Source organism: Streptomyces oceani, assembly GCF_001751245.1.
Lineage (GTDB): Bacteria > Actinomycetota > Actinomycetes > Streptomycetales > Streptomycetaceae > Streptomyces > Streptomyces oceani.
In genome coordinates this window covers 1-113,618 of sequence record NZ_LJGU01000133.1, presented here as the reverse complement: position 1 = coordinate 113,618, position 113,618 = coordinate 1, and the positions used below count along the sequence as shown (strand labels likewise).

The window sequence follows — 113,618 nt, the reverse complement described above, 5'->3', positions numbered from 1 at the left end:
GGCGAGGACGAGGACCTGTGCAACGCAAAGGTGCTCGCCGCCTTCCGGAACGACCTCACCCCCATCCTGTGCGTCGGGGAGCCGCTGGAGGTACGCAAAGCCGGCAGCCAGATCGAGCACACCCTCGCCCAGCTGGACGGTGGCCTGCGCGGAGTCACCGCCGAGCAGGCCGCGACCCTGGTGGTCGCGTACGAACCGGTGTGGGCCATCGGCACCGGCGAGGTCGCCACCCCGGAGGACGCCCAGGAGGTCTGTCACGCCATCCGGCGTCGCCTCGGCGAGCTGTACGATGCGAGTGTGGCGGAGGCCGTCCGCATCCAGTACGGCGGCTCCGTGAAGTCCGGGAACGTCGCCGCGATCATGGACAAGCCCGATGTGGATGGGGCGCTGGTGGGTGGCGCGGCCCTGGACGTGGACGAGTTCGTGAAGATCGTCCGCTTTCGCGATCAGTGACGAGTGACGGCGGGTGAGGACTCGTCGTACGCTGTCGGGGATCGGGCCGTCGTCCCTCCCCGTCCGATCCGTGAACGCCCGCAAACAAACCGTCCGAGAGAGTTGGTCCAGCCGTGGTCATGGGGTTCTCTATCGCCCTGCTCGTCGTCAGCGCACTGTTGATGCTGCTGGTGCTGATGCACAAGGGCAAGGGTGGCGGTCTCTCCGACATGTTCGGTGGCGGGATGCAGAGCTCCGTCGGCGGCTCGTCGGTCGCCGAGCGCAACCTGGACCGCATCACCGTGGTGGTCGCGCTCGTCTGGACAGCCGTGATCGTGGTGCTCGGCCTGCTGATGAAGTTCAACTGACCGTCCGCACGCTTCGTGCCGGTGGGCGGAAGCAGTAACTCCGCACCCTGGACGTGCGTTACGTCCTACGTAGACTGGTGCCGCATCGGCCAGGCTTGCCGATGCGGCACCAGGTCGTTTCGTGCGGCCGGGGCGGCAGGACACGGCGTTCCGCCCGGATCTCCGGGCGCGCGGCACGCGAGCGCGCACGACGTCTCCCGTCCGCGGCCGCTCGGCAGCACCGCGAGGCAGGGAGTGACGACCGTGACAGGTGGCAACGCGATCCGGGGCAGCCGGATCGGAGCGGGGCCCATGGGCGAATCCGCACGAGGCGAGTCCGCGCCCCGTCTGCGTATCTCGTTCTGGTGTGCGAACGGCCACGAGACCCAGCCGAGCTTCGCCGGCGACGCCCAGATCCCGGAGACCTGGGACTGTCCACGCTGTGGCTTCCCGGCCGGCACCGACCAGGACAACCCGCCCGATCCGCCACGCTCCGAGCCGTACAAGTCACACCTGGCCTACGTACGGGAACGGCGCAGCCCCGAGGACGGCGAGGCGATCCTGGCCGAGGCACTGGCTCGGCTGCGCGGCGAGGTGTAGGGGCGCAGCGGGGAGTTCCAGGATTCCGCCTCGTCCGTGAGCGGTTCACCGGGTGGTGGGTGTTCGGCACTAGGTTGGGTGTCGGCGGGGGCACGTACGGACGAGGACGGACTTCGAGCATGACGCACACGAACGCGGCAGGGCGTACCCGACTGGACCAACTGCCCCAGTGGCGCGCACTGGCGCAGCACCGGGACAAGCTGGGGGACACCGGGCTGCGGGAACTCTTCGACGGCGACCCCGAGCGTGCCGTGCGACACGGCGTCGAGGTCGGCGACCTGTATCTGGACTACTCCAAGCACCTGGTGACCGAGGAGACACTGCGGTTGCTGCGGGACCTGGCGGAGGCGGTGGACGTGGCCGGGTTGCGGGACGCGATGTTCCGCGGTGAGAAGATCAACGTCACCGAGGGCCGGGCGGTGCTGCACACCGCGCTGCGCGCGCCACGGGACGTGGTGATCGAGGTGGACGGTGAGGACGTGGTGCCGGGGGTGCACTCCGTGCTGGACCGGATGAGCGCCTTCGCGGATGCCGTACGCGCCGGCCAGTGGGCCGGGCACACCGGGCTGCCCATCCGCACGGTCGTCAACATCGGCATCGGCGGCTCCGACCTCGGGCCGGCGATGGCGTACGAGGCGCTGCGGCCGTACGCTCAGCGCGACCTGGACGTCCGTTTCGTCTCCAACGTGGACGGTGCCGACCTGCACGAGGCGCTGCGGGATCTGGACCCGGAGCGGACGCTGTTCATCGTCGCCTCCAAGACCTTCACCACCCAGGAGACCCTGACCAACGCCAGGGTCGCGAAGGCGTGGCTGCTGGACTGCCTGGGTGCGGAGGAATCGGCGGTCGCGAAGCACTTCGTCGCGGTGTCGACGAACACCGCCGAGGTGTCGGCGTTCGGCATCGACCCGGAGCACATGTTCGAGTTCTGGGACTGGGTGGGCGGTCGGTACTCCTACGACTCTGCGATCGGTCTCTCGCTGATGATCGCCATCGGGCCGGTGCGCTTCCGGGAGATGCTGGACGGCTTCCGACTGGTCGACGAGCACTTCCGTACCGCACCGGTGGAACACAACGCACCGATGCTGATGGGGTTGTTGGGGGTCTGGTACCGGGGCTTCTACGACGCCCAGACCCACGCCGTACTGCCGTATTCGCACTACCTGGCCAAGTTCCCGGCCTATCTGCAACAACTCGACATGGAGTCCAACGGCAAGTCGGTGGACCGCGACGGAGAACCGGTCAGGTGGCAGACCGGCCCCGTCGTCTGGGGCACACCCGGCACGAACGGCCAGCACGCGTACTACCAACTGCTGCACCAGGGAACCTCGCTGGTGCCCGCTGACCTGATCGGTTTCGCCCGCCCGATCGGGGAGCTGGGAGTACTGGCCGAGCAGCACGACCTGTTGATGGCCAATCTGTTCGCGCAGGGGCAGGCGTTGGCCTTCGGCAAGACCGCCGACGAGGTGCGCGCCGAGGGGGTGCCGGCGGAGCTGGTGCGGCACCGTTGTTTCGAGGGTGACCGACCCAGCAGCACGCTGCTCGCCAGCGAGCTGTCGCCGTCCGTGCTGGGGCAGTTGGTCGCGCTGTACGAGCACAAGGTGTTCGTACAGGGCGCGGTGTGGAACATCGACAGCTTCGATCAGTGGGGCGTTGAGCTGGGCAAGGTACTGGCCAAGCGCGTCGAGCCGACGTTGGCGGCGGGCGCGTCGACCGACGGGCTCGACGCCTCGACCGCCACCCTGGTGGATCGTTACCGGCGCCTTCGCGGACGTGGCTGACCGCGGCTGACGGCGGGAGGGGCCGGGACCGCTCCAGCTGACTCCGGTCCGGGAACGGACCTCGTGCCGCCCGAGGAGGACCGGCGCGTGCTGGAGCGACCGGTCGACACGGCGCTCGAACCGTCGTCGGAAACGGTCCGCTGATCCGGCCGGCTGGGGCCCTCCACCGGATCCTCACATCCCTACGTGGCGCTGTGCCCTGGGCGTTCGGCTCACGCGGCGGCCCGGGCGGCGGAGCGCGCCGAATCGCCGCGGGGCGCCGTGCAACGGCGTGCCGGTGACGGCTGTCCTAGGTCGCGAAAGAACTGCGCACATCGGGGTGCGAGTGAACCGTTCCCATCACGGGTCGGGACGATCACGCACCCGGCTAGGAGAACTCGTGTCGCACAAGCGCACCCACCGCAAGAGGCACGCCCCCCGCACCATCGTCGCCGCCGCCGCGACGGTCGCCGCGGTCGTCGCGGCGCCAGTGGCCTGGGGCAGCATCAACGAGTCCGGTGGCAGCACCGGCGCGGACAAGCCGCGTACCCCCACCGAGGTGACGGCCGACTTCGACAACGACGGCCACGAGGACCTCGCGACCGGGGCACCCGGGGCCGCCGTGGACGGCGAGTTCAACGCCGGCTACATCGCGGTGAGCTACGGCTCGGAGGGTGCGGCACCGGACCGTACGCAGGTGCTGAGCCAGGCCGACGAGGCGGTGCCCGGCGAAGCGACGGAGGAGGCGGCCTTCGGCCTCCACTCGGTGGCCCGTGACCTGGACGGCGACGGCTACACCGACCTCGTCAGCACCTCGGACGGACTGGAGACCGAATCGGACGGCGTCGGCGTGCTCGTCCTCTGGGGCTCGTCGGAGGGTCTGCAGCGGGGCACCGTCCTCCAAGGCGCCTCCGTGCCGGGCGGCATGGGCGAGGCGTATCCGCTGGTCGGCGGCGACTTCAACGGGGATCGGAAGGCGGATCTGGTGCTCGGCGCCGGCCAGCGGGAAGGCTACTTCAAGGGCCCGTTCACCCGGGAGGGCAAGCCGGCCGCGGTGGGTCCGGTCCCGGGCACGCGGGACACGTCGGAGGGCCTCGTCGCCGGGGACGTCAACGGCGACGGTGCCGACGACCTGGTGAACCTGCGCGAGGGCGAGACCCGGAAGGAGTCCCGGGCGGAGTACATCGCCGGCGGGAAGGAGGGCTTCGGGAAGCCGGACCGTTCACTGCTGCCACCCGCCGACAACGGGACCGTCGGCGACGTCGACGACGACGGTTACGGCGACCTGGTCCTGCGTACCCTGAAGCGGGACGAGGACGACCCCGAGAGGCTGGTCGCCGGGCCACTGGCCGTACTGTCCGGCTCGGCGGAGGGGCCCGACCCGGAGCGCACGACGAAGATCGACCAGGACACCGAGGGCGTACCGGGGAAGGACAGGCAGGGCAGCATGTTCGGGGCCGCTCTGGACGCCGGGGACGTCAACGGCGACGGCTACGCGGACGTGGCCGTGGGCGTCCCAGCCCAGGACGTGGACGGCAAGAAGGACGCCGGCGCCGTGATCCTGCTCCGGGGCGGATCCGAGGGGCTGACCGGGAAGCAGGCGCGGATGGTGGACGAGTCCACCGGCGGCGAGCCCTCGGACGTGGAGAAGAACAACCAGCTCAGCGGTGGCGCCATGCGCACCGACGCGGACCTGCCGCTGCGGCTGCTGGACGTGACCGGTGACGGAGACCAGGACCTGGCCGTCGGCACGCCCGAGGACGACGACGGCGCGGGCATCGCCCGGACGCTCGCCGGGGACGAGGCGTACGCCCTCACGCCGGGGAAGCTGCCGGACGGGACGGAGGTGCCCGAGAAAGACAGCGGTCTCGGATACGCCTTCGCCCAGTGACCCGGGGCCCGTCGCCAGGTGACACCCGGCGACGGGCCCCGGGTCCGGACCGGACCGCGCGTTTCGTGCCCCGCCGGGTGGCCACCCGGAGCGTGCGGCGCCGGTGCGGCGGCGGGAGCGACCGACAGGGGCTCGCGATGATGGAACGGACAACCTCCCAGGCCGAGGGCGAGCGCGTCGACGACAGCACGGGGACCGATGAGGAGTACGGCCACCCGGACGTGCCGCAGACGACACCCTCCCAGGCCGAGGGCGAGCGGGTGGAGGACAGCCGCGAGGGCGGCGACTGACCGGAGCCGGCTGGTCGTACGAGCCGACGGCTGGCCGCGCTCAGGAGGAGACGGGCGGGGCGAGGTCCGGAGGCAGCTGCCCCGCAGCCGCGCTGTCCAGCAGCCAGAGCGTCCGGGCGCGGCCGTACGCACCGGCGGCCGGTGCCTGGATCTCGCCCGCGCCGGACAGCGCCGTGGCCACCGCCGGTGCCTTGTCGGCACCCGCCGCCAGCAACCACACCTCCCGCGCCGAGCGGATCGCGGGCAGCGTCAGCGAGATCCGGGTCGGTGGCGGCTTGGGTGCACCGTGCACGCCCACCACGGTGCGCTCGCTCTCCCGTACGCCCGGGTGCTCCGGGAACAGCGAGGCGACGTGCGTGTCTGGTCCGACGCCCAGCAGCAGGACGTCGAAGGCCGGTACGGGCCCGTGGTCCGCCGGGCCGGCGGCCGCCGCCAGCCGCTCGGCGTACGCCGCCGCCGCCTCGTCCACGTCCGCGCCGTCGGCGGCGGGCATGGGGTGTACGCGGGCGGCGTCCAGCGGCACGTCCCTCAGGAGCGCCTCGGTCGCCTGTGTGACGTTGCGTTCCGGATCGCCCTCCGGCAGGAAGCGTTCGTCGCCCCACCACACGTCCAACCGGGACCAGTCGACGGAGTCCCGAGCCGGGGAGCCGGCGAGCGCGGTCAGCAGGCCGTTGCCGCCCCGGCCACCGGTCAGCACGACGGCGGCGGAACCGCGCTCCGCCTGCGCCGTCACCAGCGTGGTGGCCAGTCGGGCCGCCGCGGCCTCCGCCACGGCCCGCGCGTCGGGATGCACCACGAGTTGTCCGGGCGCGGTCACCGCGGGGCCTCCGAACCCTCGTCGGAGCTGGCGGACTCACCGGACTCACCGGACTGATCGGTCTCCCCGGAGTCATCGGAGCCGCCGGACGAACCGCCGGCCTCGACATCCTCCCCCCGGCCCCGGCCGCCCTGCCGCGGCTCGGCCAGCCGATGCACCCCGAGCCGTACCGCCTGCTCGTACGCCTCGTCCGGGTCGAGCCGGCGCAGCTCCTCGGCGATCAGCTCGGCCGTCGTACGCCGGTGCAGCGCGACGTGCCGGTCCGGCTGCCCCGGCACCGCCAGCTCCGCCAGCGAACCGTGCGCCCGGTCCAGGCAGATCTCCCCGTCGACGGTCGCCAGTCGTACGGCCGTGATGCCCGGCCCGACGGACGTGACGCGCCGCACGGGGACCCGCAGTCGCTCCGTCAGCCACATGGCCAGCAGTTCCGTGGACGGGTTGTACTCCTCGCCCTCCACCTCGGCGCCGCTGATCGTCGTGTGCTTCTGGTCCAGGGCGGAGGCCAGCACGCTGCGCCAAGGGGTGATCCGTGTCCAGGAGAGGTCCGTGTCACCCGGCGCGTAGGTCTCGGAGCGCAGCGCGAGCGTACGCACCGGGTCCTCGGTCGCCGCCGCGTCGGTGATCCTGCGCTGCGCGAGCTTGCCCAGCAGGTCCCCGGCCGGATTCTCCGGGGCGTCCTCCGGCCACCACACCACCACCGGGGCGTCCGGCAGCAGCAGCGGCAGCACCACGCTGTAGGCGTGCGAGGCCAGTTCGCCGTGCAGTCGGAGGAGCACCGTCTCGCCCGCGCCCGCACCGCCCCCGCCGAGGCGCACCTCGGCGTCCAGCCGGGCCAGCGCCCGGTCCCGCGGCGAGCGGCCGGGCCGGCGTACCACCACGAGGATGCGGGACGGGTGCTCCTTCGACGCCTCGCCCGCGGCCTTCAACGCGTCGTAGTGATTGCCCTCGTCGGTGACGACCACCAGGGTCAGCACCATGCCGACGGCGGGTGAACCGCTGGCCCGCCGGGCGTTCACGAGTGCCGTGTTGATCTGGCTGGACGTGGTGTCCGTGAGGTCGATGTTCATGGCCGACGCCAGCTCCGTCCGTCTCGCGCGAGCATCTCGTCCGCGGCCCGTGGGCCCCAGGTCCCCGCCGGGTACTGCTCGGGCCGGCCGTACCGGGCCCAGTGCTCCTCGACCGGGTCCAGGATCTCCCAGGAACGCTCCACCTCCTGGTGGCGCGGGAAGAGGTTCGCGTCGCCGAGCAGCACGTCCAGGATCAGCCGTTCGTACGCCTCCGGACTGGACTCGGTGAAGGACTCGCCGTAGGCGAAGTCCATGGTCACGTCGCGGATCTCCATCTGGGTGCCGGGCACCTTCGAGCCGAACCGGATGGTCACCCCCTCGTCCGGTTGCACCCGGATCACCAGGGCGTTCTGTCCCAACTCCTGGGTGTCGGTGGTGCCGAAGGGGGAGTGCGGGGCGCGCTGGAAGACGACCGCGATCTCGGTGACCCGGCGGCCCAGCCGCTTGCCGGTGCGCAGGTAGAAGGGCACGCCCGCCCAACGGCGGTTGTCGATCTCCAGCTTCACCGCGGCGAAGGTGTCGGTGGTGGACTCCGAGTCGATGCCCTCCTCGTCCAGATAGCCCGGCACCTTACGGCCGCCCTGCCAGCCCGCGGCGTACTGCCCGCGCACCGTGTGCGTGGCCAGGTCGGCCGGCAGCCGCACGGCGTTCAACACCTTGAGCTTCTCGGTGACCAGTGCCTTGGCGTGGAAGGAGGCCGGCTCCTCCATCGCGGTCAGCGCGAGGAGTTGTAGCAGGTGGTTCTGGATGACGTCCCGCGCCGAACCGATGCCGTCGTAGTAGCCGGCCCGTCCGCCGATGCCGATGTCCTCCGCCATGGTGATCTGCACGTGGTCGACGTACGACCGGTTCCACAGCGGCTCGAACATGGTGTTCGCGAAGCGCAGCGCGAGGATGTTCTGAACGGTCTCCTTGCCCAGGTAGTGGTCGATGCGGAAGACCTCGCTGGGCCGGAATACCTCGTGCACCACCTGGTTCAGCTCCCGGGCGCTCGCGAGGTCGTGCCCGAACGGCTTCTCGATGACCGCGCGGCGCCACTGTCCCGTCTCGCCGGACGACAGCCCGTGCCGCTTGAGCTGTGCGACCACGGTGGGGAAGAACTTCGGCGGCACCGAGAGGTAGAAGGCGAAGTTGCCGCCCGTGCCACGTGACTTGTCCAGCTCCTCGACCGTCGACCGGAGTCGCTGGAACGCCGCGTCGTCGTCGAAGACCCCCGGCACGAAGCGCATCCCCTCGGCCAGTTGCTGCCAGACCTCCTCCCGGAAGGGCGTACGCGCGTGCTCCCGCACCGCGTCGTGCACCACCTGGGCGAAGTCCTCGTGCTCCCAGTCGCGGCGGGCGAAGCCCACGAGCGAGAAGCCGGGCGGCAGCAGGCCGCGGTTCGCCAGGTCGTACACCGCCGGCATCAGCTTCTTACGGGACAGATCGCCCGTGACCCCGAAGATGACCAGGCCCGACGGTCCCGCGATACGCGGGAGCCGCCGGTCCTGGGGGTCACGCAGCGGGTTGACGGGGTCGGCCGCGCTGCTCACTGTCGACTACGCCTCCTTCGGCGCGAGGCGCCTCAACTCCGCCTCGGTGGAGCTCAGCAGTTCGTTCCAGGAGGTGGCGAACTTCTCCACGCCCTCGTCCTCCAGCACCTGCACCACATCGTCGTAGCTGATGCCCACCGCCGCCAGCGCGTCCAGGTCCGCGCGGGCCTGCTTGTACGTGCCGCGTACGGTGTCGCCGGTGATTTCCCCGTGGTCGTCGGTGGCCTCGAGGGTCGCCTCCGGCATGGTGTTGACGGTGTTCGGCGCGACCAACTCGGTGACGTACAGGGTGTCCGGGTAGGCCGGGTCCTTCACCCCGGTGGAGGCCCACAGCGGACGCTGCACGTGGGCGCCCCGGCGGGCGAGCGCCTGCCAGCGGTCCGCGGCGACCACCTTCTCGTACGCCTGGTAGGCCAGCCGGGCGTTGGCGAGGGCCGCCTTGCCCTTCAGGTCCTTGGCCTGGTGGGTGTTCCGCTCGTCCAGCCGCTTGTCGATCTCCGTGTCCACCCGGGAGACGAAGAAGGAGGCGACCGAACGGATCGCCGCCAGGTCCAGCCCCTTGGCGTCCGCCTTCTCCAGGCCGGACTGGTAGGCGTCCATCACCTCGCGATACCGGTCCAGCGAGAAGATCAGCGTGACGTTGACGCTGATGCCCCGGGCGATCGTCTCGGTGATCGCGGGCAGGCCGGCCTTGGTGGCGGGGATCTTGACGAAGGCGTTCGGCCGGTCCACCAACCAGGCCAACTGCTTCGCCTCGGCGACGGTCGCCTTGGTGTCGTGCGCCAGCCGCGGGTCCACCTCGATGGATACCCGGCCGTCCTGCCCGTCGGTGGCGTCGTAGAGCGGACGCAGGATGTCGCAGGCGTCCCGTACGTCGGCGGTGGTGATCATGCGGACGGCTTCCTCGACCGTCACCCCGCGGGCGGCGAGGTCGGCGAGCTGCTCCTCGTATCCGTCGCCGCCCGAGATCGCCTTCTGGAAGATGGTCGGGTTTGTCGTGACGCCGACGACGTGCTGCTCGTCGAGCTGTTCGCCCAGCTCGCCCGAGGTGATCCGCTTGCGCGACAGGTCATCCAGCCAGATCGCGACGCCCTCGTCGGTCAGGCGCTTGAGTGCGTCTGTCATGGGAAATGCATCTCCTACTGGTCGAGTACGGACGTCAGCGTGCGGCGGCCTGGAGGGATTCCCGGGCGGCCTGGGCGACCGCCTCGGCGGTGAGGCCGTATTCGCGGTAGAGGGTCTCGTAGTCGGCGGACGCTCCGAAGTGCTCCAGCGAGACGATCCGGCCGGCGTCCCCGACGTACTTGTGCCAGGACATGCCCACGCCGGCCTCCACGGCCACCCGGGCCCGTACGCGCGGCAACAGCACGGTGTCGCGGTACCCCTGGTCCTGCTCCTCGAACCACTCCACGCACGGCATCGAGACGACCCGTGCGGCCACTCCCTCGGCCCGCAGCAACTCCTGCGCGCCGACGGCCAACTGCAGCTCCGAGCCGGTGCCGATCAGCACCACCTCCGGCTTGCCGTCCGCGGCCTCGGAATGGATGTACCCGCCCCGCGCGGTGTTCTCGTTGGGCTGGTAGGTGGGGACGTTCTGCCGGGTCAGGGCGAGGCCGTGCGGGGCGGGCCGGGTGGCGTGCCGCTTGAGGATCTCCGCCCAGGCCAGCGCCGTCTCGTTGGCGTCCGCCGGGCGTACGAGGTTCAGGCCCGGGATCGCCCGCAGGGACGCCAGGTGCTCGATCGGCTGGTGGGTCGGTCCGTCCTCGCCCAGGCCGATGGAGTCGTGCGTCCACACGTGCGTGACCGGCGCCTTCATCAGCGCGCCCAGCCGCACGGCGTTCCGCATGTAGTCCGAGAAGGTCAGGAACGTGCCGCCGTAGATCCGGGTGTTCCCGTGCAGCGCGATGCCGTTCATCGCGGCGGCCATCGCGTGCTCCCGGATGCCGAAGTGCACCGTGCGGCCGTACGGGTCGGCGCCCGGCGAGCCGTTGCCCACGGGCAGGAAGGAGGTGTCCGCGAAGGTGGTGTTGTTCGAGCCCGCGAGGTCGGCGGAACCGCCCCACAGCTCGGGGATCACCGGCCCCAGGGCCTTGAGGACGGCGCCGGACGCCTTGCGGGTGGCCATGCTGGCGGACTCGCCGGCCTCGAAGCTGGGGAGCTTCTCCTCCCAGCCGAGGGGCAGTTCGTCCTTGCGGATGCGGTCGTGCTCGGCCGCCCGCGCCGGGTTCGCGGCGCGCCAGTCGGCGAACCGCCGGTCCCACTCGGCGTGCGCCTCCCGGCCGCGGTCCACGGCGCCGCGCGCGTGCGCCAGGACCTCGTCGGTCACCTCGAAGTCCTTCTCCGGGTTGAAGCCGAGGACCCGCTTGGTCTCCGCGACCTCCTCCGCGCCCAGCGCGGAGCCGTGCGCGGCGCCGGTGTTCTGGGCGTTCGGCGCCGGCCAGGCGATGATCGAGCGGACCGCGACGAAGGACGGGCGGTCGGTCTCGGCCTGCGCGGCCCGCAGCGCGGCGTACAACGCGGCCGGGTCCAGGTCACCGCTGGGCAACGGGTCGACGCGCTGTACGTGCCAGCCGTAGGCCTCGTAACGCGCGGCGGTGTCCTCGGAGATGGCGACCGAGGTGTCACCCTCGATGGAGATGTGGTTGTCGTCCCACAGCAGCACCAGGTTGCCGAGCTTCTGGTGGCCGGCCAGGGACGACGCCTCCGCGGAGATCCCCTCCTGCAGGCAGCCGTCGCCCGCGAAGCACCAGATGGTGTGGTCGAAGGGGGAGCTGCCGGCGGCGGCGTCCGGGTCGAACAGGCCGCGCTCGTACCGCGCTGACATGGCCATGCCCACGGCGTTCGCCACGCCCTGGCCGAGCGGTCCGGTCGTCGTCTCCACGCCCACGGTGTGGCCGTGCTCCGGATGGCCGGGCGTACGGCTGTCCCACGTACGGAAGGCCTTCAGGTCGTCGAGCTCGAGGCCGTACCCCGCGAGGTACAGCTGGATGTAGAGGGTCAGGCTGGAGTGGCCGACGGACAGCACGAAGCGGTCCCGTCCGCTCCAGTCCGGGTCGGTCGGGTCATGCCGCATCAGCTTCTGGAAGACCGTGTAGGCGGCGGGTGCCAGGCTCATCGCCGTGCCGGGGTGGCCGTTGCCGACCTTCTGCACGGAATCCATGGCCAGGACTCGGACGGTATCCACGGCACGCTGGTCCAGATCGGTCCAGTCCAGGCCGGTGGTCGGCTTGTTGCTCACCCTGCGTCAGGGCTCCTCTCCACAGGACGTGTCGAACGCCCGGTGTGACGGTTCACCGGACAGCCCCGAGCGTACCGCTGTCCCGTGACCGTGCTGGTCCGTGCTCACCCTCTGGGCACTCGCCGTCGTACGCCGGTCGGGTGGGCCGTACGCGTCCCTCTCGCGCGGGCGACCGGAGACGATCTGGCCCTCCGGCTCCGGCTCTCCCGCTCGGGATGTGCGGGCCGTCAACACGACCGACCCCCGAGGTGGGTCGCGTATGGCCAACGTCTAGAGTGGCGTGCTAAGTGCGAGCCTTCCCAGGGCCCTCCGGCCTGGGAACTCGCTTGTCCATGAGGCGATCAGGGGTGTTCGTGACGGCCGTCGAATCCCGTCCCGCGGGGGTGCTGGAGCCCGGCACCCGTCACCGGCCGGTCGGTGCCCTGGTGAAGGCGTTCATCGCGCTCACGAAGCCGCGCATCATCGAACTGCTGCTGATCACCACGATTCCGGTGATGTTCCTGGCCGCGCAGGGTGTCCCGGACCTGCCGCTGGTGGTGTTCACCTGTGTCGGCGGCTATCTGTCCGCCGGCGGGGCGAACGCGCTCAACATGTACCTGGACCGGGACATCGACGCGCTGATGTCCCGTACCTCGCAGCGCCCGCTGGTGACCGGGATGGTCACGCCCCGCGAGGGCCTCGTCTTCGGGCTGAGCCTCGCGGTCGGCTCCACGCTGTGGTTCGGGCTGCTGGTCAACTGGCTGTCCGCGGCGCTGTCGTTGGGCGCGCTGCTGTTCTACGTCGTCGTCTACACCATGCTGCTCAAGCGGCGCACCGCGCAGAACATCGTCTGGGGCGGGGTGGCCGGCTGCATGCCGGTGCTGATCGGCTGGTCCTCCGTGACGAACGAGGTCAGCTGGGCCGCCGTCATCCTCTTCATGGTGATCTTCTTCTGGACGCCGCCGCACTACTGGCCGCTGTCCATGAAGGTCAAGGAGGACTACGCGCGGGTCGGTGTCCCCATGCTCCCGGTGGTCGCCGCGAACACCGTCGTCGCTCGGCAGATCGTGGCCTACAGCTGGGTGATGGTCGCGGTCTCGCTGGCGCTCTGGCCGTTGGGGTACGTCGGCTGGTTCTATCCGCTGGTGGCGGTCCTGGCCGGTGCCTGGTGGCTCAAGGAGGCGCACGGCCTGCAGCGGCGCGCCAAGGAGGGTGTCACCGGCGCCAAGCTGAAGGAGATGCGGCTCTTCCACTGGTCGATCACGTACGTCTCGCTGTTGTTCGTCGCGGTCGCGATCGACCCCTTCCTGCGCTGACTCCCACGCACCTGGCGCGGCGCCGCGTCGCGGGCCCGGGTGCTTGTCGCCCCCTGACCGGCACTCACGTGGCTCCCGCCCGTGCTTCCGTCCCCGTTGTCCCCGTGCTCGCGCGGCGCCGGCTTGTCGTACGCACGAGGGCGGCCCGGAACCGTACGGAGTCCGGGCCGCCCTCGCGAACCCGCCGAGCGGGTGTCGGGACCCGGCGGGGCTGACCTGATCGGCTCTGGCCGCCCGCTTCCCGGCCGGCTCAGTTCCCGGTCTCAGTTCCCGGCAGTGCCGCCGCCGAGTTGGATGCCGGCCATCCGGGACCACTCGTAGGGCCCGGTACGCATCCTGCCGGCCAACTCCCCGTCCAGCGTGTCGTGCAGGGTGACCCCGGCCCTCTCGGCGGCCTGCTCGGCCATCGCGCGTGAGGGTGCCACCTGGTCGCCCCAGGTGCCGTCCTCAGCCACCAGGACGAGACGTACGCCGCGCTGCCCCAGGTAGGCGATCTGCCCCTGTGCCTTGCCCCCGTGTGCCTGGGCGAAGGCGCCGATGCGGTTGGCGAGCCGTACGGTGCGCCGTTCGTCCCGGCGGCTGCCGGATGGTGCCGGGCGGTCCGGACCGTTGTCCTCCGCCTGCGCTGTGTCTGTCATGCACCGGATGCTACCGGCGGGTAGGCGAATGGGGCGACCGTGGCCGGACGCGATCTCGCTCACCCCGGGTGTACGGTCCCGCGACTCACACGACGCGGTGACGGGTGCCAGGCGAACGACGCGAGCTAACCGCTGGTCGTCAGCGGATCGGTGTCGGTGGCTTCCCGGGAGGGCGCCGAAACGGTCGCCGGGACGCCCGGCTCGTTGTCTTCAGCGGCGTTAGGTTCGCTCGCGGCGTCCCCGGCGTCCCGGGTGTCCGTACTGCCCGCGGTCCTCGGACGCTCCGCCGCGCCGTCCGGCAGGCCGCGCTCCCGCAGGGACAGCATCACGCGCAGCATCGCGATCCACACCAGCGCCGAACCGAGCAGGTGCAGCCCCACCAGTACCTCGGGGAGTTCGGTCAGGTACTGCACATAGCCGATGGCGCCCTGCCCCAGCAGCACGAGGAACAACTCGCGGGTCCGGCCCCGGGGCCCGGCCGGCGCGTCCATCGCCCGCAGCGCCAGCCACAGCACCACCGTCAAGGCCACCACGAGCCAGGCCAGCGCCGCGTGCACACGGGCGACGGTCTCCCAGTCCATCGGCATCCGCGGTACGTCACTGCTGTCCCCGGCATGCGGTCCCGAACCGGTGACGCCGGTGCCGACCACGATCAACGCCGCGGTCGCGGCCGTGAGTCCCCAGGCCAGCTTCCGTACCGGGGAACCCACCAACGGACGCGGTGGGGCGTCGCCCTCCCGAGCCCGCAGCCAGGTGATCGTCGCGACCGTGAGCAGTGCCGTGGCCAGCAGGAAGTGTCCGGCGACGGTGTACGGGTTCAGCTCCGTCAGCACGGTGATGCCGCCGATCACGCCGTTCGCGATGACCAGCCAGAACTGTCCCCAGGCCCAGCGGCCCAGCGCCAGGCGCTTGGGCTTGACCGAGCGTGCCGTCACGATCGCCCAGCCGATGGCGGCGCACACGACGTACGTCATCAGCCGGTTGCCGAACTCGATGGCGCCGTGCACGCCCATCTCGGAGGTGGCGACCAGGCTGTCGTCGCCGCACTTGGGCCAGGTCTCGCAGCCGAGACCGGAACCGGTCAGCCGGACCGCCGCGCCCGTCACGATGATCAGGACGCTGGCCGCGAGCGCGGTGAAGGTGGCGCGTCGCAGCGTGCGCTGGGTAGGGGTCCAGCGGGCCGCGACGTACGCGACGGGATTCCGTACGACTTCGAGCAGTTTCGGCACGGGCCCATGCTAGGACCCTCTTGTGCGTGCCTTCACAAGGGGGTCACGGGCGCGGCCCGTACGGGTTGGTAGCGCGGGGGGAGGCGGTCAGTCCCAGCGGAAGAACCGGGCCGCCGCGGTCAGCCCGAGCACTGCCCAGACCGCCAGCAGGACCAGCTCGCCCCAGGGCATACCGGCCCCGTGCCGCAGGACCTCGCGCAGTCCCTCGGAGAGCGCGGAGATCGGCAGCAGCTCGAGTACGCCGCGCACCGGGTCGGGGAACTTGTCCAGCGGCACCACCACACCGCCGCCGACCAGCAGCAGGATGAACACCAGGTTCGCCGCGGCGAGTGTCGCCTCCGCGCGGAGCGTGCCGGCCATCAGCAGCCCCAGCCCGGAGAAGGCCGCCGTCCCGGCCACAAGCAGCAGCAGTACGGCCAGCACGGCCGGCGCACCGCCCCTCGGGGACCAGCCGAGCGCGAAGGCCACCGAGGTCAGCAGCACTACCTGCAAGGCCTCGATGGCCAGCACCGACAGAGTCTTCGCGGTCATCAGCCCCCAGCGCGGCAGCGGCGAGACGCCGAGCCGCTTCAGCACGCCGTACCGTCGCTCGAAGCCGGTGGAGATCGCCTGTCCGGTGAAGGCGGTGGACAGCACGGCCAGAGCGAGGACGCCGGGCGCGAGGTAGTCCACCCGCGAGCTGTCGCCCGCCCCGTCGCCGGGCAGGTCGACCAGGTCCACGCCGCCGAACAGCACCAGCAGCAGGGTGGGGATCACCACGGTCAGCAGCAGTTGTTCGCCGTGCCGCAGCAGCATCCGGGTCTCCAGCGCGGCCTGCGCGCGGATCATGCGCGGCAGCGGGGCCGCTCCCGCCGCCGGGGCGAACGTGCTCTCGCCGGTGGCCATCAGCGAAGCTCCTTGCCGGTCAGCTCGAGGAAGACGTCTTCGAGGGTGCGGCGTTCCACGGTGAGACTGTGGGGCAGCACGCCGTTCTGCGCGCACCAGGAGGTGACGGTGGCCAGCAGTTGCGGATCGACGTCGCCGGTCACCCGGTACGCGCCCGGGGTGAGTTCCACCGCGGTGCTCTGCCGCGGCAGCGCCTTGAGCAGCGATACCACGTCGAGTCCGGGGCGCCCGGTGAAGCGGAGGGAGTTCTCCGCGCCGCCGCGGCACAGCTCCTCCGGTGGCCCGGAGGCGATGCGGCGGCCGGCGTCGATGATGGCGACCTCGTCGGAGAGTTCCTCGGCCTCGGCCATGTGGTGCGTGGTCAGCAGCACCGTGACGCCGTCCGTGCGCAGTTGGCGGATCAGCTCCCAGGTGGCGTGCCGGGCCTGCGGGTCGAGGCCCGCGGTGGGCTCGTCCAGGAAGACCAGTTCCGGCCGCCCGACGACGGCCATCGCCAGCGCGAGCCGCTGCTGTTGGCCGCCGGACAGCCGACGGTAGGGCGTACGACCGCAGCTGCCCAGGCCCAGTCGTTCGATCAGTGGCTCGACGGGGAGCGGGTGCGCGTGCAGGGCCGCGATGTGCCGCAGCATCTCGGCGGCGCGGGCGCCGGGGTAGACGCCGCCCTGCTGCAGCATGACGCCGATCCGGGGGCGCAGCGCGGCGGCTTCGGCGAGTGGATCGCGGCCCAGCACGCGTACGTCGCCCGCGTCCGGGTGCCGGAAGCCCGCGCAGATCTCCACTGTGGTGGTCTTGCCGGCGCCGTTCGGTCCGAGGACCCCGGTGACCTGGCCGGCGGCCAGGCGCAGGTCGAGTCCGTCCACGGCGGTCTTGCCGGCGTAGCGCTTCACCAGACCCGCGATCTTGACAGCCGGCTCGGAGTGCATGGGGGGAGTCTAGGGAGCGGGTCTCGCGGGTGGCCGAGCGGGTGCTTGGTAAGGTTCGCCTTACGTGACGCACGCCATTCCAGCAGGTCAGGGCCTGGCTTGCTGGACTCCGGAGAATTACGCAACAATGGCGTTGTGAAAAAGGACGGCGATGCGGAGACGACGCGCGCGGCGGCCGGACCCGCCGCCGCTGGTGCTGCCTCGACGTCGGTTTCGGACGAGCAGCACGGCACCCGTAACCGGGTCGCCCGCTCGATCCTCGACCACGGCCCGTCCACCGCCGCGGACCTGGCGAAGCGTCTGGGGCTGACACAGGCCGCGGTCCGCCGCCACCTCGACACCCTGGCCGGAGAGGGCGTCGTGGAGGCACGGGAGAAGCGGGTGTACGGCTCGCGGGGCCGAGGTCGTCCGGCGAAGGTCTTCGCCCTCACTGACGGCGGCCGGGACGCCTTCGACCAGGCGTACGACCAGCTCGCCCTGGACGCGCTGCACTGGATCGCGCGTGGCGCGGGCGACGGCGCGGCCGGTCGGGCCGCGATCGCGGCCTTCGCCCGGTCCCGGGCCGAGGCACAGGCGGAGGGCTACCGGCAGATACTCGACCGCGCGCCCGCCCAGGGTCGTACGCAGGCGTTGGCGCGGGCGTTGACGCAGGACGGGTACGCTGCCACGGCACGTGAGGCGCCGGGGTCCACCGGAGAGCAGCTTTGTCAGCACCACTGCCCCGTGGCGCACGCCGCCGAGGAGTTCCCGCAGCTGTGCGAGGCGGAGACGGAGGTCTTCTCCCAACTGCTCGGCACTCACGTCCAGCGGCTCGCCACGATCGCGCACGGGGACGGGGTCTGTACCACCTTCGTGCCGCGTGCGCCCGCCGCGAGGAGTGCCGCCGACGCCGGAGACGCGCACCCCGCCACGGCGGGGCGAGCCGGCACCGACGGCACCGACAGCACCGACAGCACCGCCCCGAAACAGCAGACGCCGTGAGAACCAGCACCGCCGAAGACCACACCGCCAGTCACACCAGCGACACCAGCGACACCACGACAGCAGCCGCCGAGGCGGCCGGGAGGAACCCCGCATGACGCTCCCCACGGAGACCGCTCACCCCGAGCTCGAAGGTCTGGGCAAGTACGAATACGGCTGGGCCGACTCCGACGCGGCCGGCGCCGCCGCCAAGCGAGGACTGTCCGAGGCCGTCGTCCGGGACATCTCGGAGAAGAAGGAAGAGTCGGACTGGATGCTGAAGTCCCGCCTCAAGGGGCTGAAGCTCTTCTCGAAGAAGCCCATGCCGAACTGGGGCTCCGACCTGAGCGGCATCGACTTCGACAACATCAAGTACTTCGTGCGGTCCACCGAGCAGCAGGCGCAGACCTGGGAGGACCTGCCGGAGGACATCAAGAACACCTACGACAAGCTGGGCATCCCGGAGGCGGAGAAGCAGCGGCTGGTCGCGGGTGTCGCCGCGCAGTACGAGTCCGAGGTCGTCTACCACCAGATCCGGGAGGACCTGGAGGCCCAGGGCGTGCTGTTCCTGGACACCGACACCGCTCTGCGGGAGCACCCGGAGCTCTTCCAGGAGCACTTCGGCACGGTCATCCCTGCCGGCGACAACAAGTTCGCAGCCCTGAACACCGCCGTGTGGTCCGGTGGTTCCTTCATCTACGTCCCGCCGGGCGTGCACGTCGACATCCCGCTGCAGGCGTACTTCCGGATCAACACCGAGAACATGGGCCAGTTCGAGCGGACACTGATCATCGTCGACGAGAACGCCTACGTGCACTACGTCGAGGGCTGCACCGCGCCGATCTACAACTCGGACTCGCTGCACTCCGCCGTCGTGGAGATCATCGTCAAGAAGGGCGGCCGGTGCCGCTACACGACCATCCAGAACTGGTCGAACAACGTCTACAACCTGGTCACCAAGCGCGCCGTGGCGTACGAGGGCGCGACCATGGAGTGGGTGGACGGGAACCTCGGCTCCAAGGTCACCATGAAGTACCCAGCGGTGTACCTCATGGGCGAGCACGCCAAGGGCGAGACCCTGTCGGTGGCGTTCGCCGGGGAGGGCCAGCACCAGGACGCCGGTGCCAAGATGGTGCACATGGCGCCGCGCACGTCCTCCAACATCGTCTCCAAGTCGGTGGCCCGCAGCGGCGGTCGTACGTCCTACCGCGGGCTGATCGAGATCGGTGAGGGGGCCGAGGGCTCCAAGTCGAACGTCCTGTGCGACGCCCTGCTGGTGGACACGATCTCCCGCTCGGACACCTACCCGTACGTCGACGTCCGGGAGGACGACGTGACCATGGGGCACGAGGCGACGGTGTCCAAGGTCAGCGACGACCAGCTGTTCTACCTCATGAGCCGTGGCCTCACGGAGGACGAGGCGATGGCGATGATCGTGCGGGGCTTCGTGGAGCCGATCGCCAAGGAGCTGCCCATGGAGTACGCCCTCGAGCTGAACCGGCTGATCGAGCTGCAGATGGAGGGCGCGGTCGGCTGAGGCCCACTCGACCACGGCGGGCGCCGCTCCAGCCGCGTCCGTCCACCGCGTTCCGCCCGGTCCGCAGACCGCGGTCTGCGGACCGGGCGGAACGCACCACGTATCCGTAGACCAGCGCACAGAGACAGAGAGAGCGAGCTGGACGACAGCCATGGCTGAGGCTCAGAACATCCCGGTCGGTTCGAACACCACCGGATCGATCGCGGTGGCCGCCGAGTCCACCGTCGCCACGAGGATGAGCGCGGAGCCGTCCTTCGACGTGGCGGACTTCCCGGTGCCGCACGGCCGCGAGGAGGAGTGGCGGTTCACGCCGCTCGAGCGGTTGCGCGGTCTGCACGACGGCAGCGCGGAGGCGTCCGGCTCGCTCAAGACGGAGGTGTCCGCTCCGGAGGGCGTCACGGTCGAGACCGTCGGCCGGGACGATCCCCGGATCGGCCGGGCGGGCAAGCCCGTCGACCGGGTGTCGGCGCAGGCGTTCAACTCCTTCGAGAAGGCGGCCGTGGTCACGGTCGCCAAGGAGGCGGTGCTCAGCGAGCCGATCCGGGTGAGCCTGCACGGCGAGGGCGGGGTGTCCTACGGGCACACAGTGTTCGAGGTGGGCGCCTTCGCGGAGGCGGTGCTGGTGCTCGACCACACCGGGGACAACGTCCGGGCGGCCAACGTCGAGTACGTCCTGGGCGACGGCGCCAAGCTGACCGTCGTCTCGGTGCAGGACTGGGACGACACCGCCGTGCACTGCTCCCAGCACAACGCGCTGGTCGGCCGGGACGCCCGCTTCAAGTCCGTGGTGGTCACCTTCGGCGGCGACCTGGTGCGGCTCCAGCCACAGGTCAACTACGCCGGTCCGGGCGGCGAGGCGGAGCTGTACGGCCTCTACTTCACCGACAACGGCCAGCACCAGGAGCACCGGCTGCTGGTCGACCACGACAGCCCCAACTGCCGTAGCAACGTCGCCTACAAGGGCGCGCTGCAGGGTGCGGAGGCACACGCCGTGTGGATCGGCGACGTACTCATCCGCGCGGCGGCCGAGGGCACCGACACCTACGAACTCAACCGCAACCTCGTCCTCACCGACGGCGCCCGGGTCGACTCCGTGCCGAACCTTGAGATCGAGACCGGAGAGATCGTCGGCGCCGGTCACGCCTCCGCGACCGGCCGCTTCGACGACGAGCAGCTGTTCTACCTCATGGCCCGTGGCATCACCGAGCGGGAGGCCCGCCGGCTGGTGGTGCGCGGCTTCTTCGCGGAGCTCGTCCAGCAGATCGGCCTGCCCGACGTGGAGGAGCGGCTGATCGCCAAGATCGAGGCGGAGTTGGAGGCGTCCGTATGAGCGACGACACCGGCTACGTACGCGTCCTCAGCCTCGGCGAGCTGGAGGAGGACACCCCCAAGCGGGTGGAGGTCGGCGAGACGCCGATCTCCCTGGTCCGTACCGAGGGCGAGGTGTACGCGATCCACGACATCTGCTCGCACGCCCATGTCTCGCTCTCCGAGGGCGAGGTGGAGGACTGCCAGATCGAGTGCTGGCTGCACGGCTCCAGCTTCGACCTGCGCACCGGCAAACCCTCGGGCCTGCCCGCGACCCAGCCCGTCCCCGTATACCCCGTCAAGATCGAAGGAGACGGCCCCGACGCGGCTGTGCTCGTCTCCGTCACCCAGGAGTCCTGAGTTCCCCATGGCAACGCTTGAGATCAACGACCTGCACGTATCCGTCGACACCGAGAACGGTCCGAACGAGATCCTGCGTGGCGTCGACCTGACCGTGAAGCAGGGCGAAACGCACGCGATCATGGGGCCGAACGGCTCCGGGAAGTCCACTCTCGCGTACTCGTTGGCCGGCCACCCCAAGTACTCCGTCACCGGTGGCTCGGTGAGGCTGGACGGCGAGGACGTCCTGGAGATGACTCCGGACGAGCGGGCCCGCGCCGGCGTCTTCCTCGCCATGCAGTACCCGGTCGAGGTGCCGGGCGTCTCCGTCTCCAACTTCCTGCGTACGGCCGCCACCGCCATCCGTGGCGAGGCGCCCAAGCTGCGTACCTGGGTCAAGGAGGTCAAGGAGGCCATGGAGCGCCTCAAGATCGACCCGGCCTTCGCGGAGCGCAACGTCAACGAGGGCTTCTCCGGCGGTGAGAAGAAGCGGCACGAGATCCTGCAGCTCGAACTGCTCAAGCCGCGGATCGCGGTGCTCGACGAGACCGACTCCGGCCTGGACGTGGACGCGCTCCGGGTGGTCTCCGAGGGCGTCAACCGGGTGCGGGAGGGTGGCCAGGTCGGCACCATGCTGATCACCCACTACACCCGCATCCTCCGCTACATCCAGCCCGACCACGTCCATGTCTTCGCCCAGGGCCGGATCGCCGAGTCCGGCGGCCCGGAGCTGGCGGACAAGCTGGAGGAGGAGGGCTACGAGTCCTACGTGAAGGGTGGCGCAGCAGCGTGACTTCCGCCCGCCGGGCACCCGCCGGCCAGCTCGACGCCGAGGCGATCCGCAAGGATTTCCCGATCCTCGATCGCACCATCCACGACGACACCCGGTTGGTGTACCTGGACAACGCGGCGACCTCGCAGAAGCCGCGTCAGGTGCTGGACGCGCTCAGTGGCTACTACGAGCGGTCCAACGCGAACGTGCACCGCGGTGTGCACGTCCTCGCCGAGGAAGCCACCGCGTTGTACGAGGGCGCCCGGGACAAGGTCGCGGAGTTCGTCAACGCACCGAGCCGGGACGAGGTGGTGTTCACCAAGAACGCCTCCGAGTCGCTGAACCTGGTCGCCAACATGCTCGGTTGGGCCGAGGAACCGTACCGGGTGGAGCGGGACTCCGAGATCGTCATCACGGAGATGGAGCACCACTCCAACATCGTCCCGTGGCAGCTGCTCGCCGAGCGCACCGGCGCGAAGCTGAAGTGGTTCGGGCTGACCGACGACGGCCGGCTGGACCTGTCCAGGATCGACGAGATCATCACGGAGAAGACGAAGGTCGTCTCCTTCGTGCAGGTCTCCAACATCCTGGGCACCGCCAACCCGGTGGAGCCGATCGTCCGGCGCGCGCAGGATGTCGGCGCGCTGGTCGTCGTCGACGCCTCGCAGGCGGCCCCGCACATGCCGTTGGACGTGCAGGCGCTGCAGGCCGACTTCGTGGCCTTCACCGGGCACAAGATGTGCGGCCCGACGGGTATCGGGGTGTTGTGGGGGCGTAAGGGACTGCTGGACGACCTCCCGCCGTTCCTGGGCGGCGGCGAGATGATCGAGACCGTCTCGATGCACTCGTCGACGTACGCCCCCGCGCCGCACAAGTTCGAGGCGGGCACGCCCCCGATCGCGCAGGCGGTCGGCCTCGGCGCGGCCGTGGACTACCTCTCGGCCATCGGGATGGACGCGATCGCGGCGCACGAGCACGCGATCACGGAGTACGCGGTGCGACGCCTCGCCGAGGTGCCGGATCTGCGCATCATCGGTCCCACCACGGCCGAGGAGCGGGGTGCCACGATCTCGTTCACACTGGGGGACATCCACCCGCACGACGTGGGTCAGGTGCTGGACGAGCAGGGCATCGCGGTGCGGGTGGGACACCACTGCGCCCGTCCCGTCTGCCTGCGGTACGGCATCCCGGCCACCACCCGGGCGTCGTTCTACCTCTACTCCTCCATGGCCGATGTGGACGCCCTGGTGGACGGACTGGAGCATGTGCGGAATTTCTTCGGCTGACCGGGCGCTGCACCGCACGACGACTGCCGGCACGGACAGGACGGATTCGTGAAGCTGGACTCGATGTACCAGGAAGTGATCCTGGACCACTACAAGAACCCGCACGGGCGTGGCCTGCGCGAGGGCGACGCCGAAGTGCACCACGTCAACCCGACCTGCGGCGACGAGATCACGCTGCGCGTGCGGTACGAGGGGCACACGGTGGCCGACGTGTCGTACGAGGGTCAGGGCTGCTCGATCAGCCAGGCGAGCGCGTCCGTACTGAACGAACTGCTGGTCGGTAAGCCGCTCGAGCGGGCGGAGCAGATCCAGGGCACCTTCCTGGAGCTGATGCAGTCCAGGGGGCAACTGGAGCCGGACGACGCGATGGAGGACGTACTGGAGGACGCGGTCGCGTTCGCCGGCGTCTCGAAGTATCCCGCGCGGGTCAAGTGTGCTCTGCTGAGTTGGATGGCATGGAAGGACGCCACCGCCCAGGCGCTGGGCGAGGGCGCGGCGAAGGAGAAGACCGGATGAGCGAGACGACCACCAAGCCGGCGAGCGAGGAAGAGGTCACCGAGGCGCTGTACGACGTGGTGGACCCCGAGCTGGGCATCGACGTCGTCAACCTCGGCCTGATCTACGGCGTGCACGTCGACGACTCCAACGTCGCCACGATCGACATGACGTTGACCTCGGCGGCCTGCCCGCTGACCGACGTCATCGAGGACCAGGCGCGGTCCGCGACCGAGGGCCTGGTGCAGGAGTTGAAGATCAACTGGGTCTGGATGCCGCCGTGGGGTCCGGACAAGATCACCGACGACGGTCGTGAGCAGTTGCGGGCGCTGGGCTTCAACGTCTGACGGTCCCTGTCCCGATCTCGAGCCCGAGGGAGCCGGGGCCGGTCCCGTCCACACGCGACGGGACCGGCCCCGGCTCCGGGTGGTTCAGAGCGGCCGTACGCGGATGTCCCGGTAGGTGATCACGTCCGAGGTGCTGTGGGCCTGGAGCCCGATGTACCCCTCGGCGTGTTGCCGGCCGTCCGTGCCGGGGTCGTCGGAGCGCGGCGGGGAGAAGAGCTGCCCCGGCGCGTTCTCGAACTCGTTGATCAGCCGACCGTTGCGGTAGATGGTGTAGTGCTGGTCGACCACCCGGATCTCGTAGTCGTTCCAGGTGCCCTTCGGCATCACCATCGACTCGCCCCGGGTGACCAGGTCGAAGCCGTAGAGCGAGCCGGTCTTGTACTGGTCACCGCCCTCGGCGTCCATGATCTGTACCTCGTGCCCGTACTTGATGGCCACCCATTCCGGCCGGGACTCCTCCGGATGGTCGCGCACGTCGGGGAAGCGCACGAAGACGCCGCTGTTGGCGTTGCCCTCGCCGGGCGCGTCGTCGCGGAACTGGAGCCGGATCGAGAAGTCCTCGTAGGTCTTCTCCGGGAACCACAGCATCCCCATGCCCTGCTTGACGCCGCTGCTGGTCATCGAGCCGTCACCGTTCAGCCCGAAACCTCCGCCCCCGACGTGCTTCCAGCGGTCGAAGGACTTCTGGCTCCCGTCGAAGATCCTCTCGTAGCCCTGGGTGCCCTTGCGGCCGATGTCGGAGCGCTTGGCGGCGTCCACGACGGCGCGGCGTTCCGCCTCGTCGAGTACGCCGTCCGTGACCAACCCCTCGGTGACCGTACGCACGTGGTCCCGGAACGCCTCGCGCCCGTCCCAGGTCGCCTCGTCCTCGATCAGTTCGTTGACCGTGCAGCCGTCCGGCGCCACGCGGTTGGGGACGCCGGTGTGCTCGTAGCCGACCCGCACCAAGGGGCGGTCGTCCCGCTCGGGGCATTCGGGGTCGGGCTCGCCCTCTTCAGGCACGATGGTGAAGGTGACCGTCGCGGCCTCGGAGGAGTTCCCCGAGTGGTCGGTGGCCCGGTAGGTCACCGTGTGCTCACCCGCCGCGTGGATCATGAACGGTTCGTCGTACGGCGTGAACTCGCCGCCGGCCACGGCGTACTCGATGCTCGCGACCCCGGAACCCGGGTCCGCGGCGTCCAGGGTGACCGTGGCCATGGCGACGTAGTCGCCGTCGGCGTTCCGCTCGCCGTCGACGGTGGCCGAGACCTCCGGCGGCGTGGTGTCGTCCGCGGGTGGCTCGACCACCGTGAAGGACACGGACTTCTCCTCGGAGGTGTTCCCCGCGGTGTCCGTGGCGCGGAACCGCAGGGTGTGCTCTCCCGGGGTGTCGACCGGGACGGGCGCCTGGTACGGGTTCCACGCCCCGTCGTTCAGGGCGTACTCGATGGTGTCCACGCCGGAGGAGTCGTCGCTGGCGGACAGAGCGACGGTGGCGCTGCCGACGTACGCGCCCGTGTCGTCCTGCGACCCGGAGACGTCCGCGCTGACCTGGGGCGGCGTGGTGTCGTTGCCGCCGTCCCCGGTGACCACCAACTCGCCCTGCATCTGACCGTGTCCGGGGATGGTGCAGTAGTAGCGGTACACGCCGGGGGAGAGGTTGACGGTCACCTCGTGGCGACCGCCGTTCGCGTCGTCGGGGTTGGCCAGGATGTTCACGTCCACGTCGGAGTTGTAGTCGGGATTCGAGGTGTCGAAGGTCAGGGTGTGCGGCATGCTCGTGGTGTTGCCGGTGGCCGCGCTGTTCTCGAAGACCAGCGTGGCCTCGCCCGCGACCGCCGTGGTGGGCGCGGAGGCGTACTCCGTGGTGCTGTTGTCGGCGGTCCAGGTGAGCACCTGTTCGGCGGCGGCACCGCCACCGGCGCGTTCGGACGGGCGGTCAGCCGACCGCTGGGCCTGCGCGGTCGGCGCCGTGACCAGCGACAGCGCCGTCAACAGCAGCACCACCAGCCCGATCGGCGCCCGTTTTGAGCGAGGGCTCGACCCTCGACGTCTGTACATCGCGTCCCCTCTTCATCTGGGTGGACCGCTCAGGAGGTACGGTCTCGGATCAGGTCGCCCGGCAGCGGGGTCGGCGCCCCGCCCTCGTAGGTGACGCGCCACAGCGCGGACTTGTCGTCCGCGGTGAAGAAGCCACGCCCGTAGTCCTGGGCGTACAGCGCGCCGTCGGGACCGAACTTCCAGTCCATGAGGTTGCGGATGCCGCCCTCGCCGGCGGGCACGATCTCGTCCAGGCTCTCGGCGTGTACGGGCAGTCCGCCGCTCCCGGCGTTGGCGGGGTCCATCACCAGGGCGTGCCGGGGCTGTTCGCCGTCGTAGAAGTCGCCGACGAGCCATTTGCCGTCCCAGTAGGCCGGCCACTTGGACTCGCTGTTGCTTCGCTCGTCGTACTGGTACACCGGGCCGGTCATGGCCGCCTGGCCGCCGCCCTTGAGCCAGGGCAGGCGCAGCAGTTGCTCGTCCGGCTGATAGCTGGGCAGGCCGTTCTCGTCGCGGGGGTAGTCGGGGCCGCCGCCCTGTGGCGAGTACCAGATGTTGTTGTCCCGGGCCGGTGGGATGTTGACCAGGCCGTCGTTGTGCGGTGACTCGTTCTTGAGCTGGTCGCAGTCGTACCAGTCCAGCGGCTTGCTCGGATCGGGCAGGTTGCGGTCCCGATAGGGCTGCTTGTTCCCCATGCAGTACGGCCACCCCTGGTTGCCCGCCGAGGTGATGACGGCGAAGGTGTCGTACTTCGCGGGGCCCCAGGTGGTGCTGGGTTCGGCGGCGTCCGGGCCGACCCACCCGGCGTAGAGCGTGTCGGTCTGGTCGTCGACGAAGATCCGCGAGGGGTTGCGTACGCCCATCACGTAGATCTCCGGGCGGGTCTTCCCGCCGCCCGCCTCGTCTCCGCTGAAGAGGTTGCCCTCGGGGACGGTGTAGCCGCCGTCGTCCTCCGGGTGGATGCGCAGGATCTTGCCGTTGAGGTTGTTGGTGTTTCCGGCGGTGCGGCGGGCGTCGGCGAAGGACACGCCCTGGAAGTCGGGCTGTGGGTTGTTGCCGGAGTAGCCGTCACTGAACTGGGAGGAGTTGTTGTCCCCGGTGGCGACGTAGAGGTTGCCCTTCGAGTCGAAGTCCATGCCGCCGCCGGCGTGGCAGCAACTGTGGATCTGTACCGGCCAGCTGAGCAGTGTCTGCTCCGAGGACGGGTCGAGCTTGTTGGTCTCCAGGTCGAACTGGAAGCTGGACACCCGCCGTTCGGCCATGTGCGTCTCGCGGTCGATCTCGGAGTGCGGTGTCCAGTGCAGGTAGATCCGACCGTTCTCCAGGAAGTCGGGGTCCAGCGCGATGCCGAGCAGCCCCTCCTCGTTCTTGACCAGCTCGTCGCCGCCGCCCTTGTTGCCGAAGACATCCAGGGTGCCCGCCTTGGTGACCTTCTCGGTGCGCGGGTCCCATACGTGCAGGGTGCCCTGGCCCAGTCCGACCTGCGGGTCGTCCCAGTCGGTGACGACCGGGGCGTCCGGCATGCCACCGCCGCGGCCGATGGAGAACACCCGTCCGTCCTCGGCGATGTCCAACCCGTGTGGCTCGCCGATCTGGTCCAACTCGTCCGGCTGGTTGGGCTGGGTGAGTCGGGTGGCCTCGTAGTTGTCGGTGATCGTGGCCTGGCAGTCGGCGCGGGCGAGGCGGCTCGTCCACTGCAGGGCGCCGCTCAGGTGTTTGCGGAAGTTCGCCCCGTCGAAGCCCGCGGCCGTACCGCCCATGCCGGTGTAGAAGGAACGGCCGCCCTCGTAGTCGTGGCACCAGGAGACCGGGTGGTCCCAGCCCATGGCGTCCTGCCCGGGCTCGTACGACCGCTCGCGCACCCGGGCGACGGTGTGCACCTGACCGCTCGGGTTCTGTTTCCAGTTGAGCCAGACGTCCCCGCGAGCCCACTCCAACGGCAGCCCGTCGGTCGCCGGGTGGACGCGATCGCCCACCTCGACCACGGCCCGTTGCGGATCCGTGGGCGAGTCGTCCGCGGGTCGGGCGCCGAGGAGGCCGGTGAACCAGTCGGAGTCTGGCTCGGCGCGTGCCGCGTCGTGCAGTCCGAGGAAGCCGCCGCCGGAGCGTACGTACTCGCGGAAGGCCGACTCCTGGTCCTCGTTCAGCAGGTCGCCGGTCGTGGCGAGGAAGACCACGGCGTTGTACTTGCTGAGGTTGCCGGAGGTGAAGGCCCCCGGGTTGGAACTCACCCTCGTGCGGAAGCTCTTGTCCGCCGGCGCCTTCTCGCCGATCTCCCGGATGGCCCGTACGCCGGCCTCCGTCCGCTCCTCGGGTGCGTCACGGCTGTGGAAGACCAGCACCCGGACGTCGGCTCCACCGGGCAGCTCGCTGGTGTCCGTCCGGCCGTTCGAGGCGTCCGGCCCGGCCGCGGCGGGTGTGCCCATCAGCAGCGAAAGGGTCAGCGTCGCGGCCATGGCCAGGACGTGTCTACGGCGTCGCATGGTTGTACACCTCTCGTAGGTGACAGCAACGCTCTAGGAAGCTAAACGACTTTCGCCGGTTCGCCAATGGCTATGTCCAGATAAGGCACAACTTTGTCCTGAGGGTGGGCAAACTCTGCTCGAGTTCCTAGCATGATGTGCCGTCAGCGTCGTGGAACCAGGACTGAGGAAGGCACCCAACATGTCCCGATCACGCTTCTCCCGCCGCGCCTTCGCCGGCGGAGCCGCCGCTGCCGCCCTGACTCCGACCGCCCTCGGTACGGCGGCCACCGCCCAGCCTCGCCGGGCACCGTCCGCTCCCTCCAAGGAGCCGCGCCTGCTCACCCTCTACATGGAGGCGCTGTCCGACGGCCAGATGGGATACGGCCTCGAGCCGGGCAAGGCCACCATCCCGGGCCCGCTGCTGGAGATGTACGAGGGGGAGACCCTGCACATCGAGGTGGTGAACATGCTCGACGTCGCGGCGAGCCTGCACGTCCACGGCGTCGACTACGAGATCGACAGTGACGGCACTCCCATGACCGACAGCGCCGTCGAACCCGGCAAGACCCGGCTCTACACCTGGAAGGCACACGGGCCTGGGCGGCGCGACGACGGCACCGTGCGCGCCGGCAGCGCGGGCTACTGGCACTACCACGACCACGCGGTCGGCACGTCCCACGGCACCGGCGGCATCCGTAACGGCCTCTACGGCGGGCTGGTCGTACGCCGCGAGGGAGATCCGCTGCCGGACCGGCAGTTCACCATCGTGTTCAACGACATGACGGTCAACAACCGGACAGGCAGGCCGGGTGACGAGGCGCCCGACTTCGACGCGCGGATCGGTGACCGCTGTGAGGTTGTCATGATCACGCACGGCGAGTACTACCACACCTTCCACATGCACGGTCACCGCTGGGCTGACAACCGCACCGGTATGCTCGCGGACCCGGACGAGACCACCGCCATCATCGACAACAAGATCTGCGGCCCCGGCGACTCCTTCGGCTTCCAGGTGCTCGCCGGCGAACTCGTGGGCCCGGGCCGGTGGATGTACCACTGCCACGTGCAGAGCCACGCGGACCAGGGCATGGGCGGGCTGCTCAAGGTCGCTGACAAGGAGGGCAACCTGCCGGGTGACGGCGGCCATTGACCGGCCGTGGGGCGCTGCCGGTAGCGAATGCCCGCGCCTGCCCTCGCGACCTGGGCCACGCCACGGGACACGCCGCTCGTACCGGCGACTCGGCATTGCGGCACGGTACGGGCCGCGGGGCTTCGTAACGTGTCCTGCCAGCAGCGCGGAGCGGACGGCTCCGGCACGGCGGAGGGATTCGACATGTTGCGCGGAATGGCGACCGTCAGCTTCTGGGCGGACGACGTGACCGAGGCGGCCCAGTGGTACGCCCAACTGCTTGGCGTCGAGCCGTACTTCCAGCGACACGGGCCGGACGGGGTGCTGGCGTACGCGGAGTTCCGGATCGGTGACTTCCAGGCTGAGCTGGGGTTGATCGACCGCCGGTACGCCCCGACCGCAGCCACCGAGGGGCCCGGGGGCGCCGTACTGTTCTGGCAGGTGGACGACGTACGGGCCGCCTACGAGCAGCTGCTGGAACGCGGAGCCACCGGCTACGAGGCGGTGACCGAGCGGGAGGCCGGCTTCGTGACGGCCTCGGTGGTCGACCCGTTCGGGAACGTGCTCGGGGTGATGCACAACCCGCACTACCTGGACGTACTGGACCGTATCCCGCACTTCGAGCTACCCGAGGTACGGCAGGACGTCACGCCCGGCTGAGGACGGGACGGCCGAGGCGGTGGGACGTACCAGGCCGGGGACACCCCCGCGGCCCCCGATCCGTATCTCCGACGGCCCGCGGCCGCGGGCCGTCGCCCGTCGCCCGTCGCCCGTCGCCCGGCCGTTCGCGGCCCGCGGCTCAGCCGATCGCGAGGGCCGCCAGCACGCCCGCGGCCAGCGCCGACCGTTCGGTCATGCCGCTCACCGTCGCGTGTTCCGAGCGCGCGTGCGCCCCGGCTCCCACGGCTCCGATGCCGTCCAGCACGGGTGTGCCGGCCGCGAGCACGAAGTTGCCGTCACTCGCGCCGCCCACGGCGGCCTCCCGCAGATCCAGTCCGAGCGGCGCGGCGCAGGCCCGGGCCAGCTGGTACATGCGCGCGACGTCCCTCGTACGCTCGAAGACCGGCCGGTTCCAGCCGCCCGACACGCCGAGTGACGTACGCTCGTCCACTGGTGTCAGCTCGTCCAACGCCGCGTCGACCCGCTTCTGTTCGGCCCTCGATGCGACCCGTACGTCCAGTTCCGCCACCGCCCGGCCGGCCGTGACGTTGCTTCGGGTGCCCCCGTGCACCACGCCCACGTTCACCGAGGTGCCGGCCGCCGGATCGTCCAACGCGCGCAACCGCAGGACCTGTTGGGCCAGTTCGTCGACCGCGCTCGCCCCGGCCTCCGGGTCCAGTCCGGCGTGCGCCTCGGTGCCGGTGACGACGAGGGTGAACAGCCCCACCCCCTTCCTGGTCGTCTTCACCGCGCCCTCGGCGCTCGCCTCGAACACCAGTGCCGCGCGGGACGTACGCGCCTCGGCCAGGATGGTCTCGCTGGAGGCGTGGCTGCCCGTCTCCTCGTCCCCGTTCAGCAGCAGCGTGCACGGCGGGCGGGGCAGCCGCAGCGCGTCCAGGGCGCGTAGCGCCCAGACCGCCTGCACGAGGCCCGCCTTCATGTCGAACACCCCCGGGCCACTGACCCGGTCGCCCTCCCGCCGGAACGGCCAGTCCAGCAGGGTCCCGGTGGGCCACACCGTGTCGTAGTGGCAGAGCAGCAACACCGGTTGTTCCGCCGTGTCCGCCCCGCCGGCCGTGTCCGCCCCGCCGGCCGTGTCCGCCCCACCGGCCCTGCCAGCTCCGTCCCGCGAGCTGTGGCCTCCGGTACGCGCGTCCCGCACACCGGGGTATCGCTGGACTAGGATGTCCCGGCCGCCCTCCCGGCGCAGCAGCTCCTCCTTCTCCGGCGGACCGAGCGAGGCGCCAAGCCAGTCACGCAGCCAGCTCAGACAACTCCGCAGCGCCTCGGGATCCTCGCTGGAGCTGCCCCGTTCGGTGTAGGCGGCGAGATCCGCGACCATCTCCTCGTGACGATCCCGGAGCCAGTCCTGCACGGCACCTGCCTGCTCGTCGGTGAGCGCGGGCACACCGGGAAGCTCGCGTACGTCGCCGCTGGCGATCCGGTCCAGGTCGGCGAGGCGCTCCTCGGACATGCCTCCCGGATCGTCCTCGAGTTCCCGCAGCGCGGTGACGACCCGGCGTAGCACCGGGGTGTCCAGACCGGCCCGGTCGGCCGTCTCGAACACGGAGGCGTAGTGCGTGGTCACCTCCACCGGACGGCGCCGCACGGCCAGGTCGCGCCAGATGCCGCTGCGGTTCTTGGGCTGGCCGCGCAGCCAGGCCGTGAGCCGGTCGCAGGCGGCGTCGCGTACGGCCGGGTCGGCCTCCCGGGTGAAGGCGTGCGCCTCGAAGGCGTCGAAGGGCTCGAGGCGGGTGCCGGTGGTGGCGGCGACGTCGAACACCTCGGCCGCCAGCGCGTACATGGCGGGCCGGTGCCGGTCGATCAGGTCGGCCATGGTGTCGTCGGCCAGCGCGGTCGCCGCGAGCATCGCGCCGAACCCGGCCTTCGCCCACAGGTACCCCTCGACGTTGTCGCTGGCCTGTGCCGGTCCCCACGCGCGCAGGTCCGTGACCAGGTCGCGTACCCGCGCGCCGATCACCCCGCCGCCCGGCTGGCCGACGACGAGCGCGCCGTGGCCGCCGTCGCGGATGACGCCGGGCTCGATCACGTCGGCGAATATGTTGACGAACGCCGCGAGGGTACGGTCGCCGCCCACGCGCTCGGCGATCAACGGCTCGTTGAAGCCGTTCTGCACCGAGACGACGTAACCGTCCGGCACCAGTCGGGGCGCCAGCCAGTCCAGGGCCCGCTCGGTGGCCTGCGCCTTGACGGCCAGCAGCACACGCCGCAGCGGTCCGGTGCACTCCTCGGGAGTGGTCGCCTTGAGCGTGATCCGCTCCCGGACGCCGTCCTTCTCACGGACGAGTCCGTGCGTCCGGATCGCCTCGACGTGTTCCCGGTCGGTGTCCACCACGGTGACCGGATGGCCGGCGCTGGCCAGGGCGTACGCGAGGGTGCCGCCGATGGCTCCGGCGCCGACGACGGTGTAGGGACGGGTGTGGGGGTCCGTTGACAGGTGAGTCATGCTTTCCGTGTCCTTGTGCTGTCGCTCGTCCCGGGATCACCGGGCGGGGTCACTGAGGTCCGGGGGCGTCCGTATCGCTACGAGGCCGGATGGATACGCGGCAGCCCCAGCGTGCCCGCCGACGATCCGCCGTCCACCCGGAGGATCTCCCCGGTCACCCAGCCGGCCTCCGGGCCGGCGAGCCAGCGGACCGCCGCCGCGATGTCCCCCGGGGTGCCGGAGCGGCCGAGCGGATTCGGCGAGACGGCCGCCGCGTACTCGGCGGACACCGGGTTGCAGTCGCTGTCCACCGGTACGAAGCCGGGGCTGACCGCGTTCACCCGGATTCCGTGCGCCCCCAGTTCCAGCGCGGCGGCCCGGGTCGCCATCTCCAGCGCGGCCTTGGAGCTGGCGTACGGCCCTCCGCCGTAGCGGGAACGCAGCGCCGCGCCGGAGGAGATGTTCACCACGGACGCCTGACGGCCGGCCCGGATGGCCCGCCGCGCCAGCTCGGCCGTGGCGAGCGCGGGGGCTCGGGTGTTGAGCGCGAAGACCGCGTCCCAGACCCGCGCGTCGAGGTCCGCCATGTCGTGTGAGGGGTACACGCCGGCCGCGTTGACCAGGACGTCCACCGGTCCGGCGCGCTCCCAGCAGGAGCGCACGCACTCCTCGGGCGCGGTGGGCTTTGTCAGGTCGGTGCGCAGGGTGCTGACGGTGGGCTGCCGGGACCGGGGCTGTTCGGTCAGCTCGATCAACCCGTCGGCCAGGTCGGTCAGTTTGGCGCCGTCGATGTCCGCGAGGCTGAGGCGGTCCCCGGGCCGGGCGAAAGCCTCGGCCACCGCCCGGCCGATGCCGCTCGCGGCGCCGGTGACGAGGATGTGGGACATCAGCGGAACTCCTTGTCCTTCGTCTCGGGCATGGTGACGTAGACGACGAAGGAGATCAGCGCAGAGGCCGCGACGTACAGCCACAGCAGGTCGGCGTGCCCGGAGTCGTCCAGCCAGGTGGTGACGTACGGCGCGGTGCCGCCGAAGGCGGCGACGGCGAGGGCGTACGGGAGGGCGATGCCCGTGGCGCGTACCTCGGGCGGGAACTGTTCCGCCATGATCACGGCGCAGTTCGCCGAATAGCCGAGGATGAGCAGCATGCCGACCAGTTGCACCAGGAAGACGCTCAGGAAGCTGTCGCCGAGCAGTTGGAGCAGCGGCCAGGCGAGGACGACGAAGCCGCCCGCGAAGGTGGCCATGGTGGGCTTGCGGCCGATCCGGTCGGAGAGCAGCCCGACGAAGGGGAGCGCGATGATGAAGACGATCAGGCACAGCGTCTGGGACAACAGCGCCCGCTCCAGCGGGATGCCGGTGGTGATGTTGGCGTACGTGGGAAGGTAGTTGACCCAGATGTAGTAGGTGAGGGTCCCAGCGATCGTGATGCCGGCGACCCGCAGCGCGGCGACCGGGTGCTCGACGAACATCGCCTTGAGCGGGTTGCTCTTCGCCCGTCCGCTGCCGCGTGCCTCCGTGAAGGACTGACTGTCCTCGACGGACACCCGCAGCCACAGCCCGACCAGGCCCAGCAGGCCGCCCACCAGGAACGCGGCCCGCCAGCCCCAGGAGTGCAGCGCGTCCTCACTGAGCAGGTTGGTGCACAGCGTGCCCAGCAGCGAGGCGATCAGCACGCCGCCGGCCACCGAGACCTGCTGCCAGGACCCGGCGAAGCCCCGCCGGCCCGTAGCGGCCGACTCCACCAGGAAGGCCGAGGAGGAACCGAACTCGCCGCCCGCCGAGAAGCCCTGAACGAGCCGGGCGAGCAGCAGGATCACGGGAGCGGCCAGGCCGATGGACTCGTAGCTCGGGGTGAGGGCGATGACGAAGCCGGCTCCGGCCATCAGCCCGATGGTGAGCGTCAGTCCCTTCTTCCGGCCGTGCCGATCCGCGAAGGCACCGAGGTACGCCGCGCCAACCGGCCGCATGACGAAGCCGACGGCGAACACCGCGAGGGTGGACAGCAGCGCGACGGCCCCGTCGGTCTTGGGGAAGAACACCTCCGCGATGATCTTCGCGAAGATCCCGTAGAGCGCCCAGTCGACCCACTCGACGGTGTTGCCGATGGTGCCCGCCACGATGGCTTTCCGCTGGGTGGGCGACAGCCGGTGGGTGGGTGCGGTCGTGCTGGTCGTGGTGCTCGGGGAGTCCGTGCTCATGGGGACGGTCTCGCTTTCATGGACAGTGGTGTCGGCGGGGAGCGGCGGCGGCCGGGGAGGGGAGCGGCAGGAGGGGAGCGCGACCGAGGGCCGGTGCCACCCGGAGGCCGGTGAGGCAACGGGCCCGGAACGCCGGGCCGGGCGTGAGGGGGCACGCCCGGCCCGGGCTAGCGGGAGGCGCCCGTGGCCGGGGGCGGCGGCTCGGCGTGCGCCAGGCCGTACTCGGCGATCTGCTGGTGGGTGGCGCACCAGACGTCCGGATGCGTCGCGATGTGGGCGAGCAACTCCCGCAGGATCACCAGCCGGGAGCGGTGCCCGATGATGTGCGGATGCAGGGTGAGCTGGAAGAGGCCGCCCTCGGCGTACGCCGCGTCGAACTCCGCGCGCCAGATCTCCAGCACCTCCCGGGGCGGGGTGTACGGGCGCAGCGAGGCGTAACGTTCCATCATGAAGTACGGCGCGTCGTCCCGAATCCACTCCACCGGGATCTCGACCACTCCGGTGGGTTCGCCGTCCTCCAGCAGCTCGTACGGATCGTCGTCCGCCATCAGCGAGGAGTCGTACAGCAGGCCCATCTCCCGGGTGATCGACAGGGTGTTGTCGGAGAAGTCCCAGGAGGGCGTCCGGATGCCGACCGGACGCACGCCCGTCACCTGCTCGAGCGTGTCGGCGCTGCGCAGTTGCAGTTCGCGCTCGGTCGCCTCGGGCAGCAGCGCGTTGCGCTCGTGAATCCAGCCGTGGATTCCCACCTCGTGACCGGCCTCGACATACGCCCGCGCCTCCCAGGGGCGGAGCAGCGCGCACACCGCGGGCATGTAGAAGCTGGCCGGCACGGCGTGCTGGCGCAGGATGTCGAGGATCTTGGGGACGGCGACGCGGGCGCCGTACTCGCCCTGGGCGAGCTTGCCCGGTCGGGTCTCGCCGTCCCGCAGCGCGGGGGTCTCGTGGTCGGAGTCGAACGAGACCGCCACGGCACAGCGTGCCCCTCCGGGCCACTGCCGCGGCAGAAGGCCACGTCCGGCGCGGACCCGGTGAACATGCCGCCGCCAGGTAGGCTCGGTCCACTCCCAGGGTTCCGCTGGGGAGTCGGTCATCGGGATCTCGTCCTTCCTGGAGTCGTCATTCCGGAGGGCCGTACGGACACCGTGCACGCCGCAGTCTTCCGCTCCGGCTCGCGCGACGGTGACGTGTGCAACATGCTGGTCACCCCTCCCGGATCAGCCCGCAAAATCGATGGGAATCGTCAATGACGGTCGTGTCATGAAGGATTTCGCCGCCGAGTCCTCAGCTTCCGGGGCTGCTCCCGCTCCAGCCGCGGCTTCCGCGGCCCCCACCGATTCCGCTTCCGCTGCCGGAGCCGCCGAGCGGCGCGGAACCGGCCTGGACGAGACCGACCTCGCGATCGCCAACGCCCTGCAGATCGCCCCCCGCGCCCCCTGGGCGACCGTGGGTGAGGCGCTCGGGCTGAGCGCCGTGACGGTTGCCCGGCGCTGGCACCGCGTCTCAAGCTCCGGGCTCGCCTGGGTGACGGCGACCGGCAGCCCGGAGCTGTGGCGCCTGCTGTGCAACGCCTTCGTCGACGTGGACTGCCGGCCCGCCGAGCGGGAGGCGGTGGCGTTGACCCTGGCCCGCGACCCGCGGACCAAGTCCGTGATGGAGGTGGCGGGCGGCCGGGACCTCCACCTCAACGTGGTGACCCTGGATCTGCCGGCGCTCTCCCGTTTCGTGCTGGACCGGGTCAGTTCGCTGCCCGGGGTGACCCGGGTGAACACCCAGGTCACCACGCGTATCCAGGTGGCCGGCAGCGACTGGCGGCTGGACGCGCTCTCCCGCGACCAGCGCCGGCTGCTACGGGCGGCGAGTACGCGCACTCCGCCGGCCGGCACGGTCCCCGAGCCGCTCTCCGGCCCGGACCGTCGGTTGCTGCTCACCCTGGCCCCGGACGGCCGCCTCCCGGTGACGGAACTCGCCGAGCGCACCGGAGCGAGTCACTCCGCCACCCGTCGCCGGCTGTCCCGGCTCGCCCGCTCGGGCGCGGTGTCCTTCCGCTGCGAGGTCGCCCAGCACATCACCGGGTGGCCGGTGACCGCACTGCTGTGGGGCCGGGCGCCGCTCGCCGAGCGGCGCCGGATCTGCGACCGGCTGGCGAGGCTTCCCGAGGTGCGGCTCCTGGTTATCTGCACGGGCGAGAGCAACGTCATCCTCTCCACCTGGCTGCACTCCGCCGACAGCGCCCTGGAGTTGGAGGAGCGCATCGCGGCCGAGTGCCCGGACTTCGAGGTGCTGGACCACGCGGTGGTGCTGCGTACGGTCAAGCGGCAGGGCTGGCTGCTGGACGAACTGGGGCGGCGGCTGGAGAGCGCGCCGATCGACCCGTGGTTCGAGGAACGCGCGGAGTAGGGCTGCCGGCACCAGGGGCGGCCGACCTGAACCGGACGCCGTCGCGTCGCCTCGGCTGTGGGGGGTGGCCGTGCCCGACGTACCGTGGGCCTCCGGAGGTTCGTGCGCCAGCCCGCCAGCCCGCCAGCCCGCCAGCCCGTCAGGACAGTTCCAGCAGCAGGTCGCCGCCCTCCACCTGCTGGACCGCGCCGATGGCCAGCCGGGCCACGGTGCCGGAGCGTTGTGCCGTGATGGACGCCTCCATCTTCATCGCCTCGATGGTGGCCACCGTGTCGCCCTCCTCGACGGTGTCGCCTTGGCCGACCTGCAGGGTCACCGCACCGGCGAACGGCGCCGCGACCTGGCGGTCGTTGCCGGAGTCGGCCTTCTCCGCCGGCTTGGTGTTGGTCTCGATCGACCGGTCGCGCACCGACACCGGCCGGAGCTGACCGTTCAACGAGGCCAGCACCGTACGGTGCCCCGTCCCGTCCGCCTCCGAAATCGCCTCCAGTTCCATCAACAGCGTGACACCGGGCTCCAGTTCGGCGGTGTGCTCGCCTTCCGCCTGCAGGCCGTAGAAGAAGTCCTGGCTGCTGAGCACGGAGGTGTCGCCGTACGACTCCCGGTGCACGCGGTACTCCTCGGCCGGTCCGGGGAACAGCAGCCGGTTGAGCGCGCCCCGCCGGTCCTCGTCCAGCTGTCGGTGGTCCTCGGCGGACAGCCCCGCTGGTTCCGTCGCCGGCTTGCGGCCCTGCAACGCCCGGCCACGGAAGGGCTCCGGCCAGCCGCCTGGCGGGTCACCCAACTCGCCGCGCAGGAAGCCGATCACCGAGTCCGGCACGTCGTACTTCCCCGGGTCGGTCTCGAAGTCCGCCGGCTCCACCCCCGCGCCGACAAGGTGCAGCGCCAGGTCGCCGACCACCTTGGAGGAGGGCGTGACCTTGACCAGCCGGCCCAGCATCCGGTCGGCGGCGGCGTAGCACTCCTCGACCAGTTCGAAGCGGTCACCCAGGCCCAGCGCGATCGCCTGCTGGCGGAGGTTGGAGAGCTGTCCGCCGGGGATCTCGTGCCGGTAGACCCGGCCGGTCGGGGAGGGCAGCGCCGCCTCGAAGGGCGCGTAGACCTTGCGTACGGCCTCCCAGTACGGTTCCAGGTCGGCGACCGCGGACAGGTCGAGCCCGGTGGCGCGGTCGGTGTGGTCGGTGGCGGCGACCAGCGCGGACAGCGAGGGCTGGCTGGTGGTGCCGGCCATGCTGGCGACCGCGGCGTCCACCGCGTCCACGCCGGCGTCCACGGCGGTGATCAGGGTGGCCAGTTGGCCGCCGGCGGTGTCGTGGGTATGCAGGTGCACGGGCAGGTCGAAGCGTTCGCGCAGCGCATGGACGAGCGTACGGGCGGCCGGTGGCCGCAGCAGCCCGGCCATGTCCTTGATCGCCAGGACGTGCGCCCCGGCCTCGACGATCCGTTCGGCCAGCCGCAGGTAGTAGTCCAGTGTGTACAGCCGCTCCGCCGGGTTTGAGAGGTCGCCCGTGTAGCACAGCGCGACCTCCGCCAGGGAGGTGCCGGTGGCGCGCACGGCCTCGATGGCCGGGCGCATCTGCTCGACGTCGTTGAGCGCGTCGAAGATCCGGAAGATGTCCATCCCGGTCTCGGCGGCCTCCGCGACGAAGGCGTCGGTCACCCGGGTCGGGTACGGCGTGTAGCCGACGGTGTTGCGCCCGCGCAGCAGCATCTGGGTGCAGATGTTCGGCGCCGCAGCCCGCAGCGCCGCCAGCCGCTCCCACGGGTCCTCGGCGAGGAACCGCAGCGCCACGTCGTAGGTGGCTCCGCCCCAGCACTCCAGGCTGAGCAGTCGTGGCGCGACGCGCGCCACATGGGGGGCGACGGCCAGCAGGTCACGGGTGCGTACCCGGGTGGCCAGCAGGGACTGGTGCGCGTCCCGGAAGGTGGTGTCGGTCACCGCGAGCGCGTCCTGCCGCCGCAACTGCTCGGCGAAGCGTTCCGGCCCCAGCTCGCGCAGCAGCTGGCGGGAGCCGTCCGGGGCGGGCGCGGTGAGGTCGACCGGCGGCAGCTTGGTGCTGGGGTCGGCGGTCCTGGGGCGGCTGCCGTGAGGCTGGTTGACGGTGACCTCGGCCAGGTAGTGCAGCATCCGGCTGCCGCGGTCGGCCGGCTTGCGGGCCACCAGCAGTTCCGGATGCTCGTCGATGAAGCTGGTGGTGACCCGGCCGGCCTCGAAGTCCGGTTCGCTGAGCACCGAGGCGAGGAAGGGCAGGTTGGTCGCCACGCCCCGGATGCGGAACTCCGCGATCGCGCGCCGCGCGCGGCGTACGGCGGCCTCGAAGTCCTGGCCGTGGCAGGTGAGTTTGACCAGCATCGAGTCGAAGTGCGCGCTGGTCTCCGCCCCGGTGTGGGTGGTGCCGCCGTCCAGCCGTACGCCGGGGCCGCCAGGGGAGCGGTAGGCGCTGATATGGCCGGTGTCGGGGCGGAAGCCGTTGGCCGGGTCCTCGGTGGTGATACGGCACTGCAGCGCGGCGCCGGACACCGTCACCCGCTCCTGGGTGTAGCCGAGTTCGGGCAGCGTGGCCCCGGCGGCGACACGCAGCTGCGAGATGACCAGATCGCGCCCGGTGACCTGCTCGGTCACGGTGTGCTCGACCTGGATGCGGGGGTTCATCTCGATGAAGACGTGCCGGCCGCGCTCGTCCAGCAGGAACTCCACGGTCCCGGCGTTGACGTAGCCGATGTGCTCGGCGAAGGCGACCGCGTCCGCGCAGATCCGTCCCCGGACCTCGGGATCGAGGTTCTGCGCCGGGGCCATCTCGATGACCTTCTGATGCCGGCGCTGGACGGAGCAGTCCCGCTCGTACAGGTGCACCACGTTGCCCTCGGCGTCGGCGAGGATCTGCACCTCGATGTGCCGTGGGTTGACCACGGCCTCCTCCAGGAACACCGAGGGGTCGCCGAAGGCGGACTCCGCCTCCCGCATCGCGGCCTCGACGGACTCCCGCAACCGCGCCGGCTCCTCGACCCGGCGCATGCCGCGCCCGCCGCCGCCCGCGATGGCCTTGACGAACACCGGGAAGCCGATGTCCTCGGCGGCGCCGAGCAGCTCCTCGACGTCATCCGAAGGAGCGGAGGAACGCAGCACGTTGACACCGGCCTCGCGTGCGGCGGCGACCGCCCGTGCCTTGTTGCCGGTGAGCTGGAGCACCCGGGTCGGCGGACCGACGAAGGCGATCCCGGCTTCCTCGCACGCCTGCGCCAGCAACGGGTTCTCGGACTGGAAGCCGTAGCCCGGGTAGACAGCGTCGGCGCCGGCTTTCCGTGCCGCCTTGATCACCTCGTCGACCGAGAGGTAGGCCCGTACGGGATGGCCGGGTTCGCCGATCTGATACGCCTCGTCGGCCTTGGCCCGGTGCAGCGAGTTGCGGTCCTCGTACGGGAAGACGGCAACGGTGGAGACACCCAGTTCGTATGCGGCGCGGAACGCCCGGATGGCGATCTCACCGCGGTTGGCTACGAGCACCTTGCGCACGATTCGCTCCTGCTCTCTTCCGGACCCGGATGCGGCGATCGTAGAGGGTCAGCGGCGATCCGAGAACACCTGGCACTGAGTGCCATATGTCACGTCCGAAGCATTGTGGGGAGTGCCGCCGAGCGGGCTGTTCGCCGGAGTTGGCGCCTTCCGGCGACCTGGTGGGTGTAGGCACCAAGTGCCTCCGGGTGTGGCGTACGCGCGCCTGCGTCGCGGTGACGCGTCGGCGCGCGTACGAGGCTCGGCGCGCCGCGGCGGAGGCCCCGCGGGGCGGAGGACCTCACGACTCGTCCTCTGTCCTTGTCCTTCGGTTCGGGGGAGGTCGGCCGGGCGGATCGGTCGGTTGCCGGGGCGGGCGGCCGCGTACGAGCGCGCTGGGCGCGGGGCGCCTCGGACTCGTTGTGGACGATCGTACACAACGGTGTGTACGATCGTACGCATGATGTACGCGACGCTCGCCGGCGCGATCCTGGCGGAGATCATCGGCACCACGTCCATGAAGTACAGCGAGGGTTTCAGCAAGCTGTGGCCCTCACTGGGTGCCGCCGCCGGATATGTCGTGGCCTTCGCGCTCCTCGCGCAGACCCTCAAGTCCATGTCGGTGGGCACCGCCTACGCCATCTGGTCCGGCGCCGGTACCGCCGCCATCGCCGCCATCGGCATGGTCTTCCTCGGTGAGGCCGCCACGGCTGCGAAGATCGCCGGGCTGCTGCTGGTAGTGGCGGGAGTCGTCCTGCTGAATCTGGGAGGCGCGCACTGATGGGACGACGCTTCGATCCGGAGCGGCGTCAGCGGCTGATCGACGCGACGCTGCGGGTCGTCGGGGAGCACGGCGTCGCCGGCCTCAGCCACCGCCGGGTGGCGGCCGAGGCCGACGTGCCGCTCGGCTCCACGACCTACCACTTCGCCTCCCGAGACGACCTGTTGCACGCCGCACTGGGACAGGCCATGCGGGACTGGCTGGCGGCCATGGACCGCTGGGAGCGCAGCGTGCCCCGCGAGGGCTCCCTCACCGAGGAGTTCACCCGCTTCGTCGTGGACTCGCTGACCGAGGGGCAGGAGCGCACCCGCCTGGAGTACGAGCTGTACCTCACCGCGCTCACGCACCCCTCCGTGCGCCCGCTCGCGGCCGAGTGCCTGGACGGCACGGCCGCGGTGCTGCGGCGACGTACGCCCGACGACGTCACCGCCCGGGCGCTCGCGGCCCTGTTGGACGGCCTGATGCTGGAACTCCTGCTGACCGGCCGGCCGGTGGACCCGGAGGAGATCAGCGCACGGCTGGCTCCGCTGACCGACCCGCGCTGAACGCCCCGGCGTCCGGCTCGCACGCCGGGACGCCTCCGGCCGCGCCTCAGGTCGTGTTCGGCAGTTTCTCGTCCAGCCAGTCCAGCATGCTGTTCATGTAGGCCGGCGTGATGTGCGAACTGTTGCGGTACACCATGGTGCTGCCGATGACCGCGGGACACTCACCGCTCGGGCACAGCACCGGCAGCGGGTCGATCAGCCGGACGCCGTCCACCTGACGCGCGGCCTGCTTGTTGGCCCGCTCGAAGTCCAGCCCCTGCTCCCGGGAGAACGCGCAGTCGGCGAGATCGCCCATCGACTTGGAGACACAGGAGGGCATGTCCTGCGGCGGGTGCGGATTGTCCGCGAGCGCGACCACCTTCGCCCCCGTGGACCGGAGGGCACGCATCGTTTCCGCGTACCCCTGCCGCATCGCGTCCGCGCTCTGCCCGGAGTCGAGCCTGGTGCCGGAGCGCATCACCGTCACGTCCGGCTGGTTTCCGGTGATGACCATGTCCGGGTTCTCGTACGCGATGCGCTCCATCGAGTGCTCGCGCCAGCTGTCGCACTCCGTGTACGCCCGCTTGAACTGCTCGTTGTAGACGGTCACGTCGGACGGCGTGCAGGAGGACTTGGTCAGCACCACCAGCCGCCACTCGCGCTGCTTCGCGAGTGTCAGCAGGGCCGGGGAATACTGCATCGCGTGCGAGTCGCCGAACAGCACCACGGTGGTGTCCGCCGACGGGTCGCCGTACACGCAGGTGTCCGACTGGGTGTCCGGCTGGTCCGCGAGACAGCCGTCCGCGTGCACCTTCCCCCGGTCCTCGGCAGCCTCCTCCGGTTGCGGGCGTACGGCCTCCGCGGACCTCTGGAGCGCGGTGCTCTCGGTCAGCACCTCGGCCCCCCTGGCCTGCTCGGAGTCGGCCAGCGGAGTACGCGGCACCGTCCAGATCGACAGCACCCCGAGCAGCACCGGCAGGGCCACACAGGCGAAGCCCAGTTGCAGCGAGGGCCCGTTCCCGGACAGCACCCGCGCGCGACGGAACGGCTCCTCGACGAACCGGTGGGTCAGCGCCGCCGGAATCCAGGACAGCACCACCACGGCCACCAGCAGCGGTGCCGAGAGCCCGGCGAACCAGATGGTCGCGAACACGATGGCGGGCCAGTGCCACAGGTACCAGGAGTACGAGATCCGGCCGACGTACCGCACCGGAGCCAGACTCAACAGGCGGCTCACCGGGGTGTCCTGGACGGCGCAGCCGGCGGCGATCACCGCCGAGGTGCCCAGCACCGGCAGCAGTGCCCAGGGCGCCGGGAAGGTGCTCTGGTCGGTGAGGTAGAAGACCGCCAGCACGATCATCCCCAGCCCGGCCGCCGCCACCCAGCCCGCCGTACGCCGCGACCAGCGCCACGCGGTGGCCGGCACCAGCGCCAGCAGGGCGCCGGCGGCCAACTCCCAGGCCCGGGTGGCGGTGGAGAAGTAGGCCGCGCCCGCCTGCACCTCGGTCAGCCGGATCGCGTACCAGAACGACACCGCCGCGCCCACACCCAGCAGCAGACCAAGCCGGGCGCGTACGCTGCCGCCGAGCGGGCCGGTACGGCGCGCGGTCCAGGCGACGGCGATCAGCAGCAGCGGCCACACCAAGTAGAACTGCTCCTCCACCGCCAGCGACCAGAAGTGCTGCACCGGGCTGCCCTCGGTGCCCAGCGCGGAGTAGTCCACCGCCTCGGCCGCCTGCTGCCAGTTCACCAAGTACAACGCGGACGCGATCACCTCGTCGAAGAGCGTCTCGCGTTCCACCGGCGACATCAGCAGCCAGGCCAGCGCCAACACCGTGCACAGCACCAGTACGGTCGCCGGCAACAGCCGCCGCATCCGCCGCGCGTAGAACCGCAACAGTGAGACGCGACCGTGCCGTTCCAACTCGCGCACCAACAGGCCGGTGATCAGGAAGCCGGAGATCACGAAGAAGACGTCCACGCCCACGTAACCGCCGGTCACGCTGTCCACTTCGGCGTGGTAGGCGAGCACGGACAGCACCGCGACCGCGCGCAGGCCCTCGACGTCGCCACGGAAACCAGAGCCCGGCGGCGTACTTCGCCGTGCCCGTGACGCCTCTGAGGAACGCTGTGCGGCGTCCGACACAGAGGCGGTCGACACGCGAGGTCGTACCGCCCCACCGGTCCGTGAATGGTGGCCCGCACCATCGGCTTGTCCAGGCATCCGTCCCATCCCTATCAGTCAACCGCCGGACACGGCGCGGTGCGTGTCCCGCCGCGTTCGGCGGTTCGCGTGGAGCTGTCTCGCTGGTGTTGGCCCGTCCCGCTGGTGTCGCTGAGGTCCCGGATGCCTGCCCGAGGTCCGGCGTGTCGCCGAGCGGCGGCACATGCCGACATCCGGACCTCGGGCAGGCATCCGTACGACGTTCCGTCCCGAGTTCCCTACCCGGTGCGCACGGTCGGCACGTCCGTACGGAGCCGTGGCGCGCGTCGTGGTGGGCGACCGGAGCGGGTGCGCTGGTTCGCCTTCCAGGTCCGCCGGCGGATACCGTGCGGGCATGACCGACGCAGCCACCACTCCCGTGACCGGCGCCGTAGCCGCCGGGCTGGCCACCCTGGACTCCGAGGGGACCGTCCTCGACACCTGGTTCCCCGCGCCGAAGCTGGTCTCCGAGCCCGCCGAGCCGGCCGGCAGTGAGCGACTGGACGCCGCCCGCGCCGCCGAGGAACTCGGCGCGAGCGCTCCCGCGGCGCTCGGCCCGGACCCGGTGCGCGGGGTCGAGACGGTGGCGGTGCGGACCGTGATCGCCTCGCTGGCCGACAAGCCGCTGGACACGCACGAGGTCTACCTGCGGCTGCACCTGCTCAGCCACCGGCTCGTGCGCCCGCACGGACAGAACCTCGACGGCATCTTCGGGCTGCTCTCGAACGTCGCCTGGACCAGCCTCGGCCCGGTCCCGGTCGGCCGTCTGGAAGAGGTACGTCTGGCCGCCCGCGCCGCCGGCACCCACCTCAGCGTGACCAGCGTGGACAAGTTCCCGCGGATGACGGACTACGTCGCGCCCCGGGGCGTACGCATCGCGGACGCCGACCGGGCACGGCTCGGCGCGCACCTGGCCGAGGGCACCACGGTCATGCACGAGGGGTTCGTCAACTTCAACGCCGGTACCCTCGGCGCCTCCATGGTCGAAGGCCGGATCAGCGGTGGCGTCGTCGTCGGCGACGGCTCCGACATCGGTGGCGGCGCCTCCGTGATGGGCACCCTCTCCGGCGGCGGCAAGCAGATCGTCTCCATCGGCGAACGCTGCCTGCTGGGTGCCGAGGCCGGGCTCGGCATCGCTCTCGGTGACGACTGCGTCGTCGAGGCGGGGCTGTACGTCACCGCCGGCACCCGGATCACGCTGCCCGACAACAAGATCGTCAAGGCGCTGGAACTGTCCGGCGCCAACAACTTGCTCTTCCGCCGCAACTCAACTACCGGCGTGGTCGAGGCACTGCCCCGCACCGGCTCCTGGGGCGGCCTTAACGAGGCTCTGCACAGCAACGACTGAGCGACGCGGGCGCGAGAAGGGTGTTCCCGGGATTCCGGAAGTCCTGCCGCGGCAGGTGCCTGAAAGGTAGCGCCGGACACCGACGGGACGTTGTCCACAGGGAGTTGAGGCGGCGGGCGTGGTCCGGGTGGAACCGGATACGGTGCCGACATGCGCGATACGACGGCGGGACTGCACTATCTCAGGCGTGGACAGCGGTGGGTCTTCGGTCACGGTCGGTGGTTGGGCTTCGGCCTGCTTCCGGCCCTGGTCGCCTTTCTGCTGTACGCCACGGCGTTGACCGTCCTCGCGTTCTTCGCCGGTGACATCGCCGGTTGGGCGACGCCGTTCGCGGACGGTTGGGACGAGACCTGGCGCACGGCGCTGCGTGTGCTCTTCGCGGTGCTGCTCTGGCTCGGCGCGCTGTTCCTCGCCGTCCTCACCTTCGCCGCGGTGACCCTGCTGATCGGCGACCCGTTCTACGAGAAGCTGTCCGAGCAGGTCGAGGAGTCCGAGGGCGGCTGCCCGGCCGGGCCGGACCGTCCGTTGTGGCGGGAGTTGTGGATCTCGCTGACGGACAGTCTGCATGTGCTGCTGCGTGCGCTGGTGTTCGCCCTGCCGCTCTTCCTGCTCGGCTTCGTGCCGATCGTGGGTCAGACCATCGTCCCGGTGCTGGGCTTCTGTGTTTCCGGGTTCTTCCTCACCGTGGAGCTCACCTCGGTCGCCATGCAGCGCCGGGACATTCCCGTACGCGAGCGGTTGCGGCTGCTGCGTGCCCGTAAGGGGCTGGCACTCGGCTTCGGGGTGCCGCTGGTGCTGTGTTTCCTGGTGCCCTTCCTCGCGGTGCTGTTGATGCCCGGAGCCGTGGCGGGAGCCGCGCTGCTGGTGCGGGACGTCACCGACGCCCGGCAGGGCGCTCCCCAGGGCGGCGGTCCGCCCTCGCCGTACGGGATACCGGGCGCGCCCGCGCCGTACGCGAGTGGCGGCGGATCGTACGGGGCGGCCGCGGGACACCGGCCGCCGGCCGCGTACGGCCCGGGCGGTGGTGCGCCACCGTACGGCCCAGCGGGTGGCGATGGCCCGGGGCACGGCTGACGGACGGGTTGCGGGCGCGCGGGGCGTCGGCGGCTCAGCCGTCCCGCTCGACGGGGAAGTCCTCGGTGGGCAGAGTGATCCCGGCGATGGTGTCCGACAGGTCGATCACCTCACCGAACTTCGCGATCAGCTGGCTCTGGTATTCCCCCTGCTTGGGGTGGGTGTGCAGCTGGCAACTCGCGGTGTAGGGATCGACGATCAGGTACACCGGGACTTCCGCCACCGCGTACGCGCGCAACTTGGGGCCGTAGTCGTTGGCCGCCGTGCCCCGGGAGATCACCTCGGCGACGAATTCCACGTCCTGGTAGTGCCAGCCGCGCCGGCCGTCGGCGCGCGGTACGGCTTCACTCCGGAGCGCGAGCACGTCCGGTGCGAATCCATTCGCCTCGCCGGGAAAGTCGAGCCTGACGTCGGACTTTAGCCGGTTTCTCGGATAGCGCGTACGCAGTGCGTCGTAGACAGCGGCAATGATCTCCCAATGTGCGTCCCGCTGTGGCGACATGTGCACGGTCCCCTCGACGATCTCGGCCTTGAAGCCCTCGGGGACGGGCATCCGCTCCAGCAGCTCGAAGAGTTCGTCCAGGTTCGTGCCACTGTTCTCGGCCATCTCGATCCTGTCGGTCAGCTCAACGGTCATCGGTGCCACTCCTCCCCACCACGTCGGGTGACGCAGCCGCACGGTTCAAACGATACGGCGCTCGCCAGGACACGCGCCTCTCCGACGCGTGTTCCCGGCGGGCGTCCGGAGCTGGCCCCTACCCGGGCAGCCCCGGGTCGCGCGAGGCTACGGCCGGAACCGCAGCACCTGCGGGTCGTGGTCGCTGACCTGGTCCGCGTACTCCGCGTTCGTGTGCACGATGTCGTAGTCGAAGCGGGAGACGCCCGGCGACACCAGCGTCTGGTCGAGCACCTGCGAGTTGCCCTGGAACACGTAGGTGTAGCGCTCCTCTTCCGGCAGTGTGGCGGCCGCGCCGCGCAGCGCGTCGTTTTCGGTCAGGGCACTGGTGGTGGCGGAGAAGTCGAAGTCGTTGAGGTCCCCGAGCACCACCACGTCCGCCTTCCGCCGCACGTCCTGGATGTCCTGGACGAAGGCGTTGACCTGCCGTGCCTGCTGGTGGCGCTGCTTCTCGGAGGAGCGCTTCGGCGGCTGCGTACTCCCGTGCAGGGGCTGGTCGCCGCCCTTGGAGCTGAAGTGGTTGGCGACCACGATCACCGGTTCCGAGCGGAAGCGGAACTCGCCGGCCAGCGGCTTGCGGCTGTCCTTCCAGGCGGGATCGTTCGGGGTGATCCGGCCCGGCGAGTGGCTGAGGGTGGCCTGTCCGTCCCGCTGCACGACCTCGGTGGCGGTGGTCGCGTCACCCCCGGGACGGTCCGTGAAGGAGACCCGCTCGGGGTTGAAGAGGAAGCCGCTGCGGATGTTGCCACCGGGTTGTCCGCCGTCCTGGCCGTCCCGCGGTGCGATGCCGCGCCACTCGTAGCGCGGCCCGCCGGCCTCGCTGATGGCGTCGATCAGCTTGCCCACCGTCCGTTCCGAGGTGACCGTGCCGTCGTCCTGGGCGCCGCTGTCGTCCTGGACTTCCTCCAGGGCGAGGATGTCCGGGGTCGCCAGGTTGCGTACGACACCCTGGGCCAGTCGCTCGTACTTGGTGGCGTCGTCGTCGGGGGCGAGGTTCTCCACGTTGTAGGTGGCGACGGCCAGTTCGCCGTCCCGCTGGGGGCGGGTGCGCTCCGGGCTCGGGCCGCTGTCCCGTAGGGTGCCCAGTTCCCGGGCGGCGAGGTGGTAGCCGCCGTGCTGGTCGTAGTCCAGCGGGCCGGCGGTCGTGCCGGTGAGCTGGTCGCCGACATCGGCGGCGGGGAAGCCCTCCTCGCTGGGGGCGAGGCTGGTGACCTTCAGCCGGCCGGGGTTCTGCGACGCGTACGAGCCGTAGAGGGTGCCCCCGCGCGCCGTGGGATGCTCGTCCGGTCGCACGGTGACCCACAGGTCGTCGTACTCGCTGCTCGGGCCGACCACCCGGGTGTCCTCGACCTGGACGTTCATGCCCTCGAGGGATTCGTAGCGGTCCAGGGCGTATCTGTCGGGGCGCAGTCGCAGGCCGTCGATGCTGTCGTCCTCCGCGGGGTCGCCCTGTGGGGCGTAGGTCTCGGGCACCGTGCCGGCGTTCAACTCGCGGGCCTCGGGCAGCGGCTGGTCGGAGGAGCGGACGTCCACGGTGGGATCGGTCAGCTGGGTGACCGACTGGTTCCCCGAGTCGGCGCCGCCGGGCACGTACTCGCTGACCTGGCCGGAGACCCGTACCTCGTCGCCGGGTTGGACAGGGGGCTTGGCGTCGGTGAACACGAAGACGCCCTCGCTGGTGGCGGGCGAGTCGTCGCCTCGGGGGTCCTGCATCCAGAAGCCCGCCGAGCCCTCCGTACGCACGCCGGTGACGATGCCGGGCACGTCCGCCACCGAGTCGCCCGCGTACGGCGATATTCGGTGGTCGCCCTGGATGTCGTGTATGCGATCCGGGCCGGTGGCCGCGGTCGCGCCGTCGGGTGTGACGAGCAGCGTCGAGGTGAGCGCCGCTACCGTGACGGTGCAGGCGCCGAGCGCGAGTTGGTGACGGGTGGTCAAGAGTCCCTCCGGGGCGGTGTCGGGTACCGCGGGTGCGTACGGGTGTACGTCCTGGGTGGATCGGGCTGGTGCCGGCGGCGCCGCGCGCTGACCGCGCTGACGTGTCGGCTCGGCTGTGCTGCCGCGCTCGCGCCGCGGTTCGCGTGCTGCGTCCGGTGCTGGTTTCTACGCGCGTCAAGCTCCCCGAGGTACCGGTGGCTGTCAAGGCACGCGAGAAGTCAGCGGACCCACGGACAGGTGAACTTCGTGACTGTCGTACGGCACTGACCTGCCCGAGGGGCGTGTGCTCGCCTCCGCTCCCCGTGGGGCTGGCCCAGGTGACCGCGGCACCGTGAAATCGCCTCTAAGCTGGGGGTGAGCACCCTTCCGCGCCAACGATGGAGCCACCCGCCATGTCCGGTGACGTACGTCCCACGATGCCGCCCGTCCGGCTGAACTCCGAGGCCGAACTGGCCAAGGACGCGCTGGCCGCGCCGCTCTTCGCGCGTGCCGCGCGGCTCGCTCGATGGGCGGGCAGCGGCATCCGGGTCGGCGCGGGCGGCGAACTCCTGGACAGCCAACTGAAGGAGGCCACCGGCCACCTGGACCTGACCGAGGACGAGCAGGGCCCGGCGCAGGTCGCCGAGGCCTGGAACCTCGCCGTGGACGTCGGCCTCGTCGACATCACCGAGGACGAGGACGCCGAGCCGACGCTGGAGAGCGACGACCCCGTCGGCACCGCCACCCAGGGCGCGGAACTGGACCGGTGGACGGGCGGTGGGGACCCCGCGGAGGTGCTCGACATCTGGCAGGGCGGGCTGGAGAGTGTGCTGGCCGACGCCGCCACACCCAGTATCGAGGACCTGGTGGGCGGTCTGGAGGGGGCACTCGGCGAGGACGGGAAGATCGATCCGAACGCCATCGACCTGAGTTCGGTGGATTGGGACCCGGATGACGAGGGCGACTTCCTGGACAGCGCCCTTGGAAACCTCTATCTCCTCTCGGCCACCGATCTCTCGGTCGCCGAGGGAGGCATGGTCCCGCTGCCGGTACTCGCCGCCTCGATGATCGTCCCGGACGACATGGAGGAACCGACCGACGAGGTGCTGGAAGAGGTCTCGGAGGCGATGATGCGCCTCGACGACCAGTTCCGGATCATCACGCCCACCGGTCTGCTGGAGTACCAGCCGGTGGACGAGGCACTCACTCAGGAGTCCGAGGGTGAGCTGCCGGAGGAACCGGAGGACGAGGACGTCTCGCGCTACGGCATGGTGCGGCTGACTCCGCTGGGGCTGTACGGCGTCCGGGAACGACTGCGGGATGCCGGAATCGACGCCCCCGCCGTCGGCGACCTCGCCGAGCGGGACGCGCACTCGCTGTTGGGCGCGGCCATCACCTTTCCGGAGGACAGCGCGCGGGCGGAGTTCGAGAGGTGGCTCGCGGTCCGGAACATCCCCGAGGCAGCGGGGGAGTTGCTCGTCGCCGCGCGGGGCCGGGACAGCGAGGGGCCGAGCCGACGGCTCGCCTGCCAGCAGGCGCTGTCCCTGGCCGGGGCGGAGGCCGAGCCGGCGCTGCGTGAGGTGCTGGAGGACCGTGATCTCGGGGGGCTGGCCCGCGTCTGGCTGGCGGAGAACGGCGCCACGGACGTGCCGGCGCCGGACGAGGAGATGGTCTTCTGGCTGACCGTGGACACGCTCGCCGCGCAGCTCTTCTTGGTGGGCGAGGTGGAGGAACTGCGGGAGCTGGTCAGCAGCCTGGTGGATCAGCACACCGGCTTCTTCGACCGTGCCTGGCGGATCGACCACCCGGCGACCGCCGAGGTGCTGGAGGCGATGGGTCGGCTGCACCCGGACAAGCAGGTGGCCAAGGACGCGCGCAAGGCGGCGTTCAAGGCGCGCTCGCACACCAGTTGACGGGCGGAGGGCCGTGCGTCACAGAGCTCCGCGGGGCGGCCCGAGTCCGTACGTCCACGTCGAAGCGCCGGCTGCGAGCCCAGGCCCGCGGACGGTGAGGTCGGTCTGTCGCCACGGTTCGCGGGGTTCACGGGAGGGGGCGCCCGCGGGCCTGGGGAAGCGCCCACGGGCTATCGGGTCCCCGGGTCAGAGCGCGGCGCCGCCCGGCTTGACCATGCCGCGCACCGTACGGGAGTCGACGTACTCCCCGAGCGCTGTCATCTCCCACTCGCCGGAGAACTGCCGGATGAGCTTGCACATCAGCACGCCGGTGCGGGACTCCGCGTTGGTCAGGTCGAAGCGGACCAGCTCCTCGCCGCTTGCCGCGTCCATGAGGCGGCAGTACGCCTTGGCGACATCGGTGAACTTCTGGCCGGAGAAGCTGTTCACCGTGAACACCAGCGCACCGACTTCCTGGGGCAGATCCCCCAGGGCGACGGTGATGGCCTCGTCGTCTCCCGCGCCCTCGCCGGTGAGGTTGTCGCCCGAGTGCTGGACGACGCCGCGCAGGATGCGGAGCTTCCCGAAGTAGCAGGTGTCGACCTTCTTGCGGTTCGCGTCGTACGCGATGACGGAGGCGTCCAGGTCGATGTTCTTCCCGCGGTACGCCGGTTCCCAGCCCAGGCCCATCCGGACTGAGGTGAGGACCGGTTGGCCTCCCTTGACCAGCGAGACGGTCTGGTTCTTCTGCAGGCTGACCCGGCCCTTGTCGAGGTTGATCTTGCCGCCCTGCGCCGCTCCCGGTGCCGGAGCCGCCGGCGGGCCGGGCGGAACGGGCGCGCCCGGTGCCGACGGCGCGGGCGGCGGCATCTGTGGTGCCGGAGCCTGCGGGGCCGGTGGGGCCGGCGGAGCGGAGGGCATCGGAGCCGAGGGCATGGGAGCCGCTGGCGGGGTGGGAGCCTGCGGAGTCGCCGGAGCCGAAGGCGCCGCCGGGGCGGAGGGCGCCGCCGGCGCGGCGGGCTGGGGTGGTGCGGCGGGCTCGTCCACGCTGACCCCGAAGTCCGTGGCGATGCCGCCGAGACCGTTCGCGTAACCCTGTCCGACCGCGCGCACCTTCCACGCGCCGTTACGCCGGTAGATCTCCACCACGACCAGTGCGGTCTCCGTGCCGAGCTGGGGTGGCGTGAAGCTCGCGACGACGGCGTTCGTCCCCGCGTCCCGGACGGTGCCGGTCGGCTCGGTGCCGGCGAAGGTGGCGCCCGGGTTGTCCAGACTGGCCGTGACGACGACCTTCTCGATATCGGCCGGCACGGCCGCGGTGTCCACCGTGATGGTGTCCGCCGCGCCACTGCTGTGGGTCACGCCGGGGCCGCTCGGCTGGTTGTAGAACACGAAGTCGTCATCGGAACGAACCTTGCCGTTGGCGGCGATCAGCAGTCCGGACACGTCCACCCGGACGGGTGCCGTCACCTCTACCGCCACCCGCGCCGCGGGCAGCGGAAGGTTCGAGCCAGGGGTCATTGCAGTCATGACCGAGGTAACGAACAGCAGGGCTTTGCGGTTCCATTGCTTTGGCCCGAACAACCCCCGGCCACCGGCCGGTCAGCGGCGGTCCCGGGAGTGCCCGAAGAGGATGCGGTAGATGATCAGCAGGACGAGCGAGCCGACGACGGCCGCCACCCACAACTCCGGATCGACCACGTTGTCACTGACCGGCCGATCCAGGAAGACGGCGGAGAGCCAGCCTCCGATGAAGGCCCCGGCGATCCCGATCAACGCGGTCCCGACCAGGCCGCCCGGGTCGCGACCGGGCAGCAGCACCTTCGCCACGGTTCCCACGACGAGGCCCAACACCACCCAACTGAGCACGGTGGAACTGGCCAGTTCGGCCAGCACCGAGTCCGCTGACTCGGATTCGGCGGCGATGTTGGTGGCCCGACGTATGGCCTGGTCCATGCGGGAACCCTCCCTCGTTGCACACGACGAGAGCCCATCATGCCTGGTGCTCGGGGAGTGAGCGCACGCGGCCGAGCGGCCGGGTGCAGAAGGTGCCGTCGCCCCGGGCGACTTCCGGGCCTCCCGAGAACAACGCCGCGTGCGCTGTGCGGAGTTGTGATGACCGCGGTTCGTCCGGCTCCTGGGTCGACGGCACGCCCCCGTACCCCGCCGTGGGCCTCCCAGCCCGCCACGCGCAGCAGATGTCACGTTTCCGGGCGCTCGGTTCGTCGTGTTGGTGTCACAGACGAAGCGACAAGGGAGGCCCATGATGGCCCGCATCCGGCTTGATCCGCCCCGCACCCTCACGTACCGCCTCGCCGCCTGGTACTCCCGGCGGAAGTACGGCGAAGTACTCGACCCGCTGGCCGCGATGGGGCATCACCCCAGAGTGCTCCGGGACGGTGGCCGCTTCGAGCAGCGGCTGGCGAAGTGGAACGAGCTCGACGCCGGACTGAAGCATCTCGCCGTGCTGGCGTCGGCGGCCCGTATCGGATGCGGTTGGTGTCTGGACTTCGGACACTGGGAGGCGGCGGAACACGGACTGCCGATGGACAAGGTCCAGTACGTGCCGCAGTGGCGTGAGCATCGCGAACGCTTCGACGAGCTCGAACTCCTGGTGCTCGAGTTCGCCGAGGCCATGACCGAAACGGAGCCCTCGGTCACCGACGAGCTGGCCCGGGAGCTGCTCGCCCGCCTGGGCGAGCCCGCCTTCGTCGAGCTGGTCGCGATGGTCGCGGTGGAGAACCAGCGTTCCCGGATGAACGCCGCCCTGGGCCTGACCCGACAGGGCTTCTCCGACCAGTGCGCGGTGCCGCCGCGTACGGCGCGTCCGAACCGCTGACCGGTATGGCGCCAGCGGCACCAGCGGCGCACGAGCATGCCCGGCCGTGCGGTCCCGCACGCCGCTGGCGCCGCACCGCAACGGCTCCCGCTCCCGCCAGCGTCGGCGATCCGGAGAGCGGCGAGAGCGGGGCTTCGTCACCCGGGGGTCACGAAGCCCCGCTCGTACGCCGCGATCACCGCCTGGGTGCGGTCCCGGGCTCCGAGCTTCGTCAGCACCGCGGTGACCTGGCTCTTCGTGGTGGCCGGGCCGACCGCCATCTCGGCGGCGATCTCCGTGTTGCTCAGGCCCTCCGTCATCAGTCGCAGCACCTCGGCTTCCCGGGCGGTGAGCAGCGAGCGCAGGGTGGCGCCGTCGGCGCCCTCCTCGGGTGCGGACCGGGCGTACGGTGGCGCGTGCCGGACGGCGAGGGAGCGTACGGCGGCGGGGAAGAGCAGTGAGTCACCGCGCGCCACCAGCCGCACCGCCTGCACCAGTTCCTCGGCCGAGGACCGCTTGAGGAGGAAACCGCTGGCGCCGGCACGCAGCGCGTCGTAGACATAGGAGTCGTTCTCGAAGGTCGTCACGACGACGATGCGGGGCGCGGCGGCGCCCATGACGCTCAGTACCCGTTCGGTGGCCCGGATGCCGTCCACCTCGGGCATCCGTACGTCCATCAGGGCCACGTCGGGACGGGTCGCCCGGATGACCGAGACCGCCTCCGCGCCGCTGGCCGCCTCACCGGCCACCACCAGGTCCGGCTCGCCGCCCAGAATGGCCCGCAGGGCAGTGCGTACCAGCCGTTCGTCGTCTGCCAGCACGATCCGCAACGGCGGCGCGCCGGTCACCGGGACGCCCCCATCGTGTCGCTGTCGTTGTCCCCGACACCAGCCGCGTCGCCCCCGCCACCAGTCTCCCGGCAGCCGCCGGTGCGGTGGTTGCCGGACGGCAGCGGAAGCCGCGCGTCGAGCCGCCAGAGGTCCCCGTACGGTCCGGCGTGCGCGCTGCCGCCCAGGAGCAGGGCCCGTTCGGCCACTCCGGGAAGCCCGCGTCCGCCGGTGGCGGTCACCGCGCTCTCGACCAGGGACGGTCCGTCCGCGGTGTCGTGGCCGGTCGCTGCCGGCCGGGTGCGGGTGTTGTCCACGGTGATGCGCAACTCCTTCTCGGTCAGGGCGACCCGTAACCACACCGGTGCGCCGACCGCATGCCGCAGCGCGTTGCTGACCGCTTCCCGCGTGATGCGGTATCCCTCCTGAGCGACGCCCGTGGGCAGCGCCTCCAGCGTCGTCCGGGACGGGAGGTGCGTCTCCACCGGTACCCCCGCCGCCCGGGTACGAGCCACCAGCCCGTCCAGGTCCCGCGCGAGCGTGGAGGGACCGACGGGAGAGCCGCCGAGCCGGGTGCCGCCGGCCGCGCCGTCCGTCTCCGTGGAGTCCGCCGTACGCAGCAGCCCCAGCACCGAGTCCAGTTCCGTCACCGCCTCGCGTACCGTGCCCTCGATCGCGGTCAGCGCCTCGTGTACGAACTCGGGGTCCGAGTCGAGGACCCGCCGGGCCGCGCCCGCCTGCAGAGTGACCGCGCTGAGCGCGTGGCCGACGGAGTCGTGCAGCTCCCGCGCGAGCCGGTTGCGGGCCGCGAGCGTCGCGGCCCGCCGTTCGGCCGCCGCGAGCCGGTCGGCGGGGGTCGGACCGAGTAGGGCTGGCGCACACCTGGCACACACCGCGCCCACGGCCAGCACCAGCAGCCCGAGCGCGATCAGCAGGGCGAATCCCAGCAGCGGGGCGCACCACACGAGCCGGTCGGGCAACCACCCTGCGGTGCCCGACCAACGCTGGTCCCGCAGCTCCGGCACGAACGGCACGAGCAGCAGCGTCACCGCGAAGGGCGGTACGGCCAGGCTCGCGCCGCTCACCGGTGCGCCGACACCGACGTGCATGGTGAACCAACTGGCCGTACGTAGCCGGGCGGACCTGGAGGTGGCGGTCCCGTCCAGTTCGGTGGTGAGCCCCAACAGCGCCTGGGCCGCCGCTCGTTCCAGGGTGCGTACGACGGGGAACAGCCACCCGGTCGCGGCGGCGAGCGGCAGGCTGATCCCGTAGGCGAGCAGCTGCACACCGAGCGAGCGGAGCGGGTCGGCGCCCGGCCACACCAGCGGCAGCAGTGCGCTCACCAGTAGGAAGTACGGCATCAACAGCGCGCCGCCGAGCAACAGATGGACCCAGCGTCGACGGACGCGGCGGTCGCCCCGCGGGTTCCGAGTGGACGGCCGGGGGATCATCCGGCCTCCCGGCTGCGGAGCGCGGCGCGCTCGGCGAGAAAATGCGCTCCGATCGTGCTGACGCATACCCCGACGCTCATCTGGACAGCGTAGGTCAGGGACATCAGGGCGGAGGTGGACGAGGCGGGACCGTCGCCGTTCAGCGCGGTGACACTCGTCCAACCGCCCCAGCACACCAGTGCCGCGGAGCCGACCCAGGTCAGCGCGAGCGGCAGGGCGAGCGGTATCCGGACACGCGTGCCGTACGGCCTGGGCGGGAAGGCGAGCAGCAGCGTTCCGGTCATCGCCGAGGCGAGCAGCACCGCGTCGACGAGCGCGTTGGTGTACAAGCCGCCGTCCCGGCTCTCGGCCAGATGCGGGCTGAGACCGACCGTGGAACCCGTGGCCCACACCAGGTGCGCGCACAGCGGCAGCACCGCGAGCAGCGCCGCCGCGACCGCCGTGACGCGCAGTGCCGGCTTGGTCGCGGGCTCGGCGCGGTGCACCGCGTGGGCGCCCCCGGTAGGGCCCCGCCACAGGTGGGACCAGCGCGTACGGGCGTAGCTGACGAACAGGCCGCTCAGCGCGAGGCCCTGCACGACGAATCCGGTGTAGACGACCAGGAAGACCCAGTCCTCGAGGAACTCCGGCTCCCCCGCCGGCCTGCTGGTTCCGCTGCCGAACAGCGACTGCGCCAGGAAGCCGAGCATGACCGGGGCGAGCAGGCCGGTGGCGAACCACGCGGGCAGCACCGGCAGCCAGGCCGGCGTGCGTCGACCCCAGGGGCGGGTGAACAGCAGTGCGAGGACGATGACGGCGGCGTCCATCAGCACCGTGCCGGCGTTCACCAGCCGCATCGTCGTGACGTGCGCGGGATCGAGCAGCCAGCTGTCCGCGGGGATGCCCACCCCGCTCCCGCAGATCCAGGCGATCTTGAGGCAGATGTACGGGGCGCAACCGGCGATGGCGACGGCACAGCCGAGGGAACGCCAGCGTCGCGCCCCTCGCGTACGGTCGCTCGCGGGGGAGCCGCTGGGTTGGGTGGTAACGACGAGCTCTCTCATGCCGACCAGACTGCTCGGGCCAGGCGGACGGCACGTCGACTCGGACGATGATCCGTATCCCCCACATGGGGGAGACCCCTCCGGTCCCCTCCTACGGCGGGGCCCATCCCGGGCCCATCCCGGGCCCAGACGGAGGGGGCACACGGTCTCGAGACGGATGGGCCCCGATGTCGCACGGCGCCGCCCCGCCGTGCGGGGCGGCGCCGTGTCGCACCCGTCAGCTCACCGGGGTGAAGTCCCGCGCGCCGATGAAGCTGGGACGCCGGACCGGGGCGGCGAAGGGCTCGACCGCCGCGTTCCCCACGCTGTTGAACACGATGAACACGTTGCTCCGCGGGTACGGAGTGATGTTGTCACCGCTGCCGTGCATGCAGTTGCAGTCGAACCAGGTGGCCGAGCCGGGTGCCCCGGTGAAGAGCTTGATGCTGTGCTCCTCGGCGAGGTCGCTCAGTGCCTCGTCCGACGGGGTGCCGGCGTCCTGCATCTGCAGGGACTTCTTGTAGTTGTCCTTGGGCGTCGCCCCCGAGCAGCCGAGGAAGGTCAGATGCGACCCCGGCATGATCATCAAGCCACCGTTGGTGTCGTGGTTCCTGGTGAGCGCGATCGAGACCGAGACGGTCCGCATGTGCGGCAGGCCGTCCTCCGCGTGCCAGGTCTCGAAGTCGGAGTGCCAGTAGAAGCCCGTGGCACCGAAGCCCGGCTTGACGTTGATCCGGGACTGGTGGACGTACACGTCCGAGCCCAGGATCTGCCGTGCCCGGCCCACCAGACGCGGGTCCCGCACCAAGCGGGCGAAGACCTCACTGAGTTGGTGCACCTCGAACACGGTCCGGATCTTCTGTGACTGCGGCTCGACGATCGAACGCTCGTCGTCCCGCAGCTCCGGATCGGAGGTGAGCCGTTCCAGTTCCGCCTGGTAGACCGCCACCTCGTCGGGCGTGATCAGCTGGTCCACCGTGAGGAACCCGTCCCGCTCGTAGCCCGCCAGATCGGTGGCCGCGATCGGCCCCGGAGTACCCGGCTCGGACCACACCACGGGGTCCTGTCGCGGCGTGGCCACTTCGGTGGATCCGCGCGTCGGGTACAGGTCGGCGGTGCGCTCGGGTGCGGTGATCATGGTGTTGCCTTCCTCTCCTCTCGTACGGCCCTGTCAAGCGGGCGGTGCGGCCGGGTGGCCGTCGTGGCTGGCTCAGTCCTCCGCGGGCTCGGTGAGAAGCGGGTAGACGCCGTTCTCGTCATGGTCCTCCCGGCCGGTCACCGGCGGGTTGAAGACGCACATGACGCGGAAGTCGGACTTCGGACGCACCGTGTGCTTCTCGTGCCCGTCCAGCAGATACATCGTTCCCGGGCTGATCCAGTGCTTCTCACCGGTCTCGTCGTTGGTGAGTTCAGCCTCGCCCTCTACGCAGAGTACGGCCTCGATGTGATTGGCGTACCACATCGATGTCTCGGTGCCCGCGTACAGCGTGGTCTCGTGCAGCGAGAAACCGACGCGTTCCTTCGCCAACACGATGCGCTTGCTGCGCCAGGTGCCGGACGCCGACCTGACGTCCCGGTCGGTCCCCTCGATCTCCTGGAAAGAACGAACAATCACGGTGTAATCCCTTTCTGGACCTGTCGTTTTTCTCTCGGATTCCGCGGGAGAACGGCCGGGCCGTTCGAGTACCTCGTGGTGCCCGCGGCACACCAAAGAGGGCGGCCCGCCCCGTACGAGACGGGACGGGCCGCGGCAAGGAGGGCTACACGGACTCGCGGACCGCGCGTGCCAGGATGCGCAGGCCCTCGTCCAGCTCCTCCGGAGTGATGGTCAGCGACGGCAGCAGCTTGACGACCTCGCTCTGCGGCCCGGAGGTCTCGATCAGCATGCCCAGCTCGAACGCGCGCTTGGCCACCGCGCCGGCCCGCTCGGGGTCGTGGAACTCCAGACCCCAGACCAGCCCACGGCCACGGAAGTCGGCGACCGACTCGGAGTTCTCCGCGGCGATCCCGCGCAGCGCGCCCTCCACCTGCTCGCCCCGGGCGATGGTCTGCTTCTCCATCTGCCCGTCTGTCCAGTACGTCTCCAGCGCGGCGGTCGCGGTGACGAAGGCCGGGTTGTTGCCGCGGAACGTGCCGTTGTGCTCGCCCGGTTCCCACACGTCCAGCTCCGGCTTGAACAGGGTGAGGGCGAGCGGCAGCCCGTAACCGCCGATGGACTTGGACAGGGTGATGATGTCCGGCTTGATGCCCGCCTCCTCGAAGGAGAAGAAGGCGCCGGTACGACCGCAGCCCATCTGGATGTCGTCGACGATCAGCAGCATGTCGTGCCGCTCGCACAGCTCGGAGAGCGCCCGCAGCCACTCGGCGCGGGCCACGTTGATACCGCCCTCGCCCTGCACCGTTTCGACGATCACGGCAGCCGGCTTGTTGAGGCCGGAGCCCTGGTCCTCCAGCAGTCGCTCGAACCAGATGAAGTCCGGGGTGGCGCCGTCCAGGTAGTCGTCGAACGGCATCGGGGTGCCGTGCACCAGCGGGATGCCCGCGCCGGCGCGCTTGAAGGCGTTGCCGGTGACGGCGAGCGAGCCCAGCGACATGCCGTGGAAGGCGTTCGTGAAGGACACGATGGACTCACGGCCCTTGACCTTCCGGGCCAGCTTCAGCGCCGCCTCGACGGCGTTGGTCCCGGTCGGCCCGGGGAACATCACCTTGTGGTCCAGCCCGCGGGGTTTGAGGATCGTCTCGGAGAACGCCTCGAGGAAGGCACGTTTCGCGGCGGTGGACATGTCCAGGCCGTGGACGACGCCGTCCCGCTCGATGTAGTCCAGCAGGGCGCGTTTGAGCACGGGGTTGTTGTGCCCGTAGTTGAGTGTCCCGGCGCCCGCGAAGAAGTCGAGGTACGTGTGGCCGTCCTCGTCGTACATGTGCGCGCCCTGCGCGCGGTCGAAGACGGTGGGCCAGCCGCGGCAGTAGCTACGGACCTCCGACTCGACGGTATGGAAGACGCTCAGGTCCGGCTGGGTGATGGTCACAGCATGCTCCTGGGGTGGGTCACGTGGGAAGTCTGTTGGGTTCTCTGGTGCGGGCACCGGCGTACGCGCTCGCCCGGGGGCCGCTCTCGGCTGCCCGCGTCAGCGCCGGTCGGCGCCGGGGCGCAGGGCCACGAGGGCGGGGACCGGGCCTATCCGGTACAGCATCTCCGGCTCGTGGCCGGCCTCCGGGAACACCTCGCGGTCGAACAGCGCCTCGTGCTCCAACGCGGCGCCGTGCCGTTCGGCGTAGGAGGTGAAGAGGCGGTTGGAGGGGGTGTTGTCCGGTGTCACCGTGGTCTCGAGGGACTGGGCGCCGTGCTCCTCGGCGGCGCGGGCGCTGAGGCCGTCGAGCATCGCCGCTGCGAGCCCGCGTCCCCGCTGCGCCTCGTCCACGGCCACCTGCCAGACGAGCAGGGTCCGCGGGTGCCGGGGACGGAGGTAGCCGGTGATGAAACCGACCGGTCCGCCGTCCGCGTCACGGGCCACGACCGACGTGTCGGCGAAGTCGCGGCACCACAGGAGGTAGCTGTAGGAGGAGTTGAGGTCGAGCGTCCTGGAGTCACGGGCGATGCGCCACATGGCGGCTCCGTCTTCCAGACGTGGTACGTCGAGCTTCAGTCCCTCCGGCATTTCCAGGAAGTCGCTAGGGGCACGTGCATGTTCTGCTTGTGCGGCGGTCATGGGGACCAAATTTACCGAGGACAAACTGAAATCGCATCGCTGGCACGGGTTACCAGAAAGCATGTCCTGTGTTATCGCGCGAGGCTGTCGGCTGCGGCGTAGGGCCGAGGTTTTCGCTGGTCGTATGCGGATTTAGTGGGGCGAAACGGGCGCCCTGTGGAGTCCGTCACATTGGCATAACGACTGATGTCGCCGATTCGGCAGCGTTGCTTCAGCGTAGCGGAATCTTGGCGTTTGAGCGCCGAGAAAGCGGGAAGAAGAATGACGTCAAGCTTACGCGATCGCCTTCCCCGAATGCATCCCGAGTGAATCTTGGGGTCTCCCGGCGGTGGCTGTGGCGCGAATTCCCAGGGAATCACGCCCGCGGGCCACCTCCAAGCGGCATCTCCAGGAGAGCTCCCACGGGTGTTCGTCGCTCCAGGCCACTGGCCGCACGGCCGGGCCCTGCCCGTACAGTTCGGCCATGAGCGACGGCGGAATTCTCCACATCAAGGGGCGCGTGCTGGTCGGTCCCGAGGACGTACGGGACGAGCTGTGGGTGGTGGACGGCCGTCTCACCTACGAACGCCCCGCCGGCCCGCGACTCGACCCGGTCCAACTCACCGGCTGGGTGCTGCCCGGCCTGGTCGACGCGCACTGCCACGTCGGTCTGGACGCGCACGGCGCCGTGGACGACTCCACCACCGAGAAGCAGGCACTGTCGGACCGGGAAGCCGGGGCGCTGCTGCTGCGGGACGCCGGTTCTCCGGCGGACACCCGCTGGATCGACGACCGGGAGGATCTGCCCCGGATCATCCGGGCCGGCCGGCACATCGCCCGTACCCGTCGGTACATCCGGAACTACGCGCACGAGATCGAGCCGGGTGACCTGGCCGCGTACGTCCGCCAGGAGGCGCGACGCGGAGACGGTTGGGTGAAGATCGTCGGGGACTGGATCGATCGTGCCGAGGGCGACCTCACGCCCTGCTGGCCGCGCTGGGCGGTGGAGGAGGCGATCCAGGCCGCCCACGCGGAAGGGGCCCGGGTGACGGCGCACTGCTTCGCCGAGAGTTCGCTGCGGGACCTCGTCGAAGCCGGCATCGACTGTGTCGAGCACGCCACCGGGCTGACCGAGGAGACCATCCCGCTGTTCGCGGAGCGCGGAGTGGCCATCGTGCCGACGCTCGTCAACATCGGCACCTTCCCGGACCTCGCCGCCGGCGGCGAGGCCAAGTACCCGGACTGGTCGGCGCACATGCGCCGGCTGCACGCCCGGCGGTACGACACCGTGCGCGCCGCCTACGAAGCGGGCATCCCGGTCTTCGTGGGCACCGACGCCGGCGGTTCACTCCCGCACGGCCTGATAGCCCAGGAGGTGGCCGAGCTGGTGCACGCCGGCATCCCCGCGCCGGACGCGTTGTCCGCCACCGCCTGGCAGGCCCGTCGATGGCTGGGACGGCCCGGGCTCGCCGAAGGCGCGCCGGCGGACCTGGTGGTCTACGACACGGACCCGCGAGTGGACGTACGCGCCCTCGCGGCGCCGCGACACGTCGTGCTGCGTGGCCGCGTCCTGCGCTGACCAGACCCGACCAGACGTGACGTTTCATGGCTGTCATGGCCTGCCATGACGGGACGGGGCATGGCCGTGGCGTACGGGACGTGCGCGGTCCCGGTCCGTGGTGAGCGAGGCGCGTGAGACGGCACCGCCGTCGACGTACGGGCCGCGTTTGGCGTACTGACGGGCGTACGACCGTACGCGGGGTCAGTACGCCAGCCGCGCGCTCGGCGTGGCGTGGCCGGCGCGCCGACGGACGCCGGAGCCACCACCGGCCAGTGTCGCTCGTACGGCGCGGCCGGCCAGCCGGCCGACCAGGCCGCCGGCCACGGTGCCGAGCAGCGCCAACGCGCCGACCCGGCGGGACAGTCGGGCCGCCCGCGCGATGTCGCCGGCCTGGGGCGTGCGGCCGTGCGCGTTGAGCGGCGGACGGTGCTCCACCCGGCCGCCGTAGGACAGCGTGCCGCCCAGGCGCAGTCCCAGCGCTCCCGCGAACGCCGCTTCCACCGGACCGGCGTTGGGGCTGGGGTGGGCTCGCCCGTCCGCGCGCCAGGACCGGAGCGCGCCCTCTCGGTCCGGCCCGGCGACGGTGGCGAGCAGGGCGGTGAGACGCGCGCCGGGCCAGCCCATCGCGTCGTCCAGCCGGGCTGCGCTCCAGCCGAACCGGGCGTACCTGTCGGAGCGGTGACCGACCATCGCGTCCAGCGTGTTCACCGCCCGGAAGGCGACCAGCCCCGGCGTGCCCGCCAACGCGCCCCAGACCAGGGCGCCGACCACGGCGTCGGAGGTGTTCTCCGCGAGCGACTCGACGGTGGCGCGTGCGATCTCCTCGCCGTCCAGGGCACGCGGGTCCCGGCCACAGAGCCGGGGCAGCAGGGCCCGAGCCTCCTCCAGGTCACCGGCTTCCAGCGCGGCGCCCACACCGGTCGCCTCCCGAGCCAGCGAACTGCCCCCGAGCACCGCCCAGCTGGCTGTGCCCGTGAGCACCGTCCGGTTCAACCGCTGTGCGGCGGGAGAGGCCCGTGCCACCGCGTGGCCGAGCGCCACCACGGCCGTCGTGGCGCCACCCACGCACAGCGCGGTGTGTACGGCTCCGGCCGCGCGCCGGTCCCGCCAGAGAAGACGCTCGAGCGTCGCCGCGCCACGCCCGAAGGCCGCGACGGGGTGTCCCCGGCGTGGGTCGCCCAGCAGCAGGTCGGTGAGATAGCCCAGCGCAGTGCCGTACGCCCAGGAGCCGCCACGTGAGGTCGACTGGCCGGGCATGGTGCGTCCTTACCCAGGGCGAACGGCCCTGTTCTCGGGGGTTCGGGGCTGGGGGAACGAGGGGTTCTCGTGTGACCGCCGGTCGGCCCCGAGGGCCGGCGCCGCCGGCGGCAGTCCACCATGGCCGGGTGCCCTCGTCAACCGAGCCCGGCGCCGTGACCTGCGAGGGAGGGGGCTGTCGGGTTCGGTTGACGGAGCCGGGGAACTACGCGGCGATCAGATAGATGCCGTAGATCACCGCCAGACCGCACACGCCGAAGCAGGCGTACGCGCCGGTGCGTGCCAGCACGGGCGTGCCGCCGCTCGACGGCTTGCGGCCGGCGCCGATGATGCCGAGGGTGAAGACGCCCACGAGGGCGACGGTCGCCACCAGGCTGACGCCGAAGACCTCGCCGAGAGCGGCCCAGTCGATGTCCATAACCGTGTGCCCTTCAGGAGACGCTGGACGCGGTTGAGGTGCTGGAACCGGCGGACGAGCGGGAAGCCGCGCCCACCGAGTTGTACTGGCGTGGAACGCTGTCGCGCAACGCCGTGGCGTCGGGGTCGGCCTGTTCGGTCTCGGTCGGCTCCGACGCCGTGTGACCGGTCGCCGCAGCGGTGGCCGGCTCCGCGCTGATGTCGCCGCCCTCCGCTGGTTCGGCGGTCACCGCGGCGGCGTCCGCCTCGGCCTCCGGAAGGCCTTCGCCGTCCCCGCCCCGCGGGCCAGCGGCCGGGGGTGGGGAGACCGCCTGCACGGCCGCGGTGACCACGCCGGGGGCCTGCTCGTCCGGGTCGGCGCCGGAGGTGCTGCCGGTCTCCGCTTCCGGCATGTCGTTGACGTTGGTGTGGTCCACGGGCTGGCGGCGCGAGGCGAGCCAGATGCCGCCGCTGCTCGCCACCAGGAACACCGCGATCGCCGTGACACCCAGATTGCCCTGCTCGGCGACCAGCGCGGACACGGCCGCGACCAGTCCCGCAGCCGGCACCGTCAGGCCCCAGCCGACGATCATCCGTCCGGCGGTCGACCACCGCACGACGCCCCCCTTGCGCCCTACGCCGGCACCCATGACGGCACCCGAGCAGACATGCGTGGTGGAGAGCGAGAAGCCGATGTGGGAGGAGGCCAGGATGGTGGTCGCCGCGCTCGTCTGGGCGGCGAAGCCCTGCGGCGGCTGGATGTCCGTGATGCCCTTGCCCATGGTGCGGATGATCCGCCAGCCGCCGAGGTAGGTGCCGAGCGCGATCGCCAGGCCGGCGGAGGCGATGACCCACAACGGCGGATCGGCGTCCGCCCCCAGCGCGCCGCCGGAGATCAGGGCCAGCGTGATGACGCCCATGGTCTTCTGCGCGTCGTTGGTGCCGTGCGCGAGGGAGACCAGGGCCGCGGAGGTGATCTGCCCCCACCGGTAGCCCTGTGCGGTCTGCCGCTCGTCGGTGTCGCGGGTCAGGCGGTACGACAGTCGGGTAGCGAAAAGCGCCGCCAGTCCGGCGACCAGCGGCGCGGCGAGTGCCGGGATCAGGACCTTCATCACGACGACGTCGCCGTTCACCGCGCCGAAACCGACGGAGGCGACTGTCGCGCCGAGCAGACCGCCCATCAGGGCGTGTGACGAACTGGAGGGGAGACCGGCCAGCCAGGTCAGCATGTTCCAGAGGATCGCGCCGACCAACGCGGCGAAGATCACTTCGGGTTTGATGCCGGAGCCTTCGTCGATGAGTCCGGAAGAGATGGTCTTGGCGACCTCGACGGAGACGAACGCCCCGACGAGGTTCAGGACCGCCGACATCGCCACCGCGGCCTTGGGCTTCATCGCCCCGGTGGAGATGGTGGTGGCCATGGCGTTGGCCGTGTCGTGGAAGCCGTTCGTAAAGTCGAACACCAAGGCCGTGACGATCACGATCCCGATGAGAAGCGTGATGTGTTCCATTCCACCCAGGCAATCAGTTCGAAGGAAAATGACTCGCTGAACGTAAAGATCGCGAGTGAACGGGAGATGAACTGAGACGGGCGTCCGGGTGTCGCTCTGCGCCGCCTTCCGTATGCGGGTCTCCGGCCGGGTGTGGAAGCGCGCCCCGGGGGAGGCCGTGCGGCATGCGGCCGGGGGTGCCAAGGGGCGCGCGGGGCAAGGCAGGGGTGCGCACCGGAAGGGAACGGCCGGCCGCACTGGGTCGGTTGACCACGACCGTGGACGAGAGGACGCGGAGGGCCCACGAGTCCCGGACGGTACGCCCGTTCACCCGGGCACCGCCCAGCGGTGGCCGTACCACCCCGGGGTGCGGAAACTGGCCGGGATGCGCCCGCAGACCACGGCGGCACTGACCGCCACCACCGTATTGGGTGCCGGAGCGGTCGCCCTGTGGGCCGGACGGCACGCCGCTGACCTCGCCCTGAAGCCCGCCCGCGCCCGTCCCGCCCGTACCCCCGTTCCCGCCGGCTTCACCGCGTCCTGGCTGACCGTGCACGCCTGTACGGCGCCGACGGAGCCCGAGACCCCCGGCGGACGAGGGGGGCCGGTGGCGCACGGGCGTACGGACGACCCCGTCCGCACGTCCCCCGCGACACCCGGCCGGATCGTGCTGACCCGTTCGCTCGCCGCTGAGCTTCCCGGCCACTACGGACTCGCCGGACGGGACGGGCGCCATGCCGCCGTCGGTCCGGTGCTGGACGATCCGAGCGGGAGCCCGGACACCCTCGTACGTCGGCTGGACCATCTCCCGGACGGCGCCTTCAGCACTGGTGCGCGAGTCCGACTCACCCCGCTGGTACGCACGGGGAGTCCCCGGGACGCCCTCGGCGCGGACTACACCGAGGTGGACGTGCCCGGCCCGGACGGCTCGCTGCCGGCCTGGTTCGTACCGGGCGGCCGGAGCACCTGGGTGATCGCCGTACACGGGCTGGGCGGCACCCGGGAACAGGCGTTGACCGTGCTGCCGCTGCTGCGGCGGCTGCGGCTCCCGGTGCTCTCGCTGGGTTATCGCGGGGATCCGGGAGCGCCCCGTCCGGAGCACGGTGTCGGGCACCTGGGCGCGACCGAGTGGCCGGACGTGGACGCGGCACTGCGCTACGCGACACGGCACGACGCCGCGCGCATCGTGCTGTACGGCTGGTCCACCGGGGCCACCATGGCACTGCGCGCCGTCGCCGAGTCGGTGTATCGGGAGCGTCTCTGCGGCCTGGTACTCGACTCCCCGGTGCTGGACCGGCGGGCGACGCTGCGCGCGCTGGCCGCCTCCCGGGGCGTCCCCCGGATGCTGCTGCCGCTCGCCGAACGAGCCGCTGAGGGCCGTGGACTGCGGCTGTCGGCGGCCACCGATTCCGGCCCGTCGCCGTGCCCGCCGGTGCCCACCCTCCTGCTGCACGGTCCGGACGACACCATCGCCCCCTGGGACGCCTCGCGAGCGCTCGCCGCGCGGTTCCCCGGTCGGGTGACCCTGCACACCGTCCGCCGGGCCCGGCACGCCGCCATGTGGAACGTCGACCCGAGTGGCTACGAGGAGTCCGTCCGCCGCTTCCTGACCTCGGTCATCTGAGGTCCCGAACCGTACGCCCCACGGCCGTACGCACGCCCGACGCGGCTTCGTACGGCGGGCGGACCCGGCGCGTACCGGGCGGCCCACCGGGCCCGCGTGGCGGTCCGCGCGGTGGCGCCAAGTGCGCGGGCGCCACCCCCGTTTGGGTTTTCCGCGCTACACCGTGAAGACTGCTCCTGTGACGTCCCGTACACCGCGAGACAACCGTTTGCGCCTCGTCCCCAGCCGGCCGATCGCCGCTGCGCGCCGAACCGTGACCGAGGCCCCCCGTGGCCGGTCCTGGCCCGCGCATGGCGCGTCCGCGCCCAGACCTCCGAAAGGCACCCCACCTCCCGCCGTGCTCGCCCGGCAGGCGCGCGCGGTGCTGCACGACGCCGTACGCATGGCCCGCTGGGCGGCGGAGGAGCCGGCCCGTTCGAAGGCCTCGGGGGTACCCACCCCGGAAGCCTTCGAGCGGGCCGCCGCCGACCTGCGCCGTACCCCCGAGCAGGTGCGGGCGGACTGGGACCGGGCGCGGCTCGCCGGGCTGGTCGAGCTACAGGGGGAACCGGCGGTCGCCCGGCCGAGTTGGCGACTGCGTGCGTGGGAACGCGACGACAGCGCCGTACTGCGCGGCTGGGTGGCGCTCTTCGACGCGTGGTCGCTGGCCCGCCCGACGCCGCCGCCGGACGCGGCCGACCCGGTGCTCCTGGGAGAGGTGGTGGTGGCGATGCCGCAGCTGCTCTCGCTGCTCCAGCTCTCGGCCGGGCCCGTGACCGTACCGGCGCTGATGGACCTGCTGGTGCAGCGCGTCACGGAGTTGCGCAGCGAGCGGGACGCCGGGCTGGACGAGTCCGCGGACCCGCTCGCCGTGCTTCTGGAGTGGGGTCTCGACGGGCTGGCGGCCGTCGGCGCGCTGACCCGCTGCCGTGCGAATCGGGGCCCCGAGGAGCCCGAGGGTGTCGAGGACCCGGACGACGCTGAGAGCACCGCTGCGGCCGAGGGGCGGGAGAGCGGCTCGGCCGTGCTCACTCCGCTGGGCAACTGGGCGGTCTGGACGAAACTGGAGCAGATCTGCGTGGCCGCGCAGAGTCCGGCGGGGAACATCGAGCAGTCCGCCGGTGACATGCTGCACGGCTGCGCGCGGCTCACTCCCGGACCGGCGCGCGCGGAGTACCGGGCCTGGCTGGCCGCCCGGTCCACCGGAGTCGCGGTGTCCGGACTGCTGGAGGCCGCCCGGGGTCAGGACGCGCTGATCCGTGGGTTGGCCTTCGAGGCGCTCAGGGTCGTCGGGGCCCCGGCCGAGACGGAGGTGCGAGCGGCGGCCGAGGAGCCGGTGCTGCGTCCGTACGCCCTGCTGTGGTTGGCCGAACAGGACGGCGCGGACCCGGAGGAGCTGGCCGGTGGCGCCCCCGGGGTGCTCAGCCGGGAGGAGGCCACCTGGCTGTGGGTGGACACGGCAGCCGCGGTCACCGACCACGGCGAGGGGCAGTTGCTGGTCGACCACCTGGGCACGGCGGTGCAGGGCTCCGTGCCGGAGCTGTTGGAGGAGGTACGCGCGACCGGGCATCCGCGCACCGTCCAGGTGCTGGTGGCACTGGCCGCGGCGCACCCGGACCCGGCACTCGCCAAGGCGGTGCGCCGGGCGGCGTTCCAGGTGCACACCGGCGACGGGTGACCTGCCGGTCCGGCGCCGTGGCTGCCGGCGGGACGTCGCAGGGTGGTCCGGGCGCCCGAAAAGCACTTGTGAGCCGCCGGTAGACTGGGCCCATGGCTCATGTCCTCGTGCACTAGGCGTTCGTACGTCTCACGCCCGGTCTTCGTACGTACGTCACTCTCACCTGCCTTGGAGCCTGTTCCGTGATCACCGCATCCGGCCTGGAGCTGCGCGTCGGCGCGCGCCTCCTCATCGAGTCCGCAACTTTCCGTATCGCACCGGGCGACCGCATCGGTCTGGTCGGCCGCAACGGCGCCGGCAAGACGACCCTCACCAAGTGCCTCGCGGGCGAGGGCACGCCCGCCGCCGGCACCATCTCCCGTACCGGTGAGGTGGGTTACCTCCCGCAGGACCCGCGCACCGGCGACCTCGACGTCCTGGCGCGGGACCGCATCCTGTCCGCCCGCGGACTGGACTCGGTGGTTCGGCGCATGCGGGAGAACGAGGACCGGATGGCCAGCGGGCAGGACACCACACGTGAGCGGGCCATGCGGCGGTACGAACGGTTGGAGGCGGAGTTCGTCAGCAAGGGCGGATACGCCGCGGAGGCCGAGGCCGCCACCATCGCGTCCAGCCTGGGGCTGCCCGACCGGGTGCTGGCCCAGCCACTGCACACCCTCTCCGGCGGGCAGCGGCGCCGGGTGGAGTTGGCCCGCATCCTCTTCTCCGACGCTGAGACGCTGCTGCTGGACGAGCCGACGAACCACCTGGACGCCGACTCGGTCAGCTGGCTGCGGGACTTCCTCAAGACCTACCGGGGCGGGCTCGTGGTGATCTCGCACGACGTGAACCTCGTGGAGACAGTGGTCAACAAGGTCTTCAGCCTGGACGCGAACCGTTCCCGTATCGACGCGTACAACATGGGTTGGAAGCAGTATCTGGCCCAGCGTGAGGCGGACGAGCAGCGCCGCAGGCGGGAGCGGGCGAACGCGGAGAAGAAGGCCGCCTCGCTGAACCTCCAGGCGGACAAGATGCGGGCCAAGGCCACCAAGGCGGTCGCGGCCAAGAACATGGCGCGGCGCGCGGACCAGATGCTGTCCGGACTGGAGCAGGAGCGGCAGGCGGACAAGGTCGCCAAGCTGCGGTTCCCCGATCCGGCGCCGTGCGGCAAGACGCCGCTGATGGCGGAGGGCCTGTCGAAGACGTACGGCTCGCTCGAGATCTTCACCGATGTCGACCTGGCCATCGACCGCGGCTCGCGGGTCGTGATCCTCGGGCTGAACGGCGCCGGCAAGACCACCCTGCTGCGGTTGCTCGCCGGCGTCGAGGATCCCGACACCGGCAAGGTCGCACCCGGGCACGGCCTCAAGCTCGGCTACTACGCGCAGGAGCACGAGACGCTCGACCCGGAGCGCACAGTGCTGGAGAACATGCGCTCCTCGGCGCCCGACATGGACCTGGTGTCGCTGCGCAAGACGCTGGGTTCGTTCCTCTTCTCCGGCGACGACGTGGACAAGCCCGCGAGTGTGCTCTCCGGCGGTGAGAAGACCCGGCTCGCGCTGGCCACCCTGGTGGTCTCCTCGGCGAACGTGCTGTTGTTGGACGAGCCGACCAACAACCTCGATCCGGCGAGCCGGGAGGAGATCCTGGGCGCGCTGCGTGGCTTCACCGGAGCGGTGGTGCTGGTCACGCACGATGAGGGCGCGGTGGACGCGCTGCAACCGGAGCGGATCATCCTGCTGCCCGACGGCGTCGAGGACCTGTGGGGCGAGGACTACGCGGACCTCGTGGCGCTCGCGTGATCATCTTCGGCTGGATCATTCGGCCGACGGGTGATCCTTCATCTGAGTGAGGCCGGCTCGTACTACGGCGCCGCCCGTACGAAGACCCGCGGAAGGCCGCACGGCGCGCACGGACACGTGGCCACCGAGCCAGTTGTGACACCCTGACCAGCCGTTTCCGTCGCCGACTCGGACAGCCCCGGTAGTCGCGGGACGCTCCCGCGGACGCAGCGGGTGTCCGGGACCGCGGCTGCGCGGCCGTACGGCGGACCCCGTGCGTCCACGCGGTTGGACTGACCTGACCGAATGGGTGGCCAGATGGCCTCGGAGGGGTGATCATGAGAGTCACAGAGCGCACTTCCCATGAGGAGGCACGGGTGGCCGAGACTCTGAAGAAGGGCAGCCGGGTAACCGGCGCTGCGCGCGAGAAGCTCGCGGCAGACCTCAAGAAGAAGTACGACTCCGGTGCGAGCATTCGGGCGCTGGCCGAAGAGACCGGTCGCTCCTACGGCTTCGTGCACCGGATGCTCAGCGAATCCGGCGTTGCCCTGCGTGGCCGCGGCGGAGCGACACGGGGCAAGAAGTCCACCTCGTCCTGACGAGGCTTTCGCACACCGGTCGCCGGTGGTTACTCTTCAGTACGCCTACTGTTGAGTAACCACCGGAGGTCCTCATGCCCACGCCCCAGTTCGAGCAGGACGGTGTGCTGCTCACCGTGGACGGCGCCGTCGCCACGGTCACACTGGCCAACGCCGCCAAGCGGAACGCCCAGAGCCCCGCCATGTGGCGCGCGTTGGAGGAGGCGGGTCGACAACTGCCCGGCGACGTACGGGTCGTCGTGCTGCGCGGCGAGGGTGTGTCCTTCTCCGCCGGACTGGACCGGAAGGCCTTCACCCCGGAGGGCTTCGAGGACGAGCCGTCGTTCCTGGACATGGCGGGTTGGCCGGCCGAGGACCTGGACCCGGTGATCGCCGCCTACCAGCGGGCTTTCACCTGGTGGCGACGCAGTGACCTGATCAGCATCGCCGCTGTCCAGGGGCACGCCATCGGGGCCGGGTTCCAACTCGCGCTGGCCTGCGACCTGCGGGTGTGCGCGGACGATGTCCAGTTCGCCATGCGCGAGCCAGGCCTGGGGTTGGTCCCGGACCTTACGGGCACCAAACCGTTGGTCGAACTCCTCGGATACGCCCGTGCCCTGGAGATCTGCGCCACCGGCCGGTTCGTCCAGGCGGCCGAGGCCGAACGCTCCGGACTGGCCAATCTGGTGGTTCCGGTGGCCGAGCTCGAGGGTGCGGTATCGGACCTCACCGCGGCCGTGCTCGCCGCCCCTCGCGGCGCCGTCATCGAGACCAAGGCGCTGTTGGCCGGTTCCGCGTCACGTACGCCCGAGGAGCAGTACGCCGCGGAGCGGGAGGCGCAGGGCCGCCGGCTGCGTGAACTGGCCGGACAGGGGGACTGACGCCGTCCCCCGGAGCCCGTCGGTCGGGAGCCGTCACCCGGGAGATGCCCTTCCGGCGGCGTGCCGGGTCGTACGTGCTTAGCGTTTCTGGTGGAGCGGTGTCCAGCCCTCCGCATCGGCCACCGGGAAAGGCGCAGCGATGTCCGAGACAGCACAGTCCAGGAACCCCGACCAGTCCGCGACCGCGCCGGGCGCGGACACCCACCAGACCGCGGGCTCCGGCAGCCGACTGGATGCCCCGGGGGAGCGTGGGCGTACCACCATCGCGGACGGCGTGGTGGAGAAGATCGCGGGCATGGCGGCCCGCGACGTCCTCGGGGTGCACGCCATGGGGGGCGGTTTCGCCCGTACGTTCGGCGCGATGGCGGAGCGGGTACCCGGCGGGGGCAAGAGCGTCACTCGTGGCGTGAAGGCGGAGGTAGGCGAGGTACAGACGGCGCTGGACCTGGAGATCGTCGTCGACTACGGCGTCTCGATCGCCGAGGTCGCCCGCTCCGTACGGCAGAACGTCATCGCCGCCACCGAGCGGATGACGAGCCTGGAGGTCGTGGAGGTCAACGTCGCGGTGACCGACGTGAAACTTCCCGACGAGGAGGACGACGACGAGGAGACGAACGGCAAGCCACGACTGCAGTAGCAGCCGGCCACCACTTCATTCGTCGATCGCTGAGCCAGGGAGCACATGATGAGCATGGCCGCCTTGGGCCTCATCGCAGGCATGGCGTTGGGCTTCGCCGGGTACTTCGGCGGCTTCGGAGCCTTCTTGCTGGTGGCCGCGCTGGGTGCCATCGGGTTCGTGGCCGGCCGGGTACTGGAGGGTGACCTTGAGCTCGGGGACTTCTTCGGGACCCGTGGCGGCGGGGACAACCGGCGCGGGCCACGGTGAGTGGCACGCCAGCGGCTCCCGAACCGGGCGAGCCGCACGAGTCAGACAGGTCGCCTGAGTCCGCCGAGCCGAACCCTCCCGCGTCGGACACTGGCGCGGAGCGGCCCGGCGTACGCTCTCCGGAGCGGGGCGCGTTGCGGATCGCCGACCGGGTGGTGGCCAAAGTGGCCGCGCAGGCCGCACGGGAGGCTCTGCGGGACGGCCCCGGCGCGGACGTGCTGCCGCGAGGCCGGAAGGCCGCTCCCTCGGCGGACGTGGCGGTGCGCGGGGGACGACTGCGCGGGGCCGGGCAAGCCGCGCACGTCCGGGTCTCCGTCGTCCTCGGCTATCCCTCCGACATCGGCGCGCAGTGCGGCGCGGTGCGTCGGCGGGTCGCTTCGCGGGTAAGGGAACTGGTCGGGATGGACGTGCCGGAGGTGGCCGTGGAGGTGACGCGGCTGCGGTCCTCGCACCTGGACGACGAAGGCCCCGGGAGTGGTCTGCGGTGAGTGACCAGAGCAGCGACGCCCCACCGACGTCGACACCCACGCTGGAGAAGGACCCCGGGGGCGGTTGGACGCAGTCGACGTCCACCGCGGCCTATCGTCCGCAGCCCGGAGACGCCGGCAGGCGCGCCAACGGCCGCTTCTGGTCGAGCCGTCGGTTTCCGGCCGTCGTCCTCGCACTTCTGTTGCTGCTCGGTACGGGCCTGCTGCTGTACGACCTGGTGGCCGTACGCGCCGGGGGACCCGCCATGGCCTGGCGCCGCACGCTCGCCGACGAGTTGGCGACCCGCGCGCTGGACGACGTCTGGGTCTTGACGGGCGCTGCCGTGCTCGCCGCGATCGGCCTGTGGCTGCTCGTGCTGGCCGTCACGCCCGGCAGGCGGGGACTGCTCACCATGCGTGCCGTGACGCCGGAGGTGCGTACCGGCCTGGAGCGGGCGGCGGCGGCGTTGGTGTTGCGGGACCGTGCGATGGAGGTGGCCGGAGTGCGTGCCGCAAGGGTCGAGGTGCGCCGGCACAAGGTCAAGGCGCGGGCGGAGGCCCACTTCCGGGAGCTGGACGAGGTGCGGGCGGACCTGGACAGCGCGCTGGAGGACGGCATCCGGGAGCTGGGCCTGGCCGGCCGGCCGCGGTTGTCCGTGCACCTCCGGCGGGCGGGGAAGAGATGAGGTGGCGTCCGTGCTGCGGATCGTGAACCGGGTCCTGCTCGCGCTGCTCGGCCTGGTCTTCCTCACGCTGGGACTGGGGGTGCTCTTCGGCGGGCTGGATCTGGCCCGCCGCTGGGGAGTCGACCTGAGCGGGATTTCGCCCTGGTCCGGGCCGCACGATGTGCTGCTCACCGAGGCGGACCGCGTTCGCTGGCGGGACCGGGAGTGGTGGTGGCCGGTCGTCTTCGTCGCGCTGGGCCTGCTGGCGGCGCTGCTGCTCTGGTGGTGCGCGGCCCAGCTGCGCCGGCGCAGGCTGAGCGAGATCGTGGTGGACAGCGGGGACGGTGAGAGCGCTTTGCTGCGCGCCCGGGCCTTCGAGCGGGTGCTGGCGGCAGAGGCGGAGTCGCTGCCGGGTGTCGACCGCGCCCGGGTGGTGGTGCGCGGCCGGCGTACCCGCCCTCGGGCCTGGGTCAACCTCACTCTGGTCGCGCACGCGGAGCCGGCCGTTGCCGCCGAGGAGCTACGTACCGGGGCACTGGCGCGGGCGCGGGAGTCCGCGGGGCTGACCGAACTCCCCGCGGAGGTACGCCTGCGCTGTCTGCGCCACCGCGCGGAACGGGTCAGCTGAGCCGACCGGGCGCGGGCGGCGTCCTCAGATGCCGTGCCCGGCGCCACCGTCGACCGGCAGCATCACCCCGGTCAGGTAGGAGGCCGCCGGGGAGAGCACGAAGGTCGCCGTACGCCCGAACTCCTCCGGCGTGCCGTAACGGCCCAGTGGAATCCCGGCGATGTGACGGGCCTTCGCCGTCGCCGGATCGTCGGCCAGCGCGTCCAGTTCGCGCACCCGGTCGGTGTCGATCCGCGAGGGCAGCAGGCCGAGGACCCGGATGCCGCGCGGCCCGACCTCGTTGGCCAGCGACTTGGCGAAGCCGGCCAGGCCGGGACGCAGGCCGTTCGACACGGTCAACATCGGGATCGGCTCGCGTACGGAGGCGGACAGCACGAAACCGATCACGCCGCCGGCCTCGAGTTCGCCGGCACAGGTGCGCGCGAGCCGTACGGCACCCAGGAAGACCGACTCGAAAGCGGACCGCCACTGCTCGTCGGTGATGGCCTCGCCCTGCCCAGCGGGCGGTCCGCCGACGCTGATCAGCACCCCGTCGAAGCGCCCGAAACGGTTCCGGGCGGTCTCCACCAAGCGGGCGGCGGTGGCGGGGTCGGCGTTGTCGCCGGTCACGCCCACCGCGCGGGCGTCGCCGAGCCGGGCCACGGCTTCGTCGACCGCCTCCTGGGAGCGCCCGGTCAGCACGACCCTGGCTCCTTCCTCGGTGAGGGACTGTGCCGTGGCGAAGCCGAGTCCACGAGTGGCGCCGGTGATGACATACACGCGATCGTTCAGTCCGAGGTCCATCCGGTCAGTCTGCCGGTTCCACCGGGCGACGCCGCAAGCCGGGGCGGTTTCGCGTGCGTCAGGAGCCCGGTCGTCCCGCGGAGCCGGCGGGTGTGTCCGTGGCCAGCGCTCCGGTTGCCTGGTCCGTGTCCGGGACGTCCGCCGTATCGTCCGCCGGGCTCGCCCTACCAGCCGCCGTGTCGTGCTTCGGTGCCGCCGGCCCCCGGGCGCCCCCGGGCCCGCCCTGCCCGGCAGCCGCGGAGATCCGGTCCCGGCGCTCGCGGCGTACGAGTACCACCCAGCCGACCGGGACCGCCGCGGCGAAGAGCCACCACTGCACGGCGTACGCCATATGCGGGCCGATGCTGTCGTGATCCGGTTCCGCGATTCGCTCCGGGCGCTCCCCGGTCGGTTCCGGGATGGACCTCGTCAGCTGGACGTATCCGCCGAGTACAGGTCGGTCCAGCCGCTCCGCCTGCTGTTCGCTGTTGATCAACATCACCTGGCGAGCGGGCAGGCCCTCCTTGTCCTTGATGCCGCTGGTACTGGTGGTCTCGTCGGCCATCAACCGGCCGGTGACCGTCACCGGCCCCTCGGGCGCCTTGGGCACCTTCGGGAACTCCGTGAGGTCCCGGCCCGCCTTGATCCAACCACGGTTGACCAGTACGGCCGTACCGTCCTCCCGGATCAGCGGGGTGAGGACGAAGTACCCGATGGACTGCTCGTCCGCGGCGGTGCGTTGACGGACGACGACCTCGTGCTCGGTGTCGTATGTCCCCTTCGCCCGGACCGTGCGGAATCGGACGTCGGCGTCCGGGCCCCGCCGCGTGCTGGTGAGTTCCGTCACCGGGACCGTGGGCGCGGACAGGCTCTCGGCGATCAGTTCGTTGTGCGCCACCCGGGACTCGTGGCGGTGCAGCTGCCAGAATCCCAGCTCGACCATCGTGGGGATGAGCGCGAGGGCGAGCAGGGTGAGCATCACCCACTGCCGGGACAACAGGAAGCGGTACACGCTCCTGACGGTACCTGTCCCGTCTCAGCCCGCCGGTGCCGGGGCCACGTCCTGTAGCAGCTGGGTGAAGGCGGCCTCGTCGAGCACCGGGGTGCCGTGCGCGCGCGCCTTCACCGCCTTGGAGGTGACGGACCGCGGATCATTCGTCACCAGCAGGCTCGTGCGTCCGGACACGCTGCTGGCGATGTGCAGTCCCGCCTCCGTCGCACGGTCCTCGAGGAGTTCACGCTCGACCGAGGTGTCGCCGGAGATCGCCACCCGCATCCCCTGGACGAGCGGTCCGCCCGGCTCGTACGGACCTGGGTTCGGGTACGGACACGGGGGCCGCTTGCGGGTGGGGCGCCACCGGCCGTACGCGGCGGGGGAGCGCGACCCGCCGGTGGTGGGCGCCGCCTCGTCGCGGTCCGTCGGCAGCGGCTCCGACCACTCGGTGAGTGGCCGGCAGGCGAGCAGCGGTAGCGGTATGTCGGCCTGCGCGGCCAGGTGCAGGCTCGGCCGGAAGGACTCGGCCAGCACCCGGGCGTCGTCGAGCGCGTGGTGTGCCTGCCGCTGCACGACGCCGTAGTGCGCGGCCAGCGACTCGAGCTTGTGGTTGGGCAGTGGCAGGGACAGCGCCTTGGAGAGGGCGATGGTGCACAGCCGCTGCCGCACGGGAGCGACCCGCTCGGTGCGGGCGTACTCCCGGGCGATCATCATCCAGTCGAAGACGGCGTTGTGCGCGACCAGGACCCGGCCCGCCAGCCGAGCCGCGAAGTCCTCGGCGACGTCCGGAAACTCGGGCGCGTCGGCGAGGGCTTCGCGGGTGAGACCGTGTATCCAGGTCGGTCCGGGATCGCGCCTCGGGTTGACCGTGGAGTACCAGTGGTCCTCCACGTGCCCCTGGGCGTCCAGTTGGTAGACCGCCGCGGACACGATCCGGTCGTTCCTGGCGAGTCCGGTGGTCTCGACATCCACCACGGCGTAGCCGGTTGGGTATCCGGAGGGCCAAGGCGCCTGCCGGTCGCCGGACTTCGCTGTGGGGGTGCGGGGGTCGGCGGTGGGCTGCGCGGGCACACGCCGCCGTGCCGCGCTGTCCTGGGGCGCTGCCGGCTGGTCTTCGAGCATGGTCCCAGAGAATACGGGCCGGTACTGACAGCGTCGGACAGGCCGGGTCCCGGCGGGGCTCGCCCGGTCGACGCGACAGCCGGTGGCAGCGGGTGCGTGTCGTGCCGGCGTCCGAACCTCCCCTGACGTCCACGGGGTTCGTCGGCCGTACCCGGGTGCCCGGCGTCGCGGCGGAGGGGCTGGTCACGGCGACGTGTTCGAGACGTTCTTACTTGTCGGTAACTCCCTCTGGTGGTCCGTGCGGAAACGGCTTACCGTGCTGTCATGTCCAGCGATCTGCCAGACGTGGTGCTGTGGTCGATCCCGGCCTTCGTACTGCTCACCGTGCTCGAGATGGTGAGTCACCGGCTGCATCCCGACGAGGACGCGGCCGGCTACGACACCCGGGACGCCGCGACCAGTGTCACCATGGGGGCGGGCAGTCTCGTCTTCGACGCGCTGTGGAAGATCCCGATCGTGGCCATCTACGCGGCCGTCTACGAGCTGACGCCGTGGGAGATCCCGCTGCTGTGGTGGACCCTGCCGCTCATCCTGCTCGGGCAGGACTTCTTCTACTACTGGTCGCACCGCGGGCACCACGTCATCCGGATTCTGTGGGCCTGCCACGTGGTGCACCACTCGAGCCGCAAGTTCAACCTGACCACCGCGCTGCGCCAGCCCTGGACCAGCCTGACGGTCTGGCCGTTCTACCTCCCGCTGATCCTTCTCGGGGTGCATCCGGCCGTGCTGGCCTTCTGCTCCTCGGTGAACCTGGTCTACCAGTTCTGGATACACACCGAGCGGATCGGCAAACTGCCCCGGTGGTTCGAGTTCGTGTTCAACACGCCCTCGCATCATCGGGTGCATCACGCGTCGCAGGGGGACTATCTGGACCGCAACTTCGGGGGCATTCTGATCGTGTGGGACCGGCTGTTCGGGTCCTTCGCCCCGGAAGTGGAGCCGTGTGTGTACGGGTTGACGAAGAACATCGAGACCTACAATCCGCTGCGCGTCGCCACTCACGAGTACGCCTCGATCGGCCGTGACCTCCGGGCCGCCCGCAGTTGGTCGGAGCGCGCCGGCCGGATGCTGCGCGGTCCCGGCTGGGAACCTGCCGCGCAGCCGGTGGCGGGTGACCCGGAGCCGGACCGCGCCACCGTGGACGTGCCGCCGGCGCAACCGAGTTGAGGGAAAACCCTGCTGACCGGTCCGTGGTCTCGCCGTGGTCACGGAAGGCTCCTACCGTGCACTCATGGTTCCTGACTTTCCCGATGTCATGTTGTGGTCGTTTCCGGCCTTCTTCCTCCTCGGCGCTGTAGAGGTGTTCGGTCACCGACTGCGTCCGAAGGACGAGCAGGCCGGTTACGATCCCAGAGACTCCGCCACGAGCATCAGCGTGGCCGTGTTCAGCTACGCCCTGGACATGCTGTGGAAGATTCCGACGATGGCGGTCTTCATCGCGGTCTACGAACTGACCCCCGCACGCGTTCCCGTGCTGTGGTGGACCCTGCCGCTGATGCTGTTGGCCCAGGACTTCCTCTACTACTGGGCGCACCGGGAGAACCACCTGATCCGCATCCTGTGGGCCTCCCACGTGGTGCACCACTCCAGCAGGAAGTTCAACTACAGCACCGCGCTGCGACAGCCGCCCTGGGAGTCCCTGGCGGTCTGGCCGTTCTACCTCCCGCTGGTCGCCTGCGGGGTGCATCCGGCGGCCATCGCGTTCTGCTACTCGGTGAACCTGGTCTACCAGTTCTGGATACACACCGAGCGGATCGGCAAACTGGCCCGGTGGTTCGAGTTCGTGTTCAACACGCCCTCGCATCATCGGGTGCATCACGCGTCGCAGGGGGACTATCTGGACCGCAACTTCGGGGGCGTTCTGATCGTGTGGGACCGGCTGTTCGGGTCCTTCGCCCCGGAAGTGGAGCCGTGTGTGTACGGGTTGACGCAGAACATCGAGACCTACAACCCACTGCGGGTCGTCAGCCACGAGTACGTGGCGATCGGCCGTGACGTACGGCGGGCCGAGAGCTGGTCCGAACGTTCCGGTCGCGTGCTGCGCAGCCCCCGCTGGCAACCGGTCGCGACGCCGAGGCCGGACACCGCGCCGGAGGACGTACGGTCCCCGGAGCCCGCTCGGCTGGGGAAGCCGTAGACCGCGTGAGCCAGGCGGCTGAATGGGGGCCGGACCAGCGGCATAGCCGTGGCCCGGCCCCTCGTGACGGGTTGTCAGGGGCCCGCGACGTGGCGTCGGGCCGCCCCGGTCACTTCCGTACGGCGTCCAGGGCGTCCACGAGGCCGTAGCCGTAGAAGCTGTTCACCTTGTCGTGCCCCGCGCACTCGGCGTTGACCTCGCCGTCCCCGTCCGGGTCGTACGGTTCGGTCGGGCAGCCGGGGTTGTCGGCCCACGCCTTCATCCGCCAGTGGATCTCCTGGGGAGTGGACCGTGGATGCGCGCTCTTGACGAGCGCCGCGACTCCGGCGACGTGCGGCGCGGCCATCGACGTGCCCTGGAGGAAGGCGTAGTCGCCGTCCGGCATGGTCGCGAGGATTCCGCCGTTCTTGGCGTCGCCGCCCGGCACCTGGTACTTGTCGCCGCCCGGTGCCGCGACGTCGATGACCCCCGAGCCGTGGTTGGAGTAGTACGACTTGAGGGTGTCCGCGCCGGTCGCGGAGACGGTGACGGAGCCCGGCAGTTGAGCGGGGACGTCCAGGCAGGCACCGGGATCTATGGTGCGCTCGACCGGCTTCGAGTCGTTGGGGCTGGTGTCGTCCACGATCTCGTCGGCGGCCAGGTCGTGGTTGGAGTTGCCCGCCGAGGTCACGTTCAGGATGCCCTGGTTCTCCGCGTACTCCGCCGCGCGTCCGACCGCTTCCGCGATGGCCTTCTGGTCGGCCTGGTCGGGGCAGTTGTACAGCCAGGGGTCGACGTAGTAGCTGTTGTTGGTGATCTCCACCCCTTGCTCGGCGGCGAAGGTGAAGGCGCAGACGACGGCTTCCGCGTAGAAGAGGCTGCTGCCCTGCTCCGCCACCTTGATGGAGGACACCTGAGTGCCGGGAGCCACGCCCGCGACGCCCACGTCGTTACGGGGCGCGGCGATGGTGCCGGCCACATGGGTGCCGTGGTAGCTGCCGCCGGTCTCGTACGGTCGCCAGGCGCCCTCGGAGGTGTCGGCCTTGCCTCCGACGCAGCTGGCGGACTGGCTCGCGGAGAAGTTGGCCCGCAGGTCGGGATGGGTGTCATCGACCCCGGTGTCGATGACGGCGGTGGTGACGTCCCGGCTCCCCTGGCTGACGGCGTGCGCCTGGTCCGCCTTGATCTGGGGGAGGTTCCACTGTAGGGACTCCAGCGGCTCCGGCGCGACGTCAGCGTCGTTGGCCCCGGCACGTTCCTGCTGCCGGGCGTCCAGTTTGTCGGCGAGCGCCTTCGGGTCCTGGACGTAGCGCGGCTCGCCCTCCTGTGTGGTGCCGGCGGCTCGGAGCGGCGCCGTACGGGTCGCGCCCGCCGAGTCCACGCCCTCGACGGCGCGTAGCAGCTCGCCGAACCGGGGGTTGTCGGAGTGGGCGACGAGTACGCCGATCTCCTCGTGGGTGGTGACCACGGTGCCGTCGGCGTCCGCGATCTTCTGCTTCACCCGCTCTATGGTGTCGTCCTCTGCTTCGGTGTTGACGACGTAGCTGAGTTGTTCCGCGTCCTTGGCCTTGGCCTCGGTGTGCCGCTGTTGTCCGGTGGCGGGCCGGTCCTGGGCGAGGGCGGTGCTCGCGCCGGGCAGTACGGCGAGCGAGGCGGTGAGCGCGAGGCCGAGCGGCACCGCCAGTACGCCGCTGCGTCTGCGGGATCGAGCGTCCATAGGACCTCCATGTCCGTGTGTGACCACTGTGGGCGGAACGTATCCATGATGTGTACGTGTCAGCAATGGAGTCCCAGGAGACGCGCGGGATACCACTCGTATCCCCTACAGATTTCAACCACGGACCTCTGTCGCACGGCTCGCCGGCGATCTACGATGCGCTGACGGCTATCTGCTGTGATCCAGGTCATAGCCCTCATCCCCGCACAGTCCGTCCGTTGGAGTCGCCGTGGACACTGAACAGGAAACGGGTTCCGGCCCGTCGTCCGACCGGAAGTACCGGGAGGTGCAACAGAGCGCGGAGTTCGGTGAACTACGCCGATCCCACCGCTCGTTCGCCTTCCCGCTCACCGTCGGCTTCGTCGTCTGGTATTTCCTCTACGTCCTGCTGTCCATCTACGCGGGCGATTTCATGGGCACCAAGCTGCTGGGCAATCTCAACGTCGCGTTCGCCTTCGGCATCGCCCAGTTCGTGACCACCTTCCTCATCGCCTGGTGGTACGCACGACATGCCGCGGCCAAGCTCGATCCCAAGGCCGACGCCATCAAGAACCGTTTGGAGGCCGACGCGTGAACTCGCTCGTTCAGCTGGCCGCCGAGGACGCCAGCGACCACCGCACGCTGATCATCACGCTCTTCTCCGTCTTCGTCGCCGCCACCCTCGGTGTGACCGTGTGGGCCGGCCGACGGACGAAGGACGCCACCGACTTCTACGCCGGCGGCCGTTCCTTCACCGGTTTCCAGAACGGCCTCGCCATCTCCGGCGACTACATGTCCGCCGCCTCCTTCCTCGGGATCGCCGGCCTCATCGCGCTGTTCGGATACGACGGATTCCTCTACTCCATCGGCTTCCTCGTCGCCTGGCTGGTCGCCCTGCTGCTGGTCGCCGAGCCGTTGCGGAACTCCGGCCGTTTCACCATGGGCGACGTGCTCGCGTACCGGATGCGCCAGCGCCCGGTGCGTACGGCCGCCGGCACCTCCACCATCGTGGTGTCGATCTTCTACCTGTTGGCCCAGATGGTGGGCGCGGGCGCGCTGGTCGCCCTGCTGCTCGGAGTCTCCGGGGACGCCGGCAAGAACATCATCGTGGCCATCGTCGGCATCGTCATGATCCTCTACGTCACCATCGGCGGAATGAAGGGCACCACCTGGGTGCAGATGATCAAGGCGTGTCTGCTGATCGCCGGCACCCTGCTGGTCACGATCCTGGTGATGACCAAGTTCAACTGGAACATCTCCTCGCTGCTCGGCGCCGCCGCGGAGGAGAGCGGCAAGGGGGCGGCCTTCCTCGAGCCGGGTCTGAAGTACGGGGTGAGCACCACCTCGAAGATCGACTTCATCTCGCTGGGTCTCGCTCTGGTGCTGGGGACGGCCGGACTGCCGCACATCCTGGTCCGCTTCTACACGGTGCCCACCGCCAAGGTGGCCCGTAAGTCGGTGAACTGGGCGATCGGCATCATCGGCGTGTTCTACCTGATGACCATCGCCCTCGGCTTCGGGGCGGCGGCACTGCTCTCCCAGAAGGAGATCACCGACTCCGACGCCGCGGGCAACACCGCGGCGCCGTTGCTGGCTCAGGAGATCGGCGGCGGAGCGGACTCGATCGGCGGTGCGACCCTGCTGGCACTGATCTCGGCGGTCGCCTTCGCGACCATCCTGGCGGTGGTCGCCGGCCTCACCCTGGCGTCCTCCTCGTCGTTCGCCCACGACCTCTACGCCAACGTCATCCGCAAGGGCAAGGCGACGGACAAGGAGGAGGTCAGCGCGGCCCGGATCGCGGCGGTGGCCATCGGAGCCGTCGCGATCGTGCTCGGGATCTTCGCGGGCAAGCTCAACGTGGCCTTCCTGGTGGCGCTCGCCTTCGCGGTCGCGGCCTCGGCCAACCTTCCGACGATCCTCTACAGCCTGTTCTGGAAGCGGTTCAACACCCGAGGGTCGCTCTGGTCGATCTACGGCGGGCTCTTCTCGTCCGTCTTCCTCGTGTTCTTCTCCCCGGTGGTCTCCGGGAGCGAGGAGGCCATGTTCTCCGGTGTCGACTTCCAGTGGTTCCCACTGAGCAATCCCGGCCTGATCTCCATCCCGCTGGGCTTCCTGCTCGGTTGGTTGGGGACGGTGCTGTCGAAGGAGGACGAGGACCCCGACGGCGAGAAGTACGCCGAACTGGAGGTGCGGTCACTGACCGGCAGCGGGGCGCACTGAGCTGCCGCGGACGCCTCACGGCCCCTCACTGCTGACGGCCCACCACGGAGCGGTTCGCGGCGGGGGCGGTCCCGCTACCGCCCCCGCTTCAACGAACTGTTGATTGTCACAGGCGTCACGTACGCTGCGAGGCAAAGGAAACAACCGTGGGAGGGCCGTCAGCATGCTGCTCGACACATACGGCCGGGTCGCCACCGACTTGCGCGTTTCACTGACCGACCGGTGCAACCTGCGCTGCACGTACTGTATGCCGGAGGAGGGGCTGCAGTGGCTGGCCAAGCCGAAGCTGCTGACGGACGACGAGATCGTTCGGCTCATCCAGGTCGCCGTGACCGGGCTGGGCATCGAGGAGGTTCGTTTCACTGGAGGGGAGCCCCTGCTGCGCCCGGGACTGCCCGGCATCATTGAGCGTTGCGCGCGGTTGTCACCTCGCCCGAAGATCTCCCTCACGACCAACGGCATCGGTCTGGAGCGTACGGCCCACGCCCTGCACGCCGCCGGGTTGGACCGGATCAACGTCTCGCTGGACACGCTGCGCCCCGAGGTGTTCCAGCAGCTGACCCGTCGTAAGCGCCACGCGGACGTCCTGCGCGGCCTCGCCGCCGGCCGTGCGGCGGGCCTCACCCCGGTCAAGGTGAACACCGTGCTGATGCCGGGGCTCAACGACGACGAGGCGCCGGACCTGCTCGCCTGGGCGATGGAGCACGGATACGAGCTGCGTTTCATCGAGCAGATGCCCCTTGACGCCCAGCATGGCTGGCACCGAGAGGGGATGATCACTGCCGGAGACATCCTCACGTCGCTGCGCAGCCGCTTCACGCTTACCCCGGAGGGCGAGGAGGAGCGCGGCTCTGCTCCCGCGGAGCGCTGGATCATCGACGGCGGACCGCATCGAGTGGGCGTGATCGCCTCCGTCACCCGGCCGTTCTGCAGCGCCTGCGACCGTACCCGTCTCACCGCGGACGGTCAGGTGCGTACCTGCCTGTTCGCCACCGAAGAGTCGGACCTGCGCGGCGCCCTGCGGGACGGGGCGAGTGACGAGGAGATCATGGCGCTGTGGAAGCGCGCCATGTGGGGGAAGAAGGCGGGTGCGGGCATCGACGACCCGTCCTTCGTCCAGCCCGACCGTCCGATGTCCGCGATCGGCGGCTGACCCACGCCGCCGGTCCGGACCGGGCGGGGCCGGTCCGGACCGGCTGGTCAGTCTGGGGGAGCCGCGCTGTCGTCCTCCCATTCCGCCAGTGGCACGACATCCCGAAGGAAGCCGCGCACGTTCAGGAACGATGACAGGTGTTCACGGTGTTCATCGCAGGCCAGCCAGGTCTTGCGGCGCTCGGGAGTGTGGAGCTTCGGGTTGTTCCAGGCCAGTACCCACACCGCGGGTGCCTTGCAGGCCTTCGCCGAGCAGATGGGAGATTCAGGGTTCGCTGCGGGTATCACGCTGTCCATCCAACACCCGCGCGGCGCACGTAACGACGCCGGGCAGCCACGGGGGGAGCCGCCCGGCGTCGGTCCATCGCTCCGACGGGGGATGCGGAGCGCTCCAGAAGTATGGCATGACAGACCCCGGCAGGTGCAGCAGAACCGGACTATTCCTGTGAGCTTTTCCGGGGGTCCGGACGACTTGGCTGCTCAACGCGGTCTGTCCGAACGGGTGTTGGGCTCCCCGCCCGCCGGCTTATCCTGCCGTTCGGCTCGCTCGTCCGTGCTGTGCGGGGTGGTGCCGGCGGCACCGGCGGTGTGGTCGGTCGCGTCGAGCATCGGCCGGGATCCGGGGAGCACGGTCGTCGGCAGCGAGGAAGCGTTCTCCCGCCCCGCGTTGGCGACCACGACCGCGACGTATGGCAACACCACACCGAGGACCAGCGCCACGATGGCCAGTGGACGTTGTACGTTCCACAGGGTCACCGCGAGCAGCACCGCCACCGTCCGTACGAGCATCGAGATCACATACCGCCGCTCCCTGCTCCGGACGTCCTCGGTCAGTCCCTTCCGGGCCCCGGTGATCCGGACGACCTCAGGGCTCCGCTGCTTCCGCAACATCCTCATCACCCGCTCGTTGGCCCGGTCACGCCGTGTGCCGGACACCACCTCCACGGTACGCCGCCCGCTCCGGCTGGCTTGAGCGCGGGTGGACAGTCCTGGCTGATCCGGCAGATTCGCCGGATCAGCCGCCGCGGACCTCAGCGATCTTGCGTCCGGCCTTCAGATAGACGGTGCCGCTCACGCCGGCCTCGGTCAGCTTCTCCGGGAGCACCTCACCCAGCGGGCGCAGCGCGTCGGCCTCCGTGAGCACGATCGCATGCTGCTCCTCGTCGCTTTCCACCACCAGCCGCAGGCCGTTCTGCTTGGCGACACGACGGGCCGCCGAGGCGCTCGGCGTGAACTCCAACACCTTGGTCAGCAGTGCCGCGACGCCCTCGGCGGCGTGCTCGGTCAACTCCAGTGCGGGCAGCGACCGTACGTCCGCGAACGTCCGTCGGGAGAACTGTGCGGCGAATCCCCGGCGTGCCGCCATGGCCGCCGGCACCCCGTACAGCGCGGCCACCACATCGCCGGCCAAAACCCGCTTCAGGTCCATCGGGTGCAGCGTCCCGGCCTCGACCCGCTGCAAGGCCGTGTCGATCTCGGGATCGGTCCATTCCGTCCAGGCACGCAGGTATGGTGCGGTCAGTCGGTCCGGGATCGACATGATCTTGCCGAACACCTCGTCGGCCGAGGCGTTCAAGGAGACGTAGTTGCCCTTCGACTTGGACATCTTGGCGCCCGAGCCGTCGGTGCCCTCGATCAGGGCGTTCGTCGCGATGAGCTGTGGTCGCTGTCCGTAGATCTCCATCACCTTCCGGCCCATCTGCATGTTCAGCAGCTGGTCCACGCCGCCCAGCTCGATGCCCGCCTCGATCTCGGCCGAGTCGACCGCCATCGCGACCGGGTAGATCAGCTCGGACATGGTCAGCCCGGCACCTTCCGAGAGCCGGTTGCGGAAGTCCTCTCGCTGCAGCAGCTGCGCGGCGGGGACCTGGGAGAGGATGCCGATCAGCCGGGGCAGGGTGATGCTGCCCAGCCACTCGCTGTTGTGGCGGAATCGGACCTTCTCGAAGTCGAAGAACGGCTTGACCTGGTCCTGGTAACCCGCGAGGTTTCGCGCGATGTCCGCGTCGGACAGCGGAGGGCGCTCGGCGGTACGTCCCGAGGGGTCGCCGATCTTTGCCGTGGTGTCGCCGATGATCAACGTGACCCGGTGGCCCATCCGTTGGAATCGGCTGAGGATGATCACCGGCACCGCGTGCCCGAGGTGCACGTCGGCGGCTGTGGGATCGATGCCCAGCTTCACGTGCAGACTGTCGTCGTCCGCCCGGCGTGCGTCGATCTCCTCAGCGAGCTTCTCGACCGAGGGCAGCACGTCCACCGTACGAGCCGCGATGAGCGCCGCCTGCTCCTTCGCCGAGAGGTCGCTCAGGTCGAGATAGCGCCGTGCTCCGGTCTCCTCGAGCAGCTGCTCGACGGCGGCGTCGGAGGAGAGGTCCTGTGCCAGCAGCGTGCTGGCGCGTTGTACGGAGTCACCGAGGCGTGTCACGTCTGTCGTCCTGAGGATTGGTTACGGGAGGTTCACCGCCCCGAGTCTATGCCTGCTGGCCGCTCCTCGTGGCCGTAGGCCACAGCGGACAGCCGTTGGCCACGGTGCAGTGCCGTATGGCCATGGGGGGCTGCGGTACGACGGTGGCTGGCACGTGGTGCCTAGACTCCCTGGCTGACCGAACTCATGTTGAAGTCCGGAACGCGCAGCGCCGGCATCGAGGCTCGGCAGAAGTAGTCCGACCACTCCCGCGGCAGCGTGTGCTCGCTGTGTCCCGCCTGCGTGACCCGGGAGAGCAGGCCGACCGGCGACTCGTTGAACCGGAAGTTGTTCACGGCGCCGGTGACCTCGCCGCCCTCGATCAGGTACACCCCGTCCCGTGTCAGACCGGTCAGCAGCAGGGTCGCCGGATCGACCTCCCGGATGTACCACAGGCAGGTCAGCAGCAACCCGCGCTCGGTACCCGCGACCATGTCCGCGAGGGAGGAGTCGCCACCCCCCTCCAGCACCAGGTTGTCCACCGGCGGAGCCACCGGCAGGCCGCTCAGCCCCGCGCTGTGCCGAGTCGTCGGCAGGCGGGTGAGCGTGCCGTCGCGCATCCAGTCGGTGGCGGACAGCGGCAGTCCGTTGTCGAAGACCGAGACGTCTCCACCGGAGGCGCGCGCCAGCAGATGCGGCGCCGACTCCAGGCCCGGCTCTGAGGGGTCGCTGCGCAGTGTCAGCGGCAGCGTGGAGAGCCGTTCGCCCAGCCGGGTCTGGCCGCCCGGCCGACTGAACACGCTGCGCCCTTCGACAGCCTCCCGCGCCCCGGAGGACCACCACTGGTAGATCAGCAGGTCGGCGACCGCGCTTGGCGGCACCAGGGTGTCGTACCGTCCCGCCGGCAGCTCCACCCGCCGCCGCGCCCAGCCGAGCCGCTGGGCCAGCTCCGCCTCGAGCGCGAGGGGGTCGATGTCGCTGAAGTCCCGTGTGTAGCGCCCCACCCAGGCGGAGCGTTCACGGTCGGTGCTCTTGGCGTTGACCTCCACGGTGCCGGTCGGTTGGTCGTGGCGCAGCCGCAGGCCGGTGGAGCTGCCGAGATAGCTGGAGCGCACGGCGTGGTGGGCGAAGCCGTACAGCTGTCGGCCACCCGCTCTCGCCCGCGCGAAGGATTCACCGAGTGCCGGGGCGAACTCCGCGAACACCTCGGGTGAGGTCTCCGCCGGTTCCGTCCGGAAGTCCGGGTGTTCCGGCTTACCGTCGACGAGGGGCTGTGCGTCCTCAGCGGGCCCTGCGGCGCGTGCCGCCTCCTCGGCGGACCGCACCAGCGACTCCAACTCCGCGTCCGTCACGGCGCTGCGCGACACCACTCCGGAAGCGGTGCCCTGGCGGCCGTCGATTGTGGCGAGGACCGTGAGCGTACGTCCCCGGGCGACGCCGTTGGTCGTCAGCGCGTTCCCCGCCCAGCGGAGGTCGACGGTGGAGTCCTCGTCCGCGATCACCACACAGCCGTCCGCCCGGGACAGCTCCAGCGCCCGCTCGACTGTCACGTGTGGCGTGCTCTTCCCCGCTGTGCCGTTGCCGCCGCTCATCAGCCCGCCTCCCGTGTGGTGTTGAGGATGTTGACGGCGCGGAACAGCGCGCTGGGGCAGCCGTGCGACACCGCCGCGACCTGCGCCGGCTGGGCCTTGCCGCAGTGGAACGTGCCGCCCAGGACGTACGTCTGCGGGCCGCCCAGCGCGCTCATCGCACCCCAGAAGTCCGTGGTGGTCGCCTGGTACGCGACGTCCCGCAGCTGTCCGACGAGTCTGCCGTGCTCGATGCGGTAGAACCGTTGGCCGGTGAACTGGAAGTTGTACCGCTGCATGTCGATTGACCAGGAGCGGTCGCCCACGACGTAGACACCGCTCCGCACGTCACCGATCAGCTCCTCTGTGGTGGGCCCCTCCGGCGCGGGCTGGAGCGAGACGTTCGCCATGCGCTGCACCGGTACGTGGTTCGGCGAGTCGGCGAAGGCGCAGCCGTTGGACCGCCCCAAGCCGGTCAGCTCCGCGATCCGACGGTCCGTCTGGAAGCCGACGAGGGTACCCTCCCGCACCAGGTCCCAGGACCGCGCGGCGACCCCCTCGTCGTCGAAGGCGACCGTGGCCAGGCCGTGTTCGGCCGTGCGGTCGCCCGTCACGTGCATCAGCTCGGAGCCGTACCGCAGGGTGCCCAACTGGTCGAAGGTGGCGAACGACGTGCCCGCGTACGCCGCCTCGTAACCCAGCGCGCGATCCAGCTCGGTGGCGTGGCCGACCGACTCGTGGATGGTCAGCCAGAGGTTGGACGGGTCCACCACCAGGTCGTAAGCGCCGGGCTCGACGCTCGGCGCGCGCAGCTTCTCGGCCAACAACTCCGGGAGGCGCGCCAGTTCGTCCTCCCAGTCCCAGCCGACCCCGTGGAGGTACTCCAGCCCGCGCCCGACCGGGGGTGCCAGGGTGCGCAGGGAGTCGAAGGAACCGGAGTCCGTCACCGCGACCGCGGTCAGTCGTGGTGCCAGCCGTACGCGCTGCTGGGTGGTGATCGTGCCGGCCGTGTCCGCGTAGAACTTGTTCTCCTGGACGGCCAGTAGTTCGGCGTCCACATGGCTGACGCCCTCGGCGCGCAGCAGTCCCTCGCTCCACTGGGCCATCAGCCCGATCTTCTCGGTGTCCGGCACCTCGAAGGGGTTCAGCTCGTAGCTGGAGACCCAACTGCGCTCGCCGTGCGAGGGCTCGGCCGCCAGCTCCACCCGGTCATCGTGACCGGCGGCCCCGATCACCTGAGCCGACAACCGCGCCATCCGCACGGCCTCGTCGGCCACCCGGGCGGCGCCGTCCGTGCTCAGCTCCGCGCCCGAGGCGAAGCCCCAGGCGCCGTCGTGTACGACGCGCACGGCATAACCGGTCTCGGTGTGGTCGGCCGAGCCGCTCAGCCGGGCGTCGCGCAACTGCCACTGGGCGCCCCGCACCCGCTCGAACCGGAAGTCCGCGTGCGCCGCGCCGAGCGAACGGGCCCGGCTCAGAGCGGCGTCGGCCAGCGTACGCAGCGGGAGCGCACGGAAGGACGGGTCGATCTCAGCGTTCGTCTGTGCCACGGGCGCCTCCCGGTGTACGTGAAACACGGCTCGCGCGATGGCGGCGCACGCAGAAGCAACGCACGCGAGGACCAAGCACGCGAAACCAGCCGAACCGAACAACACGGCCAGCCGGGCCTCATTCTGCTCCTCGCCGCATTCGGACGCCATCCATCGCGAAGACCCTGTGGATAACTCACGGACGTCGGGTCCGTCGCCACGGAGAACCACCCGAGACGGCGTCCGAAAAACGCCGGCGACCTCGCCGCCCCCGGAGCAGACTTCGACAGATGACCACATACCGCCCGCGGCCCGTCGACCCGGCCGCACTCGCCGAACTGCGCGTGAACGACGACGCCGGCCGCCCGACGCGCCCCCACACGACGCCGCACGGCGGCGAGCCGCTGCGCTGCTGCCTACGCAAGAGCCTGCCCGGGGAACGGACAGTTCTGGTGTCCTACGCCCCGCTACGCCGCTGGGCGCTCGAGACTGGAGCCGACCCCGGAGCGTACGAGGAGACCGGGCCAGTGTTCCTCCACGCCCAGGAGTGTCCGGGACCGGATGACCCGCCGCTCGGCTACCCCTTCGCCCGGCCCGGCGCTCTGCGCGCGTTCCGCCGCTACGACGCCCACGGGCGGATCGTCGGCGGCCGGCTCGTCGAGTTGCCCCTCGATACCCGTGCTGCCTACGACACCGCGCTGACCGAGGCGTTCGAACAGCCCGAGGTGGCTCTGGTACACGTACGGGCCGTTGAGTACGGCTGCTTCCACTTCGAGGTACGCCGCCCCTGAACCAGCGGTGCCACGCCGAAGCGACGCCGTACGGACAGCCTGGTCCGGCAAGTCCGGTCCGGCGGGAGGTCCCCCGGACGCCAGGGTCGCTGTGGGAACCCCACAGTGGTCATCGCGGTGTGCTGTACTCCACGGTTCCGTGTGGCGCACGGCCACCCGATAGGTTCGGTAGGCCAGTCGTCGATCGCTGCACCAGACACGAAAGGGTGGTCCCGCGTGAGTCCATCGAGCCGCTCGGTGCTCGTCACCGGAGGAAACCGCGGCATCGGTCTCGCCATCGCCCGGTCCTTCGCCGAGGCGGGCGACCAGGTCGCCATCACGTACCGCACCGGGGAGCCGCCCGCCGAACTGGCCGACCTCGGAGTGCTCGCGGTCCGGTGCGACATCACCGACTCCGAGCAGGTCGAGCGTGCCTTCAAGGAGGTGGAGGAGAAGCAGGGCGCGGTCGAGGTGCTGGTCGCCAACGCCGGCATGAACCGGGACCAACTGCTGCTGCGGATGTCCGAGGAGGACTTCTCCAGCGTGCTGGAGACCAACCTCACCGGCACCTTCCGGGTGACCAAGCGCGCCACCAAGGGGATGCTCCGTGCCCGTAAGGGGCGGGTCGTGCTCCTCTCCTCGGTGGTGGGGCTGCTCGGTTCCGCCGGGCAGGCGAACTACGCCGCCTCCAAGGCCGGCCTGGTCGGGTTCGCGCGCTCACTCGCCCGGGAGTTGGGTTCCCGCAACATCACCTGCAACGTCCTGGCCCCCGGCTTCGTCGACACCGACATGACGCAGGCGCTCAGTGACGAACAGCGCGACCGTATCGTCAAGCAGGTGCCGCTGGGCCGCTACGCCCGGACCGAGGAGATCGCCTCCTGCGTCCGTTTCCTGGCTTCCGAGGAGGCCGCGTACATCACCGGAGCCGTCATTCCCGTGGACGGCGGATTGGGCATGGGTCACTGAACGACATGAGTGGAATCCTCGCCGGCAAGCGCATCCTGGTCACCGGTGTCATCACCGAGTCCTCCATCGCCTTCCACACCGCCCGGGTCGCCCAGGAAGAGGGCGCCGAAGTGGTGTTGACGGGCTTCGGCAGGGTCAGCCTGGTGGAGCGGATCGCCAAGCGGCTCCCCAAGCCCGCCCCGGTCATCGAGCTGGACGTGACCAACCAGGAGCACCTGGACGGTCTGGCCGACAAGGTGCGCGAGCACGTCGACGACCTGGACGGGGTGGTGCACTCCATCGCCTTCGGGCCGGAGGGCGCGTTCACCTTCCTGGAGGCCGATTGGGCGGACGTCAGCACGGCCGTGCAGGTCTCGGCCTACTCCCTGAAGTCCCTCACCACCGCCTGTCTGCCGCTGATGCCCCGTGGCGGTTCGGTGGTCGGCCTGACCTTCGACGCGCAGTACGCCTGGCCGAAGTACGACTGGATGGGGGTGGCCAAGGCCGCGCTGGAGTCGACCAACCGCTATCTCGCGCGCGACCTCGGCGGCCGGAACGTACGCTGCAACCTGGTGTCGGCGGGCCCGATCCGGTCGATGGCCGCGAAGTCCATCCCGGGCTTCGAGGAGTTGGCCGACGTGTGGAACCATCGCGCGCCCATCGGCTGGGAGCTGACCGACCCGGAGCCGGCCGGGCGCGGCATGGTGGCCCTGCTGTCGGACTTCTTCCCGAAGACGACCGGCGAGGTCGTACACGTCGACGGCGGCGTGCACATGATGGGAGCCTGACCCCGCACGTTCCGACCGCCCGATGGCTGACCCGCGGCCGGCCGGAGCGTGGGCACGGACCCGTAGCGAGGAGTGCACATGCGGATCGGGCTGATCGGCACCGGACGGATCGGAGCGTTGCACGCGCGAACCCTGGGTGAGCTGCCCGCGGTCGACACCGTCCTGCTCGCCGATGCCGATGCCGAGCGGGCCGGGGCGCTCGCCGAACAGTTGGGCGCGGGAGTGGACGCCGTGCCCAGCGTGGCCGAGCTGTACGCCGCGCGTCCCGACGGTCTGGTGATCGCCGCGGCCACCGACGCTCACGCCCCGTTGCTGCACCGGGCGTTGGACGCCGGGATCGCGGTGTTCTGCGAGAAGCCGGTGGCTCCGGACGTGGCCGGCACCCTGGCCATCGCGGAGCGCGAGGCTAGCGCGGGGACGCCCGTGCAGATCGGCTTCCAGCGTCGCTTCGACCAGGGTTACCAGGCCGCGCGGGAGGACCTGCGGGAAGGTCGGTTGGGGTGGCTGCACACCCTGCGGGCGCTCACCTCGGACCAGACGCCGCCCCCCGCTGCATACATCCCCGCCTCCGGTGGCCTCTTCCGGGACTGCAGCATCCACGACTTCGACATCCTGCACTGGCTGACCGGACGTACGGTCGAGCGGGCCTACGCGCAGGGGGCGAATCGCGGTGAGGCGTTCTTCCGGGACGGCGACGACGTCGACACCTGCGCCGCGCTGTTGCGCTTCGACGACGACGTGCTCGCGACCGTCACGGCCACCCGTTACAACGGCGCCGGGCATGACGTACGCCTCGAGGTGTGCGGCTCCGCCGGCACCCGTGTGGTCGGGCTCGACGACCGTTCGCCGCTGCCGAGTGCGGAGGCCGAGCTGTCCTGGCGGCCGGCCGCGCCGTACCGTACCTTCCTGGAGCGTTTCCACGACGCGTACGTCACCGAGCTGGACGCCTTCGTGGGGGTGGTCGCCGGACGGGCCCCCAGTCCGTGTACGGCGGCGGACGCGTTGGAGGCGTTGTACGTGGCCGAGGCGTGCGACCTGTCGCGGCGTACGGGCGACCCGGTGGTGATGGCGGAGGTCCGGGACGGTCGGGCGGTTGGCTGAGCTGACCCACGCGGGCAGAGCGCTCAGGCGGAGGAGGAACTGACTCCGCAACCCCACTCCCGGGTGTGGGAGCCGGCCTCCCGGGCAGCCGCCTCCGCGTCGCCTGAGTGAATCGCATGGACCATGCCCGAGTGATCCATGTGGTCCTCGGGGCGCAGCCGCTCCCCGACATCGATCCGGAGGTAGGCGCGCAGCACGTCACCGAGGTCGGCGTATACCGCTGTCAACACATCGTTGTGCGAGGCGGCGACGACGGCCAGGTGGAGGTTGGCGTCCGCCTCCACGAACCGTTCGACCTCACCGGAACTCCACGCCGTCTCCCTGCGCTCCAGCAGCATGTCCAGCTGGGCGAGGTCCTGTTCGGTGCGTCGGTGGGCGGCGAGCCGAGCCGCCTCCGTCTCCAACGCGGTGCGTAGCTCGGCGACATGACGGGAGTCCGCGCTGGCGAACCGCCGGTGCATCACCCCGGCCAGCTCGCTGGTGGCCACCACGTACGTCCCCGAGCCCTGGCGGATGTCCAGCAGCCCGTTGTGCGCCAGCGCGCGCACTGCTTCCCGCACGGTGTTCCGGGCGACCCCGAGCTGCTCCACCAGCTCCGGCTCCGTCGGGATGCGCGAACCGACCGGCCACTCGCCCGAGGTGATCTGGGCACGCAGCGAGGCGATCACCTGGTCCGCCAGGGGTGAACGATGAGGCGAGGTCAGCGACATGACTCTCCGGTGTTTCCGGGCTCGGCCGGCTCGTGGGCGGGTGGACGTGCCGGAAGGCGTGTCTGCTCATGATCCCACGCCTCCGCCCATCGCCCGGGCGGGACGCCGGACGGTGGGAGACGGGATTGAGGCAATTCATCCAATGATTCTATGATGGTCTCCATGACTGCGACAGAGGACGACCTCACGAGCCCAGCCATCTCGTCCTCGCGCTCCGGGCGGGCGGGTGACGACGTGGATCCGATGCGTAACCAACGCAGCCAACACAGCCAACACAATCAGGACAGTCAGGGCAGGGCGGGGGAGTCGCGCTTCGCCGGATGGCGCCTCAGCCTGGTAACGGTCGGGCTGGTGCTGGCGGCGCTCAACCTGCGCCCGGCGATCGCCAGTCTGGGCCCGTTGTTGGCCGAGGTGCGGCAGGGTCTCGGCATGAGTGGCACGGTGGCCGGTCTGCTCACCTCCGTCCCGGCCCTGTGCTTCGCCGCCTTCGGCGGGCTCGCTCCCCGGCTCGCACGCCGCTGGGGGCCGGGAGCGGTGGTGCTCGCCGGTATGGCGGCGGTCACGGTCGGGTTGGCACTGCGTCCACTGGCCGGCGGCACGACCTTCTTCCTGCTCGCAAGCGCGGGCGCGCTGGCCGGGATCGCGGTGAGTAACGTCCTGATGCCCGTGGTGGTCAAGCACTGGTTCCCGGACCGGGTCGGTTCGATGACCGGGCTCTACTCCATGGGGCTCTCCCTTGGTACGGCCGGCGCCGCGGCACTGACCGTGCCGATCACCGACGCGCTGGGCGGCGACTGGCGTAAGGGACTGGGGGCCTGGGCCGTCGTCGGGGTCGCGGCGATGGTGCCCTGGGCCCTGGTGCTGTGGGGGCGCAGGAAGCGGAGCACGCCCGCCGGCGAGGGCGCGGGCGCCGCGGGCCAGCACCCGGAGACCTTCTCGGCCGAGGAGGCGGGGGCGGAGAGCCTGCGTATCACCCGCTCGCCCACCGCCTGGGCACTCGCCGTGTTCTTCGGGCTCCAGGCCTCGGCGGCGTACATCGTGATGGGCTGGTTGCCGCAGATCTTCCGGGACGCGGGTGTTCCCGCCTCCACCGCCGGGGTGATGCTCGCGGTCACGATGGGCCTGGGGGTGCCGCTGTCCTTCGTACTGCCGAGGATCGCGGCCCGGATGAGCCACCAGGGGCCTCTCGCGGTCGTCCTCGGGGTCTGCGGGTTGACTGGTTATGCGGGCCTCTGGTTCGCGCCCGGGGCGGGGGCGTGGCTGTGGGCGATGTCGCTGGGAGTGGCCAACTGCGCGTTCCCCCTGGTCCTCACCATGCTCGGGATGCGGTCGCGGACCAGCGCGGGCGTCGTGAAACTCTCCGCCTTCGCGCAGAGCACCGGTTACCTCATCTCCATCCCCGGGCCCCTGCTGGTCGGTGCGCTGCGGGAGTACAGCGGTGGGTGGCATCTGCCGCTGGTGCTGATGACCGGCCTGATGCTCGTCCAGATGGTGATGGGCGTGCTGGCCGGTCGGGACCGGTGCGTGGAGGACGGAAACTGAGTGGGAGACTGAGCGGTATGCCCGTACTGGAACCCAATCCGCAGAACGGCCAGAAGAAGCTGCTGCTGGTCTTCGCCACGATATTCGGCATCTTCGTGGTCATCGGCGTGATCGCCTCCATCGCCGCACCCTGACCGGCCGCTTCGGGCCGGGCCGGCCCGAAGCGTGGTGCCGAGCCCCATTCGGTGCGGCGACGGCGCGGCCGTGGGCAGTCGGCAAGCCCCGCGGTGGCCAGCGCCCGTGGCGTACGCCTATGCGCCTGGCCGGGCGCGAAGCGCGGTCCGGGGGTGGGGCTGGCCCCCCAACCCTTAGGGGGCTGGGTTCAGGGGCAACTGGGTGGGTCACCTGATGGGTTCGGCTTCGCAGCCGCCGTAGCGTCGAAGGCGGCGTTCGAAGATCCACCCGACCACGGAGGCGACTCCCATGCCCGCAGTTGTGCAGACCACCCCGCCCCCGTCTCGTCCCGGCTATCACGGGGCGAACGCCCACCTGCCCTGGTGGGCGGTGGTGCTTCCGGTCGTCGCGTTCCTGGCGTTGCTGTTGCTCCTCGTGGGGAGCGGGCAGGCTGAGGCGACAGGCGGAGGGGAGGCTTCCGCCGGGGACGACAGAGCCGTGACGCGCGTGCTGCAGCACTTCGCGCAGATACTGCCGGGGTGATGCTGACGTGGTGGCACGCCGCTCGCGCGTGGGTCGTCGGCCGGGGCGGTGTGGAGTTGGTGAGTATCCCCAACCTCTCGCGCTCAGCCCGGCGTTTCATGCGAAGCTGGAAGCATGAGCGTCGATGTGCCCCGCAGTATCGTCCTTCTCCGGCATGCGAAGGCAGACTGGCCCGATGTGAGCGACCATGAGCGTCCCCTCGCGGAGCGGGGCCGTAAGGACGCCCCTCTTGTCGGCGAGTGGCTGACCGCGCACGGCATCTCCCCCCAACTCACCCTCTGTTCCAGCGCGGCACGCACTAGGGAGACCTGGAAGCTGGTCGTCACAAAGCTCCCCGAGCGGCCACGCACGATCTATGAGGACCGGCTGTACGAAGCCTCCACCGGCGAGATCATCTCTGTCCTGAACGAGCTTCCGGAGGAGGTCGCGGACGTCCTGGTGGTGGGCCACAATCCGGGCATGCAGACGGTCGCGGAAACCCTGGCAGGTGGCGTGGAGGGGGACAGCGCGGCACACATGGCGCGGCGGGGCTTCCCCACCTCGGCGCTGGCGGTACTGCGGTTCAACGGGACATGGAAGTCGGTGGAGCCGGGGGCAGGGACCCTGACGACGTTCTGGGCGCCACACGAGTAACGCGACGAAGCGCCGTCCTGGCATGCTGTGGCCTGGGGCCACAGCAGCCGTGGTGTGTCGAGCACGAAGTGGCGGACCGGCCGCGGGCCCGTAGGGCGGCGGGTGACAGCTCCGCTGTCGTACGGGCACACAGAATTGGCAGGGCCGAGCGGAGTCCCAGGCACGTGCGAGCGAGCGCCCAGCTGTGCCGGCCTGCCCCGTCAGTCGGTGATCTCGGCCGCCTCGACCTCGTCCCGGGTTATACCGAGCAGATACAGCACGGTGTCCAGGAACGGCACGTTCACCGCCGTGTGCGCGGCCTCCCGTACCACCGGCTTGGCGTTGAACGCCACGCCAAGACCGGCGGCGTTGAGCATGTCCAGATCGTTGGCGCCGTCACCGATCGCCACGGTCTGCTTGAGCGGCACACCCGCTTCCTCCGCGAACCGGCGTAGCAACCGCGCCTTTCCGGGACGGTCGACGATCTCCCCGGTGAGCCGTCCGGTGAGTTTCCCGTCGACCACCTCCAGGGTGTTGGCGGAGGCGAAATCCAATCCCATGCTCTCCTGTAGCGCGTCCGTGACCTGGGTGAACCCGCCGGAAACCACACCGACTTGGTAGCCGAGCCGCTTGAGCGTACCGACCAGGGTGCGGGCACCCGGAGTCAGTCGTATCTCCTCGCGTACCTTCTCCACCACCGACTCGTCCAGTCCGGCCAGCAGCCGCACCCGGGCGTGCAGGGACTGTTCGAAGTCCAGCTCGCCGCGCATCGCCTGCGCGGTGACCTCGGCGACCTCGGCCTCACACCCCGCGTGCGCGGCGAAGAGTTCGATGACCTCGTCCTGGATCAGGGTGGAGTCGACATCCATGACGATCAGCCGCTGGGCACGCCGGTGCAGCCCGGAGGCCACCACCGCCACGTCGACCTTGTGCCGGGCCGCCTCCTGGGCGAGTGCGGTCCGCAGCTCGGCGGTGCCCGCACCCGAGACGTCGAACTCCACAGCGGTCACCGGGTACTTCGCGAGTCGGAAGATGCGGTCGATGTTGCCGCCGGTGGAGGTGATGCTGGCCGTTATGGCGGAGGTCGACCGAGCGGTGAGCGGGTGCCCGAGCACGGTGACATGGGAGCGACCGAGGCCGCGGGGCTGGTTGTCGCCGGTGCCCGTGATGATCTCGGCGTCCATGCCCATGGACTCCGCCCAACTGTGCACGGTCGCGCGCAGCGCGCCCTCGTCCTCACCCCCGGACGGGGCGCTGACCAGCGCGCACAGCGTGATCCGGCCACGTGTGACGAGCTGCTCGATGTCGATCACATCGACCCAGTACGCGGCCAGGGTGTCGAACAACCCTGCCGTGATGCCGGGCCGGTCCTTTCCGAAGATCTTGACCAGGACGGTCGGGGCCTCGGTCTGAGCGGCGTCGTGAGCTTCCTGCGATGGGGTCATGATGCGTTCACGGTATCGCTGTGCCCGGCAGCTTTCCTGCCGGGGCCGCATACTGGACGGACCCGGTGGTTGTCCGTATCGTGCTCGCACTGGATCGTCAGCTGCCGTACGGATCGACGGAGGTCGCAGCCTCCACGGGTCAGGATCGGATTCGTCGCTTCCCGTGTGCACTTTCCAGGGGCGACTTCCTGTCAGGCGGGGGAGCCTGAAATAGTTCCCCACGATGTTCGCCATCCCTAGACCCCCGTACGGGGGGTGACTCGGGGGACAACTTTGTGGGGCATGGAGTGCCGGAACTCGTACTGGAATTGAACGGACAGACCTGGACGCTCGATCCGTCCAGGGCGTACAACCTCGGGCGTGATCCGCAGGGTGACGTAGTGATCGACGACGCCAGAGTCTCCTGGCGGCACGCCACCGTGCGATGGGGAGGCAGCGGCTGGCTCATCGAGGATCACGGCAGCACGAACGGCACCTACGTCCAGGGTCAGCGCATCCAGCAGCTGGAGATCGGCCCGGGCACGAACGTGCACTTGGGCAACGCCACGGACGGTCCGCGCCTGAGCCTCTCCGGCGGTGTGGCGGCGGCTCCGGCGCAGCATCAGGCCGCCACGCAGTACCACCAGCCGCAGGCGGCCCCGGCCCAGCAGGGCGGCCATTGGAGTCAGCAGCCACCGCAGCAGCAGATGCAGCCGCCGCCGGGCTGGCAGCAGCAGCCGCAACACCATGTGCCGCAGCAGCACGTGCCGCAGCAGACACCTCAGCAGCACCAGCACCCCGCGCAGGGCGGAGGTGACCGCAGCCCGACGACTTTCCACCAGTTCTCGCTCGGTCGCGTCATGCGGATCGGTCGTGCGCTGGAGAACGAGCTGGTGGTCTCAGACCTTCAGGTCTCCCGGAACCACGCTGAGTTCCGTGCCTCGCCCGACGGTCGCTTCGAGATCCACGACCTCGGCAGCCACAACGGCACGTATGTCAACGGACAGCCGCTGCCCAAGGCCGGCTCCGCCGTCATCACGCCGCAGGACACGGTCAGCGTCGGCCACTCGACGTTCCGCCTGGTGGGGGACCGACTCGAGGAGTTCGTCGACACCGGTGAGGTGTCGTTCTCGGCTCGCCACCTCACGGTCAAGGTGGACAACGACAAGGTGATCCTCAACAACGTCACCTTCGGCCTGCCGGAGAAGTCCCTGGTGGCCGTGATCGGCCCGTCCGGTTCCGGCAAGTCCACGCTGCTGCGCGCGCTGACCGGCTACCGGCCGGCCGACGTCGGTGAGGTCCTCTACGACAACCGGAACCTCTACCAGCACTTCGCCGAGCTGCGTCAGCGCATCGGGCTGGTCCCGCAGGACGACATCCTGCACAAGGAGCTCACCGTGCGCACCGCCCTGCGGTACGCCGCCCGCCTCCGCTTCCCGGGCGACGTCGCGGACAGCGAGCGCAATGCCCGTATCGAAGAGGTCCTCGCCGAGCTGAAGCTCGACATCCACGCGGACAAGAAGATCACCTCCCTTTCCGGCGGTCAGCGCAAGCGTGTCTCGGTAGCCCTGGAGCTGTTGACCAAGCCCTCGTTGATCTTCCTGGACGAGCCGACCTCCGGCCTCGACCCCGGCATGGACCGGGACGTCATGCAGCTGCTCCGTGGCTTGGCGGACGACGGCCGTACGGTCCTGGTGGTCACGCACTCCGTCGCCGAGCTGGCGCTGTGTGACAAGCTGCTGGTCATGGCTCCCGGCGGTGGCGTGTCGTACTTCGGCCCGCCGCAGGAGGCCCTCAACTTCTTCGGCTACGACACCTGGGCCGACGTCTTCTCAGCCTTCGAGAACTACCGCGACTACGACTGGATGGGTCGCTGGCACGGCTCCCAGCACTACCAGATGTACGCCGCGGACATCGACGCGGTCGAGCCGCAGAGCCGGCAGGCCATGCCGCAGGTGCCGCGGCAGATGCAGAAGCCGCAGAGCTGGGGCTCACAGTTCTGGACCCTGGTGCGCAGATACCTCTCGGTGATCGCCTCCGACCGGGGCTTCATGCTGCTGTCGGTGCTGCTCCCGATGGTTCTTGGGTTCGTCAGCACGCTTATGCCCTCCGAGTACGGCTTCGAGCAGAACCCCCTCCACGAAAAGAACCCGAAGGCGTTCAACTCGCAGGCTGGCCCCATCCTGATGATCATCGCGGTGGGCATGAGCTTCTCGGCGGCGGCCAACGCCGTGCGTGAGCTGATCAAGGAGCGGGTCATCTACGAACGTGAGCGGGCCACCGGCCTCTCACGTTCCGCCTACCTCATGTCCAAGGTGCTTGTCCTCACCCTGATCACCATCCTGCAGGGCCTGATTATCTGCGGCATCGGCTTCTCGACGCGTGAGATGCCCAAACAGGGCCTGTTCATGCCGCCCGCCATGGAGATGGGCGTCGCCATCGTTGCGCTGGGCTTCACCTCCATGGCCTTCGGGCTGGTCATCTCGTCACTGGTGAAGACAGCGGAGAAGACCATGCCGTTGTTGGTGATGTTCGCGATCGTGCAGGTCGTCTTCACCGGCACGCTGTTCCAACTGTTCGGTTCTCCCGGACTCACCCAGGCGGCCTGGCTCATGCCCGCTCGCTGGGCGGTGGGCGCGGCAGGGGCTTCCATCGACTTGGGGCACCTGATGCCGCCCTGGGACGAGAAGAAGCCGAATGATCTTGATCCCCTCTGGGAGCACAGCGCTGGCATCTATCTCTTGGACATGAGCATGCTGATCCTCATTGGCCTGATCTGCCTGTTCATCGTTATCAAGCTGCTGCGCCGGCACGAGCCGGAGGTCATGCGCAAGTAGCCGTGCGCGGCCCGCGTCAGCGAGCACGTGGTCACTCCGCTACCTGCCCGCGCGGCCAGTGCCGGTAGGAGGCCGCCAGGAACGCGCGTGGCAGGTCGGCGGGCGGACCCCCCATCGGGGTCCGCCCGCCGAGGCACGTGTGGCGGGCGTGCCGGGTTTGCCGTCCGGGTCACTCTCCGCCGCTGGGCGGCTCGTCACCCCCGGACTCCGGGAGGTCGTACACCCGTGGTCCTACGTCCCCCGCCCCGGCCGCTCCACTGCCGCCGGACGATCCGCCGGTTCCGCCGCCGCCGATACGGTGAGCGGCATGGTCCACCGCACCGGCCTGGCCGCCGTCAGCGCCGCCCTGCTCGCCATGAACCGGCATCTCCAGGTCCGCGACGTCCTCCAGACCATCGTCGCCTCCGCGCGGGAACTGCTCGGCGCGGAGTACGCCGCGCTGGGAGTGCCGGACGACCACGGCGGTTTCGCGCAGTTCGTCGTGGACGGGGTGAGCGACGAGGAGTGGCGGAGGATCGGGCCACTGCCACGGCAGCACGGAATCCTCGCCGCGATGCTGCACGAGGGCTCCCCGCAGCGGCTCGCCGACGTCCGCGACGATCCCAGGTTCGGCGGGTGGCCGGCGTCCCATCCGGAACTCGTCGATTTCCTGGGCATGCCGATCGCCGACGACAACGACGTCCTGGGAGCCCTCTTCCTGGCCAACAAGCGGTGTGCCAAACCGTCCGGCGAATGCGGATTCACCGGGCAGGACGAGGAGTTGCTGCGGGTGCTCGCCCAGCACGCCGCCATCGCCCTGACCAACGCCCGGCTGTACGAACGCAGCCGGGAGCTGACCATCGCCGACGAGCGTGCCCGTATCGCACACGAACTGCACGACGCCGTGGCGCAGAAGCTCTTCTCCCTACGTCTCACCGCACAGGCCGCTGCCACGCTGATCGACCGGGACCCGGCGCGGGCCAAGAGCGAGCTGCACGAGGTCTCCCGACTCGCCACCGAGGCGGTGGACGAACTGCGCGCCGCCGTCGTGGAACTGCGCCCCGCCGCCCTCGAGGAGGACGGCCTGGTCGCCGCCCTGCGTTCACAGACGCAGGTGCTGAACCGGGCGCACTCCGCCCAGGTCACCTTCGATTGCACGGGCGTACGGGCGCTGCCCACCGCACAGGAGGAGGCTCTGCTGCGGGTGGCTCAGGAGGCGCTGCACAACGCCCTGCGGCACGCGAGTGCGGAACGGGTCGAGGTGGAGCTGACCCGGCATGGCGCCGGGGCGATGCTGAGGGTGACCGACGACGGTACCGGCTTCGACCCGCGCGCGGTCCGTCGGGCCGGACGCCACCTGGGGCTGGTGTCCATGCGCGACCGGGCCAGCGGGGTCGGGGGACGGCTGAGGGTGCTCTCACAACCCGGAGAGGGCACCGTGATCGAGGTGGAGGTGCCCGGTGGCTGAGTCGGAGCCGATCAGGGTTCTGCTGGTGGACGACCACCAGGTGGTGCGCCGTGGGCTGCGGACCTTTCTGGAGATCCAGGCGGACATCGCCGTGGTGGGGGAGGCCGCGAACGGCGCGGAGGCCGTCCGGTGTGCCGAGGAGTTGGCGCCCGAGGTCATCCTGATGGACGTGAAGATGCCCGGAGTGGACGGCATCGAGGCGCTCCAGGAACTCCGCTCCCGGGGCAACCGCGCCCGGGTGTTGGTGGTCACCAGTTTCACCGAGCAGCGCACCGTCGTGCCGGCCCTGCGGGCCGGTGCCGCCGGCTACGTCTACAAGGACGTCGATCCGGAGGCGCTGGCAGACGCCATCCGCTCCGTGCACGCCGGACACGTACTGCTTCAGCCGGAGGTCGCCGACGCGCTGCTCGCGGACGACGAGGGTCCCGGCGGTGGCCGTGGAGCGGTGCTGACCGACCGGGAACGCGAGGTCCTCGGGCTGCTCGCGGACGGACGGTCGAACCGGGAGATCGCCCGCTCCCTGGTGCTGTCGGAGAAGACGGTGAAGACTCATGTCTCGAACATCCTGATGAAGCTCGACCTGGCGGACCGCACGCAGGCCGCGCTGTGGGCCGTACGCCACGGTGTGACGGGTTGACCCCTGACGGATTTTCATTCTGTCGGGTGGTGTGGGCTTCGTGCTCGTGTCCCCTCCGCTCCCGCCGCGTTCTCCAGGGCGCCGCGGTGATCGCCGCGGGTTATGCGTAGGAGGGTCCAGAAGTGAAGAACATGAAGAAGCTCGTCGCCGTCACCATCGCCGCGGGCGGCCTGATCGTCAGCGGTGCCGGCGTGGCTTCCGCCGCCGACGACGCGAGCGCCAAGGGCATGGCTGCCGGCTCGCCGGGCATCGTCTCGGGCAACGTGATCCAGGTGCCGGTGGACGTGGACGCCAACGTCTGCGGCAACTCCATCAGCGTCATCGGTCTGCTGAACCCGGCGTTCGGGAACGTCTGCGCCAACCGCTGACCTTCTTCGGTCGGCAGCACGGATCGGCCTCCCGCCAGGACACGGCTCCCGGCGGGAGGCCGAGCCGTGTCCTGGCGGGCCGCTTACTGCGCCAAACGGGCCAATCTCCGGGCCACACCCGTGCCGTCCGGGGCGGTGAGCCGTTGCTCAGGACGTGGCTTCGACNGGACACGGCTCCCGGCGGGAGGGGGAGCCGTGTCCTGGCGGGCCGCTTACTGCGCCAAACGGGCCAATCTCCGGGCCACACCCGTGCCGTCCGGGGCGGTGAGCCGTTGCTCAGGACGTGGCTTCGACGCTGGAGCCGCGGAACACAGGAGGAGCTACCTGATGAAGACCGCGAAGAAGACCGCCCTGGTGCTCGCCGCGGCGGGGGTCGCCGTCGGCGCGTCGGCCGGCTCGGCGCTGGCGGGCGACGGAGAGGGCATGGACGGCGCGAGCGCCAAGGGGAAGGCCGCCGGCTCGCCGGGCATCGTCTCGGGCAACGTGATCCAGGCGCCGGTGAACCTGGACGCCAACGTCTGCGGGAACACCGTCAACGTCATCGGTCTGCTGAACCCGGCCAACGGGAACGTCTGCGCCAACCGCTGACCTCCGGGCACCCGCACAGTGGCCCCGCGGAGCATCCCTCCGTGGGGCCCGGCCAAGCCGCGGTCGACCGGTACTCCTCGGTCTACCAGGGTTCGCGGGCGGCACATCTCGCCCCCTCGTGCATCGCCCCGAGGGTCCCTCCGGGACCGGCTCAGGCCCGGCCGCGCTCCGACACCTCCGCGTACGCGTTGTAGGCCGCGACCTGTGCCCGGCGCGCGGTGCGCTCCACCGGGCGCAGCGCCGCCGCTCGCACGGCGATCTCCGACCCGCTCACCGCGGCTCCGTGCTCCCGGCCGCCGTCCGTCTCGCCGTGCGCGATGGAGACCAGCGCGTGCACCCGCTGCGCCAGTTCCAACACCCGTACGGCCCGCGGCGGGTAACCGGGGGCCAGCAGCCGCCGCCCCGCCTCCACGCGTCCGCGGTAGGCGTCCAGCGCCGCCTGAGCCACCGGGCCCGAGCCCGCCACGTCCAGCCGGGTCAGCGTGTCGGTGGCCTCACGCATGGCCTCCGCCAGCTCACGCTCGGCCTCACCCAGCGAGGGCACGTCCGCGGGTGGCGCGTCCCGGACCGGCATGCAGTGCCACAGCACCTCGAGACTCGTGTCCGCGGGGTGACTTCGCTCACCGGCGGGGCCCGCCGCGCGTACCTCCGGCACGAAACCGTGGGCCGTACCGGACACCAGCACCGCCTCACCAGCGTCCAGCGCCAGCGAGTTGAACTCCGGGGGCCCGCTCAGCCCCAAAGGATGCCCCGGCACGGGGAGGGCGATCCGGAGTGCCCGGGCGCCGAGCGTACGCAGCCGTCCCAGTGCCAGGGTCAGTCCCACGGGACGGTCGTCCGGGGCGGCGCCGTCCGGCAGTCCGGACACCCGGTGCGGGGTGTCGTCACCGACGATCCACTCCACGGCTTCGTCTGGCGAGGCCTCTCCGGCAAAAAGGGCATTTCCCCATGCGGTCATCCGTCCCGAACGTGGTTCCTCCAGCATGACTCCCAGCCTAGGGAACGCTCAGAGCGACGGGTGGCGTAAGTTTTCCCCTGGGGAGTGTGCCGTGAGGTACAGGCAACAGCGACTTGCATGGGAGACGACGCGCTCATGAGCGATGTACTGGAGCTGGTGGACGTATCGGTGGTCCGTGAGGGCCGTGCTCTGGTGGAAGACGTCTCCTGGTCGGTGAAGGAGGGCGAGCGATGGGTCATCCTCGGGCCGAACGGCGCTGGTAAGACCACCCTGCTGAACATCGCCTCCAGTTACCTCTACCCGACCACGGGACACGCCACCATCCTCGGAGAGCGGATGGGCGCCGTCGACGTCTTCGAACTGCGCCCCCGTATCGGGATGGCCGGCCTCGCACTGGCCGAGAAGCTGCCGCGGAACCAGACCGTGCTGGAGACGGTGCTCACCGCGGCGTACGGCATGACGGCGCACTGGCGGGAGAGTTACGAGGCGGTGGACGAGGAGCGCGCGCTCGCGTTCCTCGACCGGCTCGGGATGAACGACTACCTGAACCGGAAGTTCGGCACCCTCTCCGAGGGCGAGCGCAAGCGCACCCTGATCGCCCGCGCGATGATGGCCGACCCCGAGTTGCTGCTGCTGGACGAGCCGGCCGCGGGCCTCGACCTGGGCGGGCGCGAGGACCTCGTACGCCGCCTGGGGAGACTGGCCCGCGACCCGTACGCCCCCTCGATGGTGATGGTCACGCACCACGTCGAGGAGATCCCGCCGGGCTTCACCCACGTGCTGATGATCCGCCAGGGGAGGGTGCTCGCCGCGGGCCCGATGGAGACCGAACTGACCGCGCGCAACCTGTCGTTGTGCTTCGGACTTCCGCTGGTGGTGGAGCAGACCGGCTCCCGCTGGTCGGCACAGGGGCTGCCGTTGAGCTGACACCCCGTCTACCATGGACGTGTGGACGCATGGGTGTGGTGGCTGGTGGCCGCCGTAGGACTCGGAATCCCCCTCGTGCTCACCGCCATGCCGGAGTTCGGCATGTTCGCGGTCGGCGCGGTCGCATCGGCGATCACCGCGGGAGTGGGTGGCGACATCGTCGCCCAGGTCCTGGTCTTCGCGATCGTCTCCACGGCGCTGACCCTGGCCGTACGCCCGCTCGCCAAGCGGGCCGCCGGCCAACAGCCCGGACTGCGCAGCGGAGTCGACGCGCTGCAGGGCAAACAGGCCGTCGTGCTGGAGCGGGTGGACGGACAGGGCGGGCGGATCAAGCTCGCGGGCGAGGTCTGGTCAGCACGCGCACTGGACACCAACGCCGCCTATGAGCCAGGGAGTCGGGTCGACGTGGCCGAGATCGACGGAGCGACCGCCGTCGTGATGTGATGGCCGTGCAGTGCGGATGGGTAAGCACCGCGCAACCGAGGGTTCCCGAACCATACGCGGACGGGCAAGCCCACAGCGAATCTCTAGCCACGGGCAGGGGGACGGGTCATGGACGCCATCATCATCGTTCTGGTGATCCTGGTGGTGTTGGTCTTCATCGCGCTCATCAAGACGATCCAAGTCATCCCGCAGGCGAACGCCGCCATCGTGGAGCGTTTCGGGCGGTACACCCGCACGCTCAACGCGGGTCTCAACATCGTCGTGCCGTTCATCGACACCGTGCGGAACAAGGTGGACCTGCGGGAACAGGTCGTGCCGTTTCCACCGCAGCCGGTGATCACCCAGGACAACCTGGTCGTCAACATCGACACCGTGATCTACTACCAGGTAACCGACGCCCGGGCGGCGACCTACGAGGTGGCCAGTTACATTCAGGCGATCGAGCAGCTGACCGTCACCACGCTGCGCAACATCATCGGCGGTATGGACCTGGAGCGCACCCTCACCTCCCGGGAGGAGATCAACGCCGCGCTGCGTGGCGTGCTCGACGAGGCGACCGGCAAGTGGGGCATCCGGGTCAACCGGGTTGAACTCAAGGCGATCGAACCACCGACCTCCATCCAGGACTCGATGGAGAAGCAGATGCGCGCCGACCGGGACAAGCGGGCGGAGATCCTGCGTGCCGAGGGCGTACGCCAGTCGGCCATCCTGACCGCGGAGGGCGAGAAGCAGTCGGCCATCCTCAAGGCCGAGGGCGAGTCCAAGTCCGCCGCTCTGCGGGCGGAGGGCGAGGCGCAGGCGATCCGTACCGTCTTCGAGTCCATCCACGCCGGCGACCCGGACCAGAAGCTCCTGTCGTACCAGTACCTCCAGATGCTCCCGAAGATCGCCGAGGGTGACGCGAACAAGCTGTGGATCGTGCCCAGCGAGATCGGCGACGCCCTCAAGGGTCTCGGCGGCGCCCTCGACGGCTTCAAGCCCGGTGGGGGCAGCAGCGCGGGCAGCGACAGCGCCGCGGGCGGCCGACTGGCCAAGCCGCCGGCCCAGCAGCCGCCGACGGACTGAGCGGCACGCTCCGTACGTCCCGGGCACTCGTACGCCCGTCCGCGGGCGTCCCGGTGACGGGCCACCCGGCCGGTGAGCCACGGACGCTCTCAGGCATGATGCCTCGCACTGGGCAGAACATCATCCGAGGGGCGTGACGTGAGCATCTGGGAAGCGCTGGCCGTCAGCATCGCGGGCGTTGGCGCGGGCACCATCAACACCATCGTCGGTTCCGGGACGCTCATCACCTTCCCGGTGCTGCTGGCGGTAGGGCTTCCACCGGTCACCGCGAACGTCTCCAACGCGCTCGGACTCGTCCCGGGTTCGATCAGCGGAGCGATCGGCTACCGGCGGGAACTGCGTGGTCAACGGGACCGGATACTACGGCTGGCCGGCGGCGCGTTCCTCGGAGGACTCGCCGGGGCGGTGCTGCTGCTGGTGCTGCCCTCGAGCGCCTTCGCGCTCATCGTGCCGGCGCTGATCGCCGTCGCTCTCGTGTTGGTGGTCGCACAACCCAGGCTGTCCCGGGCGGTACAGTCCCGCCGGGCGCGCAACGGCACCGAAGCTCCCGCGCACGGCGGGCCCCTACTGCCTGTCGGGATGACCCTCGCCAGCGTCTACGGCGGCTACTTCGGCGCCGCTCAAGGCATCATCTACATGGCACTCATGGGCCTGATGCTCGACGAGGACCTGCAACGCCTCAATGCCGTGAAGAACGTCCTGAGCGCCATCGTCAACGGCACCGCGGCCGTGTTCTTCGTCTTCGTAGCGGAACTCGACTGGACGGTCGTGGTGCTGATCGCGATCGGCAGCACGGTCGGTGGCCAGTTCGGCGCCCGTATCGGGCGGAAGCTGCCACCGACCGTGCTGCGGAGCATCATCGTTCTGGTCGGGATGGCGGCGATCGCTCAACTCCTGCTCGGCTGAGCGGACTTCCCGGCCGTTCGCTCAGGCCGCCGGCGCGGCACCAGGCACCCGCAGCCACTCCGGCAGCGCCGTGCTCTCGCCCAGTCCCAGCGCCAGCAGCAGCGCGTCACCCGGCGTCGGCTCGAAGGGGCGGGCGAGCAGCCGCATCCCCGCCTGGGTGGGCGTACGGTCAGCCTTGCGGTGGTTGTCCGTCGCACACGCCGCGACCGTGTTGAGCCACGAGTCGGCGCCTCCCTGAGAGCGGGGGACGAGGTGGTCCACCGTGCTCGCTCGACGTCCGCAGTACGCGCACCGGTGCCTGTCCCGTACGAGGACCCCGCGCCGTGACCACGGCGCCCGTGGTCGGAAGGGCACCCGTACGTATCTGCACAGCCTGATCACCTGTGGCACCGGGAGGTCGACGCTCTCCGCGCGGACCCGCAGACCGGTGTGCGCGTGCTCCACGACCGCCTTGTCCTGCATGATCAGTACCACCGCGCGCCGCAGGGACACTGTCGACAGCGGCTCGAAGCTCGCGTTGAGGACCAACGTCTCGCGCATGCCCCCACCTCCCGGTCCCATCCCCGCCCCGTCGGCGGGCTGGCACCACTGTGCCGGCGCCCGGGATGGCGGACAACGCAATTTCCCCGGAGACGGGACGGCGCGCGACGGGCGCACGGCATGGGGCATGGACGTGCGCCGGCGTGTGGCGGGAAGGTGCTCGCGGGGGCGGGCGTGTGGGGATACGGAAGTCCGTGGGGGCCGCCCGGTCGCACGACGGGCAGCCGGCGCGGTCGCCCGACGTACGTCGGACTCCGGCGGACGCGGCGCTGACACGAGCGCCACTGCGGTCCCCGCGGTCGCGGTGCCGACTGCCCAAGGACACAGTGCGGGAAGGCGCGGGGTGAGCGCAACGGATTTTCCCCGCGCTGTTCCCCCGCGCTGTTTCCCACGCGCCTTCCCGCCGTACGCACGTCGCCGTACCCCAGTCGCGCGAGCATGGGGTACGGCGACGTGAGCCTGTTGGTCAGCCCTCGGCTGGGATCTCGTACTCACCGATGAGCTGGGCACGCGCGAGGGCCTTGAACCGGAGGTTGAAGCCCACCACCGCGGGTGTCGCCTCGGCATCCGGGCCCAGCGTGTCCGTGCCCACGGCGTACACGGTGAAGACATAGCGGTGCGGTCCGTCCCCGGGCGGCGGGGCCGCGCCGGCGAAGTCCCGAGTGCCGTAGTCGTTCCGTACGTGCACGGCCTTCTCCGGGAGGCCCCGCATGCCGCCCGTACCAGCGCCGGTGGGCAGCTCGGTCACGTCGGCGGGGATGTCGAAGACGGACCAGTGCCAGAAACCGCTGCCGGTCGGTGCGTCGGGATCGAAACAGGTGATCGCGAAGCTCCGGGTCTCGGCGGGGAATCCCTCCCACCTGAGATGCGGAGAGGTGTTGCCCTCCGCGTGCAGCTGTGCCTCCGCCAGCGTGCCGCCCTCCGTCAGATCATCGCTCACGACGGTGAACTCGGGCACCGCCGGATGAAAGTCGTGCGGGAGCGGGCGTCGCTTCTGATCGGTCACCGCGGAAACCTCCTTGTTGTACGAATCGCTGCGTCGGCCAGCCTAACCAGCCTGACGGGACCGGGCTGACAGCATGGCTGAGTGCCTCGGAAGACCTCGCCTCGCCCCCCGCACGGGCCCTCCGCTCCACGCCGCCTCGGCCGCGGCCTGTGCGGTGACGTGCGTACGACCGGCTCTCCTTCGGGTGCCTACCAGACCTGGAGGCTTCAGACCCGCGATCGGAGATACGACGACCGTTTCGCGGGTAGCGGGCCATGCGGAAGCAGCCGGCGCCCGTCTCGCCGGGCCGCGGTGACCGTACCTCCGGGCGTCCGCCACCCGGCCGGCGGAACCGGACGTTATCCCCTGACCACGAGATGACTGTGAAGCGGTGGTGCAATTGACCAGTCCCGCGCAACTCCCCGATCTGCCGGACGACGGCCTGAGCGGCCTCTTCGAGGGCACGGTGCCGCCCGGGGTGTATCGGGTGCCCTCCATCGGACCGGAGGCACTGCTCCAGGCCCAGGCGGAGAACTGGCAGGCCGCGGTCGTGGATCTGGGCGGGGTGACGGACAAGGCCGGTTTCCTTGAGGCCTGTGTGCTCGGACTGGAGCTGCCGGACTGGTTCGGGCGCAACTGGGACGCACTGGCCGACTGCCTCACCGACCTGTCGTGGCTCGGCGAGCCTGCCGGTTACCTGGTCCTGACCAGTGGTTGGTCGGACTTCGAGCGGTTCTCGCCCCGGGACGCACACAGCGCCGCCGAGATCTTCTCCGCGGCCGTGGGGTACTGGGCGGTGCGGGACTCGCCGCTGGCGGTGCTGCTCGGCTGACGGCATGCCACGGCACGGCGCGGTGTTGAAGGCGATGCGGCTACGGGGCCTGGCACGGGGACGCGGGGCGGGTCCGGGAACGACTGATCCCCGGACCCGGGCCTACCCCCAAGCTCGTGCGCCCGTGCGTCTCAGAACCAGTTGCGTTTGCCGCCGACCTCCGACAACCACTGGTTGAGGTAGGCGGTCCAGTCTGTTTCCTGGTAGCTGTCCAGACCCATGCGGAACGAGCGGTACGAGTCGCTGCCCTCGGTGAACAGTCCGGGCTTCTTGTCCATCTCCAGCACGACGTCCATCTCCCGGTGGTCCGCCACGAAGCTGAGCTCGACCATGTTCAGTCCCCGGTACTGCTCGGGGGCGTAGAACTCGATCTCCTGGTAGAAGGGCAACCGCTGTCGGGTGCCGCGGATGTGGCCCTTCTCCAGATCAGCACTCTTGAAGCGGAAGCCCAGCGCGCCGAACGAGTCGAGCAGAGCCTGCTGCGCGGGCAGCGGGTGGACGTTGACAGGGTCGAGATCCCCGGAGTCGACGGCCCGAGCGATGGCGAGCTCGGTCACGACGCCCACGCTCATGCCGGTCAGCTGATGCCCCATGAAGCAGGTGACCGGCGCTTCCCAGGGGATCTCCAACCCGAACGGCACCGTGTGCACCGCGCCGGGCTGCACGTCCAGAGCCCCACCCAACTGCTGCTGGTTGAACTTGATGTTCTCCTTGAACTCGCTGTCCTGCGTCTCCACCTCGACCTGGGCTTGCAGCCCCACGGACAGGCTCTCGATCTGCTGAGCGACGGAGCCGCCCTGGATACGTACCTCCCCCTGCACGACGCCGCCCGGCACCACGTTCGGATCGGTCAACACCGTCTCGACCGAGGCACCTCCGGCGCCCACACTGGCCAGCAGCTTCTTGAAGCCCATGCTCTTCCTCTCCAGAACGGCCTGTAATCCTTGGTTGTGACTCCCTGCCCCAGAACATACGCGTCAGCGCTGCTGGCGGTTCCCTCTCCCCGTTAGACTTCGAGGACATGATCGTTGACCAGGACACCACCCAAGGTGACGATGTCGGCCGCGAACCACTCTCCCGTTCCTTCTTCGACCGACCCGTTCTCGAAGTCGCCCCCGACCTCCTCGGCAGGACGCTCGTCCGCAACACCGTGGAGGGATCCCTCGAGCTGAGACTGACGGAGGTGGAGGCGTACGCGGGTGAGGTCGACCCCGGCTCACACGCCTTCCGGGGTCGTACCCGACGCAACGCCTCGATGTTCGGTCCGCCGGGTCACGCGTACGTTTACTTCATCTACGGGATGTGGTGGAACCTCAACCTGGTCTGCGGGCCGGAGGACCACGCGAGCGGGGTGCTGCTCCGTGGCGCGGAGGTGGTGCGGGGCACCGAACGGGCGTGGGCACGACGCCCGAAAGCCCGAAAGGAGTCGGAACTCGCCCAAGGACCCGCCCGGTTGGCCACCGCGCTGGCGATCGACCGGGAGCTGGACGGAGCGGATGTCTGCGGGGAGGAGCAGGCGGCTGACCTGCGCATTCTCACGGGCCGACCGGTGCGCTCGCATACCGTGCGAACCGGACCGCGTACGGGCGTGGGCGGAGCCGGGGCAGCCTACCCGTGGCGGTACTGGTTGGACGGCGAGCCCACCGTCAGCCCGTACCGACCACACAAGCCGAGGAGGCGCAGGGCAGCGACTTGACGAACGTCTCCTGGACGCCTAACGTTGGACGAGTCGCTTGGCGCGCTGTGGGCTTACTAAGCCATAGCAACGCAGGGTCGAGAGACCGCGTTGAACACGCAGCCGGGCGATATGGCACTATCAACGATCCCCATCCAACGCACTGAGGCTCTCAGGCGCGCCCAAGCGCGCCTTCTGAACCACGATTTTGCGTTGAATCAAAGACGGGATAGTGTCGAAGCGAAACGCCGAAAAAACATCCGGAGGATTCCTGAGAGGGAGTCTGATGTGAGTGTTCGTTCCTTGAGAACTCAACAGTGTGCCAAAAGTCAACGCCAGATATGTTGATACCCCGGTTTCTCTCCGCGTGTTGTGGAGGGGGATTTGGGTTCCTTTGATACACATTTTCGCGAGGATGTTGGGGT

106 protein-coding genes (1 of these 106 running past the window's edge) are annotated in these 113,618 nt (G+C 70.5%); 59 read left to right on the top strand and 47 right to left on the bottom strand.

Going from position 1 to position 113,618, the window contains the following annotated elements; all coding sequences use genetic code 11:
* The 6 genes from tpiA to AN216_RS29335 all read left to right on the top strand — a co-directional run.
* Positions 1-453, top strand: partial view of a triose-phosphate isomerase gene (gene tpiA, locus AN216_RS18205; RefSeq protein WP_070197754.1) — the 3' portion only. Its footprint begins 324 nt before the window's first position; only the last 453 of its 777 coding nucleotides appear in the window; the start codon falls outside the window, past its left edge; it ends in the stop codon at positions 451-453.
* Positions 454-566: 113 nt separating this feature from the next.
* The gene (gene secG / locus AN216_RS18200; RefSeq protein ID WP_107402028.1) at positions 567-800 is read left to right on the top strand and encodes a preprotein translocase subunit SecG; all 234 of its coding nucleotides are present in this window, start codon (positions 567-569) and stop codon (positions 798-800) included.
* 243 nt (positions 801-1,043) lie between these two features.
* Positions 1,044-1,379: an RNA polymerase-binding protein RbpA gene (locus AN216_RS18195; RefSeq protein ID WP_079166728.1), complete on the top strand. Its 336-nt coding sequence runs from the start codon at positions 1,044-1,046 to the stop codon at positions 1,377-1,379.
* A 119-nt stretch (positions 1,380-1,498) separates the two neighbouring features.
* Entirely contained in the window at positions 1,499-3,160 is a 1,662-nt protein-coding gene (gene pgi / locus AN216_RS18190) for a glucose-6-phosphate isomerase (protein WP_070197751.1), read from the top strand.
* 379 nt (positions 3,161-3,539) lie between these two features.
* Complete coding sequence (locus tag AN216_RS18185) at positions 3,540-5,030, top strand: VCBS repeat-containing protein (protein ID WP_070197750.1); 1,491 nt, start codon at positions 3,540-3,542, stop codon at positions 5,028-5,030.
* A gap of 137 nt (positions 5,031-5,167) precedes the next feature.
* Complete coding sequence (locus AN216_RS29335; RefSeq protein ID WP_170843159.1) at positions 5,168-5,320, top strand: hypothetical protein; 153 nt, start codon at positions 5,168-5,170, stop codon at positions 5,318-5,320.
* A gap of 40 nt (positions 5,321-5,360) precedes the next feature.
* Here the strand turns inward: AN216_RS29335 and pgl are convergent, their stop codons facing one another.
* From pgl to tkt, 5 genes are read right to left on the bottom strand one after another with little or no spacing between them, the layout of a single operon-like run.
* The gene (gene pgl, locus AN216_RS18175) at positions 5,361-6,137 is read right to left on the bottom strand and encodes a 6-phosphogluconolactonase (RefSeq protein ID WP_070197748.1); all 777 of its coding nucleotides are present in this window, start codon (positions 6,135-6,137) and stop codon (positions 5,361-5,363) included.
* The gene (gene opcA / locus AN216_RS18170; protein ID WP_079166727.1) at positions 6,134-7,204 is read right to left on the bottom strand and encodes a glucose-6-phosphate dehydrogenase assembly protein OpcA; all 1,071 of its coding nucleotides are present in this window, start codon (positions 7,202-7,204) and stop codon (positions 6,134-6,136) included. The genes pgl and opcA overlap by 4 nt, the downstream gene beginning before the upstream one ends.
* Entirely contained in the window at positions 7,201-8,736 is a 1,536-nt protein-coding gene (gene zwf, locus AN216_RS18165) for a glucose-6-phosphate dehydrogenase (protein WP_070197747.1), read from the bottom strand. The genes opcA and zwf overlap by 4 nt, the downstream gene beginning before the upstream one ends.
* Positions 8,737-8,742: 6 nt before the next feature.
* Entirely contained in the window at positions 8,743-9,861 is a 1,119-nt protein-coding gene (gene tal, locus AN216_RS18160) for a transaldolase (RefSeq protein ID WP_070197746.1), read from the bottom strand.
* A 34-nt stretch (positions 9,862-9,895) separates the two neighbouring features.
* Entirely contained in the window at positions 9,896-11,974 is a 2,079-nt protein-coding gene (gene tkt / locus AN216_RS18155) for a transketolase (RefSeq protein ID WP_070197745.1), read from the bottom strand.
* A gap of 353 nt (positions 11,975-12,327) precedes the next feature.
* Between tkt and AN216_RS18150 the strand changes: the two genes are divergently transcribed.
* Positions 12,328-13,269: a heme o synthase gene (locus AN216_RS18150; protein WP_070197818.1), complete on the top strand. Its 942-nt coding sequence runs from the start codon at positions 12,328-12,330 to the stop codon at positions 13,267-13,269.
* Positions 13,270-13,532: 263 nt separating this feature from the next.
* On the opposite strand, the gene AN216_RS18145 is transcribed toward AN216_RS18150, so the two are convergent.
* The 4 genes from AN216_RS18145 to AN216_RS18130 all read right to left on the bottom strand — a co-directional run bounded on the left by AN216_RS18145 (position 13,533) and on the right by AN216_RS18130 (position 16,944).
* Positions 13,533-13,907, bottom strand: a complete 375-nt coding sequence (locus AN216_RS18145; RefSeq protein ID WP_070197744.1) for a hypothetical protein — start codon at positions 13,905-13,907, stop codon at positions 13,533-13,535.
* A 125-nt stretch (positions 13,908-14,032) separates the two neighbouring features.
* Entirely contained in the window at positions 14,033-15,136 is a 1,104-nt protein-coding gene (locus AN216_RS18140; protein ID WP_079166726.1) for a COX15/CtaA family protein, read from the bottom strand.
* A gap of 87 nt (positions 15,137-15,223) precedes the next feature.
* On the bottom strand, positions 15,224-16,021 hold the full coding sequence (locus AN216_RS18135; protein ID WP_070197743.1) for an ABC transporter permease: 798 nt from the start codon (positions 16,019-16,021) through the stop codon (positions 15,224-15,226).
* Positions 16,021-16,944, bottom strand: a complete 924-nt coding sequence (locus AN216_RS18130; protein ID WP_070197742.1) for an ABC transporter ATP-binding protein — start codon at positions 16,942-16,944, stop codon at positions 16,021-16,023. The genes AN216_RS18135 and AN216_RS18130 overlap by 1 nt, the downstream gene beginning before the upstream one ends.
* A gap of 135 nt (positions 16,945-17,079) precedes the next feature.
* On the opposite strand from AN216_RS18130, the gene AN216_RS18125 reads away from it, so the two are divergent.
* From AN216_RS18125 to AN216_RS18090, 8 genes are all read left to right on the top strand, one after another.
* A complete protein-coding gene (locus AN216_RS18125; protein WP_070197741.1) occupies positions 17,080-17,925 on the top strand; it encodes a helix-turn-helix transcriptional regulator in 846 nt (281 codons plus the stop codon).
* A gap of 94 nt (positions 17,926-18,019) precedes the next feature.
* Positions 18,020-19,441, top strand: a complete 1,422-nt coding sequence (gene sufB, locus AN216_RS18120; RefSeq protein WP_070197740.1) for a Fe-S cluster assembly protein SufB — start codon at positions 18,020-18,022, stop codon at positions 19,439-19,441.
* Positions 19,442-19,592: 151 nt separating this feature from the next.
* Positions 19,593-20,771, top strand: coding sequence for a Fe-S cluster assembly protein SufD (gene sufD, locus AN216_RS18115; RefSeq protein WP_070197739.1), 1,179 nt, complete (start codon positions 19,593-19,595; stop codon positions 20,769-20,771).
* A complete protein-coding gene (locus AN216_RS18110; protein ID WP_070197738.1) occupies positions 20,768-21,109 on the top strand; it encodes a non-heme iron oxygenase ferredoxin subunit in 342 nt (113 codons plus the stop codon). Before sufD ends, AN216_RS18110 begins: the two co-directional genes overlap by 4 nt.
* A 7-nt stretch (positions 21,110-21,116) precedes the next feature.
* A complete protein-coding gene (gene sufC, locus AN216_RS18105) occupies positions 21,117-21,881 on the top strand; it encodes a Fe-S cluster assembly ATPase SufC (RefSeq protein WP_070197737.1) in 765 nt (254 codons plus the stop codon).
* Positions 21,878-23,146: a cysteine desulfurase gene (locus tag AN216_RS18100; protein ID WP_070197736.1), complete on the top strand. Its 1,269-nt coding sequence runs from the start codon at positions 21,878-21,880 to the stop codon at positions 23,144-23,146. Before sufC ends, AN216_RS18100 begins: the two co-directional genes overlap by 4 nt.
* 48 nt (positions 23,147-23,194) lie before the next feature.
* Positions 23,195-23,662: a Fe-S cluster assembly sulfur transfer protein SufU gene (sufU, locus tag AN216_RS18095; protein WP_070197735.1), complete on the top strand. Its 468-nt coding sequence runs from the start codon at positions 23,195-23,197 to the stop codon at positions 23,660-23,662.
* Positions 23,659-23,988 (top strand): metal-sulfur cluster assembly factor, encoded by a 330-nt coding sequence (locus AN216_RS18090; RefSeq protein WP_070197734.1) that lies wholly within the window; start codon positions 23,659-23,661, stop codon positions 23,986-23,988. Before sufU ends, AN216_RS18090 begins: the two co-directional genes overlap by 4 nt.
* 84 nt (positions 23,989-24,072) lie before the next feature.
* On the opposite strand, the gene AN216_RS18085 is transcribed toward AN216_RS18090, so the two are convergent.
* Together AN216_RS18085 and AN216_RS18080 are read right to left on the bottom strand one after the other, a co-directional pair.
* Complete coding sequence (locus AN216_RS18085; RefSeq protein ID WP_070197733.1) at positions 24,073-26,028, bottom strand: OmpL47-type beta-barrel domain-containing protein; 1,956 nt, start codon at positions 26,026-26,028, stop codon at positions 24,073-24,075.
* A gap of 29 nt (positions 26,029-26,057) precedes the next feature.
* Positions 26,058-28,433 (bottom strand): ThuA domain-containing protein, encoded by a 2,376-nt coding sequence (locus tag AN216_RS18080; RefSeq protein ID WP_420855763.1) that lies wholly within the window; start codon positions 28,431-28,433, stop codon positions 26,058-26,060.
* 238 nt (positions 28,434-28,671) lie between these two features.
* Here AN216_RS18080 and AN216_RS18075 point away from each other — a divergent pair, with 238 nt between their 5' ends.
* Together AN216_RS18075 and AN216_RS18070 are read left to right on the top strand one after the other, a co-directional pair.
* A complete protein-coding gene (locus AN216_RS18075; protein WP_070197732.1) occupies positions 28,672-29,622 on the top strand; it encodes a multicopper oxidase domain-containing protein in 951 nt (316 codons plus the stop codon).
* A 183-nt stretch (positions 29,623-29,805) separates the two neighbouring features.
* Positions 29,806-30,261 carry a VOC family protein gene (locus AN216_RS18070; protein WP_070197816.1) on the top strand — a complete coding sequence of 152 codons (456 nt, stop codon included), beginning with the start codon at positions 29,806-29,808 and terminating at the stop codon, positions 30,259-30,261.
* Between the two features lie 139 nt (positions 30,262-30,400).
* On the opposite strand, the gene AN216_RS18065 is transcribed toward AN216_RS18070, so the two are convergent.
* The 4 genes from AN216_RS18065 to AN216_RS18050 all read right to left on the bottom strand — a co-directional run bounded on the left by AN216_RS18065 (position 30,401) and on the right by AN216_RS18050 (position 36,001).
* Positions 30,401-32,728 carry a 2-dehydropantoate 2-reductase gene (locus AN216_RS18065; RefSeq protein ID WP_070197731.1) on the bottom strand — a complete coding sequence of 776 codons (2,328 nt, stop codon included), beginning with the start codon at positions 32,726-32,728 and terminating at the stop codon, positions 30,401-30,403.
* Between the two features lie 77 nt (positions 32,729-32,805).
* The gene (locus tag AN216_RS18060) at positions 32,806-33,594 is read right to left on the bottom strand and encodes an SDR family NAD(P)-dependent oxidoreductase (RefSeq protein ID WP_070197730.1); all 789 of its coding nucleotides are present in this window, start codon (positions 33,592-33,594) and stop codon (positions 32,806-32,808) included.
* Complete coding sequence (locus AN216_RS18055) at positions 33,594-34,907, bottom strand: MFS transporter (protein ID WP_070197729.1); 1,314 nt, start codon at positions 34,905-34,907, stop codon at positions 33,594-33,596. The genes AN216_RS18060 and AN216_RS18055 overlap by 1 nt, the downstream gene beginning before the upstream one ends.
* Before the next feature lie 167 nt (positions 34,908-35,074).
* Positions 35,075-36,001, bottom strand: coding sequence for a polysaccharide deacetylase family protein (locus tag AN216_RS18050; protein WP_070197815.1), 927 nt, complete (start codon positions 35,999-36,001; stop codon positions 35,075-35,077).
* Positions 36,002-36,167: 166 nt separating this feature from the next.
* On the opposite strand from AN216_RS18050, the gene AN216_RS18045 reads away from it, so the two are divergent.
* The gene (locus tag AN216_RS18045; protein WP_170843158.1) at positions 36,168-37,307 is read left to right on the top strand and encodes an Lrp/AsnC family transcriptional regulator; all 1,140 of its coding nucleotides are present in this window, start codon (positions 36,168-36,170) and stop codon (positions 37,305-37,307) included.
* 139 nt (positions 37,308-37,446) lie between these two features.
* Here AN216_RS18045 and AN216_RS18040 read toward each other — a convergent pair whose 3' ends face one another.
* Positions 37,447-40,824 (bottom strand): pyruvate carboxylase, encoded by a 3,378-nt coding sequence (locus AN216_RS18040; RefSeq protein ID WP_070197728.1) that lies wholly within the window; start codon positions 40,822-40,824, stop codon positions 37,447-37,449.
* A 436-nt stretch (positions 40,825-41,260) separates the two neighbouring features.
* On the opposite strand from AN216_RS18040, the gene AN216_RS18035 reads away from it, so the two are divergent.
* On the top strand, positions 41,261-41,581 hold the full coding sequence (locus tag AN216_RS18035) for a DMT family transporter (RefSeq protein ID WP_070197813.1): 321 nt from the start codon (positions 41,261-41,263) through the stop codon (positions 41,579-41,581).
* Positions 41,581-42,126, top strand: a complete 546-nt coding sequence (locus AN216_RS18030) for a TetR/AcrR family transcriptional regulator (protein ID WP_070197727.1) — start codon at positions 41,581-41,583, stop codon at positions 42,124-42,126. The genes AN216_RS18035 and AN216_RS18030 overlap by 1 nt, the downstream gene beginning before the upstream one ends.
* A 46-nt stretch (positions 42,127-42,172) precedes the next feature.
* Here AN216_RS18030 and AN216_RS18025 read toward each other — a convergent pair whose 3' ends face one another.
* Positions 42,173-44,266, bottom strand: coding sequence for an acyltransferase family protein (locus AN216_RS18025; protein ID WP_070197726.1), 2,094 nt, complete (start codon positions 44,264-44,266; stop codon positions 42,173-42,175).
* Positions 44,267-44,663: 397 nt separating this feature from the next.
* Here AN216_RS18025 and dapD point away from each other — a divergent pair, with 397 nt between their 5' ends.
* Entirely contained in the window at positions 44,664-45,656 is a 993-nt protein-coding gene (gene dapD, locus AN216_RS18020; protein WP_070197725.1) for a 2,3,4,5-tetrahydropyridine-2,6-dicarboxylate N-succinyltransferase, read from the top strand.
* 150 nt (positions 45,657-45,806) lie between these two features.
* Positions 45,807-46,730: an EI24 domain-containing protein gene (locus tag AN216_RS18015; RefSeq protein ID WP_070197724.1), complete on the top strand. Its 924-nt coding sequence runs from the start codon at positions 45,807-45,809 to the stop codon at positions 46,728-46,730.
* A 34-nt stretch (positions 46,731-46,764) separates the two neighbouring features.
* On the opposite strand, the gene AN216_RS18010 is transcribed toward AN216_RS18015, so the two are convergent.
* Both AN216_RS18010 and AN216_RS18005 read right to left on the bottom strand, forming a co-directional pair.
* Positions 46,765-47,367, bottom strand: coding sequence for a Uma2 family endonuclease (locus AN216_RS18010; RefSeq protein ID WP_070197723.1), 603 nt, complete (start codon positions 47,365-47,367; stop codon positions 46,765-46,767).
* Between the two features lie 147 nt (positions 47,368-47,514).
* A complete protein-coding gene (locus tag AN216_RS18005; RefSeq protein WP_070197722.1) occupies positions 47,515-49,344 on the bottom strand; it encodes an endonuclease/exonuclease/phosphatase family protein in 1,830 nt (609 codons plus the stop codon).
* Positions 49,345-49,736: 392 nt separating this feature from the next.
* On the opposite strand from AN216_RS18005, the gene AN216_RS18000 reads away from it, so the two are divergent.
* Positions 49,737-51,236 carry a hypothetical protein gene (locus AN216_RS18000; protein ID WP_070197721.1) on the top strand — a complete coding sequence of 500 codons (1,500 nt, stop codon included), beginning with the start codon at positions 49,737-49,739 and terminating at the stop codon, positions 51,234-51,236.
* Between the two features lie 186 nt (positions 51,237-51,422).
* Here AN216_RS18000 and AN216_RS17995 read toward each other — a convergent pair whose 3' ends face one another.
* Both AN216_RS17995 and AN216_RS17990 read right to left on the bottom strand, forming a co-directional pair.
* Positions 51,423-52,745, bottom strand: coding sequence for a TerD family protein (locus tag AN216_RS17995; protein ID WP_212732721.1), 1,323 nt, complete (start codon positions 52,743-52,745; stop codon positions 51,423-51,425).
* Positions 52,746-52,817: 72 nt separating this feature from the next.
* Entirely contained in the window at positions 52,818-53,171 is a 354-nt protein-coding gene (locus AN216_RS17990) for a GlsB/YeaQ/YmgE family stress response membrane protein (protein ID WP_079166723.1), read from the bottom strand.
* A gap of 307 nt (positions 53,172-53,478) precedes the next feature.
* Here AN216_RS17990 and AN216_RS17985 point away from each other — a divergent pair, with 307 nt between their 5' ends.
* Entirely contained in the window at positions 53,479-54,054 is a 576-nt protein-coding gene (locus AN216_RS17985; RefSeq protein ID WP_338059260.1) for a carboxymuconolactone decarboxylase family protein, read from the top strand.
* Between the two features lie 137 nt (positions 54,055-54,191).
* On the opposite strand, the gene AN216_RS17980 is transcribed toward AN216_RS17985, so the two are convergent.
* The 7 genes from AN216_RS17980 to ectA form a co-directional block, all read right to left on the bottom strand.
* Entirely contained in the window at positions 54,192-54,881 is a 690-nt protein-coding gene (locus tag AN216_RS17980; protein ID WP_070197720.1) for a response regulator transcription factor, read from the bottom strand.
* Positions 54,878-56,311 (bottom strand): sensor histidine kinase, encoded by a 1,434-nt coding sequence (locus AN216_RS17975; RefSeq protein WP_070197719.1) that lies wholly within the window; start codon positions 56,309-56,311, stop codon positions 54,878-54,880. The genes AN216_RS17980 and AN216_RS17975 overlap by 4 nt, the downstream gene beginning before the upstream one ends.
* A complete protein-coding gene (locus tag AN216_RS17970; protein WP_244502520.1) occupies positions 56,308-57,354 on the bottom strand; it encodes a hypothetical protein in 1,047 nt (348 codons plus the stop codon). Before AN216_RS17970 ends, AN216_RS17975 begins: the two co-directional genes overlap by 4 nt.
* 217 nt (positions 57,355-57,571) lie before the next feature.
* On the bottom strand, positions 57,572-58,471 hold the full coding sequence (gene thpD / locus AN216_RS17965; RefSeq protein WP_070197718.1) for an ectoine hydroxylase: 900 nt from the start codon (positions 58,469-58,471) through the stop codon (positions 57,572-57,574).
* Positions 58,472-58,543: 72 nt separating this feature from the next.
* A complete protein-coding gene (locus AN216_RS17960; RefSeq protein ID WP_070197717.1) occupies positions 58,544-58,948 on the bottom strand; it encodes an ectoine synthase in 405 nt (134 codons plus the stop codon).
* Between the two features lie 145 nt (positions 58,949-59,093).
* A complete protein-coding gene (gene ectB, locus AN216_RS17955) occupies positions 59,094-60,362 on the bottom strand; it encodes a diaminobutyrate--2-oxoglutarate transaminase (RefSeq protein WP_070197716.1) in 1,269 nt (422 codons plus the stop codon).
* 99 nt (positions 60,363-60,461) lie between these two features.
* A complete protein-coding gene (gene ectA / locus AN216_RS17950; protein WP_070197715.1) occupies positions 60,462-60,992 on the bottom strand; it encodes a diaminobutyrate acetyltransferase in 531 nt (176 codons plus the stop codon).
* A gap of 514 nt (positions 60,993-61,506) precedes the next feature.
* Here ectA and AN216_RS17945 point away from each other — a divergent pair.
* Complete coding sequence (locus tag AN216_RS17945) at positions 61,507-62,601, top strand: amidohydrolase family protein (protein ID WP_070197714.1); 1,095 nt, start codon at positions 61,507-61,509, stop codon at positions 62,599-62,601.
* A 183-nt stretch (positions 62,602-62,784) separates the two neighbouring features.
* Here the strand turns inward: AN216_RS17945 and AN216_RS17940 are convergent, their stop codons facing one another.
* The 3 genes from AN216_RS17940 to AN216_RS17930 all read right to left on the bottom strand — a co-directional run bounded on the left by AN216_RS17940 (position 62,785) and on the right by AN216_RS17930 (position 65,747).
* Entirely contained in the window at positions 62,785-63,840 is a 1,056-nt protein-coding gene (locus AN216_RS17940; protein WP_070197713.1) for a cobalamin biosynthesis protein, read from the bottom strand.
* 205 nt (positions 63,841-64,045) lie between these two features.
* Positions 64,046-64,258, bottom strand: a complete 213-nt coding sequence (locus AN216_RS17935) for a hypothetical protein (RefSeq protein ID WP_070197712.1) — start codon at positions 64,256-64,258, stop codon at positions 64,046-64,048.
* 13 nt (positions 64,259-64,271) lie between these two features.
* On the bottom strand, positions 64,272-65,747 hold the full coding sequence (locus AN216_RS17930) for an inorganic phosphate transporter (protein WP_079166722.1): 1,476 nt from the start codon (positions 65,745-65,747) through the stop codon (positions 64,272-64,274).
* A 364-nt stretch (positions 65,748-66,111) separates the two neighbouring features.
* Here AN216_RS17930 and AN216_RS17925 point away from each other — a divergent pair, with 364 nt between their 5' ends.
* The 10 genes from AN216_RS17925 (at position 66,112) to amaP (ending at position 74,872) form a co-directional block, all read left to right on the top strand.
* A complete protein-coding gene (locus tag AN216_RS17925; protein WP_070197711.1) occupies positions 66,112-67,350 on the top strand; it encodes an alpha/beta hydrolase in 1,239 nt (412 codons plus the stop codon).
* Positions 67,351-67,528: 178 nt separating this feature from the next.
* Positions 67,529-69,007, top strand: coding sequence for a hypothetical protein (locus AN216_RS17920; RefSeq protein WP_079166721.1), 1,479 nt, complete (start codon positions 67,529-67,531; stop codon positions 69,005-69,007).
* Positions 69,008-69,189: 182 nt separating this feature from the next.
* A complete protein-coding gene (gene abc-f, locus AN216_RS17915; RefSeq protein ID WP_070197710.1) occupies positions 69,190-70,788 on the top strand; it encodes a ribosomal protection-like ABC-F family protein in 1,599 nt (532 codons plus the stop codon).
* Between the two features lie 356 nt (positions 70,789-71,144).
* Positions 71,145-71,366, top strand: a complete 222-nt coding sequence (locus tag AN216_RS17910; protein ID WP_070197709.1) for a helix-turn-helix domain-containing protein — start codon at positions 71,145-71,147, stop codon at positions 71,364-71,366.
* Between the two features lie 74 nt (positions 71,367-71,440).
* Positions 71,441-72,226: an enoyl-CoA hydratase/isomerase family protein gene (locus AN216_RS17905; protein WP_070197708.1), complete on the top strand. Its 786-nt coding sequence runs from the start codon at positions 71,441-71,443 to the stop codon at positions 72,224-72,226.
* A gap of 139 nt (positions 72,227-72,365) precedes the next feature.
* The gene (locus AN216_RS17900) at positions 72,366-72,863 is read left to right on the top strand and encodes an Asp23/Gls24 family envelope stress response protein (protein WP_070197707.1); all 498 of its coding nucleotides are present in this window, start codon (positions 72,366-72,368) and stop codon (positions 72,861-72,863) included.
* 48 nt (positions 72,864-72,911) lie between these two features.
* Positions 72,912-73,112, top strand: coding sequence for a hypothetical protein (locus AN216_RS17895; protein WP_070197706.1), 201 nt, complete (start codon positions 72,912-72,914; stop codon positions 73,110-73,112).
* Between the two features lie 134 nt (positions 73,113-73,246).
* Positions 73,247-73,600 (top strand): Asp23/Gls24 family envelope stress response protein, encoded by a 354-nt coding sequence (locus tag AN216_RS17890; RefSeq protein ID WP_070197705.1) that lies wholly within the window; start codon positions 73,247-73,249, stop codon positions 73,598-73,600.
* Between the two features lie 41 nt (positions 73,601-73,641).
* Positions 73,642-74,265 (top strand): DUF6286 domain-containing protein, encoded by a 624-nt coding sequence (locus AN216_RS17885; protein WP_420855762.1) that lies wholly within the window; start codon positions 73,642-73,644, stop codon positions 74,263-74,265.
* A 10-nt stretch (positions 74,266-74,275) separates the two neighbouring features.
* Complete coding sequence (gene amaP / locus AN216_RS17880) at positions 74,276-74,872, top strand: alkaline shock response membrane anchor protein AmaP (RefSeq protein WP_070197807.1); 597 nt, start codon at positions 74,276-74,278, stop codon at positions 74,870-74,872.
* A 24-nt stretch (positions 74,873-74,896) separates the two neighbouring features.
* Here amaP and AN216_RS17875 read toward each other — a convergent pair whose 3' ends face one another.
* Genes AN216_RS17875 through AN216_RS17865 form a run of 3 tightly spaced genes read right to left on the bottom strand, consistent with a single transcriptional unit; the run spans position 74,897 to position 77,750 of the window.
* Positions 74,897-75,655 carry an SDR family oxidoreductase gene (locus tag AN216_RS17875; RefSeq protein WP_070197703.1) on the bottom strand — a complete coding sequence of 253 codons (759 nt, stop codon included), beginning with the start codon at positions 75,653-75,655 and terminating at the stop codon, positions 74,897-74,899.
* Positions 75,656-75,713: 58 nt separating this feature from the next.
* Positions 75,714-76,646 carry an SURF1 family cytochrome oxidase biogenesis protein gene (locus AN216_RS17870; protein WP_079166718.1) on the bottom strand — a complete coding sequence of 311 codons (933 nt, stop codon included), beginning with the start codon at positions 76,644-76,646 and terminating at the stop codon, positions 75,714-75,716.
* A gap of 24 nt (positions 76,647-76,670) precedes the next feature.
* Positions 76,671-77,750, bottom strand: a complete 1,080-nt coding sequence (locus tag AN216_RS17865) for a DEDDh family exonuclease (RefSeq protein ID WP_079166717.1) — start codon at positions 77,748-77,750, stop codon at positions 76,671-76,673.
* A gap of 264 nt (positions 77,751-78,014) precedes the next feature.
* Here AN216_RS17865 and AN216_RS17860 point away from each other — a divergent pair, with 264 nt between their 5' ends.
* Together AN216_RS17860 and AN216_RS17855 are read left to right on the top strand one after the other, a co-directional pair.
* Complete coding sequence (locus AN216_RS17860) at positions 78,015-78,917, top strand: sterol desaturase family protein (RefSeq protein WP_070197701.1); 903 nt, start codon at positions 78,015-78,017, stop codon at positions 78,915-78,917.
* Positions 78,918-78,981: 64 nt separating this feature from the next.
* Entirely contained in the window at positions 78,982-79,887 is a 906-nt protein-coding gene (locus tag AN216_RS17855; protein ID WP_070197806.1) for a sterol desaturase family protein, read from the top strand.
* Positions 79,888-79,996: 109 nt separating this feature from the next.
* Here the strand turns inward: AN216_RS17855 and AN216_RS17850 are convergent, their stop codons facing one another.
* Positions 79,997-81,583 (bottom strand): S8 family peptidase, encoded by a 1,587-nt coding sequence (locus tag AN216_RS17850; RefSeq protein ID WP_070197700.1) that lies wholly within the window; start codon positions 81,581-81,583, stop codon positions 79,997-79,999.
* A gap of 229 nt (positions 81,584-81,812) precedes the next feature.
* Between AN216_RS17850 and AN216_RS17845 the strand changes: the two genes are divergently transcribed.
* From AN216_RS17845 to moaA, 3 genes are all read left to right on the top strand, one after another.
* On the top strand, positions 81,813-82,157 hold the full coding sequence (locus AN216_RS17845) for a DUF485 domain-containing protein (protein ID WP_070197699.1): 345 nt from the start codon (positions 81,813-81,815) through the stop codon (positions 82,155-82,157).
* On the top strand, positions 82,154-83,782 hold the full coding sequence (locus AN216_RS17840) for a solute symporter family protein (protein WP_070197698.1): 1,629 nt from the start codon (positions 82,154-82,156) through the stop codon (positions 83,780-83,782). The genes AN216_RS17845 and AN216_RS17840 overlap by 4 nt, the downstream gene beginning before the upstream one ends.
* A gap of 163 nt (positions 83,783-83,945) precedes the next feature.
* The gene (gene moaA, locus AN216_RS17835; protein WP_070197697.1) at positions 83,946-84,935 is read left to right on the top strand and encodes a GTP 3',8-cyclase MoaA; all 990 of its coding nucleotides are present in this window, start codon (positions 83,946-83,948) and stop codon (positions 84,933-84,935) included.
* Positions 84,936-84,982: 47 nt separating this feature from the next.
* On the opposite strand, the gene AN216_RS17830 is transcribed toward moaA, so the two are convergent.
* The 5 genes from AN216_RS17830 to AN216_RS17810 form a co-directional block, all read right to left on the bottom strand.
* On the bottom strand, positions 84,983-85,231 hold the full coding sequence (locus tag AN216_RS17830) for a hypothetical protein (RefSeq protein WP_070197696.1): 249 nt from the start codon (positions 85,229-85,231) through the stop codon (positions 84,983-84,985).
* 183 nt (positions 85,232-85,414) lie between these two features.
* Positions 85,415-85,825 carry a DUF3099 domain-containing protein gene (locus tag AN216_RS17825; protein ID WP_170843164.1) on the bottom strand — a complete coding sequence of 137 codons (411 nt, stop codon included), beginning with the start codon at positions 85,823-85,825 and terminating at the stop codon, positions 85,415-85,417.
* A gap of 124 nt (positions 85,826-85,949) precedes the next feature.
* Positions 85,950-87,359: a tyrosine--tRNA ligase gene (gene tyrS / locus AN216_RS17820; RefSeq protein WP_070197695.1), complete on the bottom strand. Its 1,410-nt coding sequence runs from the start codon at positions 87,357-87,359 to the stop codon at positions 85,950-85,952.
* 161 nt (positions 87,360-87,520) lie between these two features.
* Entirely contained in the window at positions 87,521-88,930 is a 1,410-nt protein-coding gene (locus AN216_RS17815; protein WP_070197694.1) for a metallopeptidase TldD-related protein, read from the bottom strand.
* Complete coding sequence (locus AN216_RS17810; RefSeq protein WP_070197693.1) at positions 88,930-90,456, bottom strand: TldD/PmbA family protein; 1,527 nt, start codon at positions 90,454-90,456, stop codon at positions 88,930-88,932. Before AN216_RS17810 ends, AN216_RS17815 begins: the two co-directional genes overlap by 1 nt.
* 269 nt (positions 90,457-90,725) lie before the next feature.
* Here AN216_RS17810 and AN216_RS17805 point away from each other — a divergent pair, with 269 nt between their 5' ends.
* The 4 genes from AN216_RS17805 (at position 90,726) to AN216_RS17790 (ending at position 94,039) form a co-directional block, all read left to right on the top strand.
* A complete protein-coding gene (locus tag AN216_RS17805; RefSeq protein WP_070197692.1) occupies positions 90,726-91,226 on the top strand; it encodes a DUF1203 domain-containing protein in 501 nt (166 codons plus the stop codon).
* A gap of 216 nt (positions 91,227-91,442) precedes the next feature.
* Entirely contained in the window at positions 91,443-92,171 is a 729-nt protein-coding gene (gene fabG / locus AN216_RS17800; protein ID WP_070197691.1) for a 3-oxoacyl-[acyl-carrier-protein] reductase, read from the top strand.
* Positions 92,172-92,176: 5 nt separating this feature from the next.
* A complete protein-coding gene (fabI, locus tag AN216_RS17795; RefSeq protein WP_070197690.1) occupies positions 92,177-92,938 on the top strand; it encodes an enoyl-ACP reductase FabI in 762 nt (253 codons plus the stop codon).
* A gap of 78 nt (positions 92,939-93,016) precedes the next feature.
* Complete coding sequence (locus tag AN216_RS17790) at positions 93,017-94,039, top strand: Gfo/Idh/MocA family protein (protein ID WP_070197689.1); 1,023 nt, start codon at positions 93,017-93,019, stop codon at positions 94,037-94,039.
* A gap of 23 nt (positions 94,040-94,062) precedes the next feature.
* Here AN216_RS17790 and AN216_RS17785 read toward each other — a convergent pair whose 3' ends face one another.
* Positions 94,063-94,749 carry a FadR/GntR family transcriptional regulator gene (locus tag AN216_RS17785; RefSeq protein ID WP_070197688.1) on the bottom strand — a complete coding sequence of 229 codons (687 nt, stop codon included), beginning with the start codon at positions 94,747-94,749 and terminating at the stop codon, positions 94,063-94,065.
* Between the two features lie 162 nt (positions 94,750-94,911).
* On the opposite strand from AN216_RS17785, the gene AN216_RS17780 reads away from it, so the two are divergent.
* From AN216_RS17780 to AN216_RS17770, 4 genes are all read left to right on the top strand, one after another.
* Positions 94,912-96,291 carry a CynX/NimT family MFS transporter gene (locus tag AN216_RS17780; RefSeq protein WP_420855760.1) on the top strand — a complete coding sequence of 460 codons (1,380 nt, stop codon included), beginning with the start codon at positions 94,912-94,914 and terminating at the stop codon, positions 96,289-96,291.
* Between the two features lie 17 nt (positions 96,292-96,308).
* Positions 96,309-96,425, top strand: coding sequence for an SGM_5486 family transporter-associated protein (locus tag AN216_RS30725; RefSeq protein ID WP_275522375.1), 117 nt, complete (start codon positions 96,309-96,311; stop codon positions 96,423-96,425).
* A gap of 289 nt (positions 96,426-96,714) precedes the next feature.
* Positions 96,715-96,948 (top strand): hypothetical protein, encoded by a 234-nt coding sequence (locus AN216_RS17775; protein WP_070197686.1) that lies wholly within the window; start codon positions 96,715-96,717, stop codon positions 96,946-96,948.
* Positions 96,949-97,062: 114 nt separating this feature from the next.
* Entirely contained in the window at positions 97,063-97,581 is a 519-nt protein-coding gene (locus AN216_RS17770) for a SixA phosphatase family protein (protein ID WP_070197685.1), read from the top strand.
* A 200-nt stretch (positions 97,582-97,781) separates the two neighbouring features.
* Here the strand turns inward: AN216_RS17770 and serB are convergent, their stop codons facing one another.
* On the bottom strand, positions 97,782-99,005 hold the full coding sequence (gene serB / locus AN216_RS17765) for a phosphoserine phosphatase SerB (RefSeq protein ID WP_070197684.1): 1,224 nt from the start codon (positions 99,003-99,005) through the stop codon (positions 97,782-97,784).
* A 275-nt stretch (positions 99,006-99,280) separates the two neighbouring features.
* Here serB and AN216_RS17760 point away from each other — a divergent pair, with 275 nt between their 5' ends.
* The 5 genes from AN216_RS17760 (at position 99,281) to AN216_RS17740 (ending at position 104,861) form a co-directional block, all read left to right on the top strand.
* Complete coding sequence (locus AN216_RS17760) at positions 99,281-101,821, top strand: FHA domain-containing protein (RefSeq protein ID WP_070197683.1); 2,541 nt, start codon at positions 99,281-99,283, stop codon at positions 101,819-101,821.
* A gap of 307 nt (positions 101,822-102,128) precedes the next feature.
* Entirely contained in the window at positions 102,129-103,268 is a 1,140-nt protein-coding gene (locus AN216_RS17755; protein WP_070197805.1) for a GAF domain-containing sensor histidine kinase, read from the top strand.
* Positions 103,261-103,905, top strand: a complete 645-nt coding sequence (locus tag AN216_RS17750; RefSeq protein WP_070197682.1) for a response regulator — start codon at positions 103,261-103,263, stop codon at positions 103,903-103,905. The genes AN216_RS17755 and AN216_RS17750 overlap by 8 nt, the downstream gene beginning before the upstream one ends.
* 122 nt (positions 103,906-104,027) lie before the next feature.
* Positions 104,028-104,273, top strand: a complete 246-nt coding sequence (locus tag AN216_RS17745) for a chaplin (RefSeq protein ID WP_070197681.1) — start codon at positions 104,028-104,030, stop codon at positions 104,271-104,273.
* Positions 104,274-104,600: 327 nt separating this feature from the next.
* Positions 104,601-104,861 (top strand): chaplin, encoded by a 261-nt coding sequence (locus AN216_RS17740; RefSeq protein WP_070197680.1) that lies wholly within the window; start codon positions 104,601-104,603, stop codon positions 104,859-104,861.
* A 151-nt stretch (positions 104,862-105,012) separates the two neighbouring features.
* On the opposite strand, the gene AN216_RS17735 is transcribed toward AN216_RS17740, so the two are convergent.
* Entirely contained in the window at positions 105,013-105,846 is an 834-nt protein-coding gene (locus AN216_RS17735; protein ID WP_070197679.1) for a hypothetical protein, read from the bottom strand.
* 108 nt (positions 105,847-105,954) lie between these two features.
* On the opposite strand from AN216_RS17735, the gene AN216_RS17730 reads away from it, so the two are divergent.
* The 4 genes from AN216_RS17730 (at position 105,955) to AN216_RS17715 (ending at position 109,161) form a co-directional block, all read left to right on the top strand.
* Positions 105,955-106,746, top strand: coding sequence for an ABC transporter ATP-binding protein (locus AN216_RS17730; protein ID WP_070197804.1), 792 nt, complete (start codon positions 105,955-105,957; stop codon positions 106,744-106,746).
* 21 nt (positions 106,747-106,767) lie between these two features.
* Complete coding sequence (locus AN216_RS17725) at positions 106,768-107,190, top strand: NfeD family protein (RefSeq protein WP_070197678.1); 423 nt, start codon at positions 106,768-106,770, stop codon at positions 107,188-107,190.
* 108 nt (positions 107,191-107,298) lie between these two features.
* The gene (locus AN216_RS17720; protein ID WP_070197677.1) at positions 107,299-108,255 is read left to right on the top strand and encodes an SPFH domain-containing protein; all 957 of its coding nucleotides are present in this window, start codon (positions 107,299-107,301) and stop codon (positions 108,253-108,255) included.
* A gap of 138 nt (positions 108,256-108,393) precedes the next feature.
* Positions 108,394-109,161, top strand: a complete 768-nt coding sequence (locus AN216_RS17715; protein ID WP_070197676.1) for a sulfite exporter TauE/SafE family protein — start codon at positions 108,394-108,396, stop codon at positions 109,159-109,161.
* Positions 109,162-109,182: 21 nt separating this feature from the next.
* On the opposite strand, the gene AN216_RS17710 is transcribed toward AN216_RS17715, so the two are convergent.
* Together AN216_RS17710 and AN216_RS17705 are read right to left on the bottom strand one after the other, a co-directional pair.
* Positions 109,183-109,701, bottom strand: coding sequence for an HNH endonuclease (locus tag AN216_RS17710; protein ID WP_070197675.1), 519 nt, complete (start codon positions 109,699-109,701; stop codon positions 109,183-109,185).
* A gap of 466 nt (positions 109,702-110,167) precedes the next feature.
* Positions 110,168-110,707, bottom strand: coding sequence for a YbhB/YbcL family Raf kinase inhibitor-like protein (locus AN216_RS17705; RefSeq protein ID WP_070197674.1), 540 nt, complete (start codon positions 110,705-110,707; stop codon positions 110,168-110,170).
* A 379-nt stretch (positions 110,708-111,086) separates the two neighbouring features.
* Between AN216_RS17705 and AN216_RS17700 the strand changes: the two genes are divergently transcribed.
* Entirely contained in the window at positions 111,087-111,518 is a 432-nt protein-coding gene (locus tag AN216_RS17700) for a barstar family protein (protein ID WP_070197803.1), read from the top strand.
* Between the two features lie 131 nt (positions 111,519-111,649).
* On the opposite strand, the gene AN216_RS17695 is transcribed toward AN216_RS17700, so the two are convergent.
* Positions 111,650-112,432, bottom strand: a complete 783-nt coding sequence (locus AN216_RS17695) for a sporulation protein (RefSeq protein ID WP_070197673.1) — start codon at positions 112,430-112,432, stop codon at positions 111,650-111,652.
* 107 nt (positions 112,433-112,539) lie between these two features.
* Between AN216_RS17695 and AN216_RS17690 the strand changes: the two genes are divergently transcribed.
* On the top strand, positions 112,540-113,214 hold the full coding sequence (locus AN216_RS17690; RefSeq protein WP_070197672.1) for a DNA-3-methyladenine glycosylase: 675 nt from the start codon (positions 112,540-112,542) through the stop codon (positions 113,212-113,214).
* Between the two features lie 120 nt (positions 113,215-113,334).
* Here AN216_RS17690 and AN216_RS29740 read toward each other — a convergent pair.
* A partial coding sequence (locus tag AN216_RS29740) for a hypothetical protein (protein ID WP_212732720.1) occupies positions 113,335-113,618 on the bottom strand: 284 nt, incomplete at its 5' end.

Bases quoted from the DNA above. Each gene is read 5' to 3' on its own strand.
- pgi (WP_070197751.1), top strand. From the start codon at position 1,499: ATGACGCACACGAACGCGGCAGGGCGTACCCGACTGGACCAACTGCCC.
- AN216_RS29335 (WP_170843159.1), top strand. From the start codon at position 5,168: ATGATGGAACGGACAACCTCCCAGGCCGAGGGCGAGCGCGTCGACGAC.
- opcA (WP_079166727.1), bottom strand. From the start codon at position 7,204: ATGAACATCGACCTCACGGACACCACGTCCAGCCAGATCAACACGGCA.
- tal (WP_070197746.1), bottom strand. From the start codon at position 9,861: ATGACAGACGCACTCAAGCGCCTGACCGACGAGGGCGTCGCGATCTGG.
- AN216_RS18145 (WP_070197744.1), bottom strand. From the start codon at position 13,907: ATGACAGACACAGCGCAGGCGGAGGACAACGGTCCGGACCGCCCGGCA.
- AN216_RS18135 (WP_070197743.1), bottom strand. From the start codon at position 16,021: ATGGCCACCGGCGAGAGCACGTTCGCCCCGGCGGCGGGAGCGGCCCCG.
- AN216_RS18130 (WP_070197742.1), bottom strand. From the start codon at position 16,944: ATGCACTCCGAGCCGGCTGTCAAGATCGCGGGTCTGGTGAAGCGCTAC.
- sufB (WP_070197740.1), top strand. From the start codon at position 18,020: ATGACGCTCCCCACGGAGACCGCTCACCCCGAGCTCGAAGGTCTGGGC.
- sufD (WP_070197739.1), top strand. From the start codon at position 19,593: ATGGCTGAGGCTCAGAACATCCCGGTCGGTTCGAACACCACCGGATCG.
- AN216_RS18110 (WP_070197738.1), top strand. From the start codon at position 20,768: ATGAGCGACGACACCGGCTACGTACGCGTCCTCAGCCTCGGCGAGCTG.
- sufC (WP_070197737.1), top strand. From the start codon at position 21,117: ATGGCAACGCTTGAGATCAACGACCTGCACGTATCCGTCGACACCGAG.
- AN216_RS18090 (WP_070197734.1), top strand. From the start codon at position 23,659: ATGAGCGAGACGACCACCAAGCCGGCGAGCGAGGAAGAGGTCACCGAG.
- AN216_RS18085 (WP_070197733.1), bottom strand. From the start codon at position 26,028: ATGTACAGACGTCGAGGGTCGAGCCCTCGCTCAAAACGGGCGCCGATC.
- AN216_RS18080 (WP_420855763.1), bottom strand. From the start codon at position 28,433: ATGGGCACACCCGCCGCGGCCGGGCCGGACGCCTCGAACGGCCGGACG.
- AN216_RS18075 (WP_070197732.1), top strand. From the start codon at position 28,672: ATGTCCCGATCACGCTTCTCCCGCCGCGCCTTCGCCGGCGGAGCCGCC.
- AN216_RS18070 (WP_070197816.1), top strand. From the start codon at position 29,806: ATGTTGCGCGGAATGGCGACCGTCAGCTTCTGGGCGGACGACGTGACC.
- AN216_RS18065 (WP_070197731.1), bottom strand. From the start codon at position 32,728: ATGACTCACCTGTCAACGGACCCCCACACCCGTCCCTACACCGTCGTC.
- AN216_RS18060 (WP_070197730.1), bottom strand. From the start codon at position 33,594: ATGTCCCACATCCTCGTCACCGGCGCCGCGAGCGGCATCGGCCGGGCG.
- AN216_RS18055 (WP_070197729.1), bottom strand. From the start codon at position 34,907: ATGAGCACGGACTCCCCGAGCACCACGACCAGCACGACCGCACCCACC.
- AN216_RS18050 (WP_070197815.1), bottom strand. From the start codon at position 36,001: ATGACCGACTCCCCAGCGGAACCCTGGGAGTGGACCGAGCCTACCTGG.
- AN216_RS18045 (WP_170843158.1), top strand. From the start codon at position 36,168: ATGAAGGATTTCGCCGCCGAGTCCTCAGCTTCCGGGGCTGCTCCCGCT.
- AN216_RS18035 (WP_070197813.1), top strand. From the start codon at position 41,261: ATGATGTACGCGACGCTCGCCGGCGCGATCCTGGCGGAGATCATCGGC.
- AN216_RS18030 (WP_070197727.1), top strand. From the start codon at position 41,581: ATGGGACGACGCTTCGATCCGGAGCGGCGTCAGCGGCTGATCGACGCG.
- dapD (WP_070197725.1), top strand. From the start codon at position 44,664: ATGACCGACGCAGCCACCACTCCCGTGACCGGCGCCGTAGCCGCCGGG.
- AN216_RS18015 (WP_070197724.1), top strand. From the start codon at position 45,807: ATGCGCGATACGACGGCGGGACTGCACTATCTCAGGCGTGGACAGCGG.
- AN216_RS18010 (WP_070197723.1), bottom strand. From the start codon at position 47,367: ATGACCGTTGAGCTGACCGACAGGATCGAGATGGCCGAGAACAGTGGC.
- AN216_RS18000 (WP_070197721.1), top strand. From the start codon at position 49,737: ATGTCCGGTGACGTACGTCCCACGATGCCGCCCGTCCGGCTGAACTCC.
- AN216_RS17995 (WP_212732721.1), bottom strand. From the start codon at position 52,745: ATGACTGCAATGACCCCTGGCTCGAACCTTCCGCTGCCCGCGGCGCGG.
- AN216_RS17990 (WP_079166723.1), bottom strand. From the start codon at position 53,171: ATGGACCAGGCCATACGTCGGGCCACCAACATCGCCGCCGAATCCGAG.
- AN216_RS17985 (WP_338059260.1), top strand. From the start codon at position 53,479: ATGATGGCCCGCATCCGGCTTGATCCGCCCCGCACCCTCACGTACCGC.
- AN216_RS17975 (WP_070197719.1), bottom strand. From the start codon at position 56,311: ATGATCCCCCGGCCGTCCACTCGGAACCCGCGGGGCGACCGCCGCGTC.
- AN216_RS17970 (WP_244502520.1), bottom strand. From the start codon at position 57,354: ATGAGAGAGCTCGTCGTTACCACCCAACCCAGCGGCTCCCCCGCGAGC.
- thpD (WP_070197718.1), bottom strand. From the start codon at position 58,471: ATGATCACCGCACCCGAGCGCACCGCCGACCTGTACCCGACGCGCGGA.
- ectA (WP_070197715.1), bottom strand. From the start codon at position 60,992: ATGCCGGAGGGACTGAAGCTCGACGTACCACGTCTGGAAGACGGAGCC.
- AN216_RS17945 (WP_070197714.1), top strand. From the start codon at position 61,507: ATGAGCGACGGCGGAATTCTCCACATCAAGGGGCGCGTGCTGGTCGGT.
- AN216_RS17940 (WP_070197713.1), bottom strand. From the start codon at position 63,840: ATGCCCGGCCAGTCGACCTCACGTGGCGGCTCCTGGGCGTACGGCACT.
- AN216_RS17935 (WP_070197712.1), bottom strand. From the start codon at position 64,258: ATGGACATCGACTGGGCCGCTCTCGGCGAGGTCTTCGGCGTCAGCCTG.
- AN216_RS17930 (WP_079166722.1), bottom strand. From the start codon at position 65,747: ATGGAACACATCACGCTTCTCATCGGGATCGTGATCGTCACGGCCTTG.
- AN216_RS17925 (WP_070197711.1), top strand. From the start codon at position 66,112: ATGCGCCCGCAGACCACGGCGGCACTGACCGCCACCACCGTATTGGGT.
- AN216_RS17905 (WP_070197708.1), top strand. From the start codon at position 71,441: ATGCCCACGCCCCAGTTCGAGCAGGACGGTGTGCTGCTCACCGTGGAC.
- AN216_RS17900 (WP_070197707.1), top strand. From the start codon at position 72,366: ATGTCCGAGACAGCACAGTCCAGGAACCCCGACCAGTCCGCGACCGCG.
- AN216_RS17895 (WP_070197706.1), top strand. From the start codon at position 72,912: ATGAGCATGGCCGCCTTGGGCCTCATCGCAGGCATGGCGTTGGGCTTC.
- AN216_RS17875 (WP_070197703.1), bottom strand. From the start codon at position 75,655: ATGGACCTCGGACTGAACGATCGCGTGTATGTCATCACCGGCGCCACT.
- AN216_RS17865 (WP_079166717.1), bottom strand. From the start codon at position 77,750: ATGCTCGAAGACCAGCCGGCAGCGCCCCAGGACAGCGCGGCACGGCGG.
- AN216_RS17860 (WP_070197701.1), top strand. From the start codon at position 78,015: ATGTCCAGCGATCTGCCAGACGTGGTGCTGTGGTCGATCCCGGCCTTC.
- AN216_RS17855 (WP_070197806.1), top strand. From the start codon at position 78,982: ATGGTTCCTGACTTTCCCGATGTCATGTTGTGGTCGTTTCCGGCCTTC.
- AN216_RS17850 (WP_070197700.1), bottom strand. From the start codon at position 81,583: ATGGACGCTCGATCCCGCAGACGCAGCGGCGTACTGGCGGTGCCGCTC.
- moaA (WP_070197697.1), top strand. From the start codon at position 83,946: ATGCTGCTCGACACATACGGCCGGGTCGCCACCGACTTGCGCGTTTCA.
- AN216_RS17830 (WP_070197696.1), bottom strand. From the start codon at position 85,231: ATGGACAGCGTGATACCCGCAGCGAACCCTGAATCTCCCATCTGCTCG.
- AN216_RS17825 (WP_170843164.1), bottom strand. From the start codon at position 85,825: ATGTTGCGGAAGCAGCGGAGCCCTGAGGTCGTCCGGATCACCGGGGCC.
- AN216_RS17815 (WP_070197694.1), bottom strand. From the start codon at position 88,930: ATGAGCGGCGGCAACGGCACAGCGGGGAAGAGCACGCCACACGTGACA.
- AN216_RS17805 (WP_070197692.1), top strand. From the start codon at position 90,726: ATGACCACATACCGCCCGCGGCCCGTCGACCCGGCCGCACTCGCCGAA.
- fabI (WP_070197690.1), top strand. From the start codon at position 92,177: ATGAGTGGAATCCTCGCCGGCAAGCGCATCCTGGTCACCGGTGTCATC.
- AN216_RS17790 (WP_070197689.1), top strand. From the start codon at position 93,017: ATGCGGATCGGGCTGATCGGCACCGGACGGATCGGAGCGTTGCACGCG.
- AN216_RS17785 (WP_070197688.1), bottom strand. From the start codon at position 94,749: ATGTCGCTGACCTCGCCTCATCGTTCACCCCTGGCGGACCAGGTGATC.
- AN216_RS17780 (WP_420855760.1), top strand. From the start codon at position 94,912: ATGACTGCGACAGAGGACGACCTCACGAGCCCAGCCATCTCGTCCTCG.
- AN216_RS30725 (WP_275522375.1), top strand. From the start codon at position 96,309: ATGCCCGTACTGGAACCCAATCCGCAGAACGGCCAGAAGAAGCTGCTG.
- AN216_RS17775 (WP_070197686.1), top strand. From the start codon at position 96,715: ATGCCCGCAGTTGTGCAGACCACCCCGCCCCCGTCTCGTCCCGGCTAT.
- AN216_RS17770 (WP_070197685.1), top strand. From the start codon at position 97,063: ATGAGCGTCGATGTGCCCCGCAGTATCGTCCTTCTCCGGCATGCGAAG.
- serB (WP_070197684.1), bottom strand. From the start codon at position 99,005: ATGACCCCATCGCAGGAAGCTCACGACGCCGCTCAGACCGAGGCCCCG.
- AN216_RS17755 (WP_070197805.1), top strand. From the start codon at position 102,129: ATGGTCCACCGCACCGGCCTGGCCGCCGTCAGCGCCGCCCTGCTCGCC.
- AN216_RS17740 (WP_070197680.1), top strand. From the start codon at position 104,601: ATGAAGACCGCGAAGAAGACCGCCCTGGTGCTCGCCGCGGCGGGGGTC.
- AN216_RS17735 (WP_070197679.1), bottom strand. From the start codon at position 105,846: ATGCTGGAGGAACCACGTTCGGGACGGATGACCGCATGGGGAAATGCC.
- AN216_RS17730 (WP_070197804.1), top strand. From the start codon at position 105,955: ATGAGCGATGTACTGGAGCTGGTGGACGTATCGGTGGTCCGTGAGGGC.
- AN216_RS17720 (WP_070197677.1), top strand. From the start codon at position 107,299: ATGGACGCCATCATCATCGTTCTGGTGATCCTGGTGGTGTTGGTCTTC.
- AN216_RS17710 (WP_070197675.1), bottom strand. From the start codon at position 109,701: ATGCGCGAGACGTTGGTCCTCAACGCGAGCTTCGAGCCGCTGTCGACA.
- AN216_RS17695 (WP_070197673.1), bottom strand. From the start codon at position 112,432: ATGGGCTTCAAGAAGCTGCTGGCCAGTGTGGGCGCCGGAGGTGCCTCG.
- AN216_RS17690 (WP_070197672.1), top strand. From the start codon at position 112,540: ATGATCGTTGACCAGGACACCACCCAAGGTGACGATGTCGGCCGCGAA.